This is a genomic window from Paenibacillus sp. N3.4, assembly GCF_008017805.1.
In the GTDB taxonomy this organism is placed as follows: Bacteria; Bacillota; Bacilli; order Paenibacillales; family NBRC-103111; genus Paenibacillus_E.
In genome coordinates, this window is sequence record NZ_VRTT01000023.1 from 1 (window position 1) to 94,089 (window position 94,089).

A 94,089-nucleotide genomic window follows, 5' to 3' on the forward strand; every position below is an offset into this window, starting at 1 on the left:
ATGAAGGTACCAACGTGAAGGAGGAAGCAGTGATGGAGCAAGGAGTCGTCGTTCGAGGCATCGCTTTCGATAAAAATGTAGCAAGAATTAGTATTCTGGGTGTCCCTGAGAAACCAGGTCAATTGGCGAAGGTATTCGTCGCGCTGGCAGGAGAGCAAATTGATGTAGACATTATCGTGCAAAGCGGTGTCATCAACGGATCCGCGGACTTCTCTTTCACAACCACCCTTGCAGACCGTGAAAAAGCTCTAAGTGTCATTGAACAAATTCGTGGCGATGTTGGATTTAGAGAAGTCACTTCGGAAGTGAATCTTGTTAAAGTATCGATCGTTGGTGCTGGCATGGTTAGTACACCAGGCGTTGCCGCTACGATGTTTAAAGTTATTTCCGATCTGGGCATTTCGATTTCTTTGGTTAGCACGTCCGAAATTAAAATGTCCTGTGTCATCGACAACTCGAAGCTTAACGAAGTGATTCAAGCGTTGCACACCGCTTATGGCTTGGACACAACGGAGCAAGCTTTCGTTGGCGGACCGGAAGATCGCAGATAGTAGGCCATTTTTAGTGGATTTTCTCTGCTATAAAATAAAAAATTTTGAATAAAAATGCCGTTATTCCGGCTGCCATTAAAGGGCCAACCGGAATGCCGCGCATAAATATAATGCCAAATATAGAACCAATCACGAGGCCCACAATTAATTGTGGGTCTATTTTTAGCAGTTCCAAGCCTTTTCCATTCATATATGTGGCAACGGCTCCTCCGATGAGCGCAAGAATCCCCGGCCAAGTTGTGAAAACAGAGAGAATGTCTTTCATGGTGATTCGTTCACTGGCAAACGGGACAAGAACCCCCATCGTCAAAAATAGCAATCCAAGCTCTAATCCTTTACGTTCCATGGTAGGAAAAAAACGATCCAAGCCGATTAGCTTGAGAGCAAGCAGAATACAGGCTGCCATTGTAATAATGGGAGACCGACCGATAAGACCAATGATAATGAGAATTACTAAGAGTAAATCGCCGTTCATGCTCATAGCCCCTCCGCCTACATAACTTCCATCCTAGTGTATGAGGAAGGCTTGTATTTAGAACGAAGGAAGTGCGGAAGGATGATGAGGCAGCAAGATCATCTGATCGCCTTCTAGGATTGGGACTTCCTCTGTACTGTTTGCCCTTGCACAATAGATAACATCCGTGTGAAAACCCGACTTGCTCAGTTTTTTTCCATTGGTGCATGACAGTAAGGTTTCAAGGATATGATCTTTGGATTGCAAATAAAATCCGTGCAAGACTAAACCTAAATCATTCATGGTTATCTCGTTTTCACTCAGCATCGTACGAAATTCAGCTAAAATGAGTCCGGCGCATAAACCATCTTCCAGAGAGAAGACGTCCTGCGTACCCGCACAAACAATGACGACGTCCTTTTTAAAATCAATAGCAACCCTTGCACAGGATTTGCTGTTTGTTAAGGCTCCTGCTAGAACGTGATCCGCTTTGGTTGCTTTCTGAATGCTCCTGGTTCCGTTCGTTGTTGTTAAAAAAATTCGTCTTCCTTGAACTGCCTCAGCTGTGTATTCCAAAGGAGAATTGCCGAAATGAAAGCCCGGAATCTTCTTACAATACCGTTCCCCCCCAAGCAGGTCCCCATCGCGAAATAACTCTTTGGCTCTTAGTACTGTTTCTACGGGAAAAATAGCTTTGCATCCATTCATCAGTGCCGTAATAATTGTGCTTGTGGCGCGCAGAACATCAATGACAATGACGGTTTTATGGATAAAATCATCACTTCTGGCTTCGCCAATGTTAGCAACTACGTCGATATGCATTCTTTATTCCTTTCTGGTACCGAAGATCAGCGTATCGGAACGCAATCCTCTCCGCAAAGCTTCTAATGAAATCATTTCATCCGGTGATATATTACCGAGATGAATGTCCGGACCTAGCTGCTTGATCAGATGCACCTGTTGGTTTTTGAGCGGTGCTTCCCATAGCAGTTGGTGACCGGGCACCGCGGACAATACACGCTGTAATTCCTCGTCTTTGCATTTCCCGTTATGATCAAAGATACCGACGCCCATACCCGATTCTCGGGCCTCGATTGTAACCATTTTCGCCCCTAACTGGGTATCAATCATAACTGTCTCTATCAGTTCATCCAGCTCAATTGAGGATCCCCAACCTTTTTTACCGTATTCGGTAATCACCTCAAAGCCTTCCTCTAACCCTCGCTGAATCAGCTCATTTCGAACTTTACGCTCCATCTCAATGGTTCCGTCTGATATTTCAATACCATTAAACCCAAGAGCGAGGATCGTATCATAAAAAGAGGATACGGCATTTTGTGTGACGGCCACTTCAAGGAAAGTGCCCCCTGGATAAATGCAAATCCCATTCGCTTTGGCCAGATTAATTTTGGTTTTGAGCACCTGCATCGGGTACAAAGGCGAAGTGCCGAAACCAATTTTGATCATATCGACATGCTCACCGGATGTGCCGAGCACATCTTGGAATGCATGCAACCCTAACCCTTTATCCATCATCATCGTTTTGCCAAGTGTCCGTGGTTTGGTCTGCCTTCGCCCCGTGGGATCGGCCAAAACCGGGTTCCATTTCAGTTGAGAGGTCATTTCCATCGGTATTTCTCCTCACTGTCCTTTAAAGGATCAATTCTGAGTTCAGCATATGCACCTGCCTAAATGGAGGTGCCCAGTATGCCTAAAATCAGACGAGCTTGCATAAAGTAGGGTAAAAAGCTTTGACCCTACCTACAAGATTTTCGAGCAAACTACCGCTCTGCAATGTTATAAAAACCTTCAGACTCCATTGTAAATCTGTTCCTTTTATTAGATGGGCCTTCGGTTGGAAGGAACAGCTTTACAAAAGTCGCTTCTGGCCTTTTATAAAATCGCTCCGCTCATGCTCGAATATCCAAGGGAGTTCAAACCTTTTTAAGGAGGGTAGAAAAAAATGATGAATAAAATCGTGCTAAGCATGGCGTCGCTAAGATTGATGTCAGGGAGTATTGAAATCATTGCGGCAATTGTCATGCTGCGGTTAGCGACAATAGAAAAAGCGTTACTCGTAAACTCAGGACTGGCTCTAGTAGGTCCCCTAGTACTTCTCGCAACAACGACGATTGGTTTAGTAGGCATTGCTGAGAAACTATCATATGGCAAAATGCTCTGGGTGATTGCGGGGGTTAGTTGTCTCTTTATTGGTATTTTAAAAAAGTAATCGGTCATATTTCTTTCTATCAAGCATACAAATGAGTATAGAAGACTGGACAACTTGGAGGCATGTCTCCCTATGCTTGAAGAAATTATTAACCTGCTTCCCCACTCTTTCAGATTTCTTATCGCAGCGCTGCCGCACGACGTACAAGCTAGTATCGAGGAAATCAGGGTGCGAGAGTCACGTCCACTGGAAATTAGCTACGCCGATCAGTATGCCTTTATTGATGAACGTGGACAATTGGTGAGACTTGAAGCACAAGCTTATAAGCCTACAAGGCAGGATTGTCTGACACTCTTGGAGATGCTCACGAATCATTCCTTGTACACATTCGAGGAGGAACTGCGAAGGGGCTATATTACAGTAGCAGGTGGCCATCGCGTGGGACTAGCCGGACGTACGGTGCTCGATCAAGGGCAGGTCAAACAAATTCGTGATGTGAGTTCTTTTAACATTCGAATCGCCCGAGACATACAGGGAGTTGGCAAGGAATTGTTGCCGTCCTTAGTGGATCCGCTGCTAAAAAGCATCCATCACACACTGATCATTTCACCTCCGCAGCAGGGTAAAACAACCTTGATTCGCGATTTAACCCGACTGATCAGTCGGGGGGATTGGGGGAACGGCTTTTCTCATTTTGCTGCTAAAAAGGTAGGTGTTGTAGATGAACGCTCAGAAATTGCAGCCTGCATGAAAGGGACACCCCGATTCGATTTGGGTCCGCGTACAGACGTTTTGGACGGTTGCCCGAAGGCAGAAGGCATGATGATGATGATTCGTTCGCTTTCGCCTGATGTGTTGGTGGTTGACGAAATTGGACGTCCTGAAGACGTTTATGCCATTCATGAAGCGGTTCATACAGGTATACGGGTCGTTGCAACCGCACATGGCATGGATTTCGGGGATGTGCGTATGCGGCCTGTCTTGAAACAGCTTTTGGATGAGGGTGTGTTTGCAAGGTACGTCATCCTGCACCGAAGAAAAGGCGCTAAGGCTTCATTTCGAATTTTGGATCATCAGGGTAATCCTATAGAGAAAGAGAACTATCGCGTTAACAAAGGATGATGAAGAATGTTGAAATTTGTCGGAGGGATTCTCATTATCGGTGCAGCAACTTTAATTGGTTTCTTGCAAGCTGCCCACTACGCTAGGCGACCGAAGCAGATTCGAGTGCTCATCAGTGCTTTACAACGTATGGAGACGGAAATCACCTACGCGCTCACTCCGCTTCCGGAAGCATTTGCCTCACTCAGCAAACAGATTACCGAGCCCCTCTCTTCCTTATTTCGCTTAACGTCAGAGCGTTTACTGTCTAGTGACGGATCATCTACTCGCGAGATATGGCGCTTGATCGTAAAAGATATTTGGAAACGGACTTCGATGAGACAAGCAGAGCAAGAAGTTCTGCTGCAGCTTGGATCGGTGCTTGGATTAACGGATCGTAGCGATCAGATTAAGCATTTGCGACTTGCGGTCAGCCAGCTTCAAACCGAAGAAACGGAATCTAGAGAAGAACAAAGACGTTTCGAGAAAATGTGGAAAAGCCTGGGGTTGTTAATCGGAGCGCTGATCGTTATTTTGATGTATTAATGGTTGAACGGATGACTTGTCGCAAAGCGAAGTGTCTTGTCAACAGAGTGAGGTGCCTGGAATGAACGTAGATGTGAACGCCATTTTCCAGATCGCCGGCATCGGTATCATCATAGCGATGATCCATTCGGTGCTCAAGCAGATGGGTAAAGAAGATATGGCACATTGGGTCACAGTTATCGGCTTCGTAGTCGTGCTCTTCATGGTTGTCAGCATGCTGGATCATTTATTTAAAGAAATCAAAACGATCTTTCTATTCCAATGAGGTGGGCCTTATGGAAATCATCCAGATTGTAGGCCTGGGGCTTATCGTAACGATATTATCGCTCATCATTAAAGAGCAGAAGCCGATGTTTGCTTTCTTATTGGCCGCGTTCGCGGGTATTATGATTTTCTTATTCTTGATTGGCAAAATTTCCTCAGTCATTCAAGTTTTGGAGGACTTAGCCCAGAAATCCAGCATTAACATGGTGTTTTTGAAAACAATTCTGAAGATTATTGGCGTTGCCTACATAGCCGAATTCGGAGCGCAAATCGTAAGAGACGCCGGACAAGAATCCATTGCCTCCAAGATCGAGCTCTCTGGTAAAGTACTCATCATGGTTATGGCTATCCCCATCATTACAGTCATTGTGGAAACCGTCGTCAAGCTGCTGCCTGCTTAGCTGATTCCTTAGGAGTGACAATCATGATCCCACTTTATTCGCGCCAGATGATGAACAACCGTTGGATAATCATTTTCATGATGACGATGGGCCTGTGGCTCGGCTTAACAGGAACCATGGCGGCAGAATCCCCTGCAGATGTCGTTATCAAGGAACAGGCCAGTCATTTGAATACCGAACCTGTCGAGCAATATTGGGATAAGCTCATGAAAGATTATGGTGGTTATTTTCCTGAAAGCAAAACGCCAACCTTCATGGAACTGCTTCTCGGAACGAAAGGCATTAGCATGAAAAGCCTGTTCAAGGGATTGCTGAGCTATGTATTCCACGAAATTATTATTAACGGGAAACTGCTGGCTTCAATCGTTATTTTGACTATTTTCAGCACGATTCTGGAAACATTACAAAGTTCCTTTGAACGAAATACGGTGAGCAAGCTCGGTTATTCCATTACTTATATGGTGCTGATTATCATTGCGATTAACAGCTTCAGTGTTGCAATCAATTACGCCAAAACAGCTATCACGTCGATGATCCAGTTCATGATTGCTATCGTGCCTTTACTTTTAACTCTGCTTGCTTCTACAGGGAATATCACTTCAGTAGCCATTCTGCATCCACTGATTGTGTTCATGATAAATACAGTGGGCACTGCGATATATGTCTTTGTTTTCCCGCTTTTGTTCTTCTCTGCCGTGCTGCACATTGTTAGCTCTCTCAGTGAAAAATACAAGGTGACTCAGCTCGCAAATCTGTTGCGAACGATAAGTCTTGGCGCGTTGGGTATATTCGTCACCGTTTTTTTGGGTGTCATTTCGATTCAAGGAACGGCCGGCGCAGTGAGGGATGGCGTCGCGATCCGCACGGCAAAGTATATTACCGGCAACTTCGTTCCCGTCGTGGGGCGTTTATTCTCGGATGCAACCGAGACGGTCATTGGCGCTTCCTTGCTTGTGAAAAATGCGATAGGTCTTGTCGGTGTTGTGATTCTCGTATTACTGTGTGCTTTTCCGGCGATCAAAATTTTAACGTTAGCCTTTATTTACAACCTGTCCGCAGCCGTCATGCAGCCCTTGGGGGATAGCCCGATGATCGCCTGCCTTCAAACGATTGGCAAGAGCATGATTTATGTATTTGCGGCTTTAGCGGCTGTTAGTCTCATGTTCTTTCTGGCACTAACGATCATGATTACCATTAGCAATGTATCTGTGATGATGCGATGAGAGGGGCATACCGATGGATTGGTTAGCGGGATGGCTAAAAAGTGTCATTATGGTCATCATGCTGGCGACATTCGTTGATCTTCTGCTTCCCAACAGCACGATGCAGCGTTACGTTAAAACCGTTATGAGCTTATTTATATTACTCACGCTGCTTTCACCTGTTTTGCAGTTATTTCAGAAAGATTGGGATCTGGATAAGTTAATTGGCATGGCTGAAAAGAAACAGGCAGATAAGACGATGCTTGCCGGGAGTAGCAACCTTAATCTTATGAAATCACTCGATGTCATTACGAAAGATGCGCAAGTGCTTCAAGCTGCGGGGCAGAAGCAATCGCAGCAGATGCTTCAAACCCAGTTGGCTGAATTAATGAAAGAAGATTTGCAGAAACAAACAGATCTTGTCGTTCGAGACGTTCAAGTTCTGGCTGCACTCGACAATAACGGGAAGCCCGCCATTACCAAAGTTAGGGTGACTCTTGATGATATAGAAGTGAAAAAGCAAGCCGGACCTGCTTCCAGTTCCAAAAGCATTGCTGCCATGGAGCCGGTTAAGCCGATCGATCCGATTCGGATTGAAGGTTCTGAAAGTATGCTAGGCAGAAGCAAAGAAACAACATCAGGAGCAAAATTAACGCCTCAGAATGAACAAGAGCGTGCGAGACTCATAAAGGGAATTGCCCGTGATTGGCAGGTAGAGCCCACTCAGATCGACATTGCATTTGAACAGCGGAATGAAAGGATTGCGAGGTGAATCGATGGGAACATTGCTGCAATGGATGGAGCAAAAATTCGGCGGAGGTCCAGGTGGTCCGAAACGTAAAAATACGCTGCTCTGGGTTTTTATGATTGGTATGCTGGGAGCTGCGCTGATGATTATGAATTCTTTTATGACTGTGAAGGATGTTGATCCCATCAATGCGGGCAGAGCTTCCCCGCCACCAAGCAAAGAAACTTTTCTTGGGACAACGCCCAAAGAAAAATCTTCCTTTCATGACTACGAAGAGGCATATCAATCGCAGCTAAAGGACATTTTACAAAAAATTGTCGGTGTCGGTGATGTTGAAGTGCTCGTTACGATCGAATCTACGGAAGAGATGACCGTCGACAAAAATTATAATGACAATCAACAAATGACGACAGAACGCGACAATGGCGGAGCGACTCGAAATATATCCCAGGTAACGCGGAGCGGGGAAGTAGTCATCTATCAAGTCTCGGGCGACCAAAAGCCGCTTGTGCTCAAATATATCAAACCCAAAATTAGAGGTGTGGTTGTGGTAGCCAAAGGCGCGGAAAATTTGACTGTCAAAAAAATGATTACAGAGGCCGTTGAGCGCGGTCTTGAGGTTCCGGCTCATCGCATTTCGGTCTTACCGCGTAAAACAAGTCAATAATCAAAAAAATAAAAAATAATCATCTAAATTCTAGGAGGAATGTTCAATGAATGCGAAAAGACAAACAATTTGGCTTGTATCCATGCTTAGCTTAATGGTGGTGCTGTCTGCTTACTACTTGTTTACGGAAGATGTGAATAAGCTTGATTTGGCTTCAACGGATACGGTTGGGAAAGGCGCGCAAGAAGTTAAAATTGACATGAGTCAAGTCGATCAGAAGGCGCAAGTGAAAACTGACGTTAAAGCGGCAACAGGAACAGATGCGAAGACCGTCACTCCGCAAATATCGACAAAAACTGACGTTAAACAAGACGTAAAGACAGATGTTAAACCAGATGCAAAAATCGATGTGAAGACTGATGCCAAAGCGGATGTGAAGACCAATACAAAAACGGATGCAAAGACAACAACCTCAACAACTACAACCGATGCGGCCAAAACGGTTAAACCTAGCGCAACGAAAAGCGATGATCAAGTTCTGAAGCAAATGGAAGAACAAGCAAAAACGACTTCAGCAAGCGATTATTTCACGAATGAACAAATGAAACAAAGCGAGATGTTCAGCAAAAAATCATCTGATTTGCTTGATCTTATCGTTGATCCTAAGCAATCTCCGGATGCCGTTGCAAAAGCCAATAATGATTTGACAAAACTGTCGGATATTCAAGATAAGATCGAAAATTTACAGGATGTACTTATGAAAGACTTCCCGCAAGCGATTATCAATCAAGATGGGAACAAGTGGAAAGTGACAGTTCAAAGTGATAAACTTGAAAAAAGTCAAGGTGTAACCATTGTCGATATGGTTGTGAAAGAGCTGGGCGCAGCACCGGAAAACATCAAGATTCAATATGTGCGTCCGTAGCGAAAAATGAGTCGGTGACCCGTTTAGGGATAATAAAGGGAAGAGTCCATACAAACTGGACTCTTTCCATTTCGTGCGTTTATGGGTATAATACATACGTTGCGGTTATGAAACCGCATTTTTATTGGTTCACCAACGTTGAAGGAGTGACATGAATGTTCAAATTGAGTGAAATCAAAGAGTTGATCAAACTCGTCGATCAATCCTCTTTACAAGAACTTGAAATCGAAAACGAAGGCGCACGCCTTTCTATTCGCAAGCCGAATAAAACAGAAGCCGTGTACGTAACGGCACCTGTACAACAACATGCCTTTTCGCCAGTGGTTCAAGCGAACGCAGCGCTAGGAACGCCAAGTGCAGCCCAGGAAGCTTCAGTTCCTGTATCGAATGGAAATGCTAAGCAAGAGGACTCATCCTTACATAAGATTGTTTCACCGATGGTAGGAACCTATTATCAGTCTGCTTCTCCAGGTTCTGCTCCTTTCGCAAGTATCGGATCCAAAGTAGGGGACAAGTCTGTAGTCTGCATCGTAGAAGCTATGAAACTTATGAATGAAATCGAAGCCGAAATCAAAGGCGAAATCGTTGAAATACTCGTGGAAAATGGTCAATTAGTAGAGTATGGACAACCTTTATTTTTGGTAAGACCGGAGTAAGCGCGTTTTACAGGAGGGAAAATGATGAAATTTCATAAAATCCTAATCGCGAACCGCGGAGAAATTGCAGTTCGTATTATCCGAGCTTGTCGAGAGCTGGGCATTTACACAGTAGCGGTATATTCGGAGGCGGATCGTGAGGCGCTGCATGTGCGTCTTGCTGATGAAGCTTATTGTATCGGACCTACAGCATCCAAAGACAGCTATCTGAATTTCACGAACTTGATGAGTGTAGCCACACTCACAGAGTGTGATGCTATTCATCCTGGCTATGGATTTCTGGCAGAGAATGCGGACTTCGCTGAAATTTGCGAAAGCTGCAATATTACATTCATCGGACCGTCCCCGGATGCGATTAGCCGCATGGGCGATAAAGCGGTTGCTAAGCAAACGATGAAAGAAGCCAGAGTCCCTATTATTCCGGGTTCTGACGGTTTGGTAGAGAACATCGATGACGCTATCGTGATTGCCAGAGATATTGGTTACCCAATCATCATCAAAGCAACAGCAGGCGGCGGCGGTAAAGGCATTCGTATTGCTGAGAATGAGGAAACACTCGTACAGCAAATTACGGCGGCCCAGCAAGAAGCGCAAAATGCTTTCGGCAACTCAGGCATCTATTTAGAAAAGTATTTAACAGGCATGAAGCATGTGGAGATTCAGATTATCGCAGACAAGCATGGCAATGTCGTTCACTTGGGTGAACGTGACTGTTCCGTGCAGCGTCGCAGACAAAAGCTTGTGGAAGAAGCGCCTTGTCCGATTCTTACTCCTGAAATCCGCACAGCCATGGGGCAAGCAGCTGTTCGCGCGGCGAAAGCCGTCAATTATTCCGGCGCAGGTACGCTAGAGTTCCTACTCGGTCCTGATGGCAGCTTCTACTTCATGGAAATGAATACAAGAATTCAGGTTGAGCATCCGGTTACCGAAATGATTACGAGCATTGATATTATTCAAGAAATGATTCGTGTCGCTGAAGGCAATCCGCTTTCTTTTGCTCAAGAAGATGTTCGTATTCATGGCTGGGCGATTGAATGTCGTGTGAATGCGGAAGATCCAAACCGTAACTTTATGCCTTCTGCAGGCAAGGTAAGTTTTTATTTGCCTCCCGGTGGCTTTGGCGTTCGTGTGGATAGCGCTGTTTATCCGGGTTACACCATTCCGCCGCACTACGATTCTATGATTGCTAAGCTGATTGTATGGGGAGCGACGAGAGAAGAAGCCATTTCCCGTATGAAGAGAGCGCTCACCGAATTTGCGGTTGATGGCGTCAACACAACTATTCCTTTTCACTTGAAACTGCTCGATCATAAGCGATTCATCAAGGGAGATCATGACATTAAGTTCTTAGAAGAGCATGATGTCAATGACCCAGAATCGTAGATAATCATTTGTCATAATTTTGATGAAATGGTATACTAATAAATTAAGATGGCTTATCCAATAATCGTTACAAGCTAATCCTAAGATGCCACAAACTCAAGTTTATATTTACGACGCCGGCTATACTGGCGTAAAACTCTAAGGAGGTGCCACAATGAGCACAATCGCTCCGGACTACGTCAAAACAGATATGGGCAGCATCCAGATTGCCCCTGAGGTTATCGAAATCATTGCCGGCTTGGCAACGGTGGAAGTACAGGGAGTTGCAGGGATGAGCGGCGGACTAGCAGGTGGTATTGCTGAACTACTGGGACGCAAGAACTTATCCAAAGGCGTAAAGGTTGAAGTCGGACAACGTGAAGCTGCCATTGACGTCTCCATTATTATTGAATATGGACATCGCATTCCAGAAGTGGCTAGCGACATTCAACAGAATGTGAAGCAAGCCATTGAATCGATGACCGGATTGGGCGTTGTTGAAGTTAACGTTCATATTCATGATGTTCATTTTAAACAGGCGGATAAACCGATCGAAGAAGAAACAGCAGCAGCCCTTCGAGTCAAATAGGCGTTGTTGAATCCATATGGATCAATTGAAACCCCCTACAGGTTGCAGGGGGTTTCCTCTAACTATAGGAAGGGGACGGCTTACGTGGGTAAAATTGTGGACAGGCTCTTGCTACTTCTTTACAGCCTAATTATTTTCGTTGCATCTATCTTCGCGTTGTTCACAGCTTCGAGCTGGATCCCAAAGGATAAAGCGGAGCAAGTGTTAACAAACTTTTACTTCGAAAAAAGTTACGCCTATACGGCTATTGCTCTTAGCTTAGTCGTGCTGCTTATTTCTGTGCGTTTTCTTGTCTTAACGCTGCGTCCAGGACGTTCACAGGCGCCTTCTATCGATCAACGAACGGACTTTGGCGATATTCGTATTTCCATAGAAACTGTTGAGAATTTATCATTGAAGGCCGCAGGTCGAACCAAAGGAGCCAAAGATCTTCGCTCACGTGTCAGAGTCAATCAATCAGGTTTGGAAATTACGATCAGAACGATTGTCGATGGAGAAACCTCTATACCTGAGCTGACGGAAGAGATGCAAAGTACCGTAAAAACTTACATTGAAGAGATTACCGGCATACCTGTAGCCTCCGTTACTGTATTCGTAGCGAACATTGTACAATCAGCCCCAACATTTAAAAGCCGAGTCGAATAGAGGTGAGCCCACTTATGTGGAATGAGCTGTGGGGGTCCCATAGAGGCAAAGTGATCGGAGTAGCAGCAGGTATATTCTTCGGCTTTATATATTTGTTTTTTGGTTTTTGGGACATGCTGATCTTCGGTTTCATAGTTCTGATAGGTTATTATGTGGGAAATAAGATTGACCGCAAGGAAAGTTTCGTGATGCTGGAAGACATTTGGCGCTATCTCACTCAAAAATGGAGAATGTTTCGCTAAAATCCTTGGTTATCCATGGATTTTTTTGTTTGGATTCATTCCAATATGACGTATACTAGGATAAGCAGGTTTGATATAAGGACGAGCTATTTTGTAAAACGCGTAAGAGGCCAGTTTTCTTGCGAACACTTTTAGGAGGACCATCCATGAAACGCAGAGTTGCACGAGAAATTGCTTTACAAAGTTTATACCAGATCCAAATGAATGAGGCTACGCCTCTAGAAGCTGCCAAGATCGCGATTCATGAAGCGGAGAATGACAATGAAGCGCAGTTGGATGTTGCAGGCGAGAAAATTGAACCAGCGTACATTCATGAACTAGTCGAAGGAACCTATAGCAACAAGGTTAGAATTGACGAATTGCTTGAAGAGTATTTAAAAGGCTGGCAAATGGACAGGCTCTCACGCATTGACCGTGAAGTGCTTCGTTTGGCTGCCTATGAAATGCTTTACAGAGATGATGTTCCACCAAAAGTTGTCGTGAATGAAGCGATTGACTTAGCCAAGCATTATGGAACGGATGAGTCCGGAAAGTTCGTTAATGGCGTTCTGGGAAAAATGATTAAAGAGGTCGACGAATTGAAGGGCAAAGTGACTCCTTCTTAATTCATTTCCGTCATTTAATCGGTTATTATCGATCATTATTAAGCTACTACGAAGCGCTTAGGAGGATTCAATATGTCTGCAACTGTAATTAACGGGAAAGAATTAGTGAGTTCGATTCGCGAGGAAATTAAAGCTGATGTTGCCGCGCTAACGGCAAAAGGATATCAACCAGGTCTTGTTGTTGTCATCGTCGGGGAAGATGCTGCTTCGCAAGTGTATGTAAGAAACAAAGCGAAGTCCTGCGAAGAGGTGGGCATTTATTCAGAAGTGCATCGTTTGCCGGAGCAAACCACACAGCAAGAATTGATTGCGCTTATTCACAAATTCAATCACGACCATCGTATCAACGGTATTCTTGTTCAATCGCCATTGCCTAAACATATCAATGAAGAAGCGGTTGTGGATGAAATAGATCCCAAGAAAGACGTAGATTGCTTTCACCCAGTAAACGTAGGAAACTTAATGATTGGCAAAGACGGCATGAAGCCATGCACACCACAAGGTGTTATTGAAATTCTAAAACGTACAGGGGTCGAGATTGCAGGTAAACATGCTGTTGTTGTAGGAAGAAGCAATATCGTGGGTAAACCGATGGCATTGCTGCTGCTGCGTGAGCATGCAACTGTTTCGATTGTTCATTCACGAACTCCGAATATGGAAGAGCTAACGAAACAAGCCGACATCCTTGTTGTCGCGGTAGGCAAGGCTCATTTGATTAAAGCGAATCATGTAAAACCAGGAGCTGTGGTCATTGATGTAGGGATGAATCGTCCTGCGGACGGCAAGCTGACCGGGGATGTTGATTTTGAAGCAGTTAAAGAAGTGGCTAGTGCGATTACACCGGTACCAGGCTGTGTAGGACCGATGACAATTACGATGCTGCTTCGCAATACGGTGGATGCGGCCAGCCGCGCAGCTAACGCGAATGTGAGCGTTTAAAGGGAATATGGCTAGGAACGAGACGAAAATTTTATCTGTCAAGGATTTGAATCGGTATATCAAGCTATTACTGGAGGGGGATTCTCGCCTTCAGGATGTTTGGGTTCGCGGGGAAATATCCAATTTTACGCATCATTCCAGTGGCCATATGTATTTCACAATTAAAGATGCAGATGGCAGGCTCAAGAGCATTATGTTTGCCTCACATAACCAGAAACTCGGTTTTATACCGAAAGAAGGCACAAAAGTGATCGCTCGGGGAAATATATCCGTGTACGAAAGAGACGGAGCGTATCAGTTTTATGTGACAGCCATGCAGCCTGACGGCATCGGTAGTTTGTATTTGGCATTTGAGCAGCTGAAAAAGAAGCTTGAAGCAGAAGGACTGTTCGCCGCGGAACGTAAAAGACCGATTCCCCGGTTTCCACGCGCAATCGGCGTCATCACTTCTCCCACGGGGGCCGCTATTCGTGATGTCATCATTACGCTGCAGCGGCGCTTCCCGTCTATTCCGATTCTGTTGTACCCCGTTTTGGTTCAGGGGAATCAAGCAGGGCCTTCCATCGTCAAGGCGATTGAGGCGATGAATCGGTTGGGTGAAGCAGATGTACTTATTGTTGGCCGCGGAGGCGGTTCATTGGAGGAGTTGTGGGCATTCAACGAGGAAGCTGTGGCTCGGAGTATTGCAGCTTCGGTCATACCTGTGATCTCAGCAGTCGGACACGAGACGGATTTCACGATCGCGGACTTCGTTGCCGATCTCCGCGCGCCGACGCCTACAGCAGCAGCTGAATTGGCAGTCCCGCATCACCTTGAGCTGAAGCAGCAGCTATTGCAGCAAGCTCAGCGGCTGCGTGGCGGTTTGCTCCAGCAGCTGCGGCGCAAACAGGAACGGCTCGGACGCTCGCAGAGCTCGCCGTACCTAACCAATCCTCGCAGGCTGCTGCTTATGCAGCCTGCTGAGCGGCTCGACCGGCTGACGGAGCAGCTCGGTTATCGCATGCGGCAGCAGCTCACGCGCGCTGCCGAGCGGAGATTGAAGCTGGAGCGGCGCTTATCCGGCTTCAATCCCAAAGAGCAGGCCGTGTACGCGAAGCGCCGCTTGGATACTTCCAAGCGGCAGATGCTTACGGCCATGCAGACACTCCTGCGTAGGAGGAAGCAGGAGTGGCAATCCGGCGTCCGTCATCTGGACGCGCTTAGCCCGCTGAAGGTTATGCAGCGTGGCTACAGCTTGGCGTACGACGAACAAGAGCAGCAGCTCATTCGTTCCGTTTCGCAGGTTCAAGTTGGCGATAGGGTTAACATTCGCCTGAAAGATGGCAAGCTGAATTGCCAAGTTTCAGGGATGGAGGAGAATACAGATGACAAAGAGTGAAACGGAAGTTAGTTTTGAATCGGCGATTGAACAATTGGAGCAGATTGTTTCCCAATTGGAAAGCGGTGATGTTCCCTTGGAGAAAGCGATTGAGCTATATCAAGAGGGCGTTCGGCTGTCTCATCTGTGCGGTGTGAAGCTGGAACAAGTCGAGAAAAAAATTGAGATGTTGGTTGAGGGGGAAGCAGGCATCACGCGCAAGCCTTTCCAACCGATTTTGGAAGATAAGGGGAATTAGGTTGAATAAGACATCTACCATCCAAACCTATATCGCTTCCTATGCGGATAGGGTCGAAGCTGAATTAAGCCAGGCTTTACCTCAAGCTTGGGATGTCCCAGACTCCTTGCGTGAGTCTATGAATTACTCACTAATGGCCGGGGGCAAACGTTTACGCCCTATTTTCGTATTGGCTGCCTGTGAAGCGTTAGGAGGATCCGAGCAAGCGGCGCTGCCCGTTGCCTTAGCTATTGAGATGGTGCATACCTATTCTCTGGTTCATGATGACTTGCCAGCCATGGATAACGACGATTATCGCAGAGGGAAGCTGACGAATCATAAAGTGTATGGCGAAGCGATGGCGATTCTTGCGGGCGACGCCTTGCTGACTCATGCTTTCTACAGCATTACTCAGGTTCATAAGAATCACGGGATTCCCGCAGAGCGGGCATTGGCGATTACCGAAGAGCTTGCCGTTTATGCAGGCGCAAGCGGCATGGTTGGCGGGCAGGCAGCGGATATGCTTGGCGAACAAGGCATCACAAAGCTTGAAGAATTGCAGTATATTCATTTACACAAAACGAGCGATCTGATCGTGTTCTCTCTGCGTGCAGGCGGTCATCTTGCCCTTGCAACCGACGCTCAACTGGAGGCGCTTACGGAATACGGTAACGCGATCGGGTTGGCTTTTCAAATTCAAGATGATATTCTGGATATTATCGGTGATGAGAAGAAGCTCGGTAAGCCCGTTAAGAGTGACGAAAAACAACAGAAGGTTACTTACCCGTACTTTATCGGCTTAGAAGCATCTAATCAGAAAGTCAAAGAATTAACAAACAAGGCTAAAGAGGCCCTCATTCAAGCGAATTTAACAAACCCTGAGAGGCTGTTACAATTAGCTGATTATTTAATGCAGCGAGATCATTAAGCCAAGGTTCCTACGATGCGGAACCTTGGCAAATCAGCCGCTATGCACGATTTACTTAAATCTATGATATAATGGTGAAATCTTAGCATTTTCACATTGAAAGTGAGGAAACAAGCGTGCTGCTCGAACAAATCAATCGGCCTGAGGACTTGAAGCGTTTATCCTTGACGGAGCTTGAGACATTGGCTGGTGAAATCCGTCAATTTCTGATTGAGAAGCTGTCCGTAACAGGCGGACACCTTGCACCGAACTTAGGCGTGGTTGAGCTCACCATTGCTTTACATACCCTATTCCATAGTCCGTATGATAAATTAATTTTTGATGTGGGTCACCAAGCTTATGTGCATAAAATTTTAACGGGGCGCAAAGATAAATTCGATACGCTTCGTAAATACAAGGGACTTTGCGGATTCATAAAGCGTTCCGAGAGTGAGCACGATGTTTGGGAAGCCGGACATAGCAGTACTTCTCTGTCTGCGGCAATGGGTATGGCAATGGCGCGCGATCTCAAAGGCGAACACAATAAAGTTGTTGCTATTATCGGCGACGGCGCGATTACCGGCGGTATGGCGCTTGAAGCTATGAATCATATCGGTCACGAAAAGAAAAATATTATCGTCATTCTGAATGACAATGAAATGTCCATCGCACCCAACGTGGGGGCTCTTCATAATTATTTAAGCAAAATTCGTTCCGATCGTCATTATTTAAAAGCCAAAGAAGAAGTTGAATATTTACTTAAGAAAATTCCTGCCATCGGCGATACGTTGGCCAAAACCGCGGAAAAGCTGAAGGACAGTCTCAAATATTTTGTTCTTAATGGTGTTTGGTTTGAAGAGCTTGGATTTACGTACATTGGCCCTGTAGACGGTCACAACCTGCAGGTATTATTCGATACACTCAAGCAAGCCGAGAAAGTGAACGGTCCTGTCCTTGTTCATGTCGTTACCACCAAAGGCAAAGGTTATGTGCCTGCAGAGAAGGACTCTTTCACATGGCACGGACTTGGACCTTATAAGATGGAGTCAGGTCAAGTATTGAAATCCGTCGGTCCACCGATGTATACAGAAATATTCGGGAACACGTTGATTGAACTCGGAGAAAAAGATAACAGAATCGTTGCTGTTACGCCAGCTATGCCAGGAGGCTCTGGCTTACTGAAGTTTCAAAAACTGTTCCCGGAACGGATGATTGATGTCGGTATTGCCGAACAGCATGCAGCAACCTTATGTGCTGGCCTTGCGAGTGAAGGATTAAAGCCTGTATTTGCGGTTTATTCTACTTTCCTTCAAAGAGCCTACGATCAAGTTGTTCATGACATTTGCCGTCCTAAATTGAATGTAACTTTCGCCATTGACCGTGCCGGGTTTGTTGGTCCTGACGGTGAGACGCATCAAGGTGTTTATGATATCGCGTTCTTGCGCTCCTTGCCTAACATGGTGCTGATGATGCCCAAAGATGAGCAGGAACTGCGCAATATGATGCAGACAGCCCTTGAATATAACGAGGGTCCGATTGCTTATCGTTATGCACGCATTAATGGTACAGGTGCAAGTATTGATGCTGCTCCGAAGGCTATTCCTATTGGAACATGGGAAACTTTGCGTGAAGGCGATTATGCTGCAGTGCTTGCAGTTGGACCTATGGTGCAGATCGCCGAAGAAGCAGCAGAGCAATTAGCTAAAGAAGGCATCAACCTGCGTATCGTTAATGCTCGCTTCATTAAACCGCTGGATGAAGCTTGTTTACTTCAACTTGCGAACGAATTCATGCCCATCATCACGATGGAAGAAGGCGCTATTGAAGGCGGTTTTGGAAGTTCGATCTTGGAATTTTTTGCGCTTAAAAGTGTTATAGGGCTGCCTATTCAAGTGATGGGGATTCCCGATTATTTCGTTGAACATGGCTCTGTGTCTGAACAGCGTGCTGAAGTAGGTCTTACCGTTCAGAATCTTATTGCCGAAGTGAAGAAGCTAGTCCCACGCAAACGTCAAAGAGCTTAGTTTAAGGCTCGAAACGATAGGAGTTAACGCAATCACATGTCATCTGATAAAGAACGATTAGATATATTGCTTCTTGAACAAGGCTATTTTGAAAGCAGGGAAAAAGCAAAGGCCGCCATTATGGCTGGCCTTGTTTTTGCTAATGAGGAACCCGTCGATAAAGCGGGAACGAAGATCAGCCGCTCGGCAGTACTTAAAGTCAAAGGGGCTCTTCACCCTTATGTAAGCAGAGGCGGTCTGAAGCTGGAGAAGGCGCTTAAAAAGTTCGAGATTGATGTAACTGGCGCCGTTATGATTGATATTGGTGCGTCCACTGGCGGATTTACGGATTGTGCGCTCCAAAATGGCGCTTCCTCCGTGTATGCTGTAGATGTTGGTTACAATCAATTGGATTGGTCGCTTCGCAATGATGAGCGTGTTCACGTCATGGAGAGAACGAATTTCCGCTTTACGAAGGCAGAGGATCTTCCAGGTCCAAGACCGACATTTGCATCGATTGATGTCTCCTTTATTTCACTGCGCATTATTCTGCCACCGCTCAAAGAAATTTTATTGAAACAAGGGCATGTTGTTGCGCTCATTAAGCCACAATTTGAGGCTGGTCGGGAGAAAGTCGGGAAATCTGGTGTTGTCCGTGATCCCGATGTGCACGAAGAAGTATTAACCACTGTGCTTTCTTTTGCACAGGAGCTTGGTTTCCGTCTAAAAGGGCTGACTTATTCTCCGATTACGGGGGGCGAAGGGAATATTGAATTCCTTGCCTATTGGTCAAGTAATGAAGAAGACTCGTCTTTAGCCGAAGAAGCTTCCTTACAATCCGTCATTCAAGATGTTGTGAAAGAAGCGCAGAAGCTCCATGGCAAATAAACTCATCTTTACGTCCGAATTTGCGGCCCAGAGATGGGTTTTTTGCTTAAGAAAAAGGATTTTCTGAGTGAATTCGCGAATACTATGGCGAGGTGAGGGGCATGGAACAAGGCGATGTCACAGTCATTTTGCTAATTCTAATAGTTGTTGTTGGCTTTATCCTTACACGCATAGGAAGATGGCTCAATCAACCATCGAAACTTAGGTCATTTATACCTAGGCAAGCGGACTTGCCACAGGATGATGTTGTAGAGCTATTAGAAGGTGCTGGCTTTGATGTATTGGCCGGTAAAACCAAAATACCCATAACCATGACCATTAATGATCGGGAACAGTTGGAAAGTCGATTGTTCATTGATTATTTTGCTGAGAAAGATCAGCTTATCTATCTTGTTAAGCTTGCCAATGAGCGGAAACCGCTTGAAATGACCGGAAGCTCTGTACGTGAACGGCTTTTACCGTATCGATTATTGTACCCCGATGCTGCTGGTGTATTATATGTAGATATGGCACTTAACAAAATCAAAAAAATCACATTTCATATAGAGGTGTAAGCATGAAAGGTCAACGACATGTGAAAATCAGAGAAATCATTTCCAACCATGAAATCGAGACACAGGATGAATTGGTGGAATCCTTGCGGGCGGCCAGTTTCCATGTTACACAGGCAACCGTATCCCGGGACATTAAGGAGCTTCACCTGATTAAGGTACCTCTTGATGATGGCAGATATAAGTATTCAATGCCTGCAGATCAGCGTTTTAACCCTATGCAAAGGCTTCGTAGAGCGCTAAGCGACCATTTTGTAAGTATCGATTATACAGATAACCTTGTTGTTATGAAATGTCTCCCAGGCACTGCCAATACCATATGCGCTCTGATTGATAATTTGGAATGGAGCGGTGTGATGGGGACGATCTGCGGAGATGACACCATTCTTGTGATTTGCCGCGGCAAAGACAATAGTGTTTCTTTCGTCAGTGAAGTTATGTCTTTATTATCTTAATGCCAGGAGTAGGAGGAGCACATGCTTACAGAACTTTCGATTCGTAATTTGGCCGTCATCGAACACGTACATATCCGTTTCAAAACAGGTTTTCATGTCCTCACAGGGGAGACTGGTGCAGGTAAATCGATCATTATTGATGCACTCACACTCATCGTCGGTGGCCGAGGCTCTTCCGAGTTGGTTCGATACGGCACAGACAAAGCTGAGATCGAAGCTATGTTTGAGTTACCCACAACGCATCCAGTATGGCATACGCTTACAGAGTTAGGCATACAGGCAGATTCCAATGAACACTTAGTCATTCGCAGAGAAATTACAGCAACAGGAAAAAGTTCCAGTAGAATTAATGGACAGCTAGTCAATCTGACGATGCTGCGCCAAACAGGCGAATGGCTAGTAAATATTCATGGGCAGCATGAGCACCAGTCTTTACTCAACGTCGAGGAACACATTCATTCGCTAGATTTATTTGGGGATTCTGAGATTGAAACTGCAAAGAAAACCTATCAGGCCTCCTATGATCACTATATCAAATTACAGAAAGAATTACGTGACTTGCAAGAGACAAGTAAGCAAGCTTTGCAGATGCTAGATTTATATCGTTTCCAAATCGATGAAATTTCAGCCGCGAAGCTTAAGGTTGGGGAAGATGAAAAATTAGCCGAAGAGAAACGCAAGCTTTCTAATGCAGAAAAGCTGTATCAGAGTTCATCGGAAGCGTATGATTTCCTTTATGCAACCAATCGAGGTTTAGACGCGGCGGGCAAAGCGGTAGCTAGAATACAAGATATCGTGCAGTTAGATCCCGTAAAGCTCACCCCTTTGTTAGAGCAAGCACAATCGGCGTTTTATCAGATGGAGGATGCCGCTTATCAGCTAAGGGATTATCGAGATGAAATCGAGTTCAATCCATCACGTTTGGATTTTATTGAGCAAAGATTGGATACTTTGACGTCTCTTCGTCGAAAATATGGAGAGAATATACAAGAGATGCTCGCCTATTTAGAGAAAATCAAAAAAGAAGTCGATACGATCGAAAATAAAGATGAACATATTCGTAATCTGGAAGATAAACTTGCCTTAGAGGAGAAAAAGCTTAGCGCAGCTGCGTTGAATCTTTCTACGCTACGCAAAGGTATCGCTCATCAATTAGCAGCGCAAATCGAGCATGAGCTGAGAGATCTGCAGATGGAACGCACACAATTTCGCGTACAAGTCGAGCAAATTCTAGACGAACGAGGGATTGAAGTGGAAGGAAAGAAGGTTCGCTTCTCTCGTCAGGGTGTGGATTACATTGAATTCATGATGGCTCCGAATCCGGGCGAACCATTGCGTGGCTTAAGTAAAATCGCCTCTGGCGGAGAACTCTCCCGGATCATGCTAGCCATGAAAACGATCTTTGCGCGCATTGATCAAATTCCTGTTCTCGTCTTTGATGAAGTGGATACAGGAGTCAGCGGAAGAGCGGCACAAGCCATTGCCGAGAAGATGTCTGTACTCTCAACAAGCTGCCAAGTTTTCTCAATTACACATTTGCCTCAGGTGGCCAGCTTCGCGGATGTTCATTTCTATATACATAAAGAAGTTGATCATGAAAGAACGTTCACCCGAGTTAGAGATATGCCTGATGCTGAACGTGTACAGGAGCTTGCTCGGATGCTCGGCGGTGTTGAAGTGACGGAAACGACGCTGCATCATGCAGGGGAAATGCTTGCCATGGCAAGAAATAAGAAATTAAGGGTATGAAAGTATAGATAGTCATCATTTTCAGTTATAAAACAGGGGGAGTGGGGTTAACTTATAAGTACGCATTTGACGACTACTTTCGTCAGGGCTTTAGGAAGTGTGAGGGAGCGTGAGGATATTGCATTCCAGCAAAAGGAAAAGAAGATTGATTGGATTATTGCTCGTCTTCTTCGTTTGTATGGTAAGTTTGTCTCCGCCTTTTCAAAGCTTTGCCTCCTTCCCCCAAGAACTTCGTTTATTTAGCGGCCAAGGGAAGCAGTTGCAATTAACAATGCCGGTTAATGCCCAAATAACGGTCAAAGATACGGATATTGTGAAAGTGAACGGCAATGCCCAGCACTCATTTCAAGTTAATCTCAATGAACCCATCTCCTTGCAGTCCGATCGTTCCGGTCAGACAGAGATGAAGCTCAAGCTTTTTGGCGCTATTCCCTTTAAGACGGTGAAAGTGAATGTCGTTCCGGATCTAAAGGTAATTCCAGGTGGTCAAACAATCGGTGTGAAAATCAAGTCTGCCGGTATTCTGGTTGTTGGACATCATCTCGTAACGGTTGCGCCAGACCAGAAAGTTCGCCTGGAGAAGAAGCGAAAATTCAAGTAGGTGATCTCATCATGAAAATTAATGGCAAAGATTCTAAGGATGTAAGCAAAGTGGCCGATCTCGTCGCTAAATCAGGGGAGAGTGGTACACCTCTCGAGTTGAAAATTCTTAGAAACAATGAAGAATTGCAAATGAAGCTTCAACCTGTCTACGATGTTGTGGATAAGTCTTATCGGCTAGGCCTGTATATCCGTGACTCTGCCGCGGGTGTGGGTACATTAACCTTCTACGCACCTGATCAGGGTGTCTACGGGGCTCTCGGCCATGTCATTACCGACATGGATACACAAACACCTATTATTGTTGGCGATGGGGATATTGTCTATTCTAATGTCACTTCGATTTCTAAGAGCCATAATGGCGATCCAGGGGAAAAGCATGCAACCCTTTATAAGGACAGTAAAGTAATAGGTAATATTGAGAAAAATACGGCCTTTGGTATCTTTGGCAAAATGTACGCAGCTCCTGACCATAGCTTGGATAAAGAAGCGATTCCGGTTGCTTTCGCAGAAGAAGTGAAAGAAGGTCCCGCACAAATTTATACCGTTGTGGAAGGGCAAAAGGTTGAGAAATTTGATATTCAAGTCGTACATGTTTCCAAGCAAGATTTTCCCGGTACCAAAGGGATGGTCATTAAAATTACCGATCCTAGGTTGTTGGACAAAACGGGCGGTATTGTGCAAGGGATGAGCGGCAGTCCCATCATCCAAAACGGCAAACTGATCGGTGCAGTGACTCATGTATTTGTAAACGATCCGACAAGCGGTTATGGCTGTTTCATTGAATGGATGCTTCAAGATTCAGGTATTGTCTTGCGACCTACTTCTTCCCAAGAATCAAAGGCGAGTTAACAGCCTTTGATTTTTTATATTGTATTAACCTCATTCTACATGTTGAACTCAATTTAGATCATTATTGTCGAAAAATGTTGGAATCGCAAGATAAATATACTATTATATAAGAAGTTAAATAAAAGAAAAGAAAAATAATATTCGACAGAAGGAATTTAAGTTGGGGTGTCGAATATCTTTATTTATGAGAAAAATTACCAACTTGTATGAGTAGCTAAAGGAGGATTTAAAGTTGCAAAAAATTCAGGTGTTACTAGCAGATGACAATCGTGAGTTTACCCATTTATTGTCAGAGTTTATTGGTGAGCAAGAGGATATGGAAATTGTCGGGGTGGCATACAACGGTAACGAAGTTCTTCGATTTATTGAACAACAACGTGAATTGCCGGATGTGCTCATTTTAGATATCATTATGCCTCATCTTGATGGACTAGGTGTGCTTGAGAAAATGCGGGAAATGAACCTTCCTACGCAACCGAAAATCATTATGCTAACTGCATTTGGGCAAGAAAACATCACTCAAAAAGCCGTACAACTTGGAGCTTCCTACTACATATTAAAACCATTTGACATGGAGACACTGACGAATCGCATCCGTCAACTTGTGGGTACAAGCCAAATTCATGCAACAACATCGAATTCACGCGCCAACGTTGTCCACATGCCAAAAGGAAAAAATTTAGACGCAAATATCACCAGCATCATACATGAAATTGGCGTTCCTGCACATATTAAAGGATATCAATATCTTCGCGAGCCATCACAATGGTCTATAACAATATCGAAATCCTCGGAGCCATTACGAAAACTTTGTACCCTGCTATCGCTGAGAAATACAAAACTACGCCTAGCCGCGTTGAACGAGCCATTCGCCATGCTATTGAAGTCGCCTGGACGCGCGGCAACATCGATTCGATTTCGTTTATCTTTGGTTACACGATCAATATTTCGAAGTCGAAGCCGACGAACTCGGAATTTATCGCGATGGTTGCGGATAAATTAAGAATTGAGCATAAGGTTTCTTGAGAGTGATAGAATCTTTGAGCGGTAAGGGGAATTTGATTATATAAGTTGATTTTAGTGTGTGTAAATTTATCGTAGACTTGCCAATGAGATTCCGATAAATTTTTACGTGTGATAGCGATAAACGTGTGATATTTGCACCTCCTTTGTTCACTGAATTTATCGGACATAGACGTTCCTTCATATTAACAAATTGGAATCACCAGTCAAGGTGGTTCTTTTTTACATTCCATTATCCCTATTGCTCCCCACTATTCGCGCTCCCATGTATCAATTTATTGATACACAAATAAAGCAGATCACCTGTTACGGTGGTCTAATTAACGAATGTAGAAATATTTAATTCTTACCCATATATTTATCGATCATCTTTGTTAATAACTTTTTGCAGTTCAAAATAAAACAATTCTTTTAAAGGAAAGGGAAATGAATAGATATGAAGAAAGATGATTTTGGCAACAGAATGAAGGAATATGAAAATGCTTTTAGAAACAGTTTGCCGCGTAGACTTCCAGTGATATTAAGAATTGATGGTTGTCACTTCCACACCTTCACAAGAGGAATGAAAAAGCCTTTTGATGAAACACTAACAAATGCCTTATGGGAAACCTGCAAGTTCCTCGCTCAAAACATAATGGGTTGCAAAATTGTATATCAGCAAAGTGATGAAATATCAATCCTGCTTACGAATTATGATAAATTAACAACTCAATCATGGTTCGAAAATAATATTCAAAAAATGGTCTCTGTATCTGCATCGATGGCAACAGCGAAATTCAACGAGGTAATTAAACCACATTATCCCGATAAACCTCTGGCAACTTTCGATAGTAGGGCATGGGTGCTTCCACATGATGAAGTAACAAATTATTTCTTATGGAGGCAGCAAGACGCTACAAAAAATAGTATTTCAATGGTGGCACAAGCAAACTTCCCACATAAACAGTTGCAAGGTCTCACTGGAAAGCAACTTCAAGATAAACTGTTTTTAGAGAAGGGTATTAATTGGAACGATCTACCTGTATGGCAGAAACGAGGAGTTTGTATCACTAAGCAGCAGTATTTCAAAGGCGAAACGCAAAGGACTAAGTGGGATGTTGATCATGAAACTCCGATATTTTCACAGAATAGAGATTACATAAACGAATTTGTATTTTTAGATAAGGGTGAGTAATTGTGGAATGCGTTATTTTTATTGGAATTCAAGCTTCAGGTAAATCGACTTTTTACAAACAGAAATTCTTTAACACACATATTAGAATCAATTTAGATATGCTTAAAACAAGATACAGGGAAAATATCTTTGTCACTGCTTGCATTGATGGTAAACAACCTTTTGTTGTCGATAATACCAATCCAACAAGTGAAGAACGTATTAAGTATATTAAAAGTGCTAGACATTCAGGTTTTAAAGTAACTGGCTATTACTTTGAGCCTAGTTACGAGGATTCAATAATTAGGAACGATGAACGAGAAGGTAAAGAAAAAGTTCCTCAAGTTGCAATTAAGAGTACAATAAGCAAACTACAAAAACCAGTAATAGATGAAGGGTTTGACGAACTGTATCAAGTAAGTTTGGTGGATGGGAAGTTTCAAATTGAAGAATTACATTGAAAGGATGTATTTTATGAGCTAATTTAAATAAAAAAACAACAGGGGCTATGCCGATGCTGCTCTGATTAACAGTAAAAGTTAGAAAGTATTAAAAACATTACTACATTCTGTAACGGTTGGTTGGTAAAAGCAGTGGAGTTTATAGCGATCTACTAAAGGTTGGTTGTACCAAGTTGGAGGACAATCTCCTTTTGGTCTAAAGTACCATAAACTAAATTCAGCAGGTGCATGTCTTTCTCCATTAATAGCCCTACGTGCTAAACGTTTTTCACGTTCCCTAGCTTTTTGGTAATATTGTCCATGTAGCAAAGCTTCAAAGGCGTGTGGCTGGTTGATCATTTGCGGTATTGTACGAATCCCTTTAAAATCTGAACAATTGGCTCTAATTCGATTCACACCAACATTACCTACAAGCAACATGCCCATTTCCCCTTCACCTTCTGCTTCAGCACGAAGTAATCGGGCTAACATCGCCACATCCTGATCCCTTGCTTTCACAACTGCCATGAAATCACCCCAATTGAATATTTTGCCTCAAGAATATTGTATTATCATAAATTTATTAAGTGAATGTCTACTCTTAGAAATTTTCTGCTTTACTTTTCCCTTAATATCCTAAAGCATTAATAAACCTCATTGTACAATTACATTGAGGTGTTTGTATGTTCATTTCGCCAATGTTGTTAACATATTCAGAAAATAATAAACCATTTCATGGGGGTGAGATATGAATAATCAAATTAATCTATACGTAGATGATTTACGTGATTGTCCTGAAGGCTTTGTTTTAGCGCGCACGTATGATGAGGCCATTCACTTACTTGAGACAAAGGAAAGTAATGAAGAACTAGAGTTTGTAATTGTTAGGGCCGAACGACCTGTGCGGCTTAAAAGTGATTGTAAACCTTTGTCGTTCGTAGATCATAGTTATTTGCCTATAAAATGCTACCCAAAATGGGTAGCTTTTTCTTTGTAGATTGATGATATAATGATTTAAATGGAATTTTAAGGGAAATGAATTGAGTGAAGTTGATTGCTTTGTTTGTACCTCCAGAAGTCAAGATTTTTAATGTTTTGCCATGATTTTCTTTGCAGCATTGATTGGTTTTGCATTATTTGGAGGGATTGCTCCGTATACCTTATGGAAGATAACACTAAGTTGGAAGGCGACGAAAGAGCCAACAAAATCATATTTCATAATCCAGAGGATAATGGGATACATATTTTTTAGCATACGGTCGAATTTGGGGCAGATGGGATTTGAGTTGAAACCTGATGAGCTAAAGGCATTGGCTGACTTGAATTTCATTTTAGCTATGGGTGGTTATCCATATGACAATTCACTTGGAAGAAATAACAAAAGATTGCATACAATCTACACCCACCCAGTAGAGCGAAGAGCCAGATTTTAATCCTTAACCTTGCTCACTAATTAAAGAGAAGTTTTATTTATGGCTACGCAATTTAATAGATTTCATATGAAAAATTCTCCGCGGCTGATTGTAATTCAGATTTTGGATACTGCGAGTAAACCATTAAGTGAAAGGTTAGGAGTTGTTCATTAGTGGATTCAGGTTGGAACTTAATTCAAGGTGGCAAATTTCAAGAAGCTTTTGATATGCTAGTGACGCAGTATGAGGAAACCAAGAGAACAATTAATTTGAGGAGTGCTGTGATTGCTGCATTCCTGCTTAAAAATTATGAAACAGCACTTAAATACTCATTAATTGTTGAAGATTTAGATGAATATAAAGGTGATACAAATTTCATCAAGGCAGGAATTGCTTGTTGGATGATGAAACGTTATTCAGAAGCGGTTGAATACTGGAAACTAGGACGTGCTCCTAAGCTTTATACTTCGAATATCGTAAATGTACCTGCATTACTGTTTTATGCTGGGGTTTGATTGAAGGATAGAAAGTTAGAGGAATTAGCTGTGCGGTATCTAAAGAAAAGAAAACACCCAATTGCTCTCTTTCTCCTTGGAGAAATTACAAAGCAGGACTTGCTTAATGGAGTATGCAGTCAACCAATCATGGCAATTAGAGACAGTTGTAAATATGAATTTTGGATTGCTGTAAAGAATCTTAAGGATGGCGATGAACAAGGTTACATTGAGCATTTGGAGCAATGTAAAGAGTTTCAGGGTAGGTATTTGGAGTTTGAATATTATCTTGCGTTAAGAGAATTGGAAAGATTGAAGGTGCTTTATGAACAGAATTGAACATATCCGTCATGAGGAAAAGAAGTACCATGACCATTGTTACGAAAATTACAAGCTGTTTGAAGAAGGTTCTTGGTTACATAAGCCAGTCAAGACAGTAATGGATTTAATGACTCATTTTGTGGGTAAAGATAATGTGAGTGTTCTTGATCTTGGCTGTGGTGTAGGCAGGAATAGCATTCCAATTGCACAAAAGATTAAAGAACAGAATGGTAGGGTATATTGTGTTGATCTGCTGGATTCCGCACTAAACAAATTGAAAAGTTATAGTTATGAATGTGGTGTACTGGAAGCAATTATTACAGAAGAATCAGATATTGGGGAATACGCCATTGAACCTAATACTTTTGATTACATAATAGCTGTTTCAAGTCTAGAACATTTGAACTCAGAGGAACATTTAGTGGGAGTTTTGTCACAGATGGCAATAGGTACTAAGGATAAAGGGATTAATTGTATTATTATCAATACGAATGTTGAAGAAATTGATATTGAAAGTAATGAAGAATTAGAACCAATGATTGAGGTTGACATGTCTACAGAGCATTGTATGAGCATTCTTAAAAAGAGTTATGCGGGATGGGAAGAATTGAATATTCATGTGAAACAGCTATCGTTTGAAATTGTTAGGGATGAACGCCTTGTGCTGCTTAAAAGTGATTGCATAACCTTTGTCATTCGTAAATCATAACTATTAGCATATAAGATGCTATCCAAAATGGGTAGCTTTTTCTTTGTAAATTAATGATATAATGATTTAAATGGAATTTTAATGGAAATGAATTGAGCGGAGTTGATTGCTTTGTTTGTACCTCCAGTAGTCAAGATTTTAAGTGTTTTTTCCATGATTTTCTTTGCAGCATAGATTGGTTCTGCATTATTTGGAGCGATTGCTAGACCAATCGGAATGATGCTTCATGCCATTAGTGAAATGAAAGAGAACGAACTTTTCCGTAAATTTTCTTTACTAACTGGGATGAAGAAGATAACGCTTCACTTGAAATCGTTGCAGAGCAAGTAGACTTTGAATCCAAATTGAATTGTACTGAGTAAAAGAGCAAACGTCGAAAGGGAATGTTCTCCATGTCAGCAGTGGTGATTAAGTTAATACCTAAAGACCCTGAATTTGTCCCAGATGACACCAAATTATCACAATTAAAAGAGTGGATAGCAACCAATGTAAGTAACAATAAAACAGAATATATTTTGACTGATGAAGTTCGCTTTATTGACCAAGGTGGAAATTTTGAAAATGTTAGCTGTCCATTCTGTTCAAACATTATTACGCTAGATTGGTGGAGTGAAGAAATGGACAAGGCTTCTGAAACTTCTTTTCACAATTTAAGCGTAGTTACAGATTGCTGTAACAAGGATACATACTTAAATGAATTGGAATATAAGTGGAACGCAGGTTTTTCACGTTTTTCAATTGAAATAATGAACCCCAAAGACGAACTTAACGAAAATAACATGGAATATATAGGAGAATTATTGGGTTGCCCAATTATGATAGTGGTAGCTTATTATTAAATAAAACAAGGAATTTATTTAAAACTAGTTAAACTGGAGTGAAAGCAATGTATAGTTTGCGTCATGTAGAAGCAGTGGATTTCCCTATTATTTGTACCTTTCCTCAAAATGAGGAGGAACTATTTTATATGTTCCCCAAAGCAAATTTTCCTTTAACCCCTGAGCAAATTGAAAATTCATTAACAACAAGAGAAAAACCTACGGTTGTCATGGATATCAACAAAATTGTAGTTGCTTATGCAAATTTCTATGGTAGAGAAGAAGGTGTTTGCTGTTGGTTAGGAAATGTTGTTGTAGCAACAAATTATCGTGGAACAGGTGCATCTGAGTACCTGATTCGTTCAATGATGAACATAGCAAAAAATGAACTCAACATGCCTAAACTCCAACTTGTTTGTCATCATACAAACCCAAGAGCATTGTTCTTTTATACAAAGCTTGGTTTTAAACCATTCGGAATTAGGAAAATACAAAGAGAAGATGGAGAGATTATTGCTGGTATTGAAATGGTCATCGAACTATAAATTGCCAAAGAGCTATATCTGTACTTCGATAGTTTCAGAGAAGGATTTAGCCAGTCAGCCTACCTAATTCCATTAAAATACAGTAATGATGCATATGCTATGTTAGAAATGAATAATTATTTTGGAATGAGTACAAGGAATACTACCCTAATCTTAAATATACTAACTACTTCTTTTTGGGTAGCTCAAGTTCTGATCAAATGTGGGCGATAAACTTAGAGAACGAACCAGAAATAATTGCATATCATCATCACATGTGATTTTATCACATTCCCGAAAGAGGTAATCATAGTTAATGTTAACTTTATATATAACACGTCATGGCGAAACTGAATGGAATATTCAAAATAGAATGCAGGGTTGGTCAGATTCTGAGTTAACTCAAAAAGGGACAGATAATGCTATTTCTCTTGGTAATCGTTTGAAAGATGTGAATCTTACAGCAATATATTCAAGTCCAAGCAGGAGGACTGCAAAAACTTCTGAACTGATTTGTGGTGGGAGAGATATACCAATAATTCTTAACGACAACTTAAAAGAGATAAATATGGGTGATTGGGAAGGTAAGACACAAACAGTTATAAAAGATAATTACCCAAATGAATACCAGGCGTTTTGGGAAATGCCACACCTTTTTAAGCCTTGTAGCGGAGAAAGTTTTGATACGCTTATGGATAGGGTAATTTGCGTGTTTGATAAGATTCTGCTTGAAAACAAAGAAGGGAGTGTCTTAGTTGTAACACATACAGTAGTAATAAAAGCAATATTATCCTACTTTAAAAAGTTACCTCTCGAAAAGTTATGGGAACCTCCATATATCAAAGATACAAGCCTGACTATTGTTGAGATAGCTAATGCAGGTGATATTAAAATCAAATTGGAAGGCTGTACTTTACATACAGAATAGATTAGATAAAACATGGATTTTATTGGACCTGGGACCTTTGTAGAATTTAGTATGAAAATAAGTATCTCATGGGCATAGGCCACGAAGGTGTGATTCTGGGATTAAACGGGCAGGGAACATTGGGAGAAGCATATGAAAATGAAAATTAGAGAAATTAGTTTTATAGGAATTGGTTTAGTTTTTATTATTATTGGATTTCTTGTATTTTCAGTTCTCTTTGGTAATCCCTTTTCAAAAGTAAGTTTCAAAACGAAATTCGAGAAGGCCTTAACAGCCAGTATAGTGAAGTAATTGAACTCCTTGGAAAGGGTAGTCCTTAGATAGGATAAAAATAGATAGTAATGAGTTGGGCATTAAAAGAGTTTCAACAAAAAACATTTGCCTTGGAGATGACATACAAATGATTGAAATAGAACGAATACATCATGTAACAATTGCTACTAGAGATTTGGAAAAAACGAAAAAGTTTTATTCTGAGATTCTTAAATTTAAAGAGTTAAAGCGTCCCTCATTTGAATCAAAAGGTGTATGGTATGCTATAGGCGATCAGCAACTTCATGTAGTAGAAAACCCCAAAAGTGAAACACTTCGTGAAAGAAGAATAAATTCATTAGAAGGCCATTTTGCTATCTGGACTAAAAGTTACAGTAAAACATTACAATGGTTAGAGGAAGTTGGAATACAATATGAAGCTGAGCCAAATAGCCCAGCAGGATTTTCACAAATTTATATATTAGACCAAGATAATAATGTAATTGAATTTGCAGCCCTGTACAACACTTAAACACTATAAAATAAGTATGATGTTTTTATTTAGGGTGACATATTCTTTTCTTACATGAAACTCCAATTTAATCTAAGTGTTGTAAAGGGTAAGCATAAAATGGAAGCCCAGAATTGCCCCTCTGTGGCTTCTTTGTCAAGCATACACGAAAATTTTAATATAGGATGAAATGAATCCCAGAAGTAGTTGTTAGGTAAGATTTGCTTACCATATGCGACAAATCGCATGGGATAGTTTTAAGTTAAGGTATGGAATGGAAGGAAAATTGCAACTGTATCTATCATTTGAACTTGAATTTTAATTGAAGGTGAATCAATATGACTAACGAACAAGGTTATCATTGGTATGACTTGGCTCACTTAATAGTCTTTTTCGATCATGTCTGGTTTATTAAAATTGTATTTTTCCTTTTTACATGTTTTGTATATCCCTTGTCATTGCTATTAAATCGTTCTTTTGGAGAAGACTCAACATCATGGACAAATGTAAAATCTATTGCTGTTAAGATTTTGAACCTAATTGAAAAAGCGTTGATCCTTTGTGCAGTTGTTTTTGTGATTGTTCAATTTACTAGATACTTCATGGAAAAGTAGTGGAGGATGAGCACATGTGAAACCAAATGATTAAAGAATGAGAAATTTTCAATTATCATCAACGGAAAAAAGAAAAATACTGAAAGAAGTGATAGTAAAATGATTTCCTTTCTAAGGAATAAGGGAATTAAAGCTTATAATGAAATTTTGGAAATAGCAGGGCAACCCAATTTACTGTTTTCTAATGACAGAGAACAATATAATGCGGAAGCTATTTATAATGTTTACACTATACAAAAGCTAAACAAATTGATTAAGAAAAAGAATATTTTAATAAGTGATTTAGAACAGGTATTTAGTTTTGTTGAAACGTCATGGTCTGCATATTTAAACAAGTATTACAAAGGAAAATGCTTTGTTTTTTACATCTGGGGAGATTATCAAATACCTGCAATAAGGGTATCTGTGGTTTCCTACTATGAGGGTTTCGAATTGCCCTTTGGATGTACACTGATCAATGTAAATAACTTACAGGAAGTGCTTTTGCAATATCAAGAAAAAGCATATTTTGATGGTATTACTATTAATGAAGTTGTTGAATCAGAAGATGAGGCAAATGAACCGGAAAGTAAATATAAGGTTATTGTATACTCAAAAATAATTAAGTGTTAAATGAAAGAATGATTTTATTAAAGTTATGAAACAGGAATGGTTCAGAACGGAGAATTCTCTATGGCAACCATTACGAATCCCCACAGGATGGAAAGTGAATTGGAATATGTTCGATGAAGCAGAACCAGATCATTTTCTTGAAGAAGATTCACCAATTCGCTGGAGCTTTACTGAGGACTTATTACAACTTCAAAAGGATAACATTACGGTTGATTTAGGTTGGTATCCAGAGTGTAGTGTCGAAGGTAATTATTTGTTAGTCCTGATAAAAAACGAAGATTGGGCTAACCCATTTTTTTGCTTTGAATCAAGGAGGAAAGCAGCTATCATTCATAAAATTGAAAAAAATTTGATGAGTGGTGCTTAGAAATGCAGGATTTTATGTGATTGGTTGTGTTTTTTATGACAAGGTTATTGAAATCGCTGTTAATATTATTTGTTATATCTATAGTCTCCATTTTATTTTATATATTTTTTAATCAACTTAAGACGCTGGATCGGAATAACTTAACTGGAGAATTGATTTTTGATAATGATCCATGTTCTCATATCTTAAGTAAAGGGACATTTGCAGTTTCTCTTAAGGATGGATATTCAAAGCAAATATCTAGCTATACTTTTTTAGATATGAGCGGTGATGGGAAAAGATCGCTCGTTTTTGATGGTGTAGATAACATGATAAAAGAATTTGACAGAAATAAAAATATTCTGACGAATATTGTATGGGTTTCAAAGCCTGATTATGTTAAATATGTACCCGAAAAAAATGAAATAAGCTTTATTAAGGATAAAAAGTTAATTTTATTTGATAGATCAACTCAAACCTCTAAACCTATTTTAGATGATATTGATGGATATAGTACGATAAGTTGGGATAAAGACGGTAATTCTCTTTTGTTTTTCAAACACCATAATATTAATCGTATAAATATAGAAAGTGGAGTAATATCGTTGATTTTACAAATAGAAGCAAATGATTTTATTAGTTCAAGTGATAATAAGTATGTTGCATATCATATTGATCGTGAGCAATTACTTATTAAGGATTTAGAAACACATGATCAATGGAAATATAAGGGGAATAGTTCGATTATTAGATTTTCGCCAGATGGTAATTATTTGGCTATCCTGAGAAGCAGCACAGCATTATCGCATTTTCCAAGTAAATTGGGAGAGATTGTAGTAGTAGATTATAAGAGAAAAAAAGTTTCTCCAAGGATACTGGAGGAAATTGATTTTATTAATTTTATGTGGGAGTAAAATTAGACAGGAGCAGAAGGAATTTAACTACTTTATTAAAGATCTAGGATTAAATCCTTCTACAAACATGGAGTTGATCCTTAAAACAGGAAATCAATTAAAGGTGAAACTTCCTAAGGATTATACTGGTTTTATGGTAAATCCAATGGTGCTAAAGGAAACGTGGGTCAATCTTATTTAGTTCTATGGTCAATTTTAGAAGTACCCTTCATAGGCATAGACTTAGAGGAAGTCAACAAATGCTCTGATACGTTTGGTGAATTTCTTAAATATTTAGTTGAACTTGATTAATTAAAAGAGCAACTTTGTGGAGGGGTATATAGTTGAATAGTGAACTATTTGAAACAGCGGTAGAAAAACTCTCGCCTATCGGTTTAAGAAGGGAAACACTATCAGAAAAAACGGCATCGTTCTTAACAACTTATAAAATCCCTAAAAAGGTCAATTGAATTTTTGAACCACTTTTCCTATAACCAACTATTACGATTCAAAAATGTCTGCTTTGATAAAGTGAATGAATTTGCAGATAACAACCTTTACGATGAAAATAAAAGGTGTATTGACGAAAGGTTGTTGATTATTGGTTCAGGGCTGAATGGCGATATGATTGTATTAGATTTGGATAACTTACAAATTGGTTATGTATTCCATGATGAACTATGGGAGAATGATTCTATAAGTTCTAGGGAAATTTTGATTTGTATGAACTGTTCATTTGGGGAATTTTATAATAATTCTTTAACGATAGATGGTTATCCTGTTGATGGCTTTCAAGCAGAACGATATTTAGGATTAGTTAAATAAAACATGGATTTCATTTTAAATAAAGAGGTGGAGAAATAATGTTTAAGCATCAAATCGATAATGATACATACTTGAAATTACTTACATATGAGGATTCAGAGGATTTATTTACATTATCTGACTCTTCCAGAATATATCTAAGGGAATGGCTTCCATGGGTTGACTTGACAAGCAAAGTTGATGATTCAAAGTTTTCATAGAAATGACATTAAGAAAATTTCTTCAAACAATGGATTTGAGACTGGAATTTGGTACAAGGGGAATTTTGCAGGTGTAATTGGATTCCATAACGTGGATTGGTCTAACAAAAAAACTAGCATAGGTTACTGGCTAGGTGAACAATTTCAAGGTAATGGACTAATGACTAAAGCCTGTGTAGCATTAATAAATCATGCTTTTACTGAATTAGGGCTGAATAGGGTAGAAATTAGATGTGCAGTTGAAAACTCAAAAAGCAGAGCAATTCCTGAAAGATTAGGTTTTAAAAATGAAGGAACTGTGAGAGAAGCTGAATGGCTATATGATCATTTTGTAGATCATGATATTTATGGGATGTTAGCAAGAGATTGGAACATTAAATAAAAGAGAAATTTTTTAACATGTATCGTTTGTTGAGAGGAAAAGATTAAGGATAGGTCTTAACTACGCCATATAGATTGTTTGTATATTTATGGGCATTAATTGAATCGAATGGAATTGTTTATGAGTGTTTTTGTTAAGTCTACTCTATGGCAGGGAATCAATAATGTATTGTTCTGAACAATAAAGTGCTGTTCTTATTGAAAAATAACAATAAAGTATTGTCCTTAAGTTTTAACTAATCATTGGACGGGTTCCAATCAGAGAAATGATTGGGACCGATTAATATCAATATGTATGTGAGTATATAAAATCCGTAGGAGCAAATATTCGCAAACGCTACATATATTTCTGAAGAAGAACTGAGTTTGCTCATAAATAATAAACTGTTAGATAAGTACGATTCGTAAAGAGATAGAAAAAATAATTAAACTTAAGATTAAGAAAAAGAAATTAATCCTACATAAAGTTAATTGCTTTAATAAAAAAAGGCATACTCCATTGAGTATTTGAGCGAGTATGCCTTTTATTTGTGCTATGCACTTTAACTCTAGGGACGAGGTTCTAGCTTCACGTAAAAAAATGTTCCTATAAAATAAAGTCGGAAAGTAGTAAAGAATATAGGAAAATGACCTCTTTGAGAAAGTCCCGATGAGAAATTACACATCGGTACTTTCTTTTTTATATTGAAAGGATACGAGCATAATGCAATTTTCGTCGGGTAATCGAATTAGATTAATTAGAAAAACAAACCGTTTTAAATCAAATGGAATTTTCAAAATTAATAGGTATATCTCAAGCAACCCTGGCCTTCTTGTCATCCACAGTATCTCTTAAGGGTGCGCTCTTTCCATTAATAAACAAAAATGTTGCAGTGGAACGACTGCAGGAAACGTCTAATTGTATGGAGAGACAGAGGAGGCGAGTGGTCTGGAGGATCTGGAATATATACGGGCAGTTATCGCCGGTCACCGAGAGTCCTACGCCGAATTAGTCTTGCGATACCAAAGTATGGTATACCGTGTATGCCTGAAAATGACAGACGACCGTTTCTCAGCAGAAGATTTGGCTCAAGAGGTATTCATACAGGCTTATCAAGCCCTTCCTTCTTACCGTGAGCAGTCTTCGTTCTCCACATGGCTTTACCAAATTACGGTTCGGAAATGTCTGGATTGGCGTCGAGCAAGAGTTCGGGACCGGCTGCACCGTTCGGATGCTAATCTGACTGAACAAGACACGGTCACCTGGCAAACGCCTGAACACGAACTGCTGGATAAAGAGCGGAACGAAAAGCTTCACCGGATGATCGAAGAGCTTCAAGAGCCTTACCGTACTGTAGTTCGGTTGTACTATCTTCATCATTGCTCCTATCAGGATATAGCCAATCGAACCCGGTTGCCAATCAAAACAGTCGAATCCCAATTATATAGAGCGCGGCGAATGATGCGGGAAAGGGGGGAGGGGTTATTATGAGGTGCGAAGAAGCGCAAAAACACATGGCAGCCTTTGCCGTCGACAAGACGATGCCTGGGCTCTCCATTCTTCTAACAGAACATCTTGACACTTGTCCATCCTGCCGTCTTTGGCACGAGGAAGTGCTGGGCATGCTGCAACTTTGGATGGAAGAGGACCAGAAGATACCGGAGCTCAATTTGGTGTCCGCCGTCATGGAGCGAATCGAAAGCCGACCTCCTGTAAAAAAGTTGGGCTTCTCGAAGTTTACCGTTCTATACCACTACGGAATCGCTGCTTCGTTGGCGTTCGGGTTATTTTACTTCGGGGTGTTCGAGCATGTGGGCGTGAATATTTCTCACACGATCAATCACATGTCGGAAAAGCTTGTGTTACTGGATCGCTATGATTCAGCTCCATAATCGGAAAAGGGAGTTGTCGCAATGGTTGGGACAAACAAAATAATAACCTTCTTGTTATCCTTCATTCCAGGGGTCGGGCATTTGTATCTGGGACTGAACAAACGGGGATTGCAGTTTTTAATCGGAGGGTTTGCTTGTATTTCGCTAATTCCACCGTTTCCCATGGTGTTTCCGTTTGTACTAGCGGTGATTTGGTTTTACGGGTTATTTGACGCGCTGCAGAAGGTGACACTTTGAATCATTATGGGCTCGATCCTGGCCGCGAACCACGAATCGGGGTTGAAGACGATGGAATATCGCCATATCCGACCCGGTTGGATGATGACCCGATTCAGACTTTGTACAAAGAAAATGCCATTCCTCCCCTGTGGATAGGCATCGGATCGATTATGCTCGGCATTGTTGTATTAAGTCGGATACTTCTTCCCGAAGTATGGTACTGGTTGCTTCAGGAGACTACAAGCAGCATCCTACTAGCTCTCGTGATGATTGGATTCGGAGTCTGGCAAATCGGTAAGCATGTCGGCAAAAAGTAGGCAGAGTGAAACATGTTAGGAGCAAGAAAGGGGATCTTAATGTGAAAACAGGAAAAATAGGTACTTTGACCTTATCACTCGGATTGATAGCGACAGGTATTCTGATCCTGATGAGATGGATGGATATAGTCTCGCTTCAGCTTTTTCAATATATGGGCCCATCTCTTCTTATCGTATTTGGAATAGAGATCCTACGAGGTTTGAACATTCAGTCCAAGACAGGGCAGCGGGTGACATTTGGCATGGGAAGCATAATGCTGTTAATAATCGTGTTGGTGATCAACCTAGCGCAGTTTATGCTTCCTTGGCAACCGGTGTTCAGCAGTCCAGTCCATGGACAGGTTCAGGTGGACGGCACGATCAAGCAAGTTGAGATACAAATTCCTGACGGGAAAGTCAGCATTACCGGGACAACTGAACAAGTACTTTCGTATACGGGTCAATTAGTGACAAAGGAGTGGTCGCAGTCGGCGGCGGACAAAGCGATTGCCGCAAACTGGAAAATTCGGACATCCGGGGACCGATTGGTGCTCACGCTGGAGCAGCCGTATTTAAGCCACAAATTCAGTCTGTTCGATTGGTTCCGCAAATCCCCAAGATCGCCGTACTTGAATGTCCAAGTTCCCCAAGTCTTGTTAACGAAAGTAAGCACGAGCAACGGGGCAATCGAAGTCATCCATATGAAAGCCGACATGGATATGAAAACTCTCAATGGGCCCATCGCCGTCCAACAAGTCGAGGGCAATGTCAAAGCTAAAACCTCTAACGGCTCCATAGAAATGACAAAGATTGAAGGATCCGCTCATATGGACACAAGTAACGGTACTATTACGCTTGGAAGCATCGCCGGCTCGGTATTTGCGAGAACATCCAATGGTCATATACAAGCCAACTCTGTCGTAAACGAAGACTGGGAATGCAATACATCGAACGGAACTATTAAAATGACCCTATCCGGGGAGCCAAACGTTACTATCCAAGCGAAAACCTCGAACGGCAGCATAGGTGGAGACGCCAATGGCAAATCGACGGGAATGGTAAACATTCGAGCACGATGGGAACGGGTTCCCACACGATGCTCTTGTCTACAACCAATGGGAAAATTCAAGTATTTCGGGCAAAGTAAAGGTGTATCGACAGGGATAGAGGAGGGAGTAACGTTGGGTAAAATCACAATCCGCATTATTGTCTTTGTTTTGGCTTTTGGCATATGCGCCTATGCCTTAATCCAATACGGTTTTTTTAGTGCCAAAGATGCCAGCTTTGTCTCCATCAAGCTTAGAAAGCCTGATTTCCATCTAGAGCCGTGGGTCTATGTCCTGTATGCTCATATCATCTCTGCCGTCTTGGCTCTTGTGATCGGTCCGTTCCAACTGTTCTTAAAGCCTGCTGGCCTGAAGCGGGTCAAGAGGCACCGTAGGCTCGGCTACACGTACGTTTTATCCGTTTCGATTAGCGGACTCGTCAGTATATTTTTATCTCTATATGCGACAGGCGGGTGGGCGGCGGGACTCGGTTTTCTATTGCTCGATGCGCTGTGGGTGACCGCCACTTGGATCAGTGTGAACAAAATAGCAGTACGCAACGATATCCAGGCACACAAGGAATGGATGCTGCGGAGCTATGCTCTCACTTTTGCTGCCGTAACGCTGAGGCTCTGGCTCCCCGTATTACTGATTCTTTACGCTGGCAGCTTTATTCCCTCTTATCAGGTCGTGGCATGGCTGTGCTGGATTCCTAATTTATTATTCATCGAGACGGTCATTCGGTTCGGTCAGAAGCGTAATCCAAGTAAAGGCAATCATCAGATACCTAAGATCACATAGCTATGGCTGTGTAAAAGAAGCCGTTTCTAAGCACGCGCAAGCGCGCTTTTTTCTTTCATTCCTCGTTAATGACGGTATTAGATAATATGGTTACATTGAAAAATTAAGTATCTATGAAGATCTACCAATGAATCCTTATTGCACTAATTATTTTATTTGTAATAGCAAAATGGATTTGGGTTCAATTTTAATAAAGCTGTGGTTTATTCTTGATAAAGAATTAGTTGAAATTGCGTGTATGCTGAAGAAACCTTTAAGGTTACAAGAGTTCATACACGATGGAGAAGATACTTGGGAATGGTGTTTATGGGATAAGGATGAAATTATATATGATATTTCTAGAAAACATTATAGGGGTATAGGGAATTTCATCCACATAAATATATAGAAGAAGCAAATAATTAATTCAATCAAGATAAATTGGGAAGCTGGTTGCTAGAATTGTATATGTGTTAGTGGAATAGTCATAAATACATCTTTTCATGAAAAGCTTTCATAAGTGGAAGCTATTTTCTTTGTGCTTCTATGAATAAAGTCCTACAAGATTTAACATTTTCTCTACAAAATACAGATCGCATGGTACAATTTAACTATTCATCCAGTTAGGGAAATCTGTGTCGTATCAACTGAACAAGCTTGATAAAGATAGATATCTTTTTTTGCATGACATTACGATCCCATCATTTAAAGGTAAGAAAACTTGAAGAATTGGCTGATTTATTTGATTGGAGAGTAAAGGTGTGAGTGTTGAAGAATTTGAAAAGGTAAAGTGTTGAGGAATGATATAACGGAGGTTGCAAGTTGAATATTTTTAAAATACTCTCATCTAATGATGGCTCAATAAATGAACCTAACGTAAGTTCTTTTCTAGCTTATTTATTAGATCCTAACGAAAATCATGGACTAAATTCAAAGTTTCTGGAATTATTTTTAAGGCCAATTGTTCTTGATAACAAAGAGTATTACAAGGAATTGCTATATAATAATCGTGTTCGTGACCTTTCAAAAAATTATGAAGTCAAAGTTCAAGCGGAGTTTACAGTTACCCATACTGGTGAAAAGCAAAAAAACAGAGATATTGATATTCTAATTGAAATCTATAATAAAAATTCAATAATTTCTTTACCTCAATTCTCCTTTTGCATTGAAAACAAGATCAAAGATGGGGCAATATCAAAGGGAGATAATCAATTATTTGAAGAAATTAGTGGGTTAACGTCTTATTATAAGAACCAAATTACAAATGAGAATCAAAAATTTCCATTGATTTCGTTCGTTTTTATCACACCAAAGAAAACAAAACGTGCAATTGCTGAGTTTAACGAATTGTTATCAAAATTAGAAAACTGTAACTTTAGTATTCCTTGCCTTCATATAATTTGGTCTGGTGAAGACAATGATGAAGATAATGTAGCAATTACATCACTATTAAAAGATATTTTACAATATGAATCAATTGGTGAGATTGAACCAATTTATGAATACACAAAGCACACTCTAAAATCATTTCTTTCTTTTATAAAATCAGATTTTCAATCTTACCTAGCAGAAAAAACTGAAATCATTGAACGTAGAAATTATGGAAAACCGTTGCTATCATACTTTCAAGAGATTTACGATAGTCTTGATTTCGAAGAAGAAATTGAATTGTCTCAAATAAAAGAAATGGTTTTAAATAATGTAGTAAGTAACTGTAATACTGAGGTAAATAAAGCAACTTTATATGCACATAGTATTTCAACAATCGTTAATGAGAAAAATAGAAAGCATCATATCTCAAAAATCTTAAAAAAGGACAATTTGTTTTACTATCCCAGTGAATTGAATAAAAAAGTAGTTAAAAAACTAAATTTTGATAGTCCTCCAGAAGGCATCAAGATTTACTGGGGAGACAAAAGTGATAAAGATGCATATTGCTTTTTAACAGATATTTATCCTGAAAACTAATAAGCTAAACATGATGAGTAAATAAGAGCCATTACAAGGTCAAACATAGGATTACTTATGCATGAAAGCGACAAATGAATGTAGAGCAGAACAAGGGTTACCACTTGAAAAAATTTCAATGATTGAAAGGTTCAGCCCTGTTGTTAAGGAGTATGAAGAGATAATTGGTGTTGCAGGGGTATGTCTAGATGCATTTCAAGTTAAATGCTTCGAAGAATATATATGGACTCAAGAGGTAAACGTCAGCGAAATATGTGTGGTTTATCTCAAAATAGGAAGTGAAACTTAACTTAGATATAAGTGGAAGCTAACAAATTGGAACCACCAGCCTAGGTGGTTTTTTCACGTTACATCATTCCTCGAAAGCAAGGATCTTCAAATCCTAATCATGCTCAAAAGTTAATTTAAAGTCGAATATTTAGGGAATATTTGTATTGCCTTCCATCCTCCAACGCATGTAATATATTCCTTGTGAAGTAAAACTCTGGATGCTGGATTAAGTTGAATAATGCGCGGCAAAGCAAAATGAAGCGTTAATTTCATTTGGTAATGAAAAGGATAATGATTGAAAGGTGTTGTTAAGAATGAAAAATATACTCAATTTTTTAGTTACGGTATTGGTTTTTTGGATTGGTAATGAATATTTTAGTTCATACATTTCTATCTCTGATACGAAGACATTAATACTTGCATCTATTCTTATGTTTTTAATCAGCTTCATTTATAGTTTGATAATGGCTGCCTCCGTGTTATCAATTCTAGTAGGCATTGGTTGTTTAACAACACCTTTGCTAATCCTAGCCTCTCTGATCCTAACACCGATAAAGTTGTGGTTACTCAATACTTATTTGCCGGGATTTCATATTCATGGCTTATGGACATATGTGATAATGTCTGTTGTATTAAGTATATTTACTGTGAAAGCGAGATCAAATCATGTAAATCGAAATTAGGTAACCCTATTTTACTGGGAGGAGTTCCAGCTGGAATTCAGCTTTAATAGCCAAGGACAAGAAACGAATTGGAGATATTTTAGCGAATACATATGTTTTATATAATAAAGATGTAAAGAAATACAAGAAGCTTTGAAAAATGTAACACAATCATGATGCAAAATCTGAGGGAGGAAATAAAATGATGGATGATAAAGAAATTCAAGTTTTAAAGGAACGCTTGATTAGGGTAGAAACGAAAGTGGATATGCTGATAAACAATAACTACGTACATGAACGCCCTTTTTGGGTTAACTTTCTAATTGGATTTATAGCTGTTTTTGGCGTCATTATGTTAGTTGGCATTATTGGCATGAATTTCAGAAAGTAAGTAATGAACGGTCGAGCCCTGATATTTATGCTTGTAGATGTAGGGGAAGGTGATATGAATGTACTGGTTTCTTCTTATTGTAATAGTAGTTCTTATTTATGTAGTAGGTTACAAAATAGTTATGAAGTTAAAAAGTAACCAGCAATCAAATAATATTATTAACTTGCCGTTGAAACGAAAAAACACAAGGAAGGTTAATAAACAAGTTTGCAGCTTTTGTCGTGCTCGATCCAAAAAGCTTTCCTTTTATTCAGCAGAGAACGGTAAAGTAGTAGGGGTATGTGACAAATGTAAACCACATGCTGAAAGACGTGCTTTGATGAGGCTTTAAATAGGGTTGTCCTATATCGACGGTAAAATAAAGGAGGCTACCTGCTGAAAGCAGATAGCCCATTTTGACATGAATACCTAAATTACCAAGCGAAAGCGCTAGTGATAATGACTAACAAAATAAAGAGCACCAAAACAGCTGCGGTAGACGTACTTCCATATCCAACACCTGACATTTAAATCACCCTCTCATTTAATTGGTCGGTATTACATGATTATTATATGATGTAAGCTTAGAAAGGATTGGGCATAGGAATGATTGTGCTCATATCTCTATCATTGAGAGAAATGGGCGAATCATTTCATCTTGCACATCATCCTTTGCTGGAAAAAGAGAACTACCCTGCGCTGGCAAGATAGCCCTCCCTATCAACGAGAAATTACCACGCGAAAGCGCTAGTAATGATAACGAGCAAAATGAAAAGCACCAAGATTGCAGTTGAAGAATTATAACCTACGCCAACTCCACAACCTGCTCCAACGCCACCAATTCCATAACCCATCCGAATCAACCTCCAATGTGTATTGGTTTGTATTTCGAGATAGCTTATGATTGATATGAACGTTATGTTTGGGCTAACGTATTGATTGTGCTGTTGTCCATGATGAGATAGAAAACTTACTAAATCTCTCGTGTTTTTTTCAAATTATGAATAGGCAGGTGAAAATGATATGAGAAAAAGAGTCCTTTTTAGTCTGATCATGTCCATCGCATTAATCATTTTTTCAATTGGCATGTGTTTTTACGCATATCACTATGCTACGTCTAATCGGGTGGGACCTATTGGTGATGGTCAATTTCATTTTAAGACCATTATTTCGTTTCTTTTCTCGGGCCTATCCGGCATTTGTACACTCATTCTTTCCATCATACAAGCCAATAAAGATCGTAAGGCTAATGTAGATTTACATGCTAAGCCGTTGGTAGCAGAGGCAGAAAGATTAATTATTGGAAAAGTGGCGCATGATGCTGAAAATGCGGAGTGGGTCATGTTGATTGACAACGAATTTGTAAGCATGGAGTCTCTTTATAAGGTAATCAATGAAAATTTAGTGCGTGAAAACAAACCGATTTTGAAAGTGGGAGATACAATTTCCATTAAGGTAGAAAGGGCGTAAATCCAGTGAATAGCGAACAAGTAATCATCCGGGCCTTGAAATACGGTAATTTTCCTCACTACGAATGGCCAACAACCATCCTTGAGAAGAAGCCAACGTATATCATTGTTTGTAGCGAGCGTGGACGGAAATTGCGTCACCATACAAAGCAGGAAGTTTTTACAATGGAAAATTGGACGTTGGAGTTTTTTTCTTCTGAGCTGTGGTTTACGGTTAGTGGGGATGTTATAGATGGAAAAATTGTTCAATACTATTGCAACATTAATGAACCAGCGATAATTACGGACTCATTAGTTACATTTGTAGATTTGGACCTTGATCTCATTCAAAGAAATGGAAATTGGACGGTTGTCGATGAAGATGAATTTGTAAGCCATTCGGTGAAATATGCCTATCCAGAATCGTTGATCCAAAGAGCTAAGGATGAGTTGAAACAGTTACAAGCCATTATCCAGCGTAAGGAGTTCCCCTTTGATGGAACCATGGAGTGGTTTATTCCACGTATTCCCAAACAGAGCTAATCGTGACGCAACTCAAGAAGAGTAAGATCACTAACACGCGATTGTGGGATAAAAGAAAGAAGGGCTACTTATGCTAAGGATGCAATCGAAACTGAATTGTACGGCAGATGAAATATGGCCAAATCTAGGCAGTACAGCGACTTTTTTGAAAGTATCAAGACCTCTCATGAACTTTAAGAGCCTTGATCCTAAGGGCTTGCCTGAGCAGTGGATGGAAGGAAAGACTTATGGGTTAGGCATGTACTTCCTCGGTTTTATCCCATTAGGGCGTCATACGATTACGTTCCGATCTATTGACCACGAGAACCTTAAGATAAAGACGGAAGAAAAAGGACTGCTAATAAAATCTTGGAACCATACGATGCAAGTTTACGTTAATACATCTAATCAATTATTTTTCCAAGACGAACTGAAGATTGATAATGGATGGATGTCTGTCCCTACTTATGTGGGTGCTTATATTTTTTTCTTGTATAGGCATTGGAAAATGAAAAGGTTATTTCATCAAGATTAAGAGACGGTTTGGAGGCAGTTGCAGTGTGGGTTATAATCATAAGTATTTTGTTAGTGTTGGTACTGCTAATCCTGTTGTTTCTGAGGTTTTATCCGGTTTTTGGACGTAAACCGTCTGAAAGTGCCGCGCAGGGTTTCAAACGTTCATCTCAATATGATGATGGTAAGTTTGCTAATCCCGTGCCTGCAAGGATGGATATGAGTTTCAAAACGACTGTCAGTATGTTGATTGATTTCATCAAAGGAATTCCGAACAGCCGCCCGAAGGAGCAATTGGCAATGGATTTCCCGTTCTTGGGCAATGACCAAGAAACGAAGATTACTTGGTTCGGGCATTCGGCTTCGCTTCTTACAATTGAAGGGAAAACGCTGCTTCTTGATCCCATGTTTGGCAGAGCGCCATCGCCGTTTCCTGGAATCGGCAAGGGTCGATATAGTGGCGGATTGCCTTTTTCTATCTCACAGTTGCCAGAAATTGATGCGGTTATTTTATCGCATGATCATTACGATCATTTGGATTACGGTTCAATTCAACAGTTAAAGCATAAAGTCAACAGGTTCCTTGTTCCCCTCGGGGTAGGTAGTCATTTGGTCAGATGGGGCGTATCGCCGGATCGAATTGAGGAACATGATTGGTGGGATGAGTTTGTCTTTGAAGGTCTGACTATGGCTTGTACACCAGCCAATCACTTTTCTGGGAGAAGCTTAACAGATCGCGGTGCGACACTTTGGTGTTCGTGGGTTATTAAAGGAAATTACTCGAGTATCTTTTTCAGTGGAGACAGCGGGTATGCTTCTCATTTCAAAAAAATAGGTGATCAATACGGTCCATTTGACCTTACGCTCATGGAATGTGGACAGTATGATATTCGGTGGGCTGATATCCATATGATACCGGAAGAAACGGTCCAAGCCCATCTTGATGTGAAGGGAAAACTGCTGATCCCGATTCACTGGGGGGCGTTCACATTAGCCATGCACGATTGGAGGGATCCTGTGGAGCGTGCAATCAAGGCCGCAGAAGCTAAACAAGTTCAGATAGCTACGCCCAAAATAGGGCAAACGGTTAGCGTGCATGCTTCTCAATATCCGAGATCTGCTTGGTGGCGGTAAAGTAAAGTATGCTAACGGAAAGTCAAGAAGTGGATACTTATGTGACCTCCATGTTATTATGGTTAAGGCTGGTAGAAAGTAGTGAGCAGGAGAGAAGAAAAAGCTATGGATGAACAGAAAAGTGAGCGGAAATTTCATTTTCTAGGTGTATTGCTTGGTGTTGCCGTTGATAATGTAGGTACCTTTATCACTACGGCTTTCATTGGCAGTATCTATTTTGCCAACCGTCAAGTGGATACGAACGATTTAAGCGTTGTTTATTCGAACGTGGGTCTATTACTTTGCTTTTGGTTATTGGTTTGTTTTGGTCGTTTTTCGGAGGATTCATCGCGGCTAAGGTTGCGAAGCGTGCGGAATATACGAATGCCGCTGTCATTGGCGTTATCGGGGCTGCCATCGGATTCGACTCCATGCTAACCAATCACGCTGTTCCGCTTTGGTATGAGCTAACCGGATTCATTGTAATTGTCCCTGTATCCTTATTAGGTGGATATTTGGCGTTGAAGCTGAAGAAAGCACCGTAGAATGAGGCTTGCATAGTGAACAAAGAGACCTGCATGATGCCGGGTCTCTTCACTTTTGAATCGGGCTAACTTGTTGGAGTAGGCATATGTGCAAGCATGGTCATTTTCACTTTGTTGATCGTTTCATGTAAATCCATGTTTTCAAAAACATGTTCACAGTCTTTTCGGTAGGAAACCTCTTCTATATAATGATTCATGTAGTGATCTATGACGTCGGTTGGGGTATTGCGAGCCAGCATGCGTTCCAAGATCGTTTGCTTATTCACATAAATAAATAAACGGACAGCTCTTTCACCAAAAACGTATTTAAAACGATTTGCGGCATACCGATTAACAATGACATAGATTTGGCCGTTTTGACGCAATGCTTCTTCTAGATCTGCTTTTCTAATTCCATAGAAATTTCCGTCGATCTCAACAGTTTGGAAAAACTCCCCTGCAATGTCTGCATCAATAAATGCTTTGCGAGAAATGAAGGTGTAGTCTTTGCCATTGACTTCTTTGGGTCTGGGTGTTCGGGTTGTACAGGAGACGACGGACGCTAATCCCAGTTCCTTGGAAATTTGGTGAGCAATTGTTTTGCGTCCGGAACCGCTTGTACCCGTAAAGACGAAAACTGTGCCATTTGTTTCATAACCGTTCATATCCATTCCTCCTTCATACTATGAATGAAAGCGTTATATTGATAGTTTCATTATAGTACGAATATTCAGAATATAAAAGAAGTTCTTTTTTGAACGAATAAGAAGTGATTTCATTCATATGGATGCGATATAAGCAATGAAAGAGAAAAAGAAGGGAGTACATGTGTGCCAAAATTCGCTAATTTAAGTGCTGAAGCTACACAATTTTTACGTGAGAAGACAGGCAGCATACATTTGGAATGTTACACATATATTGATCCGAATCGTGCAGAAAACAGTTTTTTTATAGTACGCACCACGAACAAAGTGATTCATGTTGCATTTGCTGAAATCGACTATAATCCAGCTAATTACTCAAGCTTACTTCAAGGATTATATCGTACGATCTACGAATAATAACGTGACAAGCATTTCGATAGATGATACGATTAATGTAATTTCATATCGTTTGAATGAGGTGCTATATGTCTATGGACATAATAGCTTAAAAGGGAAGACCGGTTACAATCCGGCACGGACCCGCCACTGTAAAGATCGCCATTACTTGAAGGCAATTCCTTATACACAGTCACTTGGTTAACAACCTGGGAAGACATAAGGGACATGATCGAAGTCAGGAGACCTGCCTTTTTCATCAACACAATGGCCTTACGTGGAATTAGGGTGTGTTAGAGAGTGGTTGCTCCTGTGTTTTTTTAACTTGATGTATAAACCAAGCATTCCTAACATGACTTATGTTAGGAATGCTTTTTTTTTTTTTGTTGCAATAATGTGAAAGGGTGAACAGCGATGCCAGGGAAATTGCTCATCATCGGCTTTGGGCCGGGGAGTTTTGAACATATTACGAAACGTGCAAGAGAAGCTATCCAGGAAAGCGAAATCATCATTGGCTACAACACCTACGTCGATTTGATCTCGGGTTTGTTGTCGGACCAGCAAGTTGTACGGACGGGGATGACGGAAGAAGTAAGTCGTGCGCAAGAAGCTGTACGTCAAGCCAAGTTAGGCAAGAAAGTGGCCGTCATTTCCAGTGGTGATGCGGGTGTATATGGAATGGCTGGCCTCGTATATGAAGTGTTAATGGAACAAAGATGGACACAAGCCGATGGCGTTGAAGTTGAGGTTATTCCCGGCATTTCGGCAGTTCACTCCGCCGGTTCTTTGCTAGGTGCGCCTATCATGCATGACTCTTGTACGATTAGCTTAAGTGATCACCTGACACCTTGGGAGCTTATCGCGAAACGGGTGGAAGCCGCAGGTATGGCGGATTTTGTTATTGCGCTCTATAACCCGAGAAGCGGTAGACGAACGAGACAGATTGTGGAGACACAACGTATTTTACTGAAGTATCGCTCGCCATTAACACCAGTTGGTATCGTGAAAAGTGCGTATCGTGACCGACAAGACATTGTGGTTACGACGTTAGCCGATATGTTGAACCATGATATAGGGATGCTTACAACGATCATCATCGGTAATTCAGCCACAAAGCTGTATGACGGTCTCATGATTACTCCAAGGGGCTACCAAAGGAAATATACCCTAGGAGCGGAAACACAACCACTGAAGCCGCATCAAAGATTAAGAGCAGAGGCAGAGCCATGGGCCTTAGAGCAGTTGGATGAGGAATTCGACGGGGCTGAAAGGCAGGGGCAGTTAGTTCGCGATGACGAAGAAGATGAAGACGATGAGGAATTACTCCCTGTATCTGATTTCACTTCTAAGCAAATTGAACCTGAATATATAAAATCAACAGCCAACTCTTTGCAGCTCGCAATGGAAGCCTTGCAGCTAGTTAGTAAAACGTCAGCAGTGGAAAATGGGAGTGGTGTTAATAATTTTGCTCCCCTGCCTACGGCTACCCAGTCGATTTTTGAATTCGCAGTGAGTCCGGGTATTGCCAATAAAAAGCTAACGGCGGTTCAATTGTGTGCTTTAGGTGAAATTATTGGCGATCGTGGCGACATCGAATATTCACCTCATCATCAACTGATTGTACGTGTACATACAGATGACCCCAAACAGATCACATCAGAATTAAGCGAGCTAGGACTTTTGCTTTCCCCGATTGGGGATGTTGCTCAAATCAAAGCGTGTGATTTCTGCAATTTAGAAAAGGGCGATTCCATTCCTTATGCTGAAGGGATTCATAATCGTATTGGAAATATACAGGTTCCCAAAGAACTGAAGATTGGCTTCAATGGCTGTGGAATGGCCTGTTACGGAGCTGTGCAGCAAGATATCGGAATCGTTTATCGTAAGAATAAGTTTGACCTCTTTCTCGGCGGCAAGACGGTTGGTCGTAACGCGCATCCTGCTCAACCGGTTGCCGAAGGCATTGATCCGGAAGAGATTGTTGATTTAGTGGCTCGCATCGTTGAACGTTATCAAAAAGAAGGTCATCCAAACGAGCGTTTCCATAAATTTTTTAAACGAGTTAAAGAAATTGAAGGCTACCGTCATCAGGAGATGGTTGGTTTCGTCATTGAAAATGCCATATGCGGCGATTAGATAAACATTATGCAGGGAAACTTCTCGGAGGGGGAATGAACGAATGAACGCAGTATTATTTGTCGGTCATGGCAGCAGGGAGCAAGGAGGCAATGAGGAAGTTCGTCAGTTTGTAGCGGAGATTGCCAGTAAGATGCCGAATTATTTGGTGGAAACATGCTTTTTGGAGTTTGTTCAGCCAACGATTATGCAAGGCATTGACCGTTGTGTGGAATTAGGTGCAACTCATGTTGTGGTGATTCCGATTATTTTGTTTGCTGCGGGGCATGCAAAAATTCATATTCCATCAGCTATTGATGATGCAAAGAAGAAATATCCTTTCATGAAATTTACATATGGCAGACCGATCGGGGTACATGAGCAAATTCTTGAAATCTTGTCCTCCAGAGTCCAAGATATTGGTATACAAATAAAAGAGGATCTGGGTGAAACGGCGCTGCTTATTGTTGGACGTGGAAGCAGTGATGCCGATGCGAATAGTGATTTGTTTAAAATTTCACGCTTGTTCTGGGAAAAACTGCAGGTGAAATGGGTAGAAACAGCATTTATTGGTGTTACGGCTCCACTTATGGATGCAGGGATCGAACGTTGTTTGCTGCTCGGGGCAAAGAAAGTAATTATCCTTCCTTATTTTCTTTTTACGGGTGTTTTGATTCAGCGAATGGAACTTATGGTTCAAGGATATAGAGAAACCTATAAGGATAAAGAGTTTGAGATGGCACCTTATTTTGGTTTTCATCCTCTTCTTCAAGAGATATTAATTGGTCGCGCGGAAGAAGCGCTTCAGGATGAAGTGAAGATGAACTGCGACATGTGTCAGTATCGCCTGGAAGCAATGAAGCATATTGACCACCATCATCACCACGATCATGATGATCATGGACACGACCACGACCATGACCATGACCATCACAATCACGGACACGATCATAACCATGACCATCACGAGCATGATCATGACCACGATCACAACCATAAGCATGAGCATGAGCATGAGCATGCGCCAACAGGAGGGAAACAATGATGATTCTCGTTCTTGCAGGTACGAGCGATGCCAGAGAGCTAGCGATAGGCATTCGTTCAGCTGGTTATGAGGTGCTCACGACAGTGGTGACTGAAAGTGCTGCCAAAAGTATGGACGCGGAAGGACTCCCCGTGCTGATAGGACGCCTTACCGCAGAAGCGATGAAGCAGCTAATAGAAGAGCGGGGAATCCGTATTGTTGCGGATGCAACGCATCCTTTTGCCGAGGAAGCATCGAAAAATGCGATGGCAGCTGCTGAGTTAGCTGACGTTCCTTATGTTCGCTTCGAACGACAAAGCTTGTCTATCGAGCAAGGTGCGCTCGTCACCACAGTCGAGGATTATAAGCAGGCTGCTGAGTTAGCAGCCGATAAGAAAGGCAACATCATGCTGACGACAGGCAGCAAAACGCTTAAAATTTTTGCTGATCGTTTGGTTGGCTTACCGGATACGAGACTCATCGCGCGTATGCTGCCACGCCAAGATAATATGGAAAAGTGCGATGAATTAGGCATTGACCAGAAAAACATCGTGGCTATGCAAGGGCCATTTTCCAAAGAATTAAATAAAGCCCTTTATGCGCATTACAACGTTACGCTAATGATTACCAAAGAAAGCGGAAAGGTCGGCGCTGTGGATGAGAAGCTGGAAGCAGCGCTGGAAATGGGCATTCCGAGTATTGTTATTGGTAGACCAAGCTTAGCGTATGGGGACTATTATTCAGATTTTGCAGGCGTTATTCAATATATTAATGAACGCATTCAGAAGGAGACGTGATCTGACATGGAATTTCATACAGATTTTAAACCATTAACTGTTCAGCCACAAGAAATAGAAGAGAAAAGCTTTGAGATGATTACAGAAGAATTGGGTGAGCATTCTTTTACTCCTGAGCAGTATCCGGTCGTGCAGCGGGTTATTCATGCATCGGCAGATTTTGAATTGGGACGCAGTCTTGTCTTTCATCCGAGAGCGATTGAGGCTGGTATTGCAGCTATTCGTGCTGGGAAAATTCTCGTAGCTGACGTACAAATGGTACAGGTTGGAATCAGCAAGCCAAGAATTGAACAGTTCGGCGGCGAAGTAAAGGTTTATATTTCAGATGCCGATGTCATGGAAGAAGCGAAGCGACTAAATACAACTCGCGCTATTATATCCATTCGTAAAGCGATCAAAGAAGCAGATGGCGGTATTTATGCCATTGGGAACGCGCCAACAGCTCTGCTCGAATTGATTCGACTTGTTAAAGAGGGAATCGCGAAGCCGGGGCTTATTGTTGGCGTTCCCGTCGGTTTCGTATCGGCTGCAGAATCCAAAGAGGAATTAGCCAAACTGGACATTCCGTTCATAACGAATATCGGCCGCAAAGGCGGCAGCCCCGTTGCTGTGGCAGCGGTGAATGCGCTGTCGATCATGGCGGCGCGTAAGGAGTAAAGCCGATGGTGGAGGAGCAACCGGCAAAGCCGCTGCGCCATGGCTATACCACAGGCTCCTGCGCAACAGCCGGAGCCAAAGCAGCTCTGCTGGCGCTTATTGAGCAAGCGCCGCAAACGCACGTAAGCATCCGTATTCCCATTGGGGAGACGGTGGAGTTTGCTCTGCACAGCTGCACGTACACGCAGCTGTGGGGGGAAGCCGCCCTCATCAAAGATGGGGGCGATGACCCGGATGCGACGCACGGTGCGGAGATCATCGTGCGCGTGAGCTTCCGTGCCGAGCGCGGCGTCGGCATTGATGGAGGTATCGGCGTCGGGCGGGTGACCAAGCCCGGACTGCCGGTTGAGATCGGCCAAGCGGCCATCAACCCGGTTCCGCGGAAGATGATCCGCGAAACCGTGCAAGAGGTGCTTGACCGCTATGAGATCGAGCACGGCGTCGATGTGCTTGTGTCTGTGCCCGCCGGCGAAGAGATCGCCAAGAAGACGCTAAATGGGCGTCTTGGCATTATCGGCGGCATTTCGATTCTCGGTACCCGGGGAATCGTGGTGCCTTTTTCGACCGCAGCTTACAAGGCGAGCGTCGCGCAAGCGATACGCGTTGCCGTCAAATGCGGCTGTGATCATCTCGTTTTGTCCACCGGAGGTCGAACCGAAATATTTGGAATCAGCATGTACCCCGAGCTTCCGGAGGAAGCTTTCATTGAGATGGGTGATTTCGTTGGATTCGCACTCCTACAAGCCCAACGGCAAGGGATTCGCAAGATAACGCTGGTCGGGATGATGGGGAAGTTTTCCAAAGTGGCCCAAGGCGTCATGATGGTCCATTCCAAGAGTGCGGCGGTCGACTTCGAATTTCTCGCGCAGGTAGCGATTGAGGCGGAAGCATCTGATGCGTTGGTCGAAGAAATCAGAGGCGCCAATACGGCTTCGCAGGTCGGAGATCTCATGGCTAAGAACGGTTTTTTACGTTATTTTGAACGGTTGTGTGAGCGCTGTAATTTGGCGGGACTTGAAGAAGTTGGCGGAGGCTTTGATCACATAGAGACGGTTATTATTTCTATGAAAGCCGAGCTGCTCGGCAAATCGGCTATATATAAGCAAGCTGAGATAGGAGAGAACAAAGACGTATGAGTAGAAGCATCAAATTGATTGGTATTGGCGATAATGGCCAAGCAAGTTTGCTTCCCCTGTATGTGAAGTGGATCAGGGAAAGCGAAGTGCTTGTTGGCGGAGAACGGAACTTGGCCTTTTTTCCGGATTATCGTGGAGAGAAAGTCGTCATCAAGGGCAGTTTAACTGGACTCGTAAGTCAACTTCAAAACGAGGAGCGTTCGATTGTCATTTTGGCATCAGGCGATCCTCTCTTTTATGGGATTGGGGGATATGTGGCTAAGAAATTGGAAGGCATTGAGTTCTATCCGGCTCTTAGCTCGATTCAATTGGCTTTTGCCCGTCTTGGCGAGAGCTGGCACGATGCTTATATTACTAGTGTGCACGGGCGCAGTATCAAAGGATTGGCGCAGCGGATCGACGGAAAAGACAAAGTGGTCCTTCTTACCGATGAAACGAATACGCCAAGTGCAATAGCTGCTTATTTGCTCTCTTTTGGCATGAACGAGTATCGGGCATTTGTGGCAGAAAATTTGGAAGGAGCCGACGAGCGCTGCGGTTGGTATGATTTGGATGAGCTTCTTTCGCATTCCTTCTCTCCTCTGAATGTGGTTATTCTGAAAAGGCAATCCCCAGGTCCTATTTGGTCTCTTGGCATTGAAGACGATCAATTCGCGCAGCGTAAACCGGATAAGGGTCTGATTACCAAAAAGGAAGTTCGCGTGTTAAGCATTAGTCAGATGGGATTACAACCGGATAGTGTTGTATGGGATATCGGTACATGCACAGGTTCCGTTGCCATTGAAGCAGCTCGCATAGCGCGTGAGGGTGCTGTATTCGCGATCGAGAAAAATGAGGATGATTTGAAAAATTGTCTGGAAAATAGCGCTAAGTTCCGCGTCGATCTCACCGCTGTTCAAGGCAGAGCGCCCAAAGGTTTGGACGAATTTGCAGATCCGGATGCTGTATTCATCGGTGGCAGTGGCGGCGAGATGGCGGAACTGCTGGAATTGTGTGCGGCCAGACTTAAACCAAATGGCACAATCGTGCTGAATGCAGCAACGATAGAAACGCTTTATGAAGCAGATAAGACGTTTGCCAGTGTTGGGTTTACAACCCAAATAACGCTCGTGCAAGTATCGCGCAGCAAACCTATTTTACATATGAAAAGATTCGATGCGTTGAATCCTATATATATTATTACAGCGAAGCGCAAGCAGCCAGATAACGAAGGAGGAAGCGGAGATGAGTAAGCTAGGCACGTTATATGGCTTAGGCGTAGGCCCCGGCGATCCGGAATTGATTACGGTCAAGGCTTTCCGATTGCTCAAGGAATGTCCCGTCATTGCCTATCCACGGAAAAAAAGAGGGGCTAAGAGCTATGCGCTTGCCATCACAGAGCTTTACGTAAATACGGAGCAAAAAGAGATGATGGGTCTCACATTTCCGATGACGAGGGATAAGGAAGCGCTTGAAATCCAATGGACGAAAACCGTTGAAAGCGTTTGGTTTCATTTGGAGCAAGGGAAGGATGTGGCTTTCGTAACCGAAGGCGATCCGATGATTTACAGTACCTACATCCACCTTATGCGGTTAATGAATGAACGTCATCCTGAAGTGAAGGCGGTTTCGATTCCGGGAATCTCCTCCATTAATGCTTCGGCATCACGCCTCGGTATTCCGCTTGCTGATGGGGATGAGCAAATCGCGATTGTTCCTGCGACGGATAACTATGATCTTATGCGCAAAGCGATCGAGGAGCACGATTGCATTGTCTTTATCAAAGTTGCCAAAGTCATCGATTTGATGCTGTCTGTTCTGCGTGATCTTGGTCTAATAAACAAGGCATCCGTCCTAACGAAAGTGACGTCGTCCGAGGAAGAAATATGGCGCAACGTAGAAGAACTGCAGGGAAGAGAATTGGAATATTTACTTTAATGGTGGTGAGAAATAGATGAAATTATATATCATTGGCGCAGGACCGGGAGATCCGGATTTAATTACGGTGAAAGGCTTGAAGCTTCTTCAACAGGCGGATGTCGTCATGTACACAGATTCCCTTGTTAATGAAGAATTGATCGCTAAAGCGAAGCCGGAAGCGGAAATATTGAAAAGCTCGGGGATGGATCTTGTAGAAATGGTAGGCATCATCATTGACCGTCTTAAGCAGGGGAAGATGGTTGTTCGCGTTCATACTGGAGACCCAGCGATGTTTGGCGCGACGATGGAACAAATTGCTCTCTTGCGAAAGGAAAATATTGGCTATGAGATCGTTCCAGGCGTAAGCTCTGTATTTGCTTCAGCCGCCGCGGTGGGCGCTGAATTGACCATTCCGGATCTGACGCAGACAGTGATATTGACGCGCGCGGAAGGACGTACTCCCGTGCCGGAGCTGGAGAAGCTGCGTGATCTAGCCGCGCATCATTGTACGATTGCCTTATTCTTAAGCGCAACGTTAATTAAAAAGGTAGTTAGCGAGTTTATCGAAGCGGGCTGGAGCGAAGATACGCCAGTCGCTGTCGTTCAGCGCGCAACATGGCCGGATCAACTGATCGTACGCACGACGGTTGGCCATTTGGAAGAAGACATGCGGAAAAACAATATTCGCTCTCATGCGATGATTTTGGCTGGTTGGGCGTTAGATCCAGAGATTCATGGGAAAGAAGAATATCGTTCCAAGCTGTATGATAAATCGTTTACTCACCGCTTCCGCCGAGGTGTTAAACCATGACGATTGTGCTGCAAGAGGGCGTTATTCCTGCTATCCGCCAGAAGAACGACTATGCAGTCGTTGCGATTACGAAGCATGGTGTGGAGATTGCGCGTAGGCTTAATGAACAAATGAGTGGTACAGATGTTTATTACATGAGTAAATTTGTGAAAGGCGATGAAGATCAGCGCGGCATTCAATTGTTCGAAGGCAGTGTTCGCATGTTGTTTCCGGCCCTTTTTCCTGCTTACCAAGGACTTATTATCATTATTTCACTCGGGGCAGTCGTCCGTATGATTGCTCCTTTGCTTCAAGATAAGAAGAAAGATCCGGGCGTTGTCGTCATCGATGACAAGGGTGAACATGTCATTAGTGTTCTTTCCGGCCATTTGGGAGGCGCTAATGAGCTGACTCACGAGGTTGCGGCTGCTATTAATGCCAGAGCCGTCATCACGACGGCTTCGGATGTGCAGAAGACGATCCCGGTTGATCTATTTGGCCGCAGATTTGGTTGGACCTGGGAGTCAGCGGACAAGCTGACGCCGGTCAGCGCCGCTGTTGTTAACGAAGAGAAGATTGCCGTCATTCAGGAGTCAGGAGAACCTAATTGGTGGACGCATGAGCGATCAATTCCTGCGAACATTCAGCGTTTTTCGTCGATTGCCGAAGGACATGCGAGTGAACCTAATGCCGTTCTGCTTGTCACTCATCGACTTCTTGAGACCGAGGAGCAGACAATTTTACAGAACGGTGTCCTGTATCGTCCTAAGGTGATCGTTCTCGGCATTGGTTGCAACCGAGGAACTTCAGCGGAGGAGATTGAAAACGTGATTGTTGAAACGTTGGCAGAGCTCTCTTTCTCCATTCGAAGCGTAAAAGCCGTATGTACCATTGATTTGAAAAAAGATGAAGAGGGACTGCTTGAAGTGACGCGTAAGCACGGTTGGGAATTCCATTATTATACACCGGAGCAATTGAATAGTGTGCCTGTGGATGCGCCATCGGAGACTGTACATCAGTATACGGGAGCTTATGCCGTTAGCGAGCCTGCGGTAAAACTATACACGGACCGTAATGAATTGATCTTGGTCAAGAAAAAATCCGGTAATGTCACGATTTCTGTCGGCTTACTTGCATTCAAAGAACCCGTTCAATTAGAAATGGGTGGCTTGTAATGGAGCGCAGAATCGTCATTGCCGGGACTGGCAGCGGTGTTGGGAAGACGACCTTAACGATTGGGATTATGGCGGCTTTGCAAAAGCGCGGACTTGCTGTTCAAGGCTTTAAGTGTGGTCCTGATTATATTGATCCAACCTATCATACGGCTGTAACCGGCAGAGCTTCGCGAAATTTGGACTCTTGGATGGTTGGTCGTGAGGCCGTAAAGGAAATTTATAACCGAGGCCGTAAAGGAGCGGATATTTCCATCATCGAAGGCGTTATGGGCATGTTTGATGGCAAAAACCCGCTTACTGACGAAGGCAGTACAGCAGATATTGGACGTATTTTGGGAGCCCCAGTCGTACTTGTTGTTCAAATAGCTAGTATGGCTCGAAGTGCTGCCGCAATTGTCAAAGGATTTCAGCAATTTGGCCAAGGTGATAACATCGTCGGCGTTATTGCCAATCGGGCGGGAAGCGAAGGTCACTATAAGATGGTGAAACAAGCCATCGAGCAAGAATGTGGGATTCCTGTGCTCGGTTATTTGCCGCGTGATGCAGATATTGAGCTGCCTGAACGGCATTTGGGACTCGTCCCTTCGATTGAGCGAGGTGAGTTAACACCGTTTTTCGATCTGCTCGTCGAAAAAGTAACTACGCATATAGATTTGGATCGATTATTGGAGATTGCAGTATGCCAGCCTATCGAAAGCCAACAAGTGTTGTTCCCGAACGTCGATGTTGTGCAGGAGAAAAGAGTCAAAATCGCAGTTGCTAAAGATGAGGCTTTTCACTTTTACTATCCGGAAAATTTGGAGCTGCTTGGAGCGGGCGGGGCAGAATGCGTGTATTTCTCCCCACTTGCTGGTGAAGGTGTTCCACCGGAAGCAGACGGTTTGTATATCGGAGGTGGATTCCCAGAGGAATTCGCTGAGCGTCTGGCTGCAGAAGAAGGAGTTAAAGCTTCAATTCGAATGCGCATTGCCGAAGGGATTCCAACACTGGCTGAGTGCGGCGGGTTCATGTATTTAACCGAGCACATTGTAGATACCACAGAAAACCACTATCCGATGGTAGGCATCATTCCGGGCAAGGTGACCATGCAGTCGAAGCTGGCTGCTCTTGGTTATCGTGAGGTTAGTGGGATAGATGGTAATTTCCTGCTAACGGCAGGTAAGCAAGCGAAAGGGCATGAATTCCATTACTCTACATTTCAACAAAATGAGAGTATAGACATACAGCCTGCTTTTCAAACCAAAGGCAGGCTTGGAACGAAAGCGGAAGGTTTCCGCAGCAGCAACGTCGTGGCAGGTTACACACATTTGCACTTTGCTTCGTATCCGGAAATAGTGTTCACTTGGATTGCGGCTTGCGAGCAGTATCAGCAGCGCCGGCAGTAAAACAATGAAACCCCTTATCTTGATCCGATAAGGGGTTTGTCATGCGTCATGTCATTATTTTATGAAAGTCAGAGCTTGATCTGCAATGTGATCTTTGTAACGATCAAGGCAATTGCAAAGATAGTCTTTACGGCAGATAGGGCAAGGTTCTTTCATCAATCTATTCAAATCCGTCACTTTACCGATGCCGGTTTCGGAATCTCTTTCAAAGAACAGACGGCATTTGTTCCGATCTTTCAATGAGACTACGACTTCGAAAAGACCGTTTTTCTTATTATCACTAACTATTGTTGCATCTACAACCTGCGGATCATATGCCATAGTAATTCCTCCTCAAACTAGCATGCCCTCATCTTTGTTAGCTTGGGTGCATTAGTATATTATATAAATAAACGAGATTTTATTCAATAGGAGGGATTGTGGCATGATTATGGACTATTGTGAACGCGAAATCGTTGATGGCAGAGTCCACTTTCACATTGGTCTTCAGTTCGAGGATGAGCCTGATTCTCTGTATGTGGCAGAACTGGAATTGAAGGAAGATGGCAGCGTACAGGAGCTTAAACTATATTTCAACGGGTTTGATTGCAAGTATAAATTTCGTCCTGAGGAAAGCGATGCCTTGATACGCTATGCGGCAGAACATAGAAACGAAGGTTAGAATTTTAGGAGACATGAAAAAAGGAATGTTCCCCATGCGTATGGTTCATATTCCTTGATTTGTGCTTATGATCTTGTCTGGAGAGTCTTTCCTTCCGCGTAGGTGTTGTTTTGGTAAGGGGACTTACACCGTTCCAATGCAACCGCTGAATGGCAGGATCAAGCTTGCCTTCGCGTAGAGCGCGTTTTTCTGTTTTTTTGTGCTTGGGATTGCGACATGCGTATCTCCTCTTTTCATCTCGAAATCATGGTGGTTCTCTTTTATTGTAAGCAGGTCGATGTTTAGTGGCAATGGAAAGTTTTATTATTAAAATAATATCGCGTAAGGAAAGGGGAGGCAAGTATGCGTATTGGGGTTCAGCTGGCGGTAGCCGGAGATCAGGTTAAACAGGATGTTATTGAAATTGCCGAGCACAAGCTTGGTGAAATGACAGATGAAGAGATTGAAAGTGCGATCGAAATGAAAATCCGCGCTTGGGTTGATCGGATGATTCAAGTGGAATGGGAAGTTATTGAAGAATAATAAGGATAAAGGCAAAATTTACATAGAATATAGGGGTAAAGGACAAAATAAGGCTAATCATGAGGCGAAAGGAAAGTCGGTGTCTATCATGAATTGGTCTTCTTTGTCCTTGTTTACGTCCAAACCGTTGCCGCTTTGTAAAGGAAAGGTTAGCGCCGGAGAGATAACTAAAGTTTTGCTTCGCAAGCTGCCGATAGGAAGAATTGTTGTCCTCCAGCATAGGGATATAGATGAGGTCATTGCTCAAGAGCTAATTGATCATAAAGTGAAGGCGATCATTAATTGTCGGGAAACTATGAGCGGCACATATCCGACGCAAGGGCCACTGCTTCTGCTGCAGCATAACATTCCGATTTGGGATGCGGATTTATCCGCCTTCGATATCTTGGTTACTGATTCTGATATCGCTATATATGAAGAATCCATTGTCTGTAAGGAACAGGTCATCGCATGCAAGGCTTTTAAGCGTGAGGACTGGCTTCATCTGCACCAGCTCGCCAATGCGCAAGCCGAGCACCTGTTGGACCAATTTATCGAAAATACACTAACCTATGCCATTCGTGAAAAGAAAGCTGTCATGTCCCCGATTCCTCAGCCGTCCCTGCGAACTGATTTGGAAGGCAAACATGTGATGATCGTCTCCAGAGGGAAAGGATATAAGAAAGATTTATTGGCGGCAAAAGCTTTTATTCAACAAGTGCGACCCATTTTGATCGGTGTAGATGGGGGTGCTGATGCGCTTATGGAAAGCGGCTACCAACCGCATATTATTATTGGTGATATGGACAGTGTAACGGACCAAGCGCTTTATAGCGGCGCTGATCTGATCGTTCATGCCTATACGGATGGACAAGCTCCCGGAATGGCACGCATAGTTGAATTGGGATTGCACGCCCAGATCTTTCCCTGCTTCGGCACAAGTGAAGATGCAGCCCTTTTACTTGCTTTCGAGAATCGGGCAGAGTGGTTAGTAACGGTAGGGGCGCATACGCATATGATTGATTTTATGGAAAAAGGTAGGGGAGGAATGGGAAGCACCTTGCTTGTCCGTATGAAAATCGGTGCGCGTCTGGTGGATATTAAAAGTATGGAGCTGTTATATCAACCGCCTTCATTACACGGCAAAGAAGCTTGGATGACTGTTTTGCTGTCACTCCTTTTTGTTGGACTTGCCCTGCTCCAAACCCGCTGGATTGCGAAACAAATATCCCATGTGGTTGGAAAGCTGGGTGGGGTCGAATGAAGCCTTATCTCTCTATTATTATTCCGGCATGGAATGAAGAGGGCACGATCGAGCAAACATTGAGATGCATTGAAGAGCATGCAGATTTGATTTGGCATAATGAATGGCGGTTTGAAATTATTGTTGTCGATGATGGCAGCCGTGATAAAACGGTGGAGGTCGCCTGGCCTTGGGTGGATGTGCTGGTCAGACATAAAAAGCGCCAAGGAAAGGGCGCGGCGCTGCAGTCTGGAATTGCCAGAGCGCAGGGGGAAGTGCTGCTCTTTCTTGACGCTGACCTGCAAACGACCGCCGGGCATGCGCTGCTTCTTATCCAGCCCTTGCTGCGGCATGAAGCGGACATGGCGATAGCTAAGCTATTGCCCTCCGGTACCCGTGCAGGCTTCGGCTTGGTCAAGGGCTTGGCGCGCCGCGGTATTCACCGTCTCAGCGGCTATCAAACCGCAGCTCCCTTGTCCGGACAGCGCGCGGTGCGTGCTGATCGGCTGCAGGAGCTGGGACGTCTGCCACGCGGCTTCGGCGTGGAAGTTGCCTTAACGATTGATGCGGCGCGGCGCGGCCTGCGTATCGTAGAGCTGGAGGTGCCGATTACGCACCGTGAAACGGGGCGGGACTGGCACGGATTCGTGCACCGCGGCAAGCAATTTGTCGCGGTAGGGGTGGCCCTTCTGACTCGCTGGAAGGAGAGGAAGCCGGTATGGTCATCATCGGATCGATCCTCGATCTGATCGTCCTTGGAGCTCTGGGGAGGTGGATGCTGCCCCATGTCCAGCGCTTTCTGGAGGCGCATGGTCAAGTCGAGCCAAACTATAAAGGGGTATCCATCCCTCGTGGCATGGGGATTATGTTAAGCATGCTCGTATGGCTGCAGGAGCTTTTTCTGACACTGATTAGTAAGGCTTTTGATTTACTGCATACTGCTCAATGGTCAAGTTTTTTTCATTCTATTGAAGCTAATTTCCGGGTGTATACCTTGGCGGCTACTTTCATTTTCTTGTTAGGCTGGACAGATGATTTAATGGGCAGTAAGGTCGTGAAAGGCTTTAAAGGACACATGCGATATTGCAAAGAAAATGGGACGTTATCTATGGGGGCGGTCAAAGCCATAGGCACGTTAGGTACAGCAGCCTGGCTGGTAGCAGTCGGTAGACAAGAGCAAACCCCCATCTGGCAGATGGGGGTTGGGCTCATACTCGTCACACTGAGCACGAATACGATGAACTTACTGGATGTTCGTCCGGGAAGATCCTTGAAAGTATTCCTTGGTGTTTCTAGCGCAGTTTTCGTATATGGATGTCTGGTCAGCGGCATAGCGTCTCTTTTTCCAATGATTCCTGTATGTATGGGTGGACTTGTATTGTATGGCACGGATCTAAAAGCAAAAGGTATGCTTGGAGATGCCGGCGCAATCTACTTGGATTTACCCTTGGTTATAGCTTCATCCAGGTGATGCCATGGCTGCCTCAACTTGTGCTTGTTGTTTTATTAATCTACGTCCATAAGCAGGCGGAAATAAGCTCGCTGACCCATGTCATCGAACGGAATCGGATTCTGAATTGGCTAGACCGCTTGGGCCGACATAAAGTCCGGTCTTATTTGCGGCGCGGGGCTTTAAATCTCGGCGCAACATAATTGCGTTTGCGATCACGGAAGAATGTCCAGCCTCCAATGAAAGAGACACCGATGAGAAATAACACGAGGCCCAGGAAAAATTTGCCCCAAAGCATATGACCGTCCGTGTTGAATTGGGCAAAAATGGCATCCTTCATCGCAAGAAAGCCATAGGTAGCCGTCAAGCCAGGTATAACAAGTAAAAGAATGGCAATAAATCGATAAAATGGCGCTCTCATAGCTGCTCCTTCGTCCTAGTACTTCTGTTTTCTATCATCATACTCTGAAACGGTTAGTGTGTCTAATTCACAAATAAGACTATGATTTCATTCTCGAAAAAGGGTAATATAATAGAGACAACCGTATACATATGTGTTATCGAATGTTTGATAAGGAGGAGCAAATCATGAGTGAATATAGATATGATGTGGTCGTATTAGGCGGAGGTATTGGCGGATATACCGCGGCAATTCGCGCTGCACAGTTAGGCAAAACGGTAGCAGTCGTTGAAAGGGACAAGCTCGGAGGCACCTGTTTGCATCAAGGGTGCATTCCAAGTAAATCGCTGCTTCGCAGTGCAGAAGTTTACGCAACTATGATCAATAGCGAAGAATACGGCATTACAGCCGCAAATGTTGAACTTCATTTTGATCGCGTGCTCGGTCGTAAACAGCGCATTGTAGATCAACTACATCAAGGGCTTCAGTTCTTGATGAAAAAAATAAGATTACGATTCATTATGGCAATGGTCGAATCATCGGTCCTTCTATTTTTTCGCCGCGCAGCGGAGCTGTTTCAGTAGAGAAGGAAGACGGGGATATCGAGACTCTGTTGTCTACCAATTTGATTATTGCCACCGGTTCCAGACCGCGCAGTTTGCCAGGTTTGGAAGCCGACGGTACACATATTATGACAAGCGAAGAAGCTTTGCGGATGGAACAATTGCCGAAATCCATTATTATTGTCGGTGGCGGAGTGATTGGGGTTGAATGGGCCTCGATGCTCCGTGATTTTGGCGTTGAGGTAACGATTGTGGAACTTGATAAGCGGCTTGTCAGCTTGGAAGATGCGGAGACTTCAAAGGAACTGGAACGCGTGTTCAAGAAACGCGGGATAAACCTTGTGACTGGAGCTAAGGTGCTTCCGGAATCTGTGCAAAGAGCAGAAGGTTCAGTTACTTTGAAAGCGGACAAGCAAGGAGAAATGATTGAGCTTACGGCTGACAAAGTACTCGTATCTGTAGGACGCGTCGCCAATATCGAGGGAATTGGACTCGAGAGCACAGATGTTAAGATCGATAAGGGTGTTATTCGTGTGAATCGTTTCATGCAAACCACGGAGTCACATATCTATGCGGTGGGTGACGTGATCGGCGGTCTTATGCTTGCGCATATGGCTGGCCATGAAGGGATCTTGGCTGCTGAGCACATCGCTGGCCAAACGCCGCATGAGTTGCAGACTCATCTCGTTGCCAAATGTACCTACACAAGACCGGAAATCGCCAGCGTCGGTTGGACAGAGCAGCAAGCTATTGATCAAGGACATAAGGTGAAGACAGGCAAGTTCAGCTTCAAAGCGATTGGCAAAGCGCTGGTATACGGCGAATCCGATGGCTTCGTCAAAGTGATTGCGGATAGCGAAACGAACGATATCCTTGGTGTACATATGATCGGTCCGCATGTGACTGACAGTATTACAGAAGCGGCGCTTGCGCAGGTGTTGAATGCCACACCATGGGAAGTGGGACAAACGATCCATCCGCACCCTACGTTATCTGAGGCTTTGGGTGAAGCAATGCTAGCGGTGGACGGGATTGCGATTAGCGGATAAAAAATTGTAATCATGCGCATTTGCGTTTATAATACGTTTATAGGGTCAAGTCTTAGGACCAGGTATTAAAAAATGAGATCAGCTAACTATTTCTTAAGGAGGCAACCTCCATGTCCATTGGTCAGCTTAATAAGCATAGAACATTAGATTTATCAGATGATGAAGTCGTTCGTATGTACACCGTTATGAGTCTTGCAGCTAAATATGATGAGAGAGCTTTCATGCTTCAACGCGCAGGCAAAGTACCCTTTCACGTTTCTGGTATGGGTCAGTACGCAGGTCAGGTAGGCATGGCTTTCGCACTGAAGGCTCAAAAAGATTATTTCTTGCCTTACTATCGAGATTATGCACTTGTTCTTTCCGTTGGAATGACTGTAAAGGATTTGATGCTTGCTCTTTTTTGCAAAGCAGAGGATGTGAACAGTGGCGGCAGACAGATGGCGGGGCATTTTGGCGATAAGAAAAACCATATCGTAACAGGTTCCTCTCCAGTGACTACGCAAGTGCCTCACGCAGCAGGTATTGCATTGGCCGCGAAAATGAAAAAGCAAGATTTTGTCACTTTCGTTTCCTTTGGTGAAGGCTCCAGCAATCAGGGGGATTTTCATGAAGGTTGTAATTTTGCCGGGGTACACAAGCTGCCAGTCATTTTTGTTTGTGAAAATAATCAGTACGCCATTTCCGTTCCGCTTCATAAGCAAGTTGCAGGGAAAATTGCAGATCGTGCGCTGGGCTATGGATTTCCAGGCGTTCAAGTTGACGGAAGCGATGTATTGGAAATGTATCGCGTAACGAAAGAAGCAAGAGAAAGAGCGATTCGCGGCGAGGGACCAACATTGATTGAAATGGTTTCCTACCGACTCATGCCGCATTCCACTTCCGATGATGACATGCTGTATCGGACGAAGGAAGAAGTCGAACAAAACCGTCAAAAAGACGGCATTTTGAAATTTAAAGAGTACTTAATGGAATGTGGTCTGTGGAGCGAAGAGCAGGATCGCGAGCTTCAGGAACGGCAAAAGCAGGAGATTAATGAAGCTACGAAGTATGCGGATCTCGCTCCTTATCCGAACCCGGAAGATACGCTCCTCCATGTTTATGCGGAAGGAGATGGCAAATAGATTATGGCTGTTATAACGTACTTAGAAGCGATTCGTTCAGCGATGCAAGAGGAAATGCAGCAGGATGACAATGTGTTCGTACTTGGTGAAGATGTGGGCAAAGGTGGCGTCTTGAACACGACGAAAGGGCTGCGCGATTTGTTTGGTGAAGATCGTGTGCTCGATACACCCTTGGCGGAGTCAGCTATTGTAGGTGTGGCTATTGGTGCGGCGATGTATGGGATGAAGCCCATTGCTGAAATCCAGTTTGCTGATTTTATTTTCCCGGCAACGAATCAAATACTTAGCGAAGCGGCCAAGATCCGCTACCGTTCGAATAATGACTGGACCTGCCCGATTGTCATTCGTGCCCCTTATGGAGCGACGGGTGCTGGTGCTTTGTATCACTCGCAATGTCCGGAATCCGTTTTTTTTGGTACGCCCGGGATTAAAATTGTAGCGCCTTCAAATCCGTATGATGCAAAGGGACTTTTGAAAGCTGCGATTCGCGATGCCGATCCCGTACTTTTTTTCGAGCACAAGAAGTGCTATCTGGCATTGTCAGCGGAAGTACCTGATGATGATTACATCGTACCGATTGGAAAGGCTGATATTAAGCGCGAAGGGACGGATATTACGGTCATCGCCTATGGCATGGTTGTTAATTATGCTTTGTTAGCAGCTGAAGAGCTGGCTAAAGAAGGCATTTCTGCGCATGTCCTTGATTTACGCTCCTTGCAGCCTCTGGATAAAGAAGCTATCTTGGAAGCGGTAGCGAAGACCGGCAAAGTGCTCATCGCTCATGAAGATAACAAAACAGGCGGCGTTGGCGCGGAAGTATCCGCGATTATCGCAGAAGAAATGCTGTTTGAGCTCGATGCTCCCATTGCCAGACTATGTGGACCAGACGTTCCAGCAGTAGGCAGCAATCCACCTATGGAGAAGTTCTTCCTGCTTAACGCCGATAAACTGAAGGATGCTATGCGCAAATTGGCTATGTTCTAAAGCATTGCAATACTTGTTCTTAATTCCTTATGAATGATCATTTCCTGAACTTAGGAGGTACAAATATGAATCAAACGAACAGCCGATTGACGGAGGTTGTTGTTCCGCATTTGGCGGAAAGCCTCGTCTCGGCTACAATTGGCAAATGGCTTAAGCAGCCAGGCGATTATATCGAACAATATGAGGTATTGTGCGAGCTTTTCACGGAGAAGTAAACACAGAAATGCCTTCCCCCATAGAAGGAAAGCTTGTCAAAATCATCGTCGGGGATGGCGAAACCGCGGCAGTTGGGGAAGCCATCTGCTTGATTGAAGAACCAGGCGCAGAATCAATTCAAACAGGGGCTGCGGATGCCGGAATCAGCAATTCTCCAATAGCCGCATTGTCCGAGGATGCCGATCAAAGTATGAGAGGCCGTTATTCTCCCGCCGTTCATCGCATGGCACAAGATCATCAAGTAGACTTGGCTCGCGTTCCGGGAACCGGTCTTGGCGGACGAATTACACGTAAGGATGTTGAACAATTCATAGCATCTGGAGGAGCGAGAACAGTTCCTGCTGCTGTTTCTGCTGTGACTCAGCCAAACCAGCCGACGATAGCTTCACAAGCAGCGAGTGTCCCTGTTCCTGCAACGACAGTTGAAGCGGCAGCCTCCACAATGCCTGTAAGAAGCTCGGGCATTCATTTGTCAGCGAATCCGCAAACGCGCTTATTGAAGCGGAGGGGCATTCTCTGGATTCCCGCAATGAGCACTTCATCGATGTGACGCCGATTCGTAACGCGATTGCTTCCCGTATGAAGCAAAGCGTGACGGAAATTCCTCACGCATGGACGATGATTGAAGTTGATGTGACCAATTTGGTCGTGCTGCGGAACAAAGTGAAGGACGAATTTATGCGCCGCGAAGGCATTAATTTGACGTATCTCGCTTTTATGTTAAAAGCGGTCGTTAATGCGATCAAAGACTATCCCATCATTAACTCCGTTTGGGCGGTAGATAAAATTATCGTGAAGCGGGATATTAACATCTCCTTGTCAGTCGGAACCGAAGATTCGGTTATGACCCCGGTTATTAAAAAGGCTGATCAAAAAAATATCGCAGGCCTTGCCAGAGAAATCGATGAACTTACGAAGAAAACGCGTGCGGGGAAACTATCGCTGAATGATATGGTAGGCGGTACGTTTACGGTTAATAATACAGGCTCCTTCGGTTCGATTCTGTCTTATCCGATCATCAATTATCCGCAAGCGGCAATTGTGACCTTCGAATCGATTGTGAAGAAGCCTGTTGTGATCCAAGATATGATCGCGGTTCGCTCGATGGTTAACCTCTGTTTATCCCTAGATCACCGTATTCTGGATGGTGTCATCTGTGGAAGGTTCCTGCAAAGAGTGAAGGAAAACTTGGAGAGCTATAACGCCGAGACGAAAATTTACTAAACCTATGAATCAAAAAATAAGCCAGCTGTAAACAATATGCTGGATAGCACCATTGTAATGAGCATAATGTAGATAACGACTTTAAACCAGCGTCTGTTATTTTGCACGAAGGTTCACTCCTTTTTCGTAAAACTTGTCCTGTTTTTATTGTAACTCATAGTGTGTATTGGAGGAAAGTCCATGATTCAGCAAGAACGTTTGATTCAAGAATTCATTTCACTTGTTCAGGTAGACAGTGAAACCAGATTCGAGCAAGACATTTGCGTCGTATTAAAACAGAAATTCAGCAGCTTGGGGTTACATGTGGTCGAAGATGATTCCAAGGGCAAAAGTGGTCACGGCGCAGGCAATTTGATCTGTACACTCGAAGCTACCGACAACAATGCCGCGATACCAACCATTTTCTTTACTTCCCATATGGATACGGTAGCACCGGGTAAAGGCATTAAACCGATTATTGGCGAAGACGGCTTTATTCGCAGCGATGGCACGACGATTCTTGGCAGTGATGACAAAGCGGGAATTGCAGCAATGCTGGAGGGTATCCTTGTCCTAAAAGAGCAAAAAATCCCCCATGGACGAATTCAATTCGTGATCACGGTAGGAGAAGAAAGTGGTCTTAAAGGCGCTCGCGCCATGGATCGCAGTGTAATGGAAGCGGAATTCGGTTTTGCGCTTGACTCAAATGGTGCCATTGGCGACATTGCAACAGCAGCGCCTGGTCGTGCGGAAATTGAAATTATTTTCCATGGTAAATCGGCTCACGCCGGAGTAAACCCAGAGGATGGAATCAGCGCTATACAAGTAGCGAGTAAGGCTGTTTCTCGGATGTCTCTAGGTCGCATTGATAACGAAACAACGGCTAATATTGGCAGCTTTTCAGGTGTGGGTCCACTGAATGTGGTGTGTGATAAGGTGAAGCTCGAAGCGGAAGCTCGCAGTATCGTTCAGCATAAGCTGGAAGCGCAAATTGCTGCGATGAAACAAGCTTGTGAATCAGCGGCTGCGGATGCGGGAACGACTTGTGAGTTTAAAGCCGATATCGTATATGCTTCCTATATGCATGATGATTCGGCGCCTGTTGTGCAATTGACAGCCAGAGCTCTTTCTACGCTAGGATTAACAGCGCGTACTTTTCATTCAGGTGGGGGCAGTGATGCAAACATCTTCAATGGCATGGGTATTCCGACGGTGAATTTGGCAGTTGGCTACCATGATATCCATACGACCAATGAACATATTGCAATTGATGATTTGGTTAAAACAGCTGAATTGCTTGTAGCTATCGTGAAAGAAGCGGCCAAAGCTTAATTGATTTTAACCTAATTTCAGACATTTCAAATGAACCGATTAGTATGCCTACAAGGCGGCTAGTCGGTTTTTTCGTCAAAGTATGCCTTCTCTGACACATGAACATGCTCGAATGATCATAGGATTCCAAGAGTAGGTTCATGAAGGAGGCGATCATGCCATGTGGGGGCAAGGAACAGTAATGGAGAGCTTGTCCATTAGAGAGGGTCTGCAAATTGTAGAGGTGCTAATGAAAAATGGGGAATATGCAAAAGCTGTGCATTACACGGATGAATGGCGGCTTTTGGAAAAAGGAGATGAGGTTCAGCTAAATGTTGCGGCGGAGGAACTTCATCTTGGGTCGGGTGGTTTCCATCTCGTTGCAGCAATCTTAAACAGCTCAATTTCAGATGTTCGATCATCTCCGAATACGTCCACAAAGGGACACATCATGAAGCTCAAATACACCCCTCTACAGCGGCGTGTGTTGAGCGTTGAAGAAGAGGACAGTCCTTATCATTTGCATTTTAATAGCCATAGCACCTTAGAAGGGATGCCCGTTCTATTAGGAGAGCTTCATAGTATGCTGCCCGTGGCGATGAGTTGGATCAAATATCAAAATTTAATTTCAGGGATAGAGCAGAAGATTGCCTATGTGATGACAGATGGCGGAGCGCTCCCTCTAGTTTGGAGTCAGCATGTGGCCTTGTTGGAGCAGCTAGGCTGGCTCGCAGCAACGATTACGTATGGGCAAGCCTACGGCGGTAAAATGGAGGCGGTAAATAAATTCAGCGCTTTACTTGCAGCGAAGCATGCTGCTGGGGCACATTTGTGTATCGTAACGATGGGTCCTGGTATAGTGGGTACGGATACACGTTACGGTTATTCCGGTATCGAGGTCGGAGAATTGGTAAATGCTGTCCGCGCGCTTGGCGGAATCCCAATCGTTATTCCGCGTATTTCCTTCCGTGATCAGCGTAAACGCCATATTGGTCTTAGTCATCATACACAAACTGCGCTGCAAGTAGCGGCGAAGTGCCCCGCTGTAGTCCCTTTGCCTATGCTGGAAGACGACGAAAATGCAATCCTAAACGTGCAAGTGGAAAGTCTGCGCCAGCATCAGATCATAACGATGCCGCCGATATCCATTGATGAAATAGCTGCTGCTTTTTCCTTTTATCCGAACGCCATTACCTCAATGGGAAGGGGATTATTTGCGGACCCCGCTTTTTTTCAAGCGATCTGTTCTGCTGCGGATTGGGCGAGGCAAGTACATAATCCGCCAACGTAATATTGTTCCCTCCCTGCTGCAGCATGAGCTGTAAATGACGCTTAATTTCCCAAGCCTTTCCTACAAGACGAATTTGCCGATCCGTTACATAGCTCTTCATATCCAATTCCCTCATTCCAGGTAAAGTTTTGATATAATGAACGATATGCAGGAGTAGGACAAGATATGCCAATTTGATCCCAATGAGGTGTTCGTATGACATTAAACAAAAAATTCGAAGAAGTAACAGTTAAAACAGAAGCTATTTTCAAAGGGAGAATCATTTCGCTGCAGGTGGATCATGTCTTACTGCCTAATGGTGAAACGGCAACAAGAGAAATCGTCAAACACCCCGGAGCTGTAGCCGTCATTCCTTTACTTGGAGATAAAATGATTGTTGTCGAACAGTATAGGAAGCCGTTGGAGAGAAGCCAAGTAGAAATTCCCGCGGGTAAGCTGGATGCAGGGGAAGAGCCGCTTCATGCTGCCTTACGGGAGTTGGAGGAAGAGACGGGCTACCGGACGGATAACGTAAAGCTAGTCAGTTCTTTCTATACGTCCCCAGGGTTCGCAGACGAGATTGTCCATCTCTTTATTGCGGAAGATTTAGTAAAAGGTGAGGCAAATCCGGACGAGGATGAGTTTTTGACATGCGAAGCAATCACGCTTGAGCAAGCTCAGCAGTACATTCGAGAACAAAGAATCAGCGATGCAAAAACAATAATGGCTGTATATGCCTGGCAGTTGTATCGCTTAACAGGCCAAATTTAGATATGAAATCTTTATATGCGGATCTCCATATTCACATCGGCCGATCAGAGAATGGACAAGCGGTGAAAATTAGCGCTTCGAATGATCTGACTTTTTTCAATATTGCCCATGAAGCCTCAGCTCGAAAGGGAATGGAAATGATCGGCATCATCGATTGTCAGTCGCCTTCCGTGCAGGATGATATTGAGCGGTATTTAGATCAGGGAGAGATGCAGGAACAAGCAGGGGGTGGTATCCGTTATCGGGATACTACCATCATGCTAGGCAGTGAAATCGAGGTGCGCGATCCCGGTATGGGCCCTGCACATCTTCTTGCTTACATGCCGGACCTATCGACTATGCAAGGCTTTACGCAGTGGATGAAGAGTCACATGAAAAATGTGGAGCTTAGTTCACAACGGATTTACGTGCCTGCCCGTGTGCTGCAGGAGGAGGTGCTGGGCAGAGGAGGTATTCTCATTCCTGCTCATATCTTCACTCCCCACAAAAGTGTGTACGGAAGCTCTTCCACAAGAATGGAGCATCTACTTGATTTAGATGGGATTGCCGCTGTTGAACTTGGTCTTAGCGCGGACTCAGAAATGGCTGGACTGATTTCAGAGTTGGACCCTTTCACCTTTATAACCAATTCGGATGCGCATTCGCTTGGGAAAATCGGCAGAGAATACAATCAGATTCAATTGGCTGCTCCTACGTATACAGAGCTTGTTAAAGCTTTGCGTCGAGAAGATGGACGTGGCATTATAGCGAACTATGGGCTTAATCCACGATTGGGTAAATACCACAGGACCTATTGTGCGAAATGCGAATCTATTCAAGACGAGACGATTACAGCGGTTGAACGTTGTTACGAGTGCGGCAGCACCAAGATCGTGCGTGGAGTTATGGATCGCATCCTATCACTGGCAGATCGAGATTTCCCAAATATGCCGTCATATCGGCCTCCCTACCAGTATCAAGTTCCGCTTGAATTTATCCCTGGCTTGGGACGCAAAAAGCTTGATCAGCTATTAGAACGTTTCGGAACTGAAATGAACGTTCTGCATCGCACCTCAGAGGAAGAACTCGCTGGTGTAACAGGTGAGCTTATCGCTTCTTTCATCGTACAAGCGCGAGAAGGCAGTTTGCAGCTTGAGGTTGGTGGGGGAGGGAAATACGGAAAAGTTAAAAATCGTTCATAGATTTCAATGCTGCTTCATAAGCTTGTCTTTGTAGAGGTTGTACAAGGAAGGGGCAGCGAGATGAATAGGAACCTATCGATGAAACAGTATATCAAAGAGAATTTGCCGCTCTTTATATTCATCTCTGTGCTTTTCGTTATTGGGGTCGTTTTTGGTGCCGTGATGGTCAATGCGCTGTCCATGGAACAAAAGCAGGAAATGACACGCCATCTGGGCAGCTTTTTTCAAGAAGTGAACGATGGTGCGGAATTTGATAGCCAGCAATCTTTTGTCCAAGCTTTTGGCATGCATATGAAGTGGCTCTTGTTGATCTGGCTGTTTGGTTTGTCCATTGTCGGACTGCCGTTAATCTTGGTTCTTGATTTTCTCAAAGGTGTGTTGATTGGCTTTACAGTTGGTTATCTAGTCGGACAGATGTCGTGGAAGGGAATGCTGTTCGCTTTAGTTTCGGTGGCTCCGCAAAATTTGATTGTCATTCCGGCTATTCTTTTTGCTAGTGTAGCTGCGATGTCGTTCTCGATATATATGATCAAGAATCGTTTTATGTCTCGAAATGGCACGATGTATCAACCTTTCATGCGGTATACATCGATTACGCTCCTCATGGGTGTGTTCCTTCTGGGAGTTCCCTATGGGAAGGATACTTCTCACAGATGATGATGAAATGGGTTACGCCGATGCTTATAGGCTTGTATGGCTAACATTGTGCGATGTTCTGTTTGACTTTCCAAGACTAAACCCCCTATAATAAAAAGAGTGGCTAAAAATGGGCTTGGATGCCCACCTTTCTGAGGGGGAGGCATATGGAAGCAAGAATCGAGAAGATCAAGCAACAACTGCAATCCCGAGGGTACAAGCTTACCCCTCAACGGGAAGCGACGGTACGCGTACTGCTTGAGAATGAACAAGATCATCTAAGCGCTGAAGATGTGTTTATGCTGGTGAAGGATAAAGCTCCTGAAATCGGTCTGGCTACGGTATACCGGACTTTGGAGCTTCTGAGTGAGCTGCATGTCTTGGAAAAGATGAATTTTGGCGATGGTGTAGCCCGTTACGACCTACGTGACGACAGTACACGTCATCATCATCATCATTTAATCTGCGTTCAATGCGGAAGCGTGGATGAAATTATGGAAGATTGGCTCGGACCTTTAGAGGAACGCCTGGAAAAAGACTTCCATTTTCAAGTGCTGGATCATCGACTTGATTTTCAAGGGATATGTTATCGCTGTAATGACCGCGGGAAACCGGACTCATTGGACAAATCCAAAACAACAGCTTCGGAATAGAAACTGTTCATACAAGGAAAATGCCCGTAAGCATCTGATGCCTACGGGCATTTTTGTGCGGTTTTTATGCATGGACTACATGGATACATCAATCAGACTCACATAAATGGATGGGAGGCTTGGGTACATTATGACTAAGGAAAATGAGGAAGAAGGTGGATTCCATTACACAACAACCTTTTAAAATCGGTGTACCCAAGGAAGTTAAAGACAATGAAAATCGGGTTGCATTAACGCCCAGTGGGGCAGGGATGCTCGTGCATGCAGGCCACATGGTTTGGGTGGAGTCGGGTGCCGGTGTTGGCAGTGGCTTTGAGGATGAAGAATACGTGCAAGAAGGCGCTATTATGATATCGGATACAGCTGAAGTATGGGCACAGTGCGATATGATTATGAAAGTTAAAGAGCCTCTTCCAGAAGAATATCCTTATTTCCGGGATGGTTTGATCTTGTTCACTTATTTGCATTTGGCTGCTGCCGGAGAATTGACTGACCAATTGATCCATAATGGCGTAACGGGTATTGCCTATGAAACGATTCAATTAGCGAATGGCTCACTGCCTTTGTTAACGCCAATGAGCGAAGTCGCAGGTAGAATGTCTGTCCAAATAGGTGCTCATTACTTGGAAAAGTTTTATGGAGGTCGTGGTATTTTATTAGGAGGGGTTCCAGGTGTGCCGCCAGCGGATGTGATCATTCTGGGTGGGGGCATTGTTGGCACGAATGCGGCCAAAATGGCATTGGGACTTGGCGCAAATGTCGTTATTATCGAGAGAAGTGCTGAGCGGATGAGAACATTAGACGACATATTCGGAGGTCGTTTGCGAACCTTAATGTCCAATCCTTCACATATTGCGAGTGCTGTGCAAAAAGCTGATCTCTTGATTGGCGCCGTTCTCGTTCCGGGAGCGAGAGCTCCTAGACTTGTGACAGAAACAATGGTGCAAGGCATGAAGGCTGGAGCCGTCATCGTGGATGTGGCCGTTGATCAGGGAGGATCCATAGCAACGATTGATCGAGTTACGACCCATAGTCATCCGACTTATGTCAAGCATGGGGTGCTTCATTATGCAGTTGCTAATATGCCTGGAGCTGTACCTAGGACATCGACGCTTGCTCTCACGAATGTAACCCTCCCTTATGCACTAGAAATAGCTAGTAAAGGATTGAACCAGGCGCTTAATGGCAACTACCCGCTTCAGCTTGGCGTAAATACGCATAAAGGCTGCGTCACCCATGCAGCTGTTGCCGATGCTTTAGGGAAGTCCTATGTGAAGTTATCCGATCTGTCATAAATAGATGGCTTTCATCATATCTTGTCCTAAAGAATGCTAAGAAAAGAGGATGGGTATGATTTTTTCCTATCGAAAATTGGTCGTTCGTTTGCGGTTTATTTTATTATTCATGGTGCTGACGGTTGTCATATATCAAGGCATGATGGTTTTAACGAGCTGGATTGAACCTCTGCATAAATACAAAACACCCTCAGGCAAGGCTGTCAAAGTGTTTGGACAACATCCGCACACGACTACGAATTCAGGATCCATGGGTGATCGGCTGCGTTTATTTTATTGGTATGGTGAATGAATCGAAAAAAAGAGGAGATTCCGGAGCCATTGTTGAATGCTAAAAGAACAAGACATGGCATGATAACAAAGGAGTATGACGGCATGATGACGAATGACTTGCAGTCTTTCATCCGAGTACTATCCATTGAACGGGGTTTATCTCGAAATACATTGGAGTCCTATGAAAGAGATCTGCAGCAATATGCTGCTTATTTAGAGCAGCAAGGCATAACGACGTGGGTAGAATCAAGTAAAACCCACATTACAGGTTACCTGGCACAGCTAAGATTGCTTGGACGAGCCTCGGCGACCCAATCTCGCAATCTGGTTTCTATACGCGCACTGTATCAATATCTACTCAGGGAGCGTATTATTCAAGCGGATCCTACGCTTTATGTTGAGTCTCCTAAGCTGGAAAAAAAGCTTCCAAAGGTATTGACAGTTCAAGATGTAGAAAAGCTGTTGGAGGCGCCGCAAACGGAACTCGTAAGTGGTGGACGTGATAAAGCGATGCTGGAGCTGCTATATGCAACAGGGATTCGAGTCTCTGAACTCATTTCCTTGAATGTATCGGATGTCAATTTACAGATGGGTTTCATACGCTGTATCGGAAAAGCGGATAAAGAACGCAATATTCCGATCAGTTCAATTGCTACCCGTTGTTTAACGACTTATATACAGACTTATCGATTCAAGCTTTTGAAGAAAACGGCCGATGAAGAAGCTTTATTCATTGGGCATTTGGGCACCAGAATGACGCGGCAAGGTTTTTGGAAAATTCTTAAGCGATATGCCCAGGTGATTAATATTCAAAGCGATATTACACCTCATGCTTTGCGGCACTCTTTTGCGGCGCATCTCATAGAGAATGGAGCGGATCTGCGTTCTGTTCAAGAAATGCTCGGCCATTCGGATATTTCGACAACGCAGATGTATGTGCAGGTAACCAAGCATAAAATGAAAGAAGTCTACAATCGCGCGCATCCCAGAGCAAATTTGTAAAAGAGCAGCGGCATTTCCAAAAAGGAGATGTGGCTGTTTTGCATTTATGTATTAGAAATGGGATAATAAAAGGTGGTAAAATTTTTTTCGACTTGGAGGGACTGGCATGCGGTTTGAACGGATTAGTTTAATCGTACTGGATAGTGTTGGCATCGGCGAATTACCGGATGCAGAGAAGTTTGGGGACCTTGGGGCACATACACTTGGTCACATTGCAGAGAAAGTAAGCAACTTCTCTTTACCCCACTTGCAGCGCTTAGGACTGGGCAATATTGCCGACATTCAAGGTGTCCCGGCAGCAGACTCGCCGGAAGGGTATTATGGGAAGATGGCGGAAGTTTCCGTTGGCAAAGACACGATGACAGGACACTGGGAGCTTATGGGGCTTCACATGTCAACTCCCTTTCACGTGTATCCGGAAGGTTTTCCGGAGAAGCTGATTGCGCAATTTGAGCAGGAGACAGGACGTAAGGTGATTGGCAATAAGCCGGCCTCCGGGACTGAGATATTAGATGAGCTTGGCGAAGAACAGATGAAGACAGGAGCATGGATCGTCTATACATCTGCGGACAGTGTGTTCCAATTAGCGGCCCATGAAGATATTATTCCTCTGGAGGAGCTGTACAGGGCCTGTGAAATTGCCAGGAAGATGACCTTGGAAGGTGAATTTACGGTAGGCCGAGTTATTGCCAGACCGTACTTAGGGGAGCCTGGAGCTTTCAAGCGTACTCCGAACCGTCATGATTATGCGGTGAAGCCACCTGCGCCTACCGTGATGAATCATTTGAAGGATGCAGGTCTAGATGTGATTGCCATCGGTAAAATCAACGATATTTTTGATGGTGAAGGCGTTACGCAAGCCACATCAACCAAGAGTAATCTGGATGGTATTCACAAAACGATCGAGGTGCTTGGCTCTTCATTTAAAGGGCTGGCTTTTACGAATTTAGTAGATTTTGATTCATTGTTTGGTCATCGTCGTGATCCAGAAGGATACGGCCGATCTTTGGAAGAATTCGATGCTTGGGTTCCGCAGCTGAAAGCAGGTCTTGGACCTAATGATTTGTTGATTCTTACCGCGGACCATGGCAATGATCCTGTACATGCGGGAACGGATCATACACGGGAATATGTACCTATTTTGTTGTATAGTCCAAGCCTGCAATCCCCTGCCTCTCTTGGAATTCGTGCTACGTTCGCTGATTTGGGCGCTACGATTGCTGACAATTTCAATGTCACGGCTCCAGAGCAAGGGAAAAGCTTCTTGGATCAACTTAAATAAAACGTTACATGCTTCAGTGGAAAACAATTAGGGGGAATTGAGAAATGTCCGATACGTCCATGATTCAACAAATTCAAGAGGCCGCGGCTTTTATTCGTAAAGAAACGGGTATAAAACCTCATATTGGTCTTATTCTTGGTTCAGGTCTTGGGGTTCTTGCAGATTTAATTGAGCAGCCAATCGTTGTTGACTACTCACAAATTCCACATTTTCCTGTATCCACGGTGGAAGGACACGCAGGGGAATTAGTTGTAGGTACGATTAAAGGTAAAAATGTGCTTGTGATGAAGGGCAGATTCCATGCCTATGAAGGTTATGGTGCCGAAACGGTATCTTTTCCTGTCAGAGTGATGAAAGAACTCGGCGTAGAAACGTTAATTGTGACAAATGCAGCCGGAGGAATTAACGAATCTTATCAAGTTGGCGACCTTATGGTGATCAGCGATCATCTCAACCTGACTTTCCGCAATCCGCTCATTGGACCCAATGATAACGCGCTTGGTGTCCGGTTTCCCGATATGTCGGAAGCTTACAGCAAACGTCTTCGCAAGCTAGCTCATGATGTTGCTGCTTCTCAGGACTTTCATCTGCAAGAAGGGGTTTATGTAGGTCTTCTTGGCCCTAACTATGAAACTCCAGCAGAAATTCGTATGTTCCGTACGTTAGGCGGAGATTCCGTAGGGATGTCAACGGTTCCTGAAGTCATTGTCGCTAGGCATGCTGGCATAGAAGTATTAGGCTTCTCTTGTATCTCGAATATGGCTTCCGGTATTTTGGATCAGCCGCTTTCGCATGCGGAAGTTATGGAAACGACAGAGAAGGTAAAACCGAAGTTTCTGAAATTAGTTTTAGGTATAATAGAAGCACTTTAAATTGCTCGACATTTCGTGTAGGACAGACATTTCTTGAATGATGACTACTTTCCATCGGATTTTACAATTCGAAGGGAGAGTAGTCTTTTTGTTTTTTAATTTCCTTTAATAAATTCCTGATAAACCTAATTATGGGTTATTGCGTCTATTCCTATGTTACACTATTAGAAATGAAGAGGATGAATGTCTGGATGACAAAAAAGAGCTCATTTGTAATCATTGTTATATTGGTTATGGTTATTAGTGGTTATAGCTTCGTTTTTAATAAATCGGGCTATTCAACAGCGGAAGAAGCGGTTAAAGCGTACCTTCACCAGAAAACGTCCCAATATATCATACTAAGTATTAGTGAACCCCGATATGGTTATCAAGATGGTCATGGAAATGGAAATTATGCAATGTCCGTAATTTGTGATTGTAAATACCATTTTTGGAATGAAGGACAAGGTAGATTAAGTGGAAATAATGTTTACTTTTTTTATTTGGATAAGAAGTCATCGGGATGGAAAGTAGTCAGTGCAGGCAGCGGCCCATAAAAAATTCCCATATATGTAGTTAAAAACCTGGAGGTATTCACATGTTGTGGCTGCTTTTGTCAATGATCGTTTTATTCCTTTTTTTTGTTATTCGTTCCCGCCCTTATTGTAGGAATTATTTGTGTAATCCTATCTTTTATCTTATGGCAAAAAGGTAAGAAAGGAAAATAGAAATGAGGTCTATCAGACGATGAGCACATGTGTTAGAGTAAAGAATCCTTCTGCAATAAAAATGATGGGATTTATGTCGATACTGATCATGCTAATAAGTCCAAATCTCAACATTCATAAAGTAGATACGTTATTTTTTATGAACATTGTTTTGATTTCATTTTACGTAATGATATTCATTATCTCTTTGATAAGAACAATGCAAAAACCTGTTACATTGTGCTTGAATGACAGGGGGCTTGTAATCGACAAGACAGAAACCTGTACACAAAGTATTAAAGCGATTTTGATCTCTGGGAAAATAATAGGCGTAAAACCGGTTGGTAAAAAAATAGTTCCATTAAGATATTGTTTTGAATTTGCAGATGAGGATAACCAAGTCGATGCTCTTGAAGCGATGATGGATTGGGCGAATCAACATCACATACCTGTAAGAAAAACAGCCTTCGTAAGATGGATTTAGTATAATTGGTGTATGCCAACTTTATTCTTTCTGAAATTTGTATATCAAAAACTGGCTCAACATGGAAATCGGTACTTGACGAAAGGATCGAAACTCGGAGTGATTGACGGGCCGATCCGAATCCACAGGGTGCCATTCTAACAATGAGCCATATAACTAACAATTTACTTAAGCATAGGAGAAGATATCATGGATATTCCAAATAAAAATGCATTGGACATGTGGAATGAACAGTATAATCAAGTTAATGAAAAAGGTCTTCAATACAATGAACAGGAATCATGGTTGAATAGCTATCTTCCCATTTTGCAGCAGAGAGGTTTCAAAAATATTCTTGAAATTGGTTGTGGTAGTGGAAATGATACAAAATTGTTGGCAAGCAAAGGCTTTAGTGTGACTGCCACCGACTTTTCAGAAGTTGCTTTGTCCATTGTCCAAACGAACATGCCTAACGTTCAAGTCTTGCATCATGATACGAAGAATAAGTTTCCTTATGAGAACAGTCGATTTGAGGTTATTATAGCTGGGTTGTCATTGCACTATTTTGATGAGAATACTTTAAGCGGTATATTGAATGAAATTAGAAGAATGTTAACGGATCATTGCCTATTTCTGTTAAGATTAAATTCGCTCAATGATGAAGACGCAAAAAAAGAGCATCCTATTGAAAGATATTTTTACAGTGTTGATTCGTGTAGATCGCTATTAAAGGGATGGAAAGAGATTGCATTAGGCGAACATGCCATTACCTACTATGAAAAGAAAAAGATCATTATTGAAGGGTGCTTTGAAAAGGTTGGGCTAAACTAAAACAACTTAAAACGATCCGCGGTCGCCTACTGTTCTTTTCAGCAACTAAACATAAGAATGTGAATGAAATAGGTCTATTCATTGGGGTTTATGTAAATTAAGATTCCAGAGAACTATGAAAATGGGCGAAACCATGCTAATATATAGTTAATTTGAACTATATCGTGTCCTTGCAAGGATACGAACAAGGGATGTGATAGAGCATGTCGGTTCCCCAATTAATGGTAGCTAACTGTCCTAGATGTGGAAAAGTGTTCCAGAAAAATATGCGAAACCAATGCTCCGATTGCAGTCGCAGCCTAGATGGTTTGCTAACAAACTGCCATGAATTTTTACGCAAGAATCATCGATCTACCAGCGAGCAATTAAGCTCGGTTACCGGCGTCCCATTGGAGCAATTATATGGATGGATGAGGGAGGGCAAGCTGCTGATGACGGATTATCCGAACTTGAGCTATCCCTGTGCTGCATGTTCCAGATCCATTCGAAAACAAAAGTTTTGCACAGATTGCCTTTTTCGGATTAATAAAGAGATTAATGAACTAAAAGATAAAGATTCGTCGTTTCTTCGACTTCAAAAAGAAAAAACGATGTCAACCATCAACGCTTTCCAAATACGAGATCGGTCCCGCGGTGTGTAATATGTAACGGAATGGGTCATGATAATAAGGATATCCTCCACAATGGAGGATGTTTTTATGAGTGTCTCATTCACAAATTCGTCACAAAATATTCAATATTTTGCCACTAACTATGTATGGGATTGTCTCAACTTGTTAGGTAGAATAGATGAAGTGAACACATTATGAGGGGGATAAGCATGCAAAAGTGGATTTTCTTTGTGTTATTTTTACTTGCAGGCGCACTGGGGCTGGGAGTCCTTTTTCAAGATATTTCCAATCGTCAAGAAGCTAAACAAGCAGATGCTGCCTCAAGCAAGATGCAACAACTTAAAATTGTAGCTTCAAATTGGCAATTTGATTCGGCAGATTACACGGTCAAGAGCGGTGAACCAACGAAAGTATCTTTATCTTTAAAAGAGGGCGTTCACGCTGTTGAAATTACAGGGTTGAATATCAAGTTGGACAAAGAAAACCCATCGAAAGAAATTACGTTCGATAAGCCAGGGACGTACGAAATTGAGTGTGTGCTTCCTTGCGGTGAAGGCCACGCCAAGATGAAATCCAAAATTGTTGTTCAATAAACCAGTACTGTACTTTCAAAGGGGGCTCTTGCAGCTCCCTTTTTTCAATTTGAATATGGAGGAATAATACGATGAGAATGGTTGATTTAATCCATAAAAAAAGATCAGGCGAGATGCTGAGTGAGCAAGAAATTCAATTTATTGTTGGCGGATATACGCAAGGGGACATCCCTGATTATCAAATGTCCGCTTTGTTGATGGCTATATTTTTTAAGGGAATGACAAGCGAGGAGATTTCTGCACTCACGCTGGCTATGGCAGGATCAGGAGAGATGGTTGATTTATCCGAGATCGCGGGAATCAAAGTGGATAAGCACTCAACAGGAGGCGTCGGTGATAAAATCAGCTTGATTGTCGGCCCCATTGTAGCTTCCTTAGGCATCCCAGTAGCCAAGATGTCCGGTAGAGGGTTAGGTCATACAGGCGGTACGGTGGATAAATTAGAGGCTATTCCGGGCTTTCAAATCGAGCTGACCAATGAAGCCTTTATTCAAGCCGTAAATACGAACAAAATTGCAATCGTGGGTCAAAGCGGTAATTTAGCTCCAGCGGATAAGAAAATGTATGCGCTCCGCGATGTTACGGCAACCGTAGATTCGATTCCCTTAATTGCCAGCTCCATTATGAGCAAGAAGATTGCTTCCGGAGCTGACGCTATCGTGCTGGATGTGAAGATTGGTTCAGGCGCTTTCATGAAAACAGTGGAGGATGCTAGGATTCTGGCGCGTACCATGGTAGACATTGGGAAGAAACTGAATCGCAACACCATCGCGATCATTACGGACATGGAACAGCCGCTAGGACGTGAAATTGGCAACGCTAATGAAATACGCGAGTCCATTGACGTGCTGCGAGGAACAGGGGACAAGGAGTTGACAGAGGTAGCTATTTCCGTTGCTGCCTACATGTCTCTCCTAGGAAAGGTATATGATACCTTCGAAAAAGCCCAAGAAGGCGTCCGTGATATTATTGTGAACGGTAGAGCTTTGGAAACCTTCCGTCGCTTCATAGCCAGTCAGGGAGGCGATCCGAACGTTGTTGATCATCCGGAGCTGTTGCCGACAGCTTTATACCAATTTGAGGTTCTAGCGATTAAAGACGGCTTTATCAATCAAATTGACGCCGAGCAAATCGGCGTTGCCGCGATGCTGCTAGGCGCAGGTCGGGCGAAGAAAGAGGACAAGATTGACTACGCTGTCGGTCTTACCCTAAATAAGAAAATCGGCGATGCTGTTCAGATCGGCGAATCCATCTGCACGATTCATGCGAATCGTCAGCAGATTAGCGAAGTTGAGACGATGATTCAAGCTGCATATGTGATCAAGAACACGGAGCCAGCGCCGGTTCAATTAATCTATGATGTGATCGTGTAACTAATCCACCATGTAATAGCAATTTCCCGCACTTTCCAATACGGAAAGTGCTTTTTTCGTTACACAGACAGGAACCCGTTTGTCGATCATGGAAAGGGTATTTTGCCTTTGTTGGAATATTTTGCAGGGATTCCGTCAACACTGATTAGCAGTAATTCATGCTGTAAGTGTCAGACTTTCACTTCATATATTTACAGGAGGGGTACAGTTGCTATGTCAAAAAAAGGTTTGATCAGTTTACTCTGTTTACAGCTATGTATGATGCTTTTATTACCAGTCGCTTATGCCGAAGAGAAGAAAGCACCGACGGTTGATTTAACGCCGAATGCTCAGTCTGCCATACTTATGGATGCGGATACGGGGAGCGTCATTATTGACAAGAATAAAGATGTCAAGCTTCCGCCGGCGAGTATAACCAAAATTATGACGATGCTGCTCATTATGGAAGCAATCGATCAGGGGAAAATCAAGATGGACGAGAAAGTGAGCGTTAGCGAATACGCGGCTTCTATGGGCGGTTCGCAAATATTTTTGGAACCAGGCGAAGAAATGACGGTTCAAGATATGCTAAAGGGCATTGCCATGGCATCAGGAAATGATGCATCCGTGGCAATGGCTGAGAAAATAGCCGGATCCGAAGAAAACTTTGTGCAAATGATGAATGAACGCGCACAGCAGTTAGGAATGAAGAATACTCACTTCTCCAACTGTAATGGTTTGCCTGTTGCTAATCATTACACATCGGCTAACGATATTGCGATTATGTCAAGAGAACTCCTTAAGCATGAAGGGATTACGAAATTTACAGGGGCTTATCAGGACTATTTAAGAAAAGATACAGAAAAACCTTTCTGGCTGGTAAATACGAATAAATTGGTGCGCTTCTACAGTGGTGCTGATGGTTTGAAAACAGGATATACAAGCGAGGCCAAATTTTGTTTGTCAGCTACAGCCAAGAGAGATAATTTACGGGTAATTGCCGTGGTGTTGGGTGAGCCGAACACAAAGACACGAAACGCCGAAGTAACTAAATTGTTCGATTATGCCTTTGCCCAGTTCACGAACTACCCACTATTTAAATCCGGAGATCATTTGGGGAATTTCAGTATTAATAAAGGCGAGGTTTCGACAGTTCCTCTTGTAGCGAAGCAGAATTATAGCATTTTAATGAAAAAAGGCGATGCCACGCAAAATATTCGACACGAGCTGCAGCTTACTCCAAACTTAAAAGCGCCGATTACATTGGGGCAGCCAATCGGAAAAATTATCGTTTACAATGGCGACAATGTGCTGGCCGAATACCCTTTGGAGTCTCCGATTGCTGTGAAAAAAGCGACCTGGTGGAAGCTGTTTAAGCGAACTACCTCCAATCTATTCCATACAGACCAATCGTGAGAAAAGGCGAATAATCGCAGTTTTCTTCTACTTTTAGCGGTTTTCTTCTAGTTTTGTCGGGTGGCAGGAAATTCCAACTCGGTTGTAGAAACTTATGTTTCATGACTGGGAAGGAGTGAACATGTTGAGTTTGCAAATTGAATTCGAGCAAGGCCGAAGAGCGCTGATTGTTAGATTGAAAGGCGAGCTGGATCATCATACCGCTGACATTGTGAAGGCGAGGATGGAGGATGCGATTGCCAAAGGACATACGAACCATTTGATTCTTAGCTTAAAGGATCTTTCCTTCATGGACAGCTCAGGTCTGGGCGTAATTCTCGGCCGATATAAGCAAATTACAAGCAAGGGCGGCAAAATGGTTGTTTGCGACGTTACCCCTGCTGTATACCGCTTGTTCGAACTGTCCGGTATGTTCAAGATCGTATCCATTCAGGATAATGAACGAAATGCAGTCTCCAGTTTGGAGGTTGCCCTATGAGTGATCGTAACTTTATGTCGCTGCAGTTCGCCAGCCGCTCCGAGAATGAGGCTTTCGCCCGTGTTGCTGTAGCCGCCTTCGTATCACAGTTGGATCCGACACTGAATGAATTGACGGATATCAAAACAGTTGTATCCGAAGCGGTGACGAATTCGATCATACATGGCTATAACAACAAAACGGATGGAGTTATTACCATATCTACTCAAATTGAAGATGACGTGGTTCACATTACGATCGAAGATAACGGTTTGGGTATCGAAGATTTGGAACAAGCAAAGCAGCCTCTCTATACCTCTAAACCTGAGTTGGAACGTTCGGGAATGGGATTCACGATTATGGAAAATTTCATGGATGAAGTGGAAGTTGTGACGGCCGTTGGAATCGGAACCAAAATAAAAATGTTGAAGCGAATTGAATCTAAAAAAGCTTTATACAATTAGGGGTTTGATCTATGGATGTCGATCTGAAACATGCTTCTCATAGTTATTTAGACGATACTGAAGTCAAACGGTTAATCGCCCTCAGTCAATCCGGAGATCAACTTGCTAGAGAAACACTTGTCAGCTGCAACATTCGTCTGGTTTGGTCTGTGGTTCAGCGTTTCTTGAACCGAGGATACGAAGCCGAAGATTTGTTCCAGATCGGTTGTATCGGACTACTGAAGTCCGTCGACAAATTCGATCTATCTTATGATGTTAAATTTTCTACGTATGCGGTGCCTATGATCATTGGCGAAATTCAACGCTTTCTGCGTGATGACGGCACCCTTAAAGTAAGCCGTTCTCTCAAGGAGCTAGCCAATAAAATTCGCAAGACGAAGGATGAGCTATCGAAACGGCTCGGCAGACTTCCGACGATCAAAGAGGTTGCCGAGGAACTTATGATAACAGCGGAGGAAGTTGTCTTTGCGCAAGAGGCAAACAAGCCTCTGTCATCCATTCACGAGACTGTCTTCGAGAACGATGGGGACCCCATTACGCTGATGGACCAAATATCCGACGAGTCGGGGGAGAAGTGGTTCGAGAAGCTCGCCCTGAACGAAGCTATCGGTACCCTCTCCGAGCGCGAGCGGTTGATTGTTTACTTGCGCTACTTCCGAGATCAGACGCAGTCCGAAGTCGCCAACAGGCTAGGTATATCCCAAGTGCAGGTATCGCGATTGGAAAAGAAAATTTTGCAATCGATCAAAGATCAGATTGCGTTATAAATTTTTAGACAATAACCGTCCTCCATGTGGAGGACGGTTATTTGTTTTGCAAGCTAACCTTTGGAATGTAAGAAGGGCGTTGTTAAGCTTTTTTCTTTAGTTTGCTCATAATTTGCCCATATTGTGGAAATAGTAACAAATGGTCATAACGACCCGATAGCAATCAGGACTAGTTACGAAGAGAAGGAGGAGGTTCATATGCAATATCAACTTCAAGGCTTAACGGCAAAAGAGCTGGCGTATATCACGGATTCCATGACCAATGAAGACTTATTAATGAAACAAAACGCCACCGCGGCAAGTACATCTCAACACCCGGTGTTCCAACAGCTTTGTTTGGATCACATCAATTTGCATCATCAGCACTATCACGCCCTTAAAAGTGCCTTACAGCAGCATGTGCAGTTAGCGCCAACGCAACCGCAGCAATAGGCTTTAATCACACTTACATAGAAAGCTAAGGAGGAATATGTATGAATCAATGGTCGTCCATGCAGCAACAAGGCCAGACTCAATTGCCTGAGAAGGATTTACTTCATACCCTATTGAATGATTCGAAGCGTACCGCAAGGGAATACACGACAGCTGCAACGGAAGCGAATTGTCAGCATGTTCGTCAACTGTTTACGAACCTGCTCCAGAGTACACTAAACGCACAGGCGAACCTGTATCATCACATGCAGCAGCATAATCTATACACACCATCCTCACCGGTGCTGCGGCAAGAAATTGAGAAACAAATCCAACAGTATAGTCAAAGTGAGCAGGATACGCATCAATTTCTACAACAGCAGCCGACCCCTGCACATTTGAACCAACAACCTTATTATCAATCACAGCCTTCGTCCTATATGTAAAGTGAGTAAAAGCCGCCACTAAGCCTCGCATAGAGGAGTATGGCGGCTTTTTTAAGCAGATAAGAATGTATATGTCTATACATTTGCTTCGCATCTACCTTGTCAAACTCGCTCGTCCATGAAGGACGACGAAGTCGTTTATCCTTGCAGGCATCCACCGTGTTTATCGGACGGAAGATCTTTCGTCGAAATAAAATCTTATGCAGTACAAACCGCATAGTCCTACAATCGCATATACAATCCGACTTAGACCCGAGGATGCCCGATGAGAATCTCCCCCCAATAAAGCAGAAACTAAATCCCACTCGAAAAGCCCAACCAAGAGCCAATTCAGCGCGCCAATAATGACAAGTGTTAACGCTAATTTCGCCATGTTATCACCTTCTTTATATGGAATAAGTTATTGTTATTCAATCTTACTATGCCAAGTCGGAGACACCTTTATTCCTGGAGAATTTACCAAAGAAGAAGGTGTTTATCGAGCTGAAAGATTTTGCATACTACCCCTATAAAAGGGGATAAGCATTTAACTTTCCAAACGATCGTAGAAAATAGTGCTTGCACCGAGATTGCCAAAAAGGAGTGAGACGATGGTCAATCCAGAAACTCCCTGTTTGTATATTCGACTGCGCCGCAGAGCCCGCATCCGTAAAGGAAGTGTTGTGCATTTATGCCATATCGCGCAAATTATCGTGGAGCCGGAATATGAGGAATCGTTAAAAAAGCTTATCATTCATCAGCCTAGGCAGGAGGATGGCAATCGTGTTCTGATTGATATGATGCTTATTGTCCGTAAAGTGAAACAGGCGTACCCGGAGCTGCAAATCGAACATTTTGGGGAGCCTCATGTGTTGATAGAAATTTTTACGAATAATAAAAAAGCAAGCCCCATCCTGATTGGTTTGGTTTGGCTGCTTTTGTTTATTGGATCTGGACTGGCGATTATGAATTTTCATGCGGATGTTTCCATGCTGCAAGTCCACCAACGGATATATGAACTCATGACAGGGAAAAAAGTGGAGCGTCCACTTTTTTTGCAAATTCCATACTCGCTGGGCATTGGTGTCGGTATGGTCATATTTTTCAATCATTTATTTAAGAAAAAATTCAACGAGGAACCAAGTCCATTGGAAGTTGAAATGTTCATGTATCAGGAAAATCTTAACCATTATGTAATTACGGAAGAGTATACCAAAATTCATGAGGGAAGAGATGAGAAATGATGGCTTTTCTTGGGGGAAACCTACTGGCAGCATTTGTTGGACTTGCAGGTGGAATTGCTGTAGGCAGTGGGATGGTTGCTTTTCTTGTCGTACTGGATATAATCCCAAGACTGGCACAAATCACGCGCTCCTTCTCTCATATCCACTCGTATGAAGCCGCTGTCGTTGCGGGCTCTCTTATTTTTACTTGGGTTGATTTCGGTGAGGGCAAGCTGCATCTCAATCCGATGGGAACAGCCTTGGTTGGGGTATTCGCGGGTTGCTTCGTCGGTATGCTGGCAGCCGCGTTAACAGAGATCATTAACGTGCTGCCGATCCTTGCCAAACGGGTAGGGATGGGTTCCTATATGATTTTGCTGCTAATGGCCATGATATTCGGCAAAGTGTTTGGTTCCCTTTTTGAATGGCTATTTTATTAATTTCGTGGTTGGAGGCATCAGAAAATGAAGATCATTGTGAGGAAAGTCAAAACAAATGATAAGAATGAACCCAAAAAACCGGGTGATCAAACGGACAAGCTAGCTATCGATGAGAAAGGAAATCTATCCCCATACAACCCGGAAAGGGACATGACCGAAGAAGAAAAGGCGCTTAAGATCCAGGAAAACATTCCCAAAACAATTAAAGAAGTTCAACGGGTGTTGGAAGAACGTGTTGGACTGAATCGCAGCTTTGATCTTATTCTCAGACAGATGGTCTATGGTTCTAAGCGAGTAGGTATTTTCTACTGCAATGGATTTGCGAAGGATACGGTTCTTACCGATATTATTACTAGACTTACCTATGCAGACAAAGAAGATGTTGATTACCACACGTTAGAAACGTTCATGGAGAAATTGATTCCGCATATTCAAGTCAAATCCTATAAGAAAATGTCCGAAGTTGTGGGTCAAGTCTTGATGGGTGGAACAGCTTTCTTCATCGAAGGCGAAACAGCAGCGATTACGATTGACGTTAAAAGCTATCCTGTTCGTTCCATTGCCGAACCAGATTTGGAGCGGGTCGTACGCGGATCTAGAGATGGATTTGTTGAAACCTTATTAACGAATATTACCTTAGTTAGAAGACGAATACGTGATGAACGTTTCAAGCTTGAGATTACCCAGATCGGAAAAAGGACCAAAACGGATGTATGCATCGGTTACATCAATGACATTGCGGACGCAGATCTTGTGGAAGCGGTGAAAGAAAAAATCAAAAAGGTTCAGATGGATGGGCTGCCGCTTGCTGAAAAACAGTTGGAGGAAGCGATTATCAATAAAGGTTGGAATCCATATCCGATGGTTCGATATTCGGAGAGGCCCGATGTTGTTTCTTCACATTTGTTGGAGGGACATGTCTGTATTTTTGTGGATACTTCACCAAGTGTCATGATCTTACCAACGACTTTTTTTCATCATGTGCAGCACGCAGAGGAATATAGGCAAACCCCATTTATTGGCACCTATTTGCGATGGGTACGTTTTGCAGGCATCATGGCATCGCTGTTTCTGCTTCCGTTGTGGTTTCTCATGGTCATGCAGCCTGATTTGAAGCCTGCTGGGTTAGAGTTTCTGGGTCCGCAGAAAGAGGGTACGTTACCCTTGCTCGTACAATTTCTGCTAGCCGATATTGGCATCGATCTGATGCGGATGGCAGCTGTTCATACGCCTACTCCTCTAGCAACGGCAATGGGGCTGGTTGCAGCTATATTAATTGGGGATATCGCGGTCAAAACTGGGTTGTTCATTAACGAGGTGATTTTGTATTTGGCGCTAGCCTCAATAGGCATGTTTGCTACACCGAGTTACGAATTGGGATTGGCTAATCGGATAACAAGATTGATTCTGCTAATCGCGGTGGCTATCTTTCATGTACCTGGTTTAATCATCGGGACAACAGCATGGATCATCATTTGGCGACACGCAGTTCTTTCAATGCCCCTTACATGTGGCCGTTTATTCCGTTTAATGCCAAAGGGTTTTTCGCCATTCTGGTTCGGCGCCCCGTACTTGCTGGGAAAACGCGTCTCAGCATCACGAAACCCATTGACGGCACACGCCAGCCTAAGTCCTAAATACCCAAAAAAGGGCAAGAGAATTTCTTGTCCTTTTTTGTTTTTCTGTCGAAGCGTGTATTGTCAAAAGCGCTTTCTATATGGTACTTTAAGTAGTAATGCGCATAGCCCGCTTAAGCGGAAAATGACAAGATAATGGTTCAGGGAGAGGGGAAACCAAGCTATGTATTTACATGGTACCAGTAAAATAAATGATCAAGGCCACCTCGAAATCGGTGGTGTCGACGCAACGCAGTTGGTTGCTGAATATGGCACCCCTTTATATGTATTTGATGAAGCGCTGGTTCGTCAGCGCTGCAGTGAATTCGTTCAGGCGTTCAAGGCTTCCGAATTGAAATTCCAAGTCGCTTATGCGAGCAAAGCATTTTGTGTAATGGCTATGTGCCGTATCGTCGATGAAGAGGGGATGTCCCTCGATGTCGTTTCCGATGGGGAGTTGTATACAGCGCTGCAAGCAGGCTTCCCTGCTGAGCGTATTCATTTCCATGGCAACAACAAAACAATCGATGAAATCGAAATGGCGATTGATGCTAAAATCGGCTGTTTCGTTGTAGATAACTTTATTGAGCTTCAAATGTTGAATGCCATCGCTGCTGAAAAAAACCAAAAAGTGAAAATCTTACTGCGTATTACGCCGGGTGTTGAGGCGCATACACATGAATATATTTCCACAGGGCAAACCGATTCCAAATTTGGTTTCGACTTGGGTAATGGTTCGGCGCTCCGCGCGATTCAAGAAGCTTCCCAGTTGGCGAACCTGGAAATCTTGGGCGTTCACTCCCACATTGGTTCACAAATTTTTGAAGTTGAAGGTTTCCGTATGGCTGCTGAGAAAGTAGCTGGATTTGCTGTGCAAGTTCGTAAAGAAACGAATGTTACATTCCAAGTCATTAACCTTGGCGGTGGTTTCGGTATCCGTTACGCGGAAGGCGATACACCGCTTCCGGTATCCGTTTATGTAAAAGCGATCACGGACGCGATCAAAGACAATTTCGGCAGCAATGATTACCCATTGCCGGAAATTTGGGTTGAGCCAGGCCGCAGTATCGTGGGCGACGCAGGAACGACTCTTTACAGCGTAGGAACGACCAAAGACATCCCGGGTGTTCGTAAATATGTAGCGGTTGATGGCGGGATGACAGATAACCCACGCCCAGCCTTATATGATTCCAAATATGAAGCTTTGCTTGCTAACCGAGCAACTGAGCAAGCGGAAGAGATCGTCTCCATCGCGGGCAAATGCTGCGAAAGCGGCGATATGCTGATCTGGGATCTAAACTTGCCGAAAGTAAATGCCGGCGATGTCCTGGCTGTATCTTGCACAGGCGCATATAACTACGCAATGGCTAGCAATTACAATCGTATTCGACGTCCAGGTGTTGTATTCGTAAAAGATGGGCAAAGTGATCTCGTCGTGAAACGCGAATCTTTTGATAACATCGTAGGGAATGACTTGATCCCGGCTAGAATGCAACAAGTGGCTCAAAAGGTTTAATATAAAGCAATGTTTCGACGCAATTTGTGAAATAGTTTTATTCATAGTAGAATAAGTGCATATTGTCTAAAGGAGTGGACCAAACATGGCCAAACAAGCACACATTAAACTCGCAGGTGGCGGAGAAGTTGTTATCGATCTATTCGAGAACGATGCTCCTAATACCGTTGCCAACTTTGAAAAATTAGCTAACTCTGGTTTTTATAACGGTCTTGTTTTTCACCGCGTAATTCCAGGTTTCGTTGCTCAAGGCGGTTGCCCATCAGGTTCAGGAACAGGTGGCCCAGGCTACCAAATCAACTGTGAAATCAACCCAAACAAACATGAGCGCGGCTCACTGGCTATGGCTCATGCAGGTAGAAACACAGGCGGAAGCCAATTCTATATTGCCTATCAACCACAACCGCATTTGGATGGACAACATACCGTTTTCGGAAAAGTATCCAAAGGCATGGAGTTTGTTGATGGTTTTAAAGGTAAAGATTTGATGGAAAAAGTGGAAGTTGTAGAAGTTTAATTTTGAGATGAAGGAAAGAGCCTATTGACGATTTTCGTCAACAGGTTCTTTTTTTTCAAAATTATAGAAAGTATAAGTTTTCAGGAGAGGACTGAAGGGTTACACTTTTCTAACTAATTTACATGTAGTATACGGGCTAAGCGGATGCTTAACCCGATTTTTTGTTGAAAATGAGGAGTTAAACTACTCTAGCAGATTTTTGCGATGAGCGTAATCATGGCTAGCTACTCTAATTATGAAGAATCACTGGGTATCGAAAGTCTCGGCTGCCTGTGATTATTCTGCTTATGATGCAGGGAGATGGTTAGCTAGCTTCTAAGCGTTTTATTCAACTCCGAAAGTGCTTAAGGCGTCGGGTTCAGCTTTCAACATTTTGAGAGCCTCTGATTTTTGATGGGGACACCTAAGGAACTCAGTAAGCCTTATTTGATCAAAATACAAAGAGTTATCGTTTTAACGAACTCCAGACGCATTATTTTAAGTAAAAGTTTTTCAATTCACTACTTATTGACTCCATAACGTCGCTTCAGTTCGTTAGATGAATGGATAGGTTCATTTCTCATCAATAAGAACTCTAGGGTGGCTGTCGATTCATTGTAGATATCTCAGTCCCCAAAACTACTGTTGCGAATAGATCAAATACTACGAAAAATTCAATACTTTAACTGGTTTTCTCCCAA

General features: G+C 43.1%; 112 protein-coding genes, 7 pseudogenes and 1 riboswitch. Of the genes and pseudogenes, 107 read left to right on the forward strand and 12 right to left on the reverse strand.

Going from position 1 to position 94,089, the window contains the following annotated elements; all coding sequences use genetic code 11:
- On the forward strand, positions 1 to 551 hold a 551-nt coding region (locus FU659_RS13535), incomplete at its 5' end, for an ACT domain-containing protein (RefSeq protein ID WP_147948063.1).
- A 10-nt stretch (positions 552 to 561) separates the two neighbouring features.
- Here the strand turns inward: FU659_RS13535 and FU659_RS13540 are convergent.
- The 3 genes from FU659_RS13540 to comA are packed head-to-tail and all read right to left on the reverse strand — an operon-like array spanning position 562 to position 2,634.
- Entirely contained in the window at positions 562 to 1,026 is a 465-nt protein-coding gene (locus FU659_RS13540; protein ID WP_147948165.1) for a DUF441 domain-containing protein, read from the reverse strand.
- Between the two features lie 57 nt (positions 1,027 to 1,083).
- Positions 1,084 to 1,827, reverse strand: a complete 744-nt coding sequence (locus tag FU659_RS13545; RefSeq protein WP_147948064.1) for a 2-phosphosulfolactate phosphatase — start codon at positions 1,825 to 1,827, stop codon at positions 1,084 to 1,086.
- Between the two features lie 3 nt (positions 1,828 to 1,830).
- Positions 1,831 to 2,634: a phosphosulfolactate synthase gene (gene comA, locus FU659_RS13550; RefSeq protein ID WP_147948065.1), complete on the reverse strand. Its 804-nt coding sequence runs from the start codon at positions 2,632 to 2,634 to the stop codon at positions 1,831 to 1,833.
- A 334-nt stretch (positions 2,635 to 2,968) separates the two neighbouring features.
- Here comA and FU659_RS13555 point away from each other — a divergent pair, with 334 nt between their 5' ends.
- The 28 genes and pseudogenes from FU659_RS13555 to FU659_RS13690 all read left to right on the forward strand — a co-directional run bounded on the left by FU659_RS13555 (position 2,969) and on the right by FU659_RS13690 (position 26,244).
- Positions 2,969 to 3,235 carry a YqhV family protein gene (locus FU659_RS13555; RefSeq protein ID WP_147948066.1) on the forward strand — a complete coding sequence of 89 codons (267 nt, stop codon included), beginning with the start codon at positions 2,969 to 2,971 and terminating at the stop codon, positions 3,233 to 3,235.
- A 72-nt stretch (positions 3,236 to 3,307) separates the two neighbouring features.
- On the forward strand, positions 3,308 to 4,297 hold the full coding sequence (gene spoIIIAA, locus FU659_RS13560; RefSeq protein WP_147948067.1) for a stage III sporulation protein AA: 990 nt from the start codon (positions 3,308 to 3,310) through the stop codon (positions 4,295 to 4,297).
- Positions 4,298 to 4,303: 6 nt separating this feature from the next.
- Positions 4,304 to 4,822 (forward strand): stage III sporulation protein SpoIIIAB, encoded by a 519-nt coding sequence (spoIIIAB, locus tag FU659_RS13565; protein ID WP_147948068.1) that lies wholly within the window; start codon positions 4,304 to 4,306, stop codon positions 4,820 to 4,822.
- A gap of 61 nt (positions 4,823 to 4,883) precedes the next feature.
- Entirely contained in the window at positions 4,884 to 5,087 is a 204-nt protein-coding gene (gene spoIIIAC, locus FU659_RS13570) for a stage III sporulation protein AC (protein WP_029197158.1), read from the forward strand.
- A 10-nt stretch (positions 5,088 to 5,097) separates the two neighbouring features.
- A complete protein-coding gene (gene spoIIIAD, locus FU659_RS13575) occupies positions 5,098 to 5,487 on the forward strand; it encodes a stage III sporulation protein AD (RefSeq protein ID WP_147948069.1) in 390 nt (129 codons plus the stop codon).
- A gap of 23 nt (positions 5,488 to 5,510) precedes the next feature.
- A complete protein-coding gene (gene spoIIIAE / locus FU659_RS13580; RefSeq protein WP_147948070.1) occupies positions 5,511 to 6,710 on the forward strand; it encodes a stage III sporulation protein AE in 1,200 nt (399 codons plus the stop codon).
- A 13-nt stretch (positions 6,711 to 6,723) separates the two neighbouring features.
- Entirely contained in the window at positions 6,724 to 7,461 is a 738-nt protein-coding gene (gene spoIIIAF / locus FU659_RS13585) for a stage III sporulation protein AF (RefSeq protein WP_147948071.1), read from the forward strand.
- Positions 7,442 to 8,104 carry a stage III sporulation protein AG gene (spoIIIAG, locus tag FU659_RS13590; protein WP_315971314.1) on the forward strand — a complete coding sequence of 221 codons (663 nt, stop codon included), beginning with the start codon at positions 7,442 to 7,444 and terminating at the stop codon, positions 8,102 to 8,104. The genes spoIIIAF and spoIIIAG overlap by 20 nt, the downstream gene beginning before the upstream one ends.
- A gap of 46 nt (positions 8,105 to 8,150) precedes the next feature.
- Complete coding sequence (locus FU659_RS13595; RefSeq protein WP_147948073.1) at positions 8,151 to 8,969, forward strand: SpoIIIAH-like family protein; 819 nt, start codon at positions 8,151 to 8,153, stop codon at positions 8,967 to 8,969.
- Positions 8,970 to 9,124: 155 nt separating this feature from the next.
- Positions 9,125 to 9,625, forward strand: a complete 501-nt coding sequence (accB, locus tag FU659_RS13600) for an acetyl-CoA carboxylase biotin carboxyl carrier protein (protein WP_147948074.1) — start codon at positions 9,125 to 9,127, stop codon at positions 9,623 to 9,625.
- 24 nt (positions 9,626 to 9,649) lie between these two features.
- Positions 9,650 to 11,008: an acetyl-CoA carboxylase biotin carboxylase subunit gene (accC, locus tag FU659_RS13605; RefSeq protein WP_147948166.1), complete on the forward strand. Its 1,359-nt coding sequence runs from the start codon at positions 9,650 to 9,652 to the stop codon at positions 11,006 to 11,008.
- A 154-nt stretch (positions 11,009 to 11,162) separates the two neighbouring features.
- Positions 11,163 to 11,576 (forward strand): Asp23/Gls24 family envelope stress response protein, encoded by a 414-nt coding sequence (locus tag FU659_RS13610; protein ID WP_147948075.1) that lies wholly within the window; start codon positions 11,163 to 11,165, stop codon positions 11,574 to 11,576.
- 84 nt (positions 11,577 to 11,660) lie between these two features.
- Complete coding sequence (amaP, locus tag FU659_RS13615; RefSeq protein WP_147948076.1) at positions 11,661 to 12,221, forward strand: alkaline shock response membrane anchor protein AmaP; 561 nt, start codon at positions 11,661 to 11,663, stop codon at positions 12,219 to 12,221.
- Positions 12,222 to 12,235: 14 nt separating this feature from the next.
- A complete protein-coding gene (locus FU659_RS13620) occupies positions 12,236 to 12,463 on the forward strand; it encodes a DUF2273 domain-containing protein (protein ID WP_147948077.1) in 228 nt (75 codons plus the stop codon).
- A gap of 146 nt (positions 12,464 to 12,609) precedes the next feature.
- Complete coding sequence (nusB, locus tag FU659_RS13625; RefSeq protein ID WP_147948078.1) at positions 12,610 to 13,068, forward strand: transcription antitermination factor NusB; 459 nt, start codon at positions 12,610 to 12,612, stop codon at positions 13,066 to 13,068.
- Positions 13,069 to 13,140: 72 nt separating this feature from the next.
- Complete coding sequence (folD, locus tag FU659_RS13630; RefSeq protein WP_147948079.1) at positions 13,141 to 14,007, forward strand: bifunctional methylenetetrahydrofolate dehydrogenase/methenyltetrahydrofolate cyclohydrolase FolD; 867 nt, start codon at positions 13,141 to 13,143, stop codon at positions 14,005 to 14,007.
- 7 nt (positions 14,008 to 14,014) lie between these two features.
- Complete coding sequence (xseA, locus tag FU659_RS13635) at positions 14,015 to 15,385, forward strand: exodeoxyribonuclease VII large subunit (RefSeq protein ID WP_147948080.1); 1,371 nt, start codon at positions 14,015 to 14,017, stop codon at positions 15,383 to 15,385.
- Entirely contained in the window at positions 15,372 to 15,623 is a 252-nt protein-coding gene (gene xseB, locus FU659_RS13640) for an exodeoxyribonuclease VII small subunit (RefSeq protein ID WP_147948081.1), read from the forward strand. The genes xseA and xseB overlap by 14 nt, the downstream gene beginning before the upstream one ends.
- Before the next feature lies 1 nt (position 15,624).
- Positions 15,625 to 16,530 (forward strand): polyprenyl synthetase family protein, encoded by a 906-nt coding sequence (locus tag FU659_RS13645; RefSeq protein WP_147948082.1) that lies wholly within the window; start codon positions 15,625 to 15,627, stop codon positions 16,528 to 16,530.
- Between the two features lie 116 nt (positions 16,531 to 16,646).
- Positions 16,647 to 18,533 carry a 1-deoxy-D-xylulose-5-phosphate synthase gene (gene dxs, locus FU659_RS13650; RefSeq protein ID WP_147948083.1) on the forward strand — a complete coding sequence of 629 codons (1,887 nt, stop codon included), beginning with the start codon at positions 16,647 to 16,649 and terminating at the stop codon, positions 18,531 to 18,533.
- A 36-nt stretch (positions 18,534 to 18,569) separates the two neighbouring features.
- Positions 18,570 to 19,400 (forward strand): TlyA family RNA methyltransferase, encoded by an 831-nt coding sequence (locus tag FU659_RS13655; protein ID WP_147948084.1) that lies wholly within the window; start codon positions 18,570 to 18,572, stop codon positions 19,398 to 19,400.
- Positions 19,401 to 19,501: 101 nt separating this feature from the next.
- Positions 19,502 to 19,954, forward strand: a complete 453-nt coding sequence (locus FU659_RS13660; RefSeq protein ID WP_147948085.1) for a hypothetical protein — start codon at positions 19,502 to 19,504, stop codon at positions 19,952 to 19,954.
- A gap of 2 nt (positions 19,955 to 19,956) precedes the next feature.
- The gene (gene ahrC, locus FU659_RS13665; RefSeq protein WP_147948086.1) at positions 19,957 to 20,406 is read left to right on the forward strand and encodes a transcriptional regulator AhrC/ArgR; all 450 of its coding nucleotides are present in this window, start codon (positions 19,957 to 19,959) and stop codon (positions 20,404 to 20,406) included.
- A 21-nt stretch (positions 20,407 to 20,427) separates the two neighbouring features.
- The gene (gene recN / locus FU659_RS13670) at positions 20,428 to 22,155 is read left to right on the forward strand and encodes a DNA repair protein RecN (RefSeq protein ID WP_147948087.1); all 1,728 of its coding nucleotides are present in this window, start codon (positions 20,428 to 20,430) and stop codon (positions 22,153 to 22,155) included.
- Positions 22,156 to 22,333: 178 nt separating this feature from the next.
- Positions 22,334 to 23,607, forward strand: a pseudogene (gene spoIVB, locus FU659_RS13675) (SpoIVB peptidase).
- Between the two features lie 232 nt (positions 23,608 to 23,839).
- Positions 23,840 to 24,633 (forward strand): annotated as a pseudogene (gene spo0A / locus FU659_RS13680) (sporulation transcription factor Spo0A).
- 433 nt (positions 24,634 to 25,066) lie between these two features.
- Positions 25,067 to 25,804, forward strand: coding sequence for a tRNA(His) guanylyltransferase Thg1 family protein (locus tag FU659_RS13685; RefSeq protein WP_147948088.1), 738 nt, complete (start codon positions 25,067 to 25,069; stop codon positions 25,802 to 25,804).
- A gap of 2 nt (positions 25,805 to 25,806) precedes the next feature.
- Complete coding sequence (locus FU659_RS13690) at positions 25,807 to 26,244, forward strand: AAA family ATPase (RefSeq protein WP_147948089.1); 438 nt, start codon at positions 25,807 to 25,809, stop codon at positions 26,242 to 26,244.
- Positions 26,245 to 26,322: 78 nt separating this feature from the next.
- Here FU659_RS13690 and FU659_RS13695 read toward each other — a convergent pair whose 3' ends face one another.
- Positions 26,323 to 26,751: a cell wall hydrolase gene (locus FU659_RS13695; RefSeq protein ID WP_147948090.1), complete on the reverse strand. Its 429-nt coding sequence runs from the start codon at positions 26,749 to 26,751 to the stop codon at positions 26,323 to 26,325.
- Between the two features lie 220 nt (positions 26,752 to 26,971).
- On the opposite strand from FU659_RS13695, the gene FU659_RS13700 reads away from it, so the two are divergent.
- The 25 genes and pseudogenes from FU659_RS13700 to FU659_RS13810 all read left to right on the forward strand — a co-directional run bounded on the left by FU659_RS13700 (position 26,972) and on the right by FU659_RS13810 (position 43,567).
- Entirely contained in the window at positions 26,972 to 27,220 is a 249-nt protein-coding gene (locus FU659_RS13700; protein ID WP_147948091.1) for a cyclic-phosphate processing receiver domain-containing protein, read from the forward strand.
- Between the two features lie 103 nt (positions 27,221 to 27,323).
- Complete coding sequence (locus tag FU659_RS38805) at positions 27,324 to 27,656, forward strand: DUF6199 family natural product biosynthesis protein (protein WP_397355687.1); 333 nt, start codon at positions 27,324 to 27,326, stop codon at positions 27,654 to 27,656.
- 152 nt (positions 27,657 to 27,808) lie between these two features.
- A complete protein-coding gene (locus FU659_RS13705; protein ID WP_147948092.1) occupies positions 27,809 to 28,150 on the forward strand; it encodes a hypothetical protein in 342 nt (113 codons plus the stop codon).
- Positions 28,151 to 28,468, forward strand: a complete 318-nt coding sequence (locus FU659_RS13710) for a hypothetical protein (RefSeq protein WP_147948093.1) — start codon at positions 28,151 to 28,153, stop codon at positions 28,466 to 28,468.
- Complete coding sequence (locus FU659_RS13715) at positions 28,455 to 29,159, forward strand: class I SAM-dependent methyltransferase (protein WP_147948094.1); 705 nt, start codon at positions 28,455 to 28,457, stop codon at positions 29,157 to 29,159. Before FU659_RS13710 ends, FU659_RS13715 begins: the two co-directional genes overlap by 14 nt.
- A gap of 392 nt (positions 29,160 to 29,551) precedes the next feature.
- Positions 29,552 to 29,998: a hypothetical protein gene (locus tag FU659_RS13720; protein ID WP_147948095.1), complete on the forward strand. Its 447-nt coding sequence runs from the start codon at positions 29,552 to 29,554 to the stop codon at positions 29,996 to 29,998.
- A gap of 47 nt (positions 29,999 to 30,045) precedes the next feature.
- Positions 30,046 to 30,522: a GNAT family N-acetyltransferase gene (locus FU659_RS13725; RefSeq protein WP_147948096.1), complete on the forward strand. Its 477-nt coding sequence runs from the start codon at positions 30,046 to 30,048 to the stop codon at positions 30,520 to 30,522.
- 295 nt (positions 30,523 to 30,817) lie between these two features.
- Complete coding sequence (locus FU659_RS13730; RefSeq protein ID WP_147948097.1) at positions 30,818 to 31,429, forward strand: histidine phosphatase family protein; 612 nt, start codon at positions 30,818 to 30,820, stop codon at positions 31,427 to 31,429.
- Positions 31,430 to 31,829: 400 nt separating this feature from the next.
- Positions 31,830 to 32,213, forward strand: coding sequence for a VOC family protein (locus tag FU659_RS13735; protein ID WP_147948098.1), 384 nt, complete (start codon positions 31,830 to 31,832; stop codon positions 32,211 to 32,213).
- Positions 32,214 to 32,530: 317 nt separating this feature from the next.
- Positions 32,531 to 32,806 (forward strand): hypothetical protein, encoded by a 276-nt coding sequence (locus tag FU659_RS13740; protein WP_147948099.1) that lies wholly within the window; start codon positions 32,531 to 32,533, stop codon positions 32,804 to 32,806.
- A gap of 99 nt (positions 32,807 to 32,905) precedes the next feature.
- On the forward strand, positions 32,906 to 33,418 hold the full coding sequence (locus tag FU659_RS13745; RefSeq protein WP_147948100.1) for a hypothetical protein: 513 nt from the start codon (positions 32,906 to 32,908) through the stop codon (positions 33,416 to 33,418).
- 25 nt (positions 33,419 to 33,443) lie between these two features.
- Positions 33,444 to 33,785, forward strand: coding sequence for a hypothetical protein (locus tag FU659_RS13750; RefSeq protein WP_187274137.1), 342 nt, complete (start codon positions 33,444 to 33,446; stop codon positions 33,783 to 33,785).
- Positions 33,786 to 33,937: 152 nt separating this feature from the next.
- On the forward strand, positions 33,938 to 34,678 hold the full coding sequence (locus FU659_RS13755) for a hypothetical protein (RefSeq protein ID WP_222708544.1): 741 nt from the start codon (positions 33,938 to 33,940) through the stop codon (positions 34,676 to 34,678).
- A 323-nt stretch (positions 34,679 to 35,001) separates the two neighbouring features.
- On the forward strand, positions 35,002 to 35,127 hold the full coding sequence (locus FU659_RS37145; RefSeq protein WP_261807814.1) for a hypothetical protein: 126 nt from the start codon (positions 35,002 to 35,004) through the stop codon (positions 35,125 to 35,127).
- A gap of 61 nt (positions 35,128 to 35,188) precedes the next feature.
- Entirely contained in the window at positions 35,189 to 35,482 is a 294-nt protein-coding gene (locus FU659_RS13760; protein ID WP_187274138.1) for a hypothetical protein, read from the forward strand.
- A gap of 38 nt (positions 35,483 to 35,520) precedes the next feature.
- Positions 35,521 to 36,064 (forward strand): annotated as a pseudogene (locus FU659_RS13765) (GNAT family N-acetyltransferase).
- Positions 36,065 to 36,961: 897 nt separating this feature from the next.
- Positions 36,962 to 37,534 (forward strand): RNA polymerase sigma factor, encoded by a 573-nt coding sequence (locus FU659_RS13770; protein WP_147948104.1) that lies wholly within the window; start codon positions 36,962 to 36,964, stop codon positions 37,532 to 37,534.
- Positions 37,531 to 37,935 (forward strand): zf-HC2 domain-containing protein, encoded by a 405-nt coding sequence (locus FU659_RS13775; RefSeq protein WP_147948105.1) that lies wholly within the window; start codon positions 37,531 to 37,533, stop codon positions 37,933 to 37,935. The genes FU659_RS13770 and FU659_RS13775 overlap by 4 nt, the downstream gene beginning before the upstream one ends.
- A gap of 21 nt (positions 37,936 to 37,956) precedes the next feature.
- On the forward strand, positions 37,957 to 38,172 hold the full coding sequence (locus FU659_RS13780) for a hypothetical protein (protein ID WP_147948106.1): 216 nt from the start codon (positions 37,957 to 37,959) through the stop codon (positions 38,170 to 38,172).
- Positions 38,169 to 38,471, forward strand: coding sequence for a hypothetical protein (locus FU659_RS13785; protein WP_147948107.1), 303 nt, complete (start codon positions 38,169 to 38,171; stop codon positions 38,469 to 38,471). Before FU659_RS13780 ends, FU659_RS13785 begins: the two co-directional genes overlap by 4 nt.
- 41 nt (positions 38,472 to 38,512) lie before the next feature.
- Positions 38,513 to 40,297, forward strand: coding sequence for a DUF2306 domain-containing protein (locus tag FU659_RS13790; protein ID WP_147948108.1), 1,785 nt, complete (start codon positions 38,513 to 38,515; stop codon positions 40,295 to 40,297).
- An 801-nt stretch (positions 40,298 to 41,098) separates the two neighbouring features.
- Complete coding sequence (locus FU659_RS13795; protein ID WP_147948109.1) at positions 41,099 to 42,244, forward strand: PD-(D/E)XK nuclease family protein; 1,146 nt, start codon at positions 41,099 to 41,101, stop codon at positions 42,242 to 42,244.
- 61 nt (positions 42,245 to 42,305) lie between these two features.
- Positions 42,306 to 42,533 carry a hypothetical protein gene (locus tag FU659_RS13800; RefSeq protein WP_147948110.1) on the forward strand — a complete coding sequence of 76 codons (228 nt, stop codon included), beginning with the start codon at positions 42,306 to 42,308 and terminating at the stop codon, positions 42,531 to 42,533.
- A 295-nt stretch (positions 42,534 to 42,828) separates the two neighbouring features.
- Positions 42,829 to 43,197 (forward strand): phage holin family protein, encoded by a 369-nt coding sequence (locus FU659_RS38810; protein WP_147948111.1) that lies wholly within the window; start codon positions 42,829 to 42,831, stop codon positions 43,195 to 43,197.
- Positions 43,198 to 43,378: 181 nt separating this feature from the next.
- Positions 43,379 to 43,567, forward strand: a complete 189-nt coding sequence (locus tag FU659_RS13810; protein WP_147948112.1) for a hypothetical protein — start codon at positions 43,379 to 43,381, stop codon at positions 43,565 to 43,567.
- Positions 43,568 to 43,980: 413 nt separating this feature from the next.
- Here the strand turns inward: FU659_RS13810 and FU659_RS37150 are convergent, their stop codons facing one another.
- Complete coding sequence (locus tag FU659_RS37150; protein ID WP_147948113.1) at positions 43,981 to 44,073, reverse strand: sporulation protein YjcZ; 93 nt, start codon at positions 44,071 to 44,073, stop codon at positions 43,981 to 43,983.
- A 204-nt stretch (positions 44,074 to 44,277) separates the two neighbouring features.
- Positions 44,278 to 44,400, reverse strand: coding sequence for a YjcZ family sporulation protein (locus tag FU659_RS13820; protein ID WP_147948114.1), 123 nt, complete (start codon positions 44,398 to 44,400; stop codon positions 44,278 to 44,280).
- A 169-nt stretch (positions 44,401 to 44,569) separates the two neighbouring features.
- On the opposite strand from FU659_RS13820, the gene FU659_RS13825 reads away from it, so the two are divergent.
- From FU659_RS13825 to FU659_RS13845, 5 genes are all read left to right on the forward strand, one after another.
- Complete coding sequence (locus FU659_RS13825; RefSeq protein ID WP_147948115.1) at positions 44,570 to 45,016, forward strand: hypothetical protein; 447 nt, start codon at positions 44,570 to 44,572, stop codon at positions 45,014 to 45,016.
- Between the two features lie 5 nt (positions 45,017 to 45,021).
- Positions 45,022 to 45,537: a ribonuclease FAU-1 family protein gene (locus FU659_RS13830; protein WP_147948116.1), complete on the forward strand. Its 516-nt coding sequence runs from the start codon at positions 45,022 to 45,024 to the stop codon at positions 45,535 to 45,537.
- A 79-nt stretch (positions 45,538 to 45,616) separates the two neighbouring features.
- Positions 45,617 to 46,051 (forward strand): hypothetical protein, encoded by a 435-nt coding sequence (locus FU659_RS13835; protein ID WP_187274139.1) that lies wholly within the window; start codon positions 45,617 to 45,619, stop codon positions 46,049 to 46,051.
- A 32-nt stretch (positions 46,052 to 46,083) separates the two neighbouring features.
- Complete coding sequence (locus FU659_RS13840; protein ID WP_397355711.1) at positions 46,084 to 47,163, forward strand: MBL fold metallo-hydrolase; 1,080 nt, start codon at positions 46,084 to 46,086, stop codon at positions 47,161 to 47,163.
- A gap of 299 nt (positions 47,164 to 47,462) precedes the next feature.
- Positions 47,463 to 47,687 carry a hypothetical protein gene (locus FU659_RS13845; protein WP_222708545.1) on the forward strand — a complete coding sequence of 75 codons (225 nt, stop codon included), beginning with the start codon at positions 47,463 to 47,465 and terminating at the stop codon, positions 47,685 to 47,687.
- A 65-nt stretch (positions 47,688 to 47,752) separates the two neighbouring features.
- On the opposite strand, the gene FU659_RS13850 is transcribed toward FU659_RS13845, so the two are convergent.
- Complete coding sequence (locus FU659_RS13850; RefSeq protein WP_187274140.1) at positions 47,753 to 48,331, reverse strand: guanylate kinase; 579 nt, start codon at positions 48,329 to 48,331, stop codon at positions 47,753 to 47,755.
- A gap of 165 nt (positions 48,332 to 48,496) precedes the next feature.
- On the opposite strand from FU659_RS13850, the gene FU659_RS13855 reads away from it, so the two are divergent.
- The 11 genes and pseudogenes from FU659_RS13855 to FU659_RS13905 all read left to right on the forward strand — a co-directional run bounded on the left by FU659_RS13855 (position 48,497) and on the right by FU659_RS13905 (position 59,684).
- Positions 48,497 to 48,727, forward strand: a complete 231-nt coding sequence (locus tag FU659_RS13855; protein WP_147948120.1) for a hypothetical protein — start codon at positions 48,497 to 48,499, stop codon at positions 48,725 to 48,727.
- A 42-nt stretch (positions 48,728 to 48,769) separates the two neighbouring features.
- Positions 48,770 to 48,975, forward strand: a riboswitch (cobalamin riboswitch).
- A 145-nt stretch (positions 48,976 to 49,120) separates the two neighbouring features.
- Complete coding sequence (gene cobJ, locus FU659_RS13860; protein WP_147948121.1) at positions 49,121 to 50,842, forward strand: precorrin-3B C(17)-methyltransferase; 1,722 nt, start codon at positions 49,121 to 49,123, stop codon at positions 50,840 to 50,842.
- A 43-nt stretch (positions 50,843 to 50,885) separates the two neighbouring features.
- Positions 50,886 to 51,866, forward strand: coding sequence for a sirohydrochlorin chelatase (locus FU659_RS13865; RefSeq protein WP_147948122.1), 981 nt, complete (start codon positions 50,886 to 50,888; stop codon positions 51,864 to 51,866).
- Entirely contained in the window at positions 51,866 to 52,642 is a 777-nt protein-coding gene (gene cobK / locus FU659_RS13870) for a precorrin-6A reductase (RefSeq protein WP_147948168.1), read from the forward strand. Before FU659_RS13865 ends, cobK begins: the two co-directional genes overlap by 1 nt.
- A 6-nt stretch (positions 52,643 to 52,648) precedes the next feature.
- The gene (locus tag FU659_RS13875; RefSeq protein WP_147948123.1) at positions 52,649 to 53,299 is read left to right on the forward strand and encodes a precorrin-8X methylmutase; all 651 of its coding nucleotides are present in this window, start codon (positions 52,649 to 52,651) and stop codon (positions 53,297 to 53,299) included.
- 5 nt (positions 53,300 to 53,304) lie between these two features.
- Entirely contained in the window at positions 53,305 to 54,435 is a 1,131-nt protein-coding gene (locus FU659_RS13880; RefSeq protein WP_147948124.1) for a cobalt-precorrin-5B (C(1))-methyltransferase, read from the forward strand.
- Positions 54,432 to 55,667: a precorrin-6y C5,15-methyltransferase (decarboxylating) subunit CbiE gene (gene cbiE, locus FU659_RS13885; protein WP_147948125.1), complete on the forward strand. Its 1,236-nt coding sequence runs from the start codon at positions 54,432 to 54,434 to the stop codon at positions 55,665 to 55,667. Before FU659_RS13880 ends, cbiE begins: the two co-directional genes overlap by 4 nt.
- Positions 55,660 to 56,372 (forward strand): annotated as a pseudogene (gene cobI / locus FU659_RS13890) (precorrin-2 C(20)-methyltransferase). Before cbiE ends, cobI begins: the two are co-directional and overlap by 8 nt.
- Positions 56,369 to 57,145, forward strand: a complete 777-nt coding sequence (gene cobM, locus FU659_RS13895) for a precorrin-4 C(11)-methyltransferase (protein ID WP_147948126.1) — start codon at positions 56,369 to 56,371, stop codon at positions 57,143 to 57,145. Before cobI ends, cobM begins: the two are co-directional and overlap by 4 nt.
- Complete coding sequence (locus FU659_RS13900; RefSeq protein ID WP_147948127.1) at positions 57,142 to 58,299, forward strand: cobalt-precorrin 5A hydrolase; 1,158 nt, start codon at positions 57,142 to 57,144, stop codon at positions 58,297 to 58,299. Before cobM ends, FU659_RS13900 begins: the two co-directional genes overlap by 4 nt.
- Positions 58,299 to 59,684, forward strand: a complete 1,386-nt coding sequence (locus FU659_RS13905; protein ID WP_147948128.1) for a cobyrinic acid a,c-diamide synthase CobB — start codon at positions 58,299 to 58,301, stop codon at positions 59,682 to 59,684. Before FU659_RS13900 ends, FU659_RS13905 begins: the two co-directional genes overlap by 1 nt.
- 54 nt (positions 59,685 to 59,738) lie before the next feature.
- Here FU659_RS13905 and FU659_RS13910 read toward each other — a convergent pair whose 3' ends face one another.
- Positions 59,739 to 60,005, reverse strand: a complete 267-nt coding sequence (locus tag FU659_RS13910; protein WP_147948129.1) for a hypothetical protein — start codon at positions 60,003 to 60,005, stop codon at positions 59,739 to 59,741.
- A 103-nt stretch (positions 60,006 to 60,108) separates the two neighbouring features.
- Here FU659_RS13910 and FU659_RS13915 point away from each other — a divergent pair, with 103 nt between their 5' ends.
- From FU659_RS13915 to FU659_RS13935, 5 genes are all read left to right on the forward strand, one after another.
- The gene (locus FU659_RS13915) at positions 60,109 to 60,345 is read left to right on the forward strand and encodes a hypothetical protein (RefSeq protein ID WP_147948130.1); all 237 of its coding nucleotides are present in this window, start codon (positions 60,109 to 60,111) and stop codon (positions 60,343 to 60,345) included.
- Positions 60,346 to 60,687: 342 nt separating this feature from the next.
- Positions 60,688 to 60,867, forward strand: coding sequence for a hypothetical protein (locus FU659_RS13920; protein WP_147948131.1), 180 nt, complete (start codon positions 60,688 to 60,690; stop codon positions 60,865 to 60,867).
- 88 nt (positions 60,868 to 60,955) lie between these two features.
- On the forward strand, positions 60,956 to 62,110 hold the full coding sequence (gene steA / locus FU659_RS13925) for a putative cytokinetic ring protein SteA (protein ID WP_147948132.1): 1,155 nt from the start codon (positions 60,956 to 60,958) through the stop codon (positions 62,108 to 62,110).
- On the forward strand, positions 62,107 to 62,838 hold the full coding sequence (locus FU659_RS13930; RefSeq protein WP_147948133.1) for a glycosyltransferase family 2 protein: 732 nt from the start codon (positions 62,107 to 62,109) through the stop codon (positions 62,836 to 62,838). The genes steA and FU659_RS13930 overlap by 4 nt, the downstream gene beginning before the upstream one ends.
- Complete coding sequence (locus FU659_RS13935) at positions 62,808 to 63,560, forward strand: hypothetical protein (RefSeq protein ID WP_147948134.1); 753 nt, start codon at positions 62,808 to 62,810, stop codon at positions 63,558 to 63,560. The genes FU659_RS13930 and FU659_RS13935 overlap by 31 nt, the downstream gene beginning before the upstream one ends.
- A 142-nt stretch (positions 63,561 to 63,702) precedes the next feature.
- On the opposite strand, the gene FU659_RS13940 is transcribed toward FU659_RS13935, so the two are convergent.
- The gene (locus FU659_RS13940; RefSeq protein WP_147948135.1) at positions 63,703 to 63,960 is read right to left on the reverse strand and encodes a DUF2627 domain-containing protein; all 258 of its coding nucleotides are present in this window, start codon (positions 63,958 to 63,960) and stop codon (positions 63,703 to 63,705) included.
- A 167-nt stretch (positions 63,961 to 64,127) separates the two neighbouring features.
- On the opposite strand from FU659_RS13940, the pseudogene lpdA reads away from it, so the two are divergent.
- The 4 genes and pseudogenes from lpdA (at position 64,128) to FU659_RS37155 (ending at position 69,096) form a co-directional block, all read left to right on the forward strand.
- Positions 64,128 to 65,551, forward strand: a pseudogene (gene lpdA, locus FU659_RS13945) (dihydrolipoyl dehydrogenase).
- 110 nt (positions 65,552 to 65,661) lie between these two features.
- Entirely contained in the window at positions 65,662 to 66,672 is a 1,011-nt protein-coding gene (locus tag FU659_RS13950; protein WP_147948136.1) for a thiamine pyrophosphate-dependent dehydrogenase E1 component subunit alpha, read from the forward strand.
- Positions 66,673 to 66,675: 3 nt separating this feature from the next.
- Positions 66,676 to 67,656 (forward strand): alpha-ketoacid dehydrogenase subunit beta, encoded by a 981-nt coding sequence (locus FU659_RS13955; protein ID WP_147948137.1) that lies wholly within the window; start codon positions 66,676 to 66,678, stop codon positions 67,654 to 67,656.
- Positions 67,657 to 67,721: 65 nt separating this feature from the next.
- Positions 67,722 to 69,096: pseudogene (locus FU659_RS37155) on the forward strand (dihydrolipoamide acetyltransferase family protein).
- A gap of 2 nt (positions 69,097 to 69,098) precedes the next feature.
- Here the strand turns inward: FU659_RS37155 and prli42 are convergent.
- The gene (gene prli42, locus FU659_RS35465) at positions 69,099 to 69,203 is read right to left on the reverse strand and encodes a stressosome-associated protein Prli42 (protein WP_187274142.1); all 105 of its coding nucleotides are present in this window, start codon (positions 69,201 to 69,203) and stop codon (positions 69,099 to 69,101) included.
- A 73-nt stretch (positions 69,204 to 69,276) separates the two neighbouring features.
- Here prli42 and FU659_RS13975 point away from each other — a divergent pair, with 73 nt between their 5' ends.
- Entirely contained in the window at positions 69,277 to 70,407 is a 1,131-nt protein-coding gene (locus FU659_RS13975) for a M20/M25/M40 family metallo-hydrolase (RefSeq protein ID WP_147948140.1), read from the forward strand.
- Between the two features lie 160 nt (positions 70,408 to 70,567).
- On the forward strand, positions 70,568 to 71,677 hold the full coding sequence (locus FU659_RS13980) for a DUF3866 family protein (protein WP_147948141.1): 1,110 nt from the start codon (positions 70,568 to 70,570) through the stop codon (positions 71,675 to 71,677).
- Here FU659_RS13980 and mciZ read toward each other — a convergent pair.
- Positions 71,577 to 71,879 carry a Z-ring formation inhibitor MciZ gene (mciZ, locus tag FU659_RS38815; RefSeq protein WP_147948142.1) on the reverse strand — a complete coding sequence of 101 codons (303 nt, stop codon included), beginning with the start codon at positions 71,877 to 71,879 and terminating at the stop codon, positions 71,577 to 71,579. The two genes, FU659_RS13980 and mciZ, sit on opposite strands and share 101 nt — an antisense overlap.
- Here mciZ and FU659_RS13990 point away from each other — a divergent pair.
- The 21 genes from FU659_RS13990 (at position 71,873) to FU659_RS14085 (ending at position 88,118) form a co-directional block, all read left to right on the forward strand.
- Positions 71,873 to 72,427 carry an NUDIX hydrolase gene (locus FU659_RS13990; RefSeq protein WP_147948143.1) on the forward strand — a complete coding sequence of 185 codons (555 nt, stop codon included), beginning with the start codon at positions 71,873 to 71,875 and terminating at the stop codon, positions 72,425 to 72,427. The genes mciZ and FU659_RS13990 overlap by 7 nt on opposite strands.
- Positions 72,428 to 72,429: 2 nt before the next feature.
- Positions 72,430 to 73,608, forward strand: a complete 1,179-nt coding sequence (locus FU659_RS13995) for an endonuclease Q family protein (protein WP_147948144.1) — start codon at positions 72,430 to 72,432, stop codon at positions 73,606 to 73,608.
- 60 nt (positions 73,609 to 73,668) lie between these two features.
- Positions 73,669 to 74,265 carry a stage II sporulation protein M gene (spoIIM, locus tag FU659_RS14000; protein ID WP_315971315.1) on the forward strand — a complete coding sequence of 199 codons (597 nt, stop codon included), beginning with the start codon at positions 73,669 to 73,671 and terminating at the stop codon, positions 74,263 to 74,265.
- 146 nt (positions 74,266 to 74,411) lie between these two features.
- Complete coding sequence (gene fur, locus FU659_RS14005; protein ID WP_147948145.1) at positions 74,412 to 74,897, forward strand: ferric iron uptake transcriptional regulator; 486 nt, start codon at positions 74,412 to 74,414, stop codon at positions 74,895 to 74,897.
- A 155-nt stretch (positions 74,898 to 75,052) separates the two neighbouring features.
- On the forward strand, positions 75,053 to 76,192 hold the full coding sequence (gene ald, locus FU659_RS14010) for an alanine dehydrogenase (RefSeq protein WP_261807816.1): 1,140 nt from the start codon (positions 75,053 to 75,055) through the stop codon (positions 76,190 to 76,192).
- 55 nt (positions 76,193 to 76,247) lie between these two features.
- Positions 76,248 to 76,484 carry a DUF4227 family protein gene (locus FU659_RS14015; protein WP_147948147.1) on the forward strand — a complete coding sequence of 79 codons (237 nt, stop codon included), beginning with the start codon at positions 76,248 to 76,250 and terminating at the stop codon, positions 76,482 to 76,484.
- An 86-nt stretch (positions 76,485 to 76,570) separates the two neighbouring features.
- The gene (gene xerD / locus FU659_RS14020) at positions 76,571 to 77,467 is read left to right on the forward strand and encodes a site-specific tyrosine recombinase XerD (RefSeq protein WP_147948170.1); all 897 of its coding nucleotides are present in this window, start codon (positions 76,571 to 76,573) and stop codon (positions 77,465 to 77,467) included.
- A gap of 106 nt (positions 77,468 to 77,573) precedes the next feature.
- On the forward strand, positions 77,574 to 78,749 hold the full coding sequence (deoB, locus tag FU659_RS14025) for a phosphopentomutase (protein ID WP_147948148.1): 1,176 nt from the start codon (positions 77,574 to 77,576) through the stop codon (positions 78,747 to 78,749).
- 44 nt (positions 78,750 to 78,793) lie between these two features.
- Positions 78,794 to 79,621 (forward strand): purine-nucleoside phosphorylase, encoded by an 828-nt coding sequence (locus FU659_RS14030; protein ID WP_147948149.1) that lies wholly within the window; start codon positions 78,794 to 78,796, stop codon positions 79,619 to 79,621.
- A 191-nt stretch (positions 79,622 to 79,812) separates the two neighbouring features.
- Positions 79,813 to 80,157 carry a hypothetical protein gene (locus FU659_RS14035; protein WP_147948150.1) on the forward strand — a complete coding sequence of 115 codons (345 nt, stop codon included), beginning with the start codon at positions 79,813 to 79,815 and terminating at the stop codon, positions 80,155 to 80,157.
- 232 nt (positions 80,158 to 80,389) lie between these two features.
- Positions 80,390 to 80,791 (forward strand): hypothetical protein, encoded by a 402-nt coding sequence (locus FU659_RS14040; RefSeq protein WP_222708548.1) that lies wholly within the window; start codon positions 80,390 to 80,392, stop codon positions 80,789 to 80,791.
- 189 nt (positions 80,792 to 80,980) lie between these two features.
- A complete protein-coding gene (locus FU659_RS14045) occupies positions 80,981 to 81,601 on the forward strand; it encodes a class I SAM-dependent methyltransferase (RefSeq protein ID WP_147948152.1) in 621 nt (206 codons plus the stop codon).
- 266 nt (positions 81,602 to 81,867) lie between these two features.
- On the forward strand, positions 81,868 to 82,242 hold the full coding sequence (locus FU659_RS36365) for a hypothetical protein (RefSeq protein ID WP_222708549.1): 375 nt from the start codon (positions 81,868 to 81,870) through the stop codon (positions 82,240 to 82,242).
- A 179-nt stretch (positions 82,243 to 82,421) separates the two neighbouring features.
- The gene (locus FU659_RS14050) at positions 82,422 to 82,805 is read left to right on the forward strand and encodes a cupredoxin domain-containing protein (RefSeq protein ID WP_147948153.1); all 384 of its coding nucleotides are present in this window, start codon (positions 82,422 to 82,424) and stop codon (positions 82,803 to 82,805) included.
- A 71-nt stretch (positions 82,806 to 82,876) separates the two neighbouring features.
- On the forward strand, positions 82,877 to 84,178 hold the full coding sequence (locus tag FU659_RS14055) for a pyrimidine-nucleoside phosphorylase (protein WP_147948154.1): 1,302 nt from the start codon (positions 82,877 to 82,879) through the stop codon (positions 84,176 to 84,178).
- A gap of 213 nt (positions 84,179 to 84,391) precedes the next feature.
- Positions 84,392 to 85,573, forward strand: a complete 1,182-nt coding sequence (locus FU659_RS14060; protein WP_147948155.1) for a D-alanyl-D-alanine carboxypeptidase family protein — start codon at positions 84,392 to 84,394, stop codon at positions 85,571 to 85,573.
- A 124-nt stretch (positions 85,574 to 85,697) separates the two neighbouring features.
- Positions 85,698 to 86,051: an anti-sigma F factor antagonist gene (gene spoIIAA / locus FU659_RS14065; RefSeq protein ID WP_147948171.1), complete on the forward strand. Its 354-nt coding sequence runs from the start codon at positions 85,698 to 85,700 to the stop codon at positions 86,049 to 86,051.
- Complete coding sequence (gene spoIIAB, locus FU659_RS14070; RefSeq protein ID WP_147948156.1) at positions 86,048 to 86,494, forward strand: anti-sigma F factor; 447 nt, start codon at positions 86,048 to 86,050, stop codon at positions 86,492 to 86,494. Before spoIIAA ends, spoIIAB begins: the two co-directional genes overlap by 4 nt.
- 11 nt (positions 86,495 to 86,505) lie before the next feature.
- On the forward strand, positions 86,506 to 87,261 hold the full coding sequence (gene sigF, locus FU659_RS14075) for an RNA polymerase sporulation sigma factor SigF (RefSeq protein WP_147948157.1): 756 nt from the start codon (positions 86,506 to 86,508) through the stop codon (positions 87,259 to 87,261).
- Positions 87,262 to 87,459: 198 nt separating this feature from the next.
- Positions 87,460 to 87,693: a hypothetical protein gene (locus FU659_RS14080; RefSeq protein WP_147948158.1), complete on the forward strand. Its 234-nt coding sequence runs from the start codon at positions 87,460 to 87,462 to the stop codon at positions 87,691 to 87,693.
- A gap of 41 nt (positions 87,694 to 87,734) precedes the next feature.
- Positions 87,735 to 88,118, forward strand: coding sequence for a spore coat protein (locus FU659_RS14085; protein WP_147948159.1), 384 nt, complete (start codon positions 87,735 to 87,737; stop codon positions 88,116 to 88,118).
- A gap of 163 nt (positions 88,119 to 88,281) precedes the next feature.
- Here FU659_RS14085 and FU659_RS14090 read toward each other — a convergent pair whose 3' ends face one another.
- Positions 88,282 to 88,491: a DUF378 domain-containing protein gene (locus FU659_RS14090; protein WP_147948160.1), complete on the reverse strand. Its 210-nt coding sequence runs from the start codon at positions 88,489 to 88,491 to the stop codon at positions 88,282 to 88,284.
- A 217-nt stretch (positions 88,492 to 88,708) separates the two neighbouring features.
- Here FU659_RS14090 and FU659_RS14095 point away from each other — a divergent pair, with 217 nt between their 5' ends.
- From FU659_RS14095 to FU659_RS14115, 5 genes and pseudogenes are all read left to right on the forward strand, one after another.
- Positions 88,709 to 89,341 (forward strand): stage V sporulation protein AA, encoded by a 633-nt coding sequence (locus tag FU659_RS14095; protein WP_147948161.1) that lies wholly within the window; start codon positions 88,709 to 88,711, stop codon positions 89,339 to 89,341.
- Positions 89,341 to 89,760, forward strand: coding sequence for a stage V sporulation protein AB (locus FU659_RS14100; protein WP_397355714.1), 420 nt, complete (start codon positions 89,341 to 89,343; stop codon positions 89,758 to 89,760). The genes FU659_RS14095 and FU659_RS14100 overlap by 1 nt, the downstream gene beginning before the upstream one ends.
- A 24-nt stretch (positions 89,761 to 89,784) precedes the next feature.
- Positions 89,785 to 91,397, forward strand: a pseudogene (locus FU659_RS14105) (spore germination protein).
- Positions 91,398 to 91,560: 163 nt separating this feature from the next.
- Positions 91,561 to 92,892, forward strand: coding sequence for a diaminopimelate decarboxylase (lysA, locus tag FU659_RS14110; protein ID WP_147948163.1), 1,332 nt, complete (start codon positions 91,561 to 91,563; stop codon positions 92,890 to 92,892).
- Between the two features lie 85 nt (positions 92,893 to 92,977).
- Positions 92,978 to 93,409 (forward strand): peptidylprolyl isomerase, encoded by a 432-nt coding sequence (locus tag FU659_RS14115; RefSeq protein WP_147948164.1) that lies wholly within the window; start codon positions 92,978 to 92,980, stop codon positions 93,407 to 93,409.
- The last annotated feature ends 680 nt before the right edge of the window (positions 93,410 to 94,089 follow it).

What these genes read in the sequence shown, in the direction of transcription:
- FU659_RS13715 (WP_147948094.1), top strand. Translation starts at nt 28,455, where the DNA reads ATGAACAGAATTGAACATATCCGTCATGAGGAAAAGAAGTACCATGAC.
- spoIIIAC (WP_029197158.1), top strand. Translation starts at nt 4,884, where the DNA reads ATGAACGTAGATGTGAACGCCATTTTCCAGATCGCCGGCATCGGTATC.
- FU659_RS13920 (WP_147948131.1), top strand. Translation starts at nt 60,688, where the DNA reads ATGCGTATTGGGGTTCAGCTGGCGGTAGCCGGAGATCAGGTTAAACAG.
- FU659_RS13915 (WP_147948130.1), top strand. Translation starts at nt 60,109, where the DNA reads ATGATTATGGACTATTGTGAACGCGAAATCGTTGATGGCAGAGTCCAC.
- mciZ (WP_147948142.1), bottom strand. Translation starts at nt 71,879, where the DNA reads ATGTCATACGAACACCTCATTGGGATCAAATTGGCATATCTTGTCCTA.
- nusB (WP_147948078.1), top strand. Translation starts at nt 12,610, where the DNA reads ATGAAACGCAGAGTTGCACGAGAAATTGCTTTACAAAGTTTATACCAG.
- FU659_RS13730 (WP_147948097.1), top strand. Translation starts at nt 30,818, where the DNA reads ATGTTAACTTTATATATAACACGTCATGGCGAAACTGAATGGAATATT.
- FU659_RS13695 (WP_147948090.1), bottom strand. Translation starts at nt 26,751, where the DNA reads ATGGCAGTTGTGAAAGCAAGGGATCAGGATGTGGCGATGTTAGCCCGA.
- FU659_RS14050 (WP_147948153.1), top strand. Translation starts at nt 82,422, where the DNA reads ATGCAAAAGTGGATTTTCTTTGTGTTATTTTTACTTGCAGGCGCACTG.
- FU659_RS14015 (WP_147948147.1), top strand. Translation starts at nt 76,248, where the DNA reads ATGATTTTTTCCTATCGAAAATTGGTCGTTCGTTTGCGGTTTATTTTA.
- FU659_RS14100 (WP_397355714.1), top strand. Translation starts at nt 89,341, where the DNA reads ATGGCTTTTCTTGGGGGAAACCTACTGGCAGCATTTGTTGGACTTGCA.
- xseB (WP_147948081.1), top strand. Translation starts at nt 15,372, where the DNA reads ATGACAAAGAGTGAAACGGAAGTTAGTTTTGAATCGGCGATTGAACAA.
- ahrC (WP_147948086.1), top strand. Translation starts at nt 19,957, where the DNA reads ATGAAAGGTCAACGACATGTGAAAATCAGAGAAATCATTTCCAACCAT.
- FU659_RS13540 (WP_147948165.1), bottom strand. Translation starts at nt 1,026, where the DNA reads ATGAACGGCGATTTACTCTTAGTAATTCTCATTATCATTGGTCTTATC.
- accB (WP_147948074.1), top strand. Translation starts at nt 9,125, where the DNA reads ATGTTCAAATTGAGTGAAATCAAAGAGTTGATCAAACTCGTCGATCAA.
- spoIIAB (WP_147948156.1), top strand. Translation starts at nt 86,048, where the DNA reads ATGAGTGATCGTAACTTTATGTCGCTGCAGTTCGCCAGCCGCTCCGAG.
- FU659_RS14035 (WP_147948150.1), top strand. Translation starts at nt 79,813, where the DNA reads ATGACAAAAAAGAGCTCATTTGTAATCATTGTTATATTGGTTATGGTT.
- FU659_RS13775 (WP_147948105.1), top strand. Translation starts at nt 37,531, where the DNA reads ATGAGGTGCGAAGAAGCGCAAAAACACATGGCAGCCTTTGCCGTCGAC.
- FU659_RS13825 (WP_147948115.1), top strand. Translation starts at nt 44,570, where the DNA reads ATGAGAAAAAGAGTCCTTTTTAGTCTGATCATGTCCATCGCATTAATC.
- spoIIIAA (WP_147948067.1), top strand. Translation starts at nt 3,308, where the DNA reads ATGCTTGAAGAAATTATTAACCTGCTTCCCCACTCTTTCAGATTTCTT.
- cbiE (WP_147948125.1), top strand. Translation starts at nt 54,432, where the DNA reads ATGAGTAGAAGCATCAAATTGATTGGTATTGGCGATAATGGCCAAGCA.
- FU659_RS14030 (WP_147948149.1), top strand. Translation starts at nt 78,794, where the DNA reads ATGTCCGATACGTCCATGATTCAACAAATTCAAGAGGCCGCGGCTTTT.
- FU659_RS13835 (WP_187274139.1), top strand. Translation starts at nt 45,617, where the DNA reads ATGCAATCGAAACTGAATTGTACGGCAGATGAAATATGGCCAAATCTA.
- FU659_RS13780 (WP_147948106.1), top strand. Translation starts at nt 37,957, where the DNA reads ATGGTTGGGACAAACAAAATAATAACCTTCTTGTTATCCTTCATTCCA.
- FU659_RS37150 (WP_147948113.1), bottom strand. Translation starts at nt 44,073, where the DNA reads ATGTCAGGTGTTGGATATGGAAGTACGTCTACCGCAGCTGTTTTGGTG.
- FU659_RS13980 (WP_147948141.1), top strand. Translation starts at nt 70,568, where the DNA reads ATGTGGGGGCAAGGAACAGTAATGGAGAGCTTGTCCATTAGAGAGGGT.
- fur (WP_147948145.1), top strand. Translation starts at nt 74,412, where the DNA reads ATGGAAGCAAGAATCGAGAAGATCAAGCAACAACTGCAATCCCGAGGG.
- FU659_RS13685 (WP_147948088.1), top strand. Translation starts at nt 25,067, where the DNA reads ATGAAGAAAGATGATTTTGGCAACAGAATGAAGGAATATGAAAATGCT.
- FU659_RS14115 (WP_147948164.1), top strand. Translation starts at nt 92,978, where the DNA reads ATGGCCAAACAAGCACACATTAAACTCGCAGGTGGCGGAGAAGTTGTT.
- FU659_RS13620 (WP_147948077.1), top strand. Translation starts at nt 12,236, where the DNA reads ATGTGGAATGAGCTGTGGGGGTCCCATAGAGGCAAAGTGATCGGAGTA.
- FU659_RS14045 (WP_147948152.1), top strand. Translation starts at nt 80,981, where the DNA reads ATGGATATTCCAAATAAAAATGCATTGGACATGTGGAATGAACAGTAT.
- FU659_RS14060 (WP_147948155.1), top strand. Translation starts at nt 84,392, where the DNA reads ATGTCAAAAAAAGGTTTGATCAGTTTACTCTGTTTACAGCTATGTATG.
- FU659_RS13900 (WP_147948127.1), top strand. Translation starts at nt 57,142, where the DNA reads ATGACGATTGTGCTGCAAGAGGGCGTTATTCCTGCTATCCGCCAGAAG.
- FU659_RS13545 (WP_147948064.1), bottom strand. Translation starts at nt 1,827, where the DNA reads ATGCATATCGACGTAGTTGCTAACATTGGCGAAGCCAGAAGTGATGAT.
- folD (WP_147948079.1), top strand. Translation starts at nt 13,141, where the DNA reads ATGTCTGCAACTGTAATTAACGGGAAAGAATTAGTGAGTTCGATTCGC.
- FU659_RS13740 (WP_147948099.1), top strand. Translation starts at nt 32,531, where the DNA reads ATGACTAACGAACAAGGTTATCATTGGTATGACTTGGCTCACTTAATA.
- FU659_RS13820 (WP_147948114.1), bottom strand. Translation starts at nt 44,400, where the DNA reads ATGGGTTATGGAATTGGTGGCGTTGGAGCAGGTTGTGGAGTTGGCGTA.
- FU659_RS13810 (WP_147948112.1), top strand. Translation starts at nt 43,379, where the DNA reads ATGATGGATGATAAAGAAATTCAAGTTTTAAAGGAACGCTTGATTAGG.
- FU659_RS13875 (WP_147948123.1), top strand. Translation starts at nt 52,649, where the DNA reads ATGGAATTTCATACAGATTTTAAACCATTAACTGTTCAGCCACAAGAA.
- cobJ (WP_147948121.1), top strand. Translation starts at nt 49,121, where the DNA reads ATGCCAGGGAAATTGCTCATCATCGGCTTTGGGCCGGGGAGTTTTGAA.
- FU659_RS13910 (WP_147948129.1), bottom strand. Translation starts at nt 60,005, where the DNA reads ATGGCATATGATCCGCAGGTTGTAGATGCAACAATAGTTAGTGATAAT.
- FU659_RS13555 (WP_147948066.1), top strand. Translation starts at nt 2,969, where the DNA reads ATGATGAATAAAATCGTGCTAAGCATGGCGTCGCTAAGATTGATGTCA.
- spoIIIAB (WP_147948068.1), top strand. Translation starts at nt 4,304, where the DNA reads ATGTTGAAATTTGTCGGAGGGATTCTCATTATCGGTGCAGCAACTTTA.
- FU659_RS13850 (WP_187274140.1), bottom strand. Translation starts at nt 48,331, where the DNA reads ATGAACGGTTATGAAACAAATGGCACAGTTTTCGTCTTTACGGGTACA.
- FU659_RS13995 (WP_147948144.1), top strand. Translation starts at nt 72,430, where the DNA reads ATGAAATCTTTATATGCGGATCTCCATATTCACATCGGCCGATCAGAG.
- FU659_RS13745 (WP_147948100.1), top strand. Translation starts at nt 32,906, where the DNA reads ATGATTTCCTTTCTAAGGAATAAGGGAATTAAAGCTTATAATGAAATT.
- spoIIM (WP_315971315.1), top strand. Translation starts at nt 73,669, where the DNA reads ATGAATAGGAACCTATCGATGAAACAGTATATCAAAGAGAATTTGCCG.
- FU659_RS13950 (WP_147948136.1), top strand. Translation starts at nt 65,662, where the DNA reads ATGTCCATTGGTCAGCTTAATAAGCATAGAACATTAGATTTATCAGAT.
- lysA (WP_147948163.1), top strand. Translation starts at nt 91,561, where the DNA reads ATGTATTTACATGGTACCAGTAAAATAAATGATCAAGGCCACCTCGAA.
- spoIIIAF (WP_147948071.1), top strand. Translation starts at nt 6,724, where the DNA reads ATGGATTGGTTAGCGGGATGGCTAAAAAGTGTCATTATGGTCATCATG.
- FU659_RS13655 (WP_147948084.1), top strand. Translation starts at nt 18,570, where the DNA reads ATGTCATCTGATAAAGAACGATTAGATATATTGCTTCTTGAACAAGGC.
- FU659_RS13700 (WP_147948091.1), top strand. Translation starts at nt 26,972, where the DNA reads ATGAATAATCAAATTAATCTATACGTAGATGATTTACGTGATTGTCCT.
- deoB (WP_147948148.1), top strand. Translation starts at nt 77,574, where the DNA reads ATGCGGTTTGAACGGATTAGTTTAATCGTACTGGATAGTGTTGGCATC.
- spoIIIAE (WP_147948070.1), top strand. Translation starts at nt 5,511, where the DNA reads ATGATCCCACTTTATTCGCGCCAGATGATGAACAACCGTTGGATAATC.
- FU659_RS13720 (WP_147948095.1), top strand. Translation starts at nt 29,552, where the DNA reads ATGTCAGCAGTGGTGATTAAGTTAATACCTAAAGACCCTGAATTTGTC.
- FU659_RS13930 (WP_147948133.1), top strand. Translation starts at nt 62,107, where the DNA reads ATGAAGCCTTATCTCTCTATTATTATTCCGGCATGGAATGAAGAGGGC.
- FU659_RS13610 (WP_147948075.1), top strand. Translation starts at nt 11,163, where the DNA reads ATGAGCACAATCGCTCCGGACTACGTCAAAACAGATATGGGCAGCATC.
- FU659_RS13725 (WP_147948096.1), top strand. Translation starts at nt 30,046, where the DNA reads ATGTATAGTTTGCGTCATGTAGAAGCAGTGGATTTCCCTATTATTTGT.
- FU659_RS13800 (WP_147948110.1), top strand. Translation starts at nt 42,306, where the DNA reads ATGAAAGCGACAAATGAATGTAGAGCAGAACAAGGGTTACCACTTGAA.
- FU659_RS36365 (WP_222708549.1), top strand. Translation starts at nt 81,868, where the DNA reads ATGCGAAACCAATGCTCCGATTGCAGTCGCAGCCTAGATGGTTTGCTA.
- FU659_RS13955 (WP_147948137.1), top strand. Translation starts at nt 66,676, where the DNA reads ATGGCTGTTATAACGTACTTAGAAGCGATTCGTTCAGCGATGCAAGAG.
- cobM (WP_147948126.1), top strand. Translation starts at nt 56,369, where the DNA reads ATGAAATTATATATCATTGGCGCAGGACCGGGAGATCCGGATTTAATT.
- FU659_RS13940 (WP_147948135.1), bottom strand. Translation starts at nt 63,960, where the DNA reads ATGAGAGCGCCATTTTATCGATTTATTGCCATTCTTTTACTTGTTATA.
- FU659_RS13935 (WP_147948134.1), top strand. Translation starts at nt 62,808, where the DNA reads ATGGTCATCATCGGATCGATCCTCGATCTGATCGTCCTTGGAGCTCTG.
- cobK (WP_147948168.1), top strand. Translation starts at nt 51,866, where the DNA reads ATGATTCTCGTTCTTGCAGGTACGAGCGATGCCAGAGAGCTAGCGATA.
- FU659_RS14040 (WP_222708548.1), top strand. Translation starts at nt 80,390, where the DNA reads ATGATGGGATTTATGTCGATACTGATCATGCTAATAAGTCCAAATCTC.
- FU659_RS14090 (WP_147948160.1), bottom strand. Translation starts at nt 88,491, where the DNA reads ATGGCGAAATTAGCGTTAACACTTGTCATTATTGGCGCGCTGAATTGG.
- FU659_RS13905 (WP_147948128.1), top strand. Translation starts at nt 58,299, where the DNA reads ATGGAGCGCAGAATCGTCATTGCCGGGACTGGCAGCGGTGTTGGGAAG.
- FU659_RS14055 (WP_147948154.1), top strand. Translation starts at nt 82,877, where the DNA reads ATGAGAATGGTTGATTTAATCCATAAAAAAAGATCAGGCGAGATGCTG.
- FU659_RS13865 (WP_147948122.1), top strand. Translation starts at nt 50,886, where the DNA reads ATGAACGCAGTATTATTTGTCGGTCATGGCAGCAGGGAGCAAGGAGGC.
- FU659_RS13595 (WP_147948073.1), top strand. Translation starts at nt 8,151, where the DNA reads ATGAATGCGAAAAGACAAACAATTTGGCTTGTATCCATGCTTAGCTTA.
- xerD (WP_147948170.1), top strand. Translation starts at nt 76,571, where the DNA reads ATGACGAATGACTTGCAGTCTTTCATCCGAGTACTATCCATTGAACGG.
- FU659_RS13990 (WP_147948143.1), top strand. Translation starts at nt 71,873, where the DNA reads ATGACATTAAACAAAAAATTCGAAGAAGTAACAGTTAAAACAGAAGCT.
- recN (WP_147948087.1), top strand. Translation starts at nt 20,428, where the DNA reads ATGCTTACAGAACTTTCGATTCGTAATTTGGCCGTCATCGAACACGTA.
- FU659_RS13880 (WP_147948124.1), top strand. Translation starts at nt 53,305, where the DNA reads ATGGTGGAGGAGCAACCGGCAAAGCCGCTGCGCCATGGCTATACCACA.
- FU659_RS14095 (WP_147948161.1), top strand. Translation starts at nt 88,709, where the DNA reads ATGGTCAATCCAGAAACTCCCTGTTTGTATATTCGACTGCGCCGCAGA.
- FU659_RS13660 (WP_147948085.1), top strand. Translation starts at nt 19,502, where the DNA reads ATGGAACAAGGCGATGTCACAGTCATTTTGCTAATTCTAATAGTTGTT.
- sigF (WP_147948157.1), top strand. Translation starts at nt 86,506, where the DNA reads ATGGATGTCGATCTGAAACATGCTTCTCATAGTTATTTAGACGATACT.
- FU659_RS14085 (WP_147948159.1), top strand. Translation starts at nt 87,735, where the DNA reads ATGAATCAATGGTCGTCCATGCAGCAACAAGGCCAGACTCAATTGCCT.
- xseA (WP_147948080.1), top strand. Translation starts at nt 14,015, where the DNA reads ATGGCTAGGAACGAGACGAAAATTTTATCTGTCAAGGATTTGAATCGG.
- comA (WP_147948065.1), bottom strand. Translation starts at nt 2,634, where the DNA reads ATGGAAATGACCTCTCAACTGAAATGGAACCCGGTTTTGGCCGATCCC.
- FU659_RS38810 (WP_147948111.1), top strand. Translation starts at nt 42,829, where the DNA reads ATGAAAAATATACTCAATTTTTTAGTTACGGTATTGGTTTTTTGGATT.
- steA (WP_147948132.1), top strand. Translation starts at nt 60,956, where the DNA reads ATGAATTGGTCTTCTTTGTCCTTGTTTACGTCCAAACCGTTGCCGCTT.
- accC (WP_147948166.1), top strand. Translation starts at nt 9,650, where the DNA reads ATGAAATTTCATAAAATCCTAATCGCGAACCGCGGAGAAATTGCAGTT.
- spoIIIAG (WP_315971314.1), top strand. Translation starts at nt 7,442, where the DNA reads ATGAAAGGATTGCGAGGTGAATCGATGGGAACATTGCTGCAATGGATG.
- FU659_RS38805 (WP_397355687.1), top strand. Translation starts at nt 27,324, where the DNA reads ATGATTTTCTTTGCAGCATTGATTGGTTTTGCATTATTTGGAGGGATT.
- spoIIIAD (WP_147948069.1), top strand. Translation starts at nt 5,098, where the DNA reads ATGGAAATCATCCAGATTGTAGGCCTGGGGCTTATCGTAACGATATTA.
- FU659_RS13975 (WP_147948140.1), top strand. Translation starts at nt 69,277, where the DNA reads ATGATTCAGCAAGAACGTTTGATTCAAGAATTCATTTCACTTGTTCAG.
- FU659_RS14080 (WP_147948158.1), top strand. Translation starts at nt 87,460, where the DNA reads ATGCAATATCAACTTCAAGGCTTAACGGCAAAAGAGCTGGCGTATATC.
- FU659_RS13750 (WP_187274137.1), top strand. Translation starts at nt 33,444, where the DNA reads ATGAAACAGGAATGGTTCAGAACGGAGAATTCTCTATGGCAACCATTA.
- FU659_RS13735 (WP_147948098.1), top strand. Translation starts at nt 31,830, where the DNA reads ATGATTGAAATAGAACGAATACATCATGTAACAATTGCTACTAGAGAT.